Consider the following 83,624-nt stretch of genomic DNA (forward strand, 5'->3'; position numbering starts at 1 on the left):
ATCGGCACCGAAATCGCCACTGCCACGCAGCCACGGATCATGCCGGTCAGGCCCAGACGATTGAATGCCGGGGTAATAATCACCACACCCATCGCCCGCGAAGCTGCCAGCGATGCGGAACTGATCACCGGATAAGCGATTTCGATGAACGCATTGGTCAGATCAGCGCCCATGACGACTCATCGGGTCCACAAGGGAAAGTTGTCCAGCACCTGATTGCCCAGCTCTGCCACCTGCCCGGCCAGCAACGGTCCGACAAACACGATCACCAGCAATACCGCTACCAGCTTGACCACTTGCGGCAGTGTCTGGTCCTGGATCTGGGTCAGCGCCTGTAACAGCCCCACACTAAGGCCGACGACAATGGCCACGACCAACGCCGGAGCTGAGAGCAGCAAGACAGTCATCAGCGCCTTGTTCATCAGCGAGAGAAAAACATCCTGGCCCACAGCGTCAGCCTCCGTAGCTCAGGATCAGACCGTGCATGAGTCGTGACCAGCCACTGAGCGCCACAAACAGAAAAATCTTCAACGGAATTGAAATCAAGGTGGGCGAGACCATCGACATGCCCATCGCCATGAGCACATTGGAGACCAACAGATCGACGACCAGAAACGGGATATAGAGCAGAAAGCCGATCTCGAAGGCACGGGTCAGTTCAGAGCTGACGAACGCCGGAATCAGCACGACAAGATCGTCATCGCGCAGATCGGCTCGCGCCTCGGGCGACCATATGGTTTCAGTGGCCTGGACGAAAAAACCGCGTTCGCTTTCATTGGCGAACTTCGAAAGGTGCGCCTGTAATGGTGGGCGCAAGGCGCTGCCGAGTTCCTCCAGTTGCTGGACATTCTGCAGGCTCAGATCGCGGCCTTGCACCTCCCGGTACATGTCACCGATCAGCGGCGTGGTCACGTATACCGACAGAATCAGCGCAATGCCGTAAAGCACCAGATTGGGCGGCGTCTGCTGCACGCCCAGCGCATTGCGGATCAGAAAAAGCACCACGGATATCTTCATGAATCCCGTCAGCGTCACGACGGCCAGTGGAATCAAGCCGATAGTAGCGACGACCAGAATGATTTCGATCAGGTTCGGCTGGTAACCGTTCATAAGGCAGTGAAACCCAGCAGCCGCACGCCCAGACCGTCGCCGATACTCACCAACTCGCCACGGCCTATACGGCGGCCATTGACCATCAGGTCCACCTCATCGTGCCTCGAACCGGCCAGCGGCAACAGGCTACCCGGCGCCATCTCGCGCAGTTGCGCCAGTGTCAGTTCAACGCTGCCCAGTTGGCAGACCAGCGTAAGCGGCAGTTCATCCAGCGAAGTATCCAGATCGGAACCGTCGTTCATTTCACTCATCGAATCGTTCCTGTTGAAAGTGTGGGAGACGTAATGGGCACTGACGGTGCGCAGAGGCCCCAGCCATTCGAGGGTTTCACCCTGGTGCCTGGCAACCGTCTGGTAGCGCTTGCCCAGCCGCAGCAGCACCTGCGTGTCGGCCAGGGTGTCGAGCATGACCACATCGCCCGGCACCAGACTGTGCAGCTCTGTGGTGGTTAATGGTGCCTGCCCGGCCTCGACACTCAGCGTGAGCACCAATGCATCAAGCGGCTGCGATCTTGTAACGGCGTTACGGTCGAGCAACGCGATGACGTGCCGGGCGCTGTCAGCATTCAAATGTATTTCCAGCGTCTGTGCCTGCCCTTCATCAGGCCGCACTTCCAACGCGAGCCTGAGGGGATTTTCGAGCGGATGTGCAGGCCACGGGAGCACCTGAACAGGCTCGCCCGATAATGCTTCGAGAGGCTCGATCCAGCTCAGCCAGGCCTGCTCCAGTAACAAGGTGTCGGTCTGGGTATCGACTGATGCACCTGGCAGCCAGCCCAGCCCCGACAGCTCGAAAAGACGCGACGGAACGACAAGTTCGAAGTAGGCCTGCCCGAACCTGATTGCCACCCTCACCGGCCGGCGACACTCGCCCCCCTCGCTGGCCAGGCTCACATGCATGGGGCGCTGCCCAAGAACGATCCGCCACGGTGCTGTCTGGCGATGCAACAGGTTATGCAAACTCAGCAGATCAGCATCGAACCGGGCAAGTCGGCTTCGGACTGAACCAATGCCTGGAGGCGAAGGCATTGGCTGTACGCACACCGTCATCGCTCGTCTCCAGGTGGGGATCCTTTGACGGGCAGGTCTGCCTGATCGGCCTCATCGCGCTGCTCACTGGCCCGCGCATCGTTGCGCAGGCGCTGTTCGACGAGGTTCTGCCAGGCTCGGGCCTTTTTCAGCTGTTCAAGGTGCGCCTGCCTGAGCCGCTTGCGTGCCTGCTCCTCAGTCTCAAGGTTCAACACCGCATTATCGGCATCGGCCTGCAATGCCTTGCGTTCGTCATGCAGTTGCTTCAAGCGCTCCTGAACGACCTTCCACTCGCTGACCGACAGGCCCTCGCTGAGCTGGTTGACCGCCTGCTCGGCCTCCTGAACCAGTTGTTCCCGGTGCAGGCGTAACTTTTCCCGTGCCTGATCCAGCTCGGAGTGGCTATCACGGCAGCGCTCCCGTTGAGCGCCAAGATGAGCGGCAGCGCGCTGCTCACGCAACAGACGCAAGGCTTGCAGGCTGTACAGGTCGGCCTTCTTCATCGTTTTTTTCCATAGCAAAGACCAATCGGCGTCGAGTCGTAGAGTGAATCAGGAGCCGAATCGAAAAACGGGCTCATGCCAGCACCTTGCGCAGGCGAGCCAGAGTTTGCGCAAGGCTGTCATGTTCGGAGGGCGGCTGACGCAGAAATGCCTCAATCGGCGAATGGCGGGCAATTGCCTCGTCGGCTATCGGGTCACTGCCAGCCGCGTACTCTCCCACCTGAATCAACAGTTCGATTTCCTGACGGCGGGCAATCAACTCACGCAGCCGTGATGCCAGTTGCCTGTGTTCGGCAGTCGCAATGTGGTCCATCAAGCGGCTGCGACTGCGTAAAACATCGATTGCCGGAAAGTGATCGCGCTGCGCCAGTTCGGCGCTCAGCACAATATGGCCATCAAGGATTGAGCGAGTCTCCTCGGCCACCGGGTCCATGGCCGCATCACCTTCGGTCAACACGGTGTAAAGCGCCGTGATGCTGCCCTGCGGGCCAGGGCCGGCGCGCTCCAGCAGGCGCGGCAATGCCGAGAAAAAAGAAGGCGGATAACCGCGCCGGGTCGGCGGCTCCCCCACTGCCAGACCAATTTCGCGCTGGGCACGGGCAAAGCGGGTCAGGCTGTCCATCAACAAGAGCACATTGCGCCCCTGATCACGGTGATACTCAGCCAGAGTAGTCGCTACGTAAGCCGCTCTGACCCGCTCGGCGGCGGGCCGGTCAGAGGTGGCAACCACCGCCACGGTACGTGCCCGGGCCGTGGCGTCGAGTTGCCCTTCAAGCAGTTCGCGTACTTCACGGCCACGCTCGCCGATCAGCCCGATGACGATCACGTCGGCATCGCTATTGCGAACGATACTCGCCAACAAGGAAGACTTGCCCACCCCCGGCTCGCCAAAAATACCCATGCGTTGCCCCTGGCCAAGGGTCAACAGGCTGTCGATAGCTCGTATGCCCAATGACAGTGGCTTGACGATTCGCTGGCGGCTGAAGGGCGCCGGAGGTTCTGCATGCAACGGATAATGCTGCATCCCGAGCGTGGCAGTCGGCGCAGGCCCGTCGAGAAACTCGCCCATAGGGCTGATCACACGCCCCAGCAAGGCATCGCCAACCTGAACGCCGAGCGCCTGGCCTGTGGCGATGATCTGAGTACGCGTCGAAAGGCCCTCCATCGAGCCGATAGGCGACAGGATCGCGTCATCTTCATCGAAGCCGATAACTTCCGCCGACAGCTCTCGGCCGTTACCCGGATCGCGCAACACACATAACTCTCCGATGCCTACGCCGGCGACGCTGGCGCGCAGCAACACGCCACGAATACTGCGCAGCGTCCCACGCATTGGCCTGGGCTGGGCGAATTGCAAGCGCAAACCGAGGTTGGGCAGCAGCGTCGTCAGGGCCTCAGTCATCGCGAATCACCTTCTGCCAGCGGCAACAGCGCACGGCGCAGATTATCCAGCTGGGCCTCAAGCCCGAGTTCCACGGACCCCGCCGGGCCACCCAACCGCGCCTGCCCTGCTTCAAGCTGATCATCGCCTTCGATACTCAGCGAATGCAGGGGCAGCGGCGCGTGGGCCAGTCGCTGGCGCAGACCTTCGACTTCAGCGCCGGGGACATGCAGAGTCAACGCCTGATCCTGACGAAATGCTGCCAACGCCTGCGCAGTACAACGCAACAGCCGCTCGCGCTCGTCAATCTCTCCCAGTACCTGTCGGGCGATACCCAGTGCCAGTTCAGCCAGCGAAGTTTCCAGCCCGGCAAGGTAGCGGTCGACCTCGGCGCTGGTCTGTGCCAGCAATGCAGCGGCCCGTTCGGCGCCCTCCTGTCTGGCATGCTCAAAGCCTTCGGCACGAGCCTGTTCGAGCCATTGCGCGCTGTTTTCCCGCACGCAACGTGCCTCTTCATGCGCGGCTTCGATGAAGGCAAATCCGTCGATCCATCGAGCGGCGTCGGCAGCACGCAACACCCGGGAGCCTGGTCGTGTTGGCAGATCACTCATGGCTACTGATCTCCGTCAGGTGCTGAGCAACGGTTTGCACCACCGTCACCTGTTTCGCATCATCCGGTGCAGCGTGCACAGGTTCAGTCAGACGCAGCCGCAGCCATGCCTGCAGCTGTGCAGGACAGGACTGTAGCCAGGCGGCCACACAGGCAGCACCATCGCGATCGATGGCCTGGAGCAACTCGGCAGGTGTGCGCAACAGATTGGCCGCACCGGCCAGATGCCGATGAGTGAGGGCTAGCGAGAATGTGTCGTTACCCAGCAGACGACGGTACTCGCTGACCACTTCGCCACGAATTTCCCGACTCAGCGTTGCCGCGTGCCAGACCGCACCGCACAGGCGTGTCAAGCGCGAAAAATCGCTTTCGCTCAGCAGCAGTACAGCCAGATCCTGTTCCGCAGGCAGGTCCAGCTGCGCCAACGGCTGTAGCTTGAAATGTCCGGTCAGCAATTGTTCAAGGCGTGCGGTAAAGCGCGGTGATTCGCGTAACGCTGCAAGTCGGGCCGCATCAACGTCACGTTCAAGGCATTCGGCCAGACAGTGCTCGCGGACAAAGGCCAAGGGACGTTCGGTCAGTGCGTGCCACTGGCCGGTCAGCGCCGTGTTCATGACGCTTCACTCAACACGTATGAGCCCTCGCCCTGGCGTCGCTGCCAGAACTGTCGGCCCAGCAATCCGGCAAGCACCAGCGCAACCAGCAGCAGGGTGCCAAACAGCCAGCGTGCCGCTGGCAGGTCATCTTCAAGCATCCAAAGACCCAGGAAACTGCCCAACTGAGGCTGGGCACTGGCCCTGTCGGGGATGACCGCCTTGATCGCCGTGACTGAAACACCGTCGTAGCCCAGACCGGAGATACCGTTGGCAACCAGCGTCTTGATCTGCGGGATAAGTACATTGATGTCGGTTCGCGGGTCAAAACGGACCAGCACCGATGCCGAGGACGGCGAAATCACCCGTTTGAGTAAATCATTGTCAGGCAGCACCACATGCACCCGCGCGGACAGAATGCCATCGATCTGCGAAACGGTATGGGACAGCTCCTCACTCAACGCATACACCATCTGCGCGCGCTCCTGCACCGGCGAGGACACCAGGCCATTGCCTTTGAAGATCTCTCCCATATTGGAAAAGCTCTGCCCCGGCAGGCCTGCGTCGTCCAACGCCGCCATCGCTTGGGCAAAGCGCTTTTCGTCAACCATCACCTTGAGCTGACCGTTGTCCTGAACCTTGCGTGACGCCGGGATGCCATCACGCAACAGCACCGCCAGCATGGCGTTGGCCTCACGCTCGCCGAGGTTGGTGTAAAGATCGATATCGCAGGCCTGCAACAGGCTGGCAAGCGTCGCCACTATCAACAGGCGCAAGACACGGCGGCGTTTGGACATGGTTCATTGACCTTTTAAAAGGGTGTTGGCAGAGCCGGATATCTGGGTTGCCCCGCGTACCACCATCTGGGTTTCGATGGAGTAATCGAACATCCGTCCAAGCGACTGGACGATGCGATCGACCTGCGGCTCACCTACCTTGCCCGGCGCCTGAGCAGCGCTGGTGGCTGGGCTCTGAGCGTGATTGGCGGACTGCAGCGCGTTACCCTGGGTCAGCGCGTCGGCCCGCTCTGAGAACTGCCGCGAGCGGTCAATAAAACCATCCAGTCGCTCCATCAGGTTGCTACCGATCTGATGCGGGCTGGCACCCTGCGGCATGCCTTTGGAAGTCTCGGCCATGTGTTCGAAGAGGTTCTGGGAAGCCTGCGGAACCCCGCCTCCTCCCGGCGAAGGCAAGGCAGCCGCCGCCGGTGATGCAGCTGGATTGACGGTCATGGTCGGAACCTATTCAGAGTCGTCGTCAGACTGGGCTTCGTTGAGCATTTCCTGAGCGCGCGGCATGATAATGAACTGCCCGCCAATGGTGACCGCCTGGGTAATCAGGGCATCGTTGAACTCGCTGTCGCTGGCAGCCTGCTCGGCGTTTTCGACGGCTGCGTTGAAGCGCGATTCCTGACTGGAAACATTGATGTCTACATTGCTGTCTACGGCGTTGATGGACATGGGTAGTGCTCCTTCTTCGGTTTACTGACGGTCGGTAGCGACTTGAGTGACGACACCGCCACGAAACACCCGCACGCCGCGTTCACGCACTACAGGCGCGACCTCGGCGGCAGGTTGACGATCCACATGGTGCTGAATCTGCGCCAGCCAGGCTGGCGGCCCTGAAACAAAAAGGCTGTCGCTGTCGGGGCTGACGCGGCTGGACATCGGCTGGCCGGACACTTCCAGCCGCGCCATATAACGCTGCAACTCTTCAAGCCGCGGCCCTTGCAGGTCGAACACACGGGTGGCGACCTCATCGGCACCGGCGATGTGCAGTACGTTGCCGTCGAAGTACCAGCTCAGTTGATTTGCATCGCACAAGCGGGTGAGAAACTCACCGGCATTCTCGCCACGTACCGTGCCTCGTGCGTTGCCCCGGACCTTCTCGGAAAACACCACGATCAGGCCGAGGTGCTGGCCGAACTCAGTCAGCGCACCGCGAATATCCTGGTCGACCAGCACGTAGGCGTAAGGCTCTGAGAACCAGTCGGGCTGACGCTCCGAGGCGGCCTTAAGCACGCCGGATAACAGGCACAGCAGGATCAGCATCAGCAATTTTGAAACTGGCGGGTCAGCCCTGAAGTGCTTCATGGCGCCCTCCGTGACAATGCGACGGCCGCTGGCAGACAGGCTTCAGAAAACGGTCGCTATTCAGCGCAGGGGCTATAAAATGGCGCTCGCCCTCAAAAGCTGTCGATGGCTGATACGCCTCGCCCCGCCCCCTTTCACAAGAGCCCTGTCCATGCCACCTCGTTCCATCCCCACGTTGTTGTTGCTCGGCTGCCTGAGTCTGGCGGCGTGTTCGACTCAGCCCAAAACCGACGCCAGCTACGAGCGCTTCATGCAACTGGCCGCCGACCTGGAGAAACGCGGCGACTCGACGACGGCAGCGTCGTTCTACCAGCGCGCCACGCAGCAGCCCGAAGCGGGTGTCGAGACGTGGCGCAAACTCGGTGCAGCCCTGCTCGTCAGCAACGACACGCGTGGCGCAGAGCGTGCTTATCAGCAGGCGCTTGAGCTGAAAGCCGACGACCCGGATGCGCTGCTGGGCCTGGGCACTGCGCAGTTGCGTCAGGGCAAGCTGGAACGCGCAATCGCTGCGCTGACCCAGGCCGCCAATGCGTTGCAGCAGCCACAGGCCTGGAACCGTCTTGGCATCGCGCACATTCTGAGTGGTCAGGCCGACGCCGCTCAAAGCGCCTTCGGCACCAGCCTGCGCCTGGCCCCGAACGACCTCGACACCCGATGCAATCTGGCCCTGGCATACGCCCTGGGCGATGACGACCAGAAAGCCCTGGAGACCATCCGCAGCGTCAGCCAGTCGCCCCTTGCGCAACCCCGGCATCAACGCAACCAGCTGCTGGTCATGGTCCTGGCCGGAAAAGAGAAAGATCTCAAAAACATGACCTTCGACGACATCCCCAAGGGCGAACGCGGCAAGCTGATCGCCGAAGCCCGGCGTGTCAAGGCCATACCGGACCGCGCCGAGCAGGCTCGTGAACTGGGGCTGATTGACGCTAACTGAGGTCATCGGGCCTCCTGTGTGTCAGTGCTGGCCTGTTGCTCTGCCTGACGCCGACGCAGCTCTTCGCGGTCATACCCGTCGATGTAAACCTGCGCGGCGCGCCCGACCGGTGCAGCCATGACAGGCCCGGTGTTACGGCCGTGCATGACATCTGCGCGCTGCTCGACCATTTGCAGCAGAATCAGGTTGCTGGCACAGCCCGGCGGCAACAATGGCTGAAAATCCTCACCTACACCGATCTCGTCCTGTGCAGCTGGTTGCACACAGGCCTGGGGCACCAGTTCCACACGGCCATCGGCACGAGTGATCGACGCATAATCGGGTGAATAGCTCACTGGGTCGAGGTGGGTCTTGCAGCCTGCCAGCAGACATAAAAGCATCAGAACCGGCGGGCGTGACATAGCGCAGATAAGATTCATGGCCATTCCCTTTCAGTTCATGTAAAAGCCGAATGCGCCGCCACTGCGCGGACCTGCCGAAGCGGTGCTGGCGGCGCGCTGTTTGTCCAGCGGCGTCGCCACCACGCGATCCTTGACCGGCTCGACCAGATACGGAGTGATCAGAATCACCAGTTCGGTTTCGTTGCGCTGAAAGCGCTTGGAGCGGAAAAGATTGCCCAGAATCGGCATGTCGCCCAGCATCGGCACCTTGTCCATGTCCTGGCTGCTTTCACGCTGGAACAGCCCGGCAATGGCAAACGTCTGGCCACTGCCGACTTCCACACGAGTGTCGGCACGTCGCACCCTGAACGACGGCACCTGATAGCCGTTAACGTCCAGTGTCGTGGTACTCATCAGGCTGCTGACCTCGGGACGCACCTGCAACGCAATGCGCCCGTTGGGCAGCAGCGTCGGGCTGAACAGCAACGACACGCCGTAAGGCTTGTATTCGATACCGACCACTTCGCGGTTGACCGGCACCGGCACCGCCACTTCACCGCCAGCCAGAAAGCTCGCAGTCTGCCCGGTCATGGCGGTAATGTTCGGCTCGGCCAGAACTTCGAGCACACCGTTGCTTTGCAGCGCCTCCAGCATCGCGTCGATGTTGACATTGCCCGACGCAAGCCCGGCGCTGATCACGTTCGACGCACCGCCCGCTGCATCGGCGGCCAAAGCGCCCCCCGTCAGCAGACCGAATGAAAAAGTGCCGTTATTGAACAAAGCATTCCAGTTCACGCCATAGCGCAACAGCTCGGAGCGCGAGACTTCGGCGAAACGCACGCGGATATTCACCTGGGCCGCCCCTGCGTAAGTGGCACTGTTTACCGTCGACTGAAAGTTCTGCCCCTCGGTGCTCAGCAAGGCATTAAGATCGGTTGCTTCACCGACATCCTGCACGGAGCCACTGGCGATCACCCGGCTGCCGGAGGCATTGATCCGCGCCTGACTCTGCGGGTGCAACGCCTTGAGCGGGCGTGTCACAGCAGCAGTGCCGCTGCTTACCGCCAGACTCAACGCAGCGGTCTCCCGGCCCTCGCTGTCCAGGGCAATCAGGCTGGTCTGCCCTGCGGCCTTGCCGAACACGTAGATTACGCCGGGTGACACAACCTGCAAGTCGGCAATACCCGGCTCGGCCACCATCACCGAGTCCACGGGGGCTGAAAAATGCAAAACGCGGCCTTCACCGATGGCCAGATCGACTGTGCCTTTGGCTCCTTTGGCAATGTTTTCGGCAAACGAACCTGTGCCCATGAGCATCGCGCCTACACCTACGAGAAACATCCGGATTACGCTTACTGAGGTCATGAGGCAGTCGCCAGAGGAGTGACAGCACCGGCCCTGGATGCCGGGCGTGCAAGGACATCGGTCAGGCTGACAGTGCCGACCGCTTGAAGGTTGTATTCACTGGCCAGCTCGCGAAAAGACAGAACCGCCAGTTGCAGCTCGCCGCGCACGATGAGACGGCGCATGCACCGACGCAGCTCCGAATGCACAAGCAACACCGTCGAATCATGTTCCGGCAGCATGTCGCACAGGCGACGCAGCTGTACCAGTAAGGTCCGGCCGATGTCATCGGGCAGCGAATCACGACTCTTTTCCTGGCGAGCCAGCGTGGCGCGCAGTTGTTCTTCGAGCGCAGGTGCCAGCACAAAGGCGCTGATCACCCGGTTGCGATCGGCATACTGATGACTGATCTGCCGCGCAAGTCCTGCGCGCAGATGCTCGGTCAGTCTGCCCGCGTCAGATTCAATACTGCCCCACTCCACCATCGACTCCAGCAGGCCGCGACGATTGCGTATCGATACCCCTTCAGAGACCAGCAAACGCAAGGCCTCTGCGATACGCTGCAGCGGTAGAATGCGCAGCACTTCTTTGATCAGCTCACCGTACTTACCCTCAAGCTGTTCCAGCATCAGGCGGGTTTCCTGAATACCCAGAAAGTCGGCGGCATAACGGCGCAACGTACGGTCCAGTACTTCGCGCAACACTTCATCGGCGAACAGAAAACCAATACCGGCATCCTGCAAACGTTCCGCATACTCACGCCCTGCCCAGCGGCCGGGACGGGAACCGATCGGCGAAGGCGCTTCAAAGGTTTCGACAGAAACCAGTTGTGCATGCACTGGATCGTCCTGCAGCAAAAGCGCCTTGCCGCTGAATTCGCCCTCGCTGACGGGTACACCTTCAAGCTCGACCTGGAAACGATCGGCTGGCAGGCCGCGGTCCAGATAAACCTCGGGCAGCGGCACCTCCACACCCAGATCGATGCGAATGTCGTGACACAACGCTTCGATACGCTGACGCAGGGGCTGCAACGGAGCGGCCTCGGCCAGTCCGGTTCCGATACTCAACAGCACCTCGCTATCGCGTGGCCGCTCGGCGCTTTCCAGGGCATCTTCCGCAGCATCGTTCGAAGCCCCGGAAGCGCCAGAGGAAGCCCCGGGCTCGGCCATCGTTTCATGCTCTGGCAGCTCGTCCTTGACCAGTGACCGGGCGGCACGACGATCCCGGCGCCAGAGCACAAACGCACTGCCGCCCAGCACGGCGGCCAGACCGACAAACACCAGCAACGGAAACCCCGGCAGCATGCCTACGCCCAGCAGGATCAGCGCAGTCAGACCCAGCGCACGATGGCTGGCGCTCAGTTGCCTGACAATCTCGGTGCCCAGGTCACGCTCTTCGCCGTCGCTGTTGACGCGGGTCACCACGGTTCCTGCGGCTACAGAAATCAACAGTGCCGGGATCTGCGCAATGAGGCCGTCACCGACGGTCAGTAACGAATAGACATGCGCGGCTTCGGCGAACGGCATACCGCGCTGGACCATACCGATCATCATGCCGCCCAGCAGATTGACGAACAGAATCACCAACCCGGCAATGGCATCACCCTTGACGAACTTCATGGCGCCGTCCATGGCTCCGAACATCTGGCTTTCACGCTCCAGGCGTGAACGACGACGTCTGGCCTCAAACTGGTCGATGTCACCGTTGCGCAAGTCGTTATCAATGCTCATCTGCTTGCCGGGCATCGCATCCAGAGTGAAACGCGCAGCGACTTCGGCGACCCGCTCAGCGCCCTTGGTAATGACCACGAACTGGGCAACCGTAATGATCAGAAATACGACCAGCCCCACAACGACCTGACCGGCAATCACGAAATCACCGAACGCCTTGACGATATGACCGGCATTGCCGTCCAGCAGAATCAGGCGAGTGGTGGTGATCGAGAGCGACAAACGAAACAGCGTGCTGAGCAGGATCAGCGGCGGCAGCGCGGAAAACTCCACCGAGTGGTTGATGTAGAACGCGACGATGAGAATCAGCAGGCTCAGGGCGATGTTGACTCCGATCAGCGCGTCCACCAGATAGGTCGGCATGGGAATGATCATCATCGCGATGGCCATCAGCATGAACGCAACGATGATCACATCTGTGCGTTTAGACGCAGTTACCGCCAGGCGATTCAGGGCATTCATGAGGGTCATTGCGCAGCCCTCCGGGCTTCCAGGTAGCGTCTGAAGCATTGCCGCGCGTCGTCCTTGCGGCCGGCCTTCCACAACGCGCGGCTACGCAACAAAAGCAGCGCGGCGCTCTCGCCTTGCTGCTCGACCAGCCTGTCCAGTGCCGCAATGGCCCGGTCGGTGTCTCCGCTGTCGGTGAACGCCAGCACCAGGCTGTGCAGCAGCGCGCTGTTCGTCGGTGCCAGCTGTATCGCAATCAGCAGCATCACCAGTGCACGTTGTGGCTGGCCACTGCGCCGGTACAGATCACCCATTCCGTGGAGCAACTCTATGCATTCGCGATCCTGGCTGGTGCTCATGACTGCACCTCGGCGCGTTGCTGTTCCAATAGCAGCCGCATGTCGATCTCTTCACGAATCACGTCTTCGGCGAGCTCGCGGATCTCCGGTTCGGCGTCCAGTGCCGGTAACACTTCGTCCAGCACATAGCGCAGTACTTGTAGCGAACGCGCCGTACCAAAAAGCTGCGCATTGACACCAGAAGCCTGCCCGGTCTGCTCCAGCTCGCCACGCAACGAACGACGAACCTTGCGCTCGCGCTGATCAAGCAGCGCTTCGAAACGGGTTCCCTGACGCGGCTGCGCCGGAGCAACACGCTCGACTGCGGGCAAAGAATCGGCGGAAGGCGGCGCTACGGACCGCAGATCGATTTTCATAAGGTGAAGGCAAACCGTTCATCACCGCGCACGAGACGGACCTGATTGCCCTCGATGCTCTCCAGCCTCCAGTTGTCCGGTAACAGTGCGCCGGGATAAACACGCTTGCCATGCTCATCGATCACGTAGGGATTGCGACCAAACCACACCGCCTGAAAACGCACGCGTGGTGCCGCAAGCGCCGTGCTTGCCTGTACGTTGGGCGTCAAGACAATATGCTGGCCAAACCGAGTGTCGAAGGCCTGTTGAATCTGTAGCCAGCTGCTTTTTTGGGCAGCGGGAAAAGCGCCCTCAACACTGAGCTGCCCACCCTGTTCCTCTACTCGCAATTGCGTAAGCCTGGCGTCCTGCAACGCGCCCTCGAGCCAGCTTCTAGCCTGGCTAAGTGTAGGGACGTTCTTGCCGGGCACTGACTTGCCGGGCACTGACGAACCAGGGACGGAATCTGCAATGGAGTGCCGGGCCGACTCGGCAGGTGCACGAAAGGCAAATGCAGTGGCACATGTCACCAGCAACAAAAGTGCAGCCAGTGCTGACCATTTAAGCAGCGCCAGGCGGCGGGACACAGCGGGAATGGGTCGGGCGCTTCGTGTGCTGCGCAAGCACAGCCTGCTCTGTCCGACTAGCAACTCGACAGGCAAGGAGATTCGTTGACCGTGGCCGACGTTGACAACCCGACGTTGGCCAAGGCTATCAAAAACCGTCACATCGCCGCCCAAGGCTTCTATTGCGACGTGCTCGACGGAGAATCGCAGACGAACATGTTGCTCGGCCACATCAGCATCGCCCAGCACAAGGTCGGCCGGAGCAGCACTGCCAATCACATAGACAGGATTGTCCAGGAGCAGCGAAACGCCCTGATGCAAACCATGAAGAATTTCGAGCCGGGCTACACCGCTTTCTTGCACAGAAGCGTCGGGCGTTCCGCTCAATGAGATCAAGGCTGTCATGATCGAGTCACCACCGTGTGATCTACCGGAAACGGCATGTCAAAGCCGGGCAAAACTGTCGATCGGAAGAATTTCGATGCGCAGTGAATGCAGGCAGCTGTAGCGCTGCCTGCATGACAACGTCAGTTCTGTGGACGTTGCTTGGTAGCATCCAGCTCTGCTTTCTTGGCAGTGGAGATTTCAGTGATCTTGGCCGATTTCTCGATAGCCATATCAAAGGTGGCCGACATTTTTTCGATTGCTGCGTCTGAATTGCCGGAGCTTACGGGTGGAGTCGAACTCATGTTGTTTCTCCTTGCTTCGAGTAGGGATCTATCTGCTGATTAACAACCGGCTCAAGAACAGGTCAATGTGCCATTACACAACAGCGGTGCAGAGACACTAAGCTATTTGCCGCGTTGCCAATTAATAGTAATCAGCGAAACTTGTTCAATGCTGTGAAACGTTGTGAAATCAGATTTCACAACAAATTAATACCGCAAACCAACAGTGATATCAAAATGATATTTGTTTCTGGTTTATTTCTGGTGATATTAATTTTTTATGTACCACGAGACGGGGCTCCAACGTTTACGGGGTGTTTGCCAGAGCCTTTATTATTTATCGACGCGTGTGAATTGTTGTGAAAAGAGATTACCGATCCGCCACTTCACTTGTCGGAATGATAGTGTCGGCCCATAGGCCCTGTTCTTTTGATTTGAAAACGAGACGCCGTTCAAACTATTCACGCGAATAAAGAGTTCGTCATTGAACACAGGGTTTCGTTTGCCTCGCGGCACTCAATTATTGAGTCGCCTGCTCCACGTCCAGCGGTTAACAACAGGAGTTATATGCTATGTCGACGTCCACGATCAGCCCGGCGCCTGGCCCTCTTCCGCCCCCCGCACCGGGCGCGAATGCCCGAACGCGATTCAACCAGGTGCTGCAGACCAGCAACCGCAATGGCGGCCAATACCGGCCAGCGGGCGCAGACGAAAAGGCACCTGCGCTGGGCAGTTACGCATCGATAGAAAAGCCAGGCACTGTGGCGGCTGACACCGTGCGCTACGTCACCCAGGAAGGCGATCAGGTACTGGTAAGCAAATCCACCAGCCCGGAGCTCTATCGTCAGGTCGTCGAAGACCAACCCCGAGTGGCAGGCTTCAGGGCCAGTGTGGCTGCTGGCTACTCCCCAGCCAAGGCTGATGCTGCCGCGCCAGCGACTCTGAGCGGCTATGCCCGTATCGGAGCACCGGACGAAATGGGGCCGGGGCTGATTCGCTATGAAGCCGCCGATGGCAGCAAGGTCATCGTTTCGCAGCAACAGAACCCGGAACTCTTCAAACAGGTGGCATCGGATTTCAAATCGCTATCCGGCGTAGGCAGCAGTCAGCGGGAAGGCTACAGAGTCGCAGGCGCGGACGAAAAGCCGCCGGAAAACATTGCAGGCTTTGCAGTGGTCGGCCCGGTGGATGAAGTCGGGCCGGGCGTGATGCGTTATGTCGACCGTGAAGGCAATAAAATCGTCGTGGCCAAGAGCGACAATCCCGAGCTGTACAGCGCGGCCAAAGACGCCTTCAATACTCTGACCGGGCTGAACACGAGCGAAGCGCAAGGTTATCGCAGGGCGGGTGACAACGAAGTATGGCCACCCGTGTTCGGCACCACCGTCGGCCCGTTGAATGAGGTCGGCCCGGACACTATCCGTTACGAGCACAACGGAGAGAAGGTCGTGGTCACCCGTGACGACAATCCGAAGTTGTTCGATTATCTGGCAGCGCTGCAAACCATAGTGTCGGACCCGCAAAAAAGAACTGCGATGGAAACAGCAGTCAACGAAGGGCAGATTCTTGCTGACCGCAACACCCCCATTCCCAGCTTGAACGACATTACACAGTTCACTTGGGTGTCTGGCCAGGAAGGAAGCCAGATCAGCTATCAGAATCAGAGCGGTGAGCGGATTGTCGTCACTGAAGCATTGACTCCTGAACTATTCGACAAAGTAACCACCCTCCATGACGCCTGGAACAAGATCAACAGCAGCCGGGAAGAAGGTTACACGTTGGCAGAGCCTCATGACTTTTTGAAGAATCAGGACATAACCATCGGTTCGCCGGACGAATTGGGCGCGGGTCTGATTCGTTTCGAGAACGGCGATGGCAAGTTCATCGTCTCCAGGGATGCCAGCCCGCAGTTGTACGATGATGTGGTGGAAAAATGGAATGAGCTGGGCACCGGCAATATCGGTGAAACCCGCAGTCGGCATAACCTGCCGCCCGTGGCCGAGCTGGATCTGATGGGGCAGAAAACCGGCGTGAAAGCCGACAAGGATGACGAGAATTCCGAAGAGCTCAATGTCGGCGAACTGGCGACCAAGGAACTGCTCGACCAATACCGCGACGGCGTGAACAAAGGGGATATTGCCAAGGATGACCCTCGCGCAAAACTGGTCAGGGCGATCGAGGCGCAGGCTGCTTATGACAACGGTCGCGGCCTGACCGGTTATGAGGAGGCCAAGGGTGCCTTCGGCGGCACCTGGCGCGAATTCGACAGTAAACAGACCCAACTCAGTTCGGCCGACATGCACGACATCATTGATGGCGGCAAGCTGCAAGAACAACTGACCACACTGTTCTCTGATCCGACCGTGCAGCAGGACTACCAGAGCAAGATGACCGATGCGCTGGGCAAAGTGCCCAACAAAGACGAAATCAAGCAGAAGCTGCTCGACCTCACCGCCAATCCCGATTACGTACTTTACCTCAAGGACCTGAAAAAGCAGGGCCTTGGCCAAGAGGCGCAGAAAGACCTGAGCAACACCTTGTCCTCACTTGCGCTGGTCGATCCAGAAGGCGCCAGCAAGGCGGCACAGTCTATTCAGGCCGACGGTTTGACCAGCGACCTCAACGATCTGGTCGCAGACCCGTCGAAAATCAGCGACGAGAATAACGCCCTCGCCACCAAGGACCTGTTCGGCCTGCTCAAGGCAGAGCTCAAGGGCTTTCTGGTCGATATGCCGCGCTTCCTGCAGCCCACCTTCGAGAAATTCCTTCAGGAAGGTGTTGTGGGCAACGCCAAGCCCGCAGACATCGCCAAAGCGCTCAAGGAGGTCGGTGATGCCTATCAGAAAAACGGCAAGGTCAGCGAAGCAGACATCAAGACAGCCCTTTCCAAACCCTACATACCGGTCGCTGATCGCGGCAAACTGGGCGAAATCTTCAATACGCTCAATAGCAAAGGCGTCATGGGCTCCGTTGCAGCAGGCGTGTCGCTGTTCTCGGCGATTTATCAACTGGTCGGCAACGGCGGCAAACTGGGCGAGACACCGATTCAGCGCCTGGGCATTGCCAAGGACTTCCTGAGCTTTGCCGGCGGTGCCAGCCATTTCGTACGCCTGGCTGATCAGGTTGGCGACCTGATGGGCAAAGGCGGCCTGGTGGACATGCTGGGGCTGGACAAGACCTTACCGGAGATCTGGGGCAAGGAAAGCTTTGGCAAGGCCAAGGAAGTCAGGGTCAGCGGCATTTCCGCAAGCAACCTGAGTGAGATCCGCAGCGCACTGGATGCGACTGATGAATATCGGCTCAATTCGACGCTGGGCGACATGGCTGGCGGTGCAGAAGCGGAACGCCAGGCCATGGGCGGCATCACCCAGCGGCTGGATGACGCCGTGCAGGCTTCAGGGGCCAAACTGCCCTCTGGAACTGCCAATAAAATCGCAGGCTCGGTCGTCAAAGTGCTGGGGCCTGCAACGGATCTGGCTGGTGGTTTTGCCGATATCGTACTGGGTGCATTCACCATCAAGGACGGCGTGAAGTCAGGTGACAAGCTCGCTCAGGCCGCAGGCGGCCTACAAATTGCCGGCGGTGCCTTCGGCGCGTCAGCCGGCGTACTGGGAACCGCGGCGCTGGTGGGTGCAGGCGGCGCGGCGGCCACTGCGCTGGCCGGGCCATTCTTCCTCGTCGGCGTTGTGATTGCTGTCGTCGGCGGGATCATTGGCTATTTCGTCGACCATAACAAAAAGCAGAAAGCATCCGAAAAGGAAAACGACTGGTATCGCGATCTGGCGGCAGACGGTTTGCTGCAGTCCGACTGGGGCGACAAGGTCGAATATGCACACTACTCCATCCACCACTATCGCGAACGCGAAGCGCCTGAAGACGACAGCCTGTTCCGCTTCCAGAGTGCCGAGTGGAAGCATTTCGACGAAACGCCGCAGGAAGGCGGCTCTTCCACCAACCGCCTTGATGACACGTTACACGTGGAATACGGCGAGCCACACAAATCGCCGGATCAACAGAAGCGTGACGAATTGAGAGAAGCACCGCGCTGGAGCGGCTCGAAGGTCTGAGCCATTCATCCATGTTCGACAAGCCGCCGTTGAGGCGGCTTTTCGGCTGATCAGGGAGCGCCGAACAGCATGGTCCAGTACACACCGTAATCCGCGTTGGTAGCCGTCGCATAGGCCGCGCCGACCTCGGTAAACATCGGGTTCATAAGGTTGGCGCAATGTCCCGGGCTGGCCAGCCAGCTGGCCATTGCCTTGCTGACGGTGCTCTGCCCTGCTGCGATGTTTTCACCGATCTGCCGTCCGCCGTAACCTGCCGCACGGGCGCGATCTGCTGGTGAGTCGTTATCAAAGCCGCGATGCGTGAAGTAATTCTCGCTGGCCATCGACTGGCTGTGCCCCTGTGCAGCCATTTCCAGGGTCGTGTTCCAGCTCAGCGGTCTGGCCGAAGGAAACGGCTGCTTGCCACACATGCGCGGCTTGGCACGCGCGGCATTGACCTGCGCCAGAAGTATGCGGCCAGCCGAGCGTGCATCTTCCAGGCTTTCGTCGATCAACGGTTTTGCCAATACCACACGCCAGTCGCCACGCTCGCGAGTGATACCGATGTCGGCGTATTGTGGGTCAAGCAAAGCGCTGCAATAGCGTTTTTCGAGCATGCCGAACGCTTCACCGGCGCTCTGTGCGCCAGCAAGTCGTATGGTCCGGACGGTGACCGCCTGATAACCGGATGCCTTGAGCGCATCACGTGAACTGCCAGCGAAATTGATCGGCAACGCTACGCTGGCGTTGAGCGTCAGCGCTCTGGAGATTTTTGTCATCCGTGCTTCGCAGCGCTGAGGTTGACCACGAAAATCGTTGATGGCCTGGACCAGCTGTCGCTCGTCATTGGCAATGGCATGACTAGCGTACATGGGCAGCAGAGGCACGAAGTACAGGCACATGCGCCAGAAATAACGGTGCGATTCAGGCATGAAGACAGACTCGAAAAGTAAAAGGCATGCCATGAATTTCAAGGCCCGAATAAGACCCTGAAAAAACCTCTTGGTTCATGCTGCATTTTCAAATGCAGGGGCTATTCAAATACCTGTTACGGCAAAAAACACCGCTGATCCGGGCCTCTCGCGATCACGTTGAATTTACCCGAGCCATGGCGATCTTCCCTTACACACCTCCTGTACCTGCCGAGAAAGGATTCTTTCACCATGGCCACTCCTCCCGAAACTCCATCGCTGCGTCGGGCAATCACGGCACCGATGCTGACACTGTTCATCCTCGGTGACGTGCTGGGGGCTGGCGTCTATGCATTGGCAGGCACCATCGCCGGACGTGTCGGCGGAGCCATCTGGGCTCCCCTGCTGATTGCCCTGTGCTTCGCCTTGCTGACCGCTGCGTCCTATGCGGAACTGGTGACCAAATACCCTCGTGCGGGCGGTGCAACGGTGTATGCCGAAAAAGCCTTCGGCAAACCGCTGCTGTCGTTTCTGGTCGGCTTTTCCATGGTGGCTGCAGGCGTCACCAGTGCGGCCGGGCTGGCAGTCGCGTTTGCCGGCGACTATTTCCAGGCATTGGTGAGCTGGCCGGCGCAGTGGGTATGTGTGGGCTTTCTGGTGATTGTCGCGCTGTTGAATGCGCGTGGTATCAAGGAGTCGTTGTCGGCCAATCTGGTAATGACCCTGATTGAGCTGAGCGGCCTGGCGATGGTGATTGCGGCCGCAGTCTGGTTCGTCAGTCAGGGCAATGGTGTGCCACAGCGTGTATTCGAACTGGACACGAACTCACCGGCCACAGCGATTCTTGCCGCATCGTTGCTGGCATTTTATTCATTTGTGGGCTTTGAGACGTCTGCCAACCTGGCCGAAGAGATCAAGGATGTGCGCAGGGTTTATCCACGGGCGCTGTTCGGTGCATTGCTGATTGCAGGCGTGGTTTACATGCTGGTCGGCGTGGGCGCGGCCATGGTGCTGCCCGTCGAACAGTTGAAAGCTTCTCAGGCCCCGTTGATGGACGTGGTCAGTGCGTCGGGGCTGGGGATACCTGCCCCATGGTTCGCGGTGATCGCACTGATTGCGGTTGCCAATGGCGCACTGCTGACCATGATCATGGCCAGCAGACTGACCTTCGGGATGGCTCGTGAAGGGCTGTTGCCCGCTATGATTGGTTCGGTTCTGCCTCAACGGCGCACACCCGGCGTGGCCATTTTCGCAACCACAGTGGTTGCCATCGCACTGTCCTTTACCAGCACCCTGACCACACTCGCTGAAACCGTGGTGTTGTTGCTGCTGTTCGTGTTTCTCAGCGTCAATATTGCGGTTCTGGTGCTCAAGCGCGACAAGGTCGACGCCGGCCATTTTCAGGTTCACTGGGTGATTCCGGTATTGGCGATCCTTTCCTGCCTGCTTTTGCTGACCCAACAAGGCCCTGAAACCTGGCTGCGTGCCGGCATGATGCTCGCTGTCGGAGCCGCGCTTTATGGGCTCACCCGGCTAGGCAGCTCAGTGCTGGTTTCACACCCGCGCTGAACGGCATTTGTGATGCATGCCACGCGCGTGATTCAGGCTTCACTTCAGTGTGTAACGACGATGTCTGAAATCGGATTGCGCCACCGCTCTTCGATTCTCGCATCGTCTGCTCGATAGCCAAGAGCGATAACCAGCGGTATGACGGCACCACGTGGCAGCTGGAGAAGTTTGGCAACTTTTGCGCCTGAAAATCCTTCCATCGGGCACGTATCGATGCCCTTCGCGGCTGCGCCAAGCATGATGGTTTGAGCTGCAAAGACGGCATTGCGTGCCGCCCATTGCCGACCGCCGATATGACCGATGGGGAGTAGCGAGAGAGTCGGTCGGATCAGCGCTGCAAGCGCAACGATCGGCGACCATAAAACAGAAGATCCCATTCCGAGAATCGTCTTGAACATACCTATCTGCTTGCGGTAATAGGCTTTTGAATCTGCTCCCATCGCAGACGAACCTTCAACGTGGGCGTCCTCTGCGAACTGAGCTGCGCAATCCGGTGCCAGTGATGTTGCTGACCGCCAAGGATCAACTGGACGACAAGCTGCAAGGCTTTGAATCCGGCGCGGACGATTACATCGTCAAACCACTGGCCCTGCCTGAACTGGAAATTCGTCTGCGGGTGCTGGCCGCACGCAGCCATAAGCGCTCGGATGTACGACAGGTGCTGGAAGTCGCCGATCTGTACTTCGACCTGAGCACACAAACCATCATGCGTGGCGGCGTGCAGTTACCCTTCTCGCCGATAAGACGAACCCTGCTGGAAGTGCTGATGCGCAATTCTCCAAACGTCGTGACGCGCGCGCAGTTGGAGTCGCTCATCTGGGGTGACAGCGTGCCCGACGGCGACCTGCTGCGCTCGCACATGTATTTGCTCAGAAGGACCATCGATGGCGACCGAGTCAACGAACAAAAGCTACTCCACACGGTTCAGGGCGTCGGTTTTCGCCTGGGCGTGTGCCCATGATCAATCTTCCCGGCCGTCGGGGCCGTCTGCATCGCCTGATCAGTGCAATTCTGCTCGGCTTCGGGCTGTTGATGACCATCGGCCTGACCACTCAGGCATTCATGAGCCAGGAACTCGTCGATCACCCGATCTGGAAAGAGCTGCTTGAAACCGCGACAAACAATGCTCTGGAAAACACGCTACAGCCAGTGCCACAGAAAGCCGGAAGGATTCAGGTCTGGAGACTGTCGGGCGACACGCCCGCGCCCGGCATGCCGCCCTTACTGGCTTCACTCGCCCCAGGTTTCTACAACGAGGGCGATATGGATCGAAGAGCTTCGAGTTTCACCGATCCCGACTATGCCGTGCTGGTGACGTCGCTGGGCAATGAACGTTTGGTAGCAGCAATCGACATCAGCGATCTGGAGCAGGAGCAGAACCTCATCGCGCTGATCGGTGGCATTTTTCTGATCATGAACCTGATACTGATCATTGCCGTAATCGCCTGGCTATACGTGCGCCTGCACCGCCCGGTTCAGGCGCTTGCGCTAGGCATGAAGCAACTCGATCCGGAAAGCCTTTCGCAACGCCTGCCAGTGCAATACGACCAGGAAGAACTCAAAGACATCGCCTGCGGTATCAACGCACGTCTGGAACGGGTCGAACAATTCATGGCCCGGGAACGTGCCCTTCTGGATCAGGCCAGCCACGAGTTTCGCACACCTATCGCAGTGATCAGCGGTGCGCTGGATGTGTTGGCCAGGCAATCGCTACCCGCGTGTGCAGCGCCACCGATTCAACGCATGCGGGCAACCGTGGACAACCTGACCGAGATCATGGTCGCGCTACTGTATTTGTCACGCGAGCCCATGTCCTCAACGCCGGAAGACCCCGTAGAACTGGACCGCCTGTTGCCCGGCCTGATCAAGGATCACCAACACCTTCTGGACGGCAAACCTGTGCAGTTATCGGTGCACATCCACCAGACGCTTTGCCTGCGGGTGCCCGAGGCGATGTTACGTATTGCCATCGGCAATCTGTTGCGTAACGCTGCCGAAAATACCTATGACGGAACAATCACCGTGCGCCTCAAGGACGGTGTATTGAGCGTGACCGACTCGGGCGAAGGCTTCGACACTGCGCAGGCGTCCCTCAACTACCTGTCACTGCTGAGAAACTCGACCAGAGCGGGCACCGGGAAAGGCCTGGGGCTTTTCCTGGTGCGGCGCATCTGCGAACGCTTTCAGTGGACGCTGACCCTGGAGTCGATGCCGACGCTAGGCACCAGAGCGGAGCTGGATTTCCGGACGCAGACAGCGCAACAAGCGTGAGTCCTCGACGTCCAGGCCACCGCGCGGTTATCCAGTGCACGCTTGTTCAGTGAATTCCGCGGCAGGCATCATCAAAGCGCAGCCTCCAGTTTACGCCCCAGCACCCGGTGATATTCACTACGAGCAGTCTGCTCGGCAAACTCGCCGGACCATTTGGACACCACCACCGTCGCCACACTGTTACCAATGGTGTTGCAGGTCGCGATGGCCATGGACATGAACCGGTAGACGCCGAACAGCAACGCCAGGCCCTCGACGGGCAGCACGCCAATGGCTGTCACGGTGGCGGCAAACACCACGAAACTGCCACCCGATACCGCCGCCGCGCCCTTGGAAGTCACCAACATGATCGCGATGATGCCCAGCTGCTGCTGCCAGCTCAGCGGTACGCCATAGGCGTTGGCGATAAACAGCACGCACAACGACATGTAGATCGACGTACCGTCCAGGTTGAATGCATAACCGGTAGGCAACACCAGGCCGACGCTCTGTTTTGAGCAGCCGAATTTCTCCAGCTTCTGCAACAGGCGCGGCAAGGCGCTTTCCGAGGAAGCAGTGCCCAGCACAATGAAGACTTCGTCCTTGATGTACGTGAGGAATCGCCACAGGCTGAAACCGGAAATACGGCAGACGATACCCAGCACGACAAAGATGAAAAACGCGATGCACAGGTAAAACATCAACACCAGATTGGCCAGCGACATGAGCACTGCGGTGCCGTTGCTGCCCACTGCATAGGCCACCGAACCGAACGCGCCCAGCGGCGCGAACTTCATGATCAAGTTGATGAACTCGAAGAAACATTCGGAAATCCGGCTCAGACCTTCTTCGATCACGGCCCGACGCTCTTCCTTGAGTGCCAGCAGGGCAAAGCCGAAGAGTACGGAAATCACCAGTACTTGTAACAGTTGACCACCGGCAAACGCGCCGACGAAATTGTCGGGAAAGATGCCGTAGATGAAGTCCATAGTCGACGCCGGTGCATGCCCCTTGGCAACCGCCGCGGCCGATGCGGCAGCTGTTGCGCTGCTCGGATGGGCGTCATGCATGCCCGAGCCGATCTGCAGCAAGTTGCCCCACAACAGGCCGATGGCAAGAGCAATGGTCGACACCACTTCAAAGTAAATCAATGCGCGCAGCCCGACCTTGCCGACACGCTTGATATCGCCCGCCGAGGCAATGCCGTGCACAACGGTGAAAAACACCAGCGGCGCAACGGCGGTTTTGATCAGTTTGAGAAAGATGTCGCCAAGGATCTTGAACTTGGCGGCCAGCTCGGGGGCGATAAAGCCAAAGGCGATGCCCAACAGCATGGCGGCGACGACCTGAAACGTCAGGTCCCTGTAGAACGGTTTTTTGCTGGATGAAGACATGTCTGCGATCTCGTTGTTGTTATTAAGAGCGGCTGCAGGACTGATCGCCCCGGGCTGTGCCCGGAGCGAGATAACTCAACGCTTCACGGACCCCGGACGAGCCAGGGCGATGTCCACCATTTGCGGCGCAAGGCCCAGGTAGTTGGCCGGGTCGGTCAGACGCTTGAGTTCTTCGATATCCAGTTGCGCCGTGGCCTCGCCTTGCGCCAACAGTGCATCGAGCAGACTGATGCGCTGGTCGTTGGCCATGCGGCAGGCGGAATACACAACGTCGTGGGCGATCTGACGGCCGAGCGCTGGCGCGAGGCCCATCATCACGGCTTCGGCAACGATCAGCCCCTGAGTCATGTCCAGGTTCTGACGCATCCGTTCGGTGCGCACCTCAAGCCCGGCCAGCATGAATTTCGCCTGACCCAGAGACGCTGCGCTTAGGGCGAAGGCTTCTGGAATGGCGATCCACTCGGCTTGCCACGGGCCTGTGGAGCGTTCGAAATCCTGAATCATGGCATCGAGCATCAGCCCGGCGTGCTGGCGTACGCCCTTGGCGGCGGCGTACATCAGTTCACAGGAAATGGGGTTGCGTTTCTGCGGCATGGTGCTGCTGGCGCCCCGTCCCTTGACGAAGGGTTCGTACACCTCACCCAGCTCGCTGGTCATCATCATCATGACGTCCAGTGCAATCTTGCCGAGCGAGCTGGTGACCAGGCCCAGGAAGTTGAGTGTTTCCGCAAGGCCGTCACGCGCGACATGCCAGGTGGCCTGCGGCACGCCCAGTTGCAGCTCGTCCATCAGCGCTTGCTGCACGTCCAGCCCCTTGTCGCCCAATGACGCCAGCGTACCGGCCGCTCCGGCAAACTGGCCGATTTCAACACGCGGGCGCAATTCCACCAGACGCTCTGCGTGGCGGTCGAACATGCTCAGCCACACCGCACATTTGTACCCGAAGGTGATCGGCAGTGCATGTTGCAGGTGGGTACGCCCCGCCATCGGCGTAGTGCGATAACGCAATGCCAGATCAGCAAGCAGGCCACGCACCGCCTGAATATCACGCTCGACGATGGCTAGCGCAGCACGCACCTGCAACACCACGGCGGTGTCCATGATGTCCTGGGTGGTCGCGCCCCAATGCACGTAACGGCCAGCGTCACCGCAGGTTTTGGACAGCTGCTCTACGAGCGGCAGGATGGGGTAACCGACAATCTCGGTTTCATGCTGCATCAGTGCCAGATCAAGTGACTCGTAAGTGGCCAGCGCAGCGATCTGTTCGGCGGCAGCGGCAGGAATCACTCCGCAACGGGCTTCGGCGCGGGCCAGTGCCACTTCTACTTCGATGTAACGTTCGATGAGCGATTTGTCGGAGAACACGGCACGCATTTCGGCGGTGCCGAACATGTCGCGAAACAGGGCGGAGTCAAAAACGGTGCTGGACATGAGCGAGGTCCTGATTATGTTGTTATTGATCGTACATATTTAATATGTCCGTACATAATTGTTGCGCTCGCACTGATACACTGTCAACTTGCTAAGGCCACAGAGCTGACAGAAGGCATGAACGAAACACGTTACGCAGTGGTTGCCAGAGACCTGATAGAGGCGATTGCCAGTGGCCGCTACCCGGTCGGCTCACTGCTGCCGACCGAGTTCGAGCTGTGCGAGCTTTACGCAGTCAGCCGCCATACCGTGCGCGCGGCAATCACACAACTGCAGACACAGGGCCTGGTGTCACGGCGCAAGCGGGTCGGTACGCGGGTCGAATCGGCATCGCCCAGGGGCGGCTATTCACAGTCACTGGCGACCGTTGCAGACCTGGCGCATCTGGCGGAAACCCAGGTGCGCAGCATCCAGAACGTCCGCCATTTCGTCGCGGACATTGCCCAAGCGCGTCGGCTGGGGCTGACGCCGGGGGAGCATTACTTTTGCGTGTCGAGCATCAGGGTCGACTGCGAGAACGTGCTCGCGCCGCTGTGCTGGACCGACGTGTACGCTCAGGATATCTACAGCGAAGTCATCGAACTGGCGCGCGAGCAACCCGGCGAACTGATCGCCGCGCTGATCGAGCAGCATTTTGGCCGCCATATCGAAGTGATCGACCAGCAAGTGCGTGCCGTGCTGTTGACGGCTGAAATCGCTAGAAGCCTGAATGCGGAGGCAGGTTCGCCGGGGCTGAAAATTCTGCGTCAGTACCGTGATGACGCAGGCGTCGTGATGGTCGTGTCAGAGACAGTCCACCCCGAAGACCGCTTTACATTGGTCACGCAGATGAAGCGCGAGAAGGGATTGAATCCGGTGTGAAGTGACGGCGCTGGTTCATGCAAGCCAGCGCCGCGCCGGTCAGCGACGTTTCAGTCGGTCGATGATCACCGCCAGCAACAGAATCGTGCCGCGAATCACGTATTGGTAGAACGTATCGATATTCTTCAGGTTCATCGCATTCTCGATGATCGCCAGAATCAACACACCAGCGATTACATGGCGGATCATGCCGATGCCGCCGCTCAGCGAAACACCGCCCAGTACGCAAGCCGAGATGATGGTCAGCTCGAAGCCCTGACCGATCATTGGCTGCCCCGAGGTCATACGCGAAGCCAGAACCACGCCAGCCAGTGCGCCGACAAGCCCGTGAACCGCGAAGATGATGATCTTGGTGCGATCGACATGCACACCCGCCAGCAGTGCAGCTTCCTGGTTGCCACCGATAGCCATGGTGTTGCGCCCGTAGGTGGTGTAGTTGAGCAACCAGCCGAAGAATATAAAGCAGGCGATGGTGATCAGGATCGGCACTGGCACGCCATATATCTGGCCGTTGCCGAAGATGAAGAAATCCTCGTTGGAGACGCCGACGGCCTTGCCATTGGAGAAGATATACGCAAGGCCGCGCACGATCTGCATGGTCGCCAGAGTCGTGATCAAGGCGTTGATGCGCAGTTTGGCAATCACGATGCCATTGATCAGGCCAACCACCAGCCCCAGCGCCAGGGCGGCAGAAACACCGAGAAACACGCTGTTGGTGTCGCGGATAACAATCCCGGCGATGACCCCGGAACAGGCCAGCACCGAACCGACCGACAGATCGAAGTGCCCGGACGCCAGGCAAAAGAGCATGGTGCAGGCAGCAATGCCCACGGTGGAAATCGCAAGGCCTAGCCCCCGCATGTTCAGCGGTGACATGAAGTTGTCGATGAACACGGCGCACAGCAGGAAGATTCCCACGGCAGCCAGGAGCATCACCCAGTCATCGGCAAAACGACGCAGGTTCATGCCCTGACGGGGAGCCTGCAGGCTGGATTCGGTAGACATACGCACCTCTTTCTTATTGTTCATGGTCAGGGGACCGGTTATCAGCTGCGCGTGCGAGGCAGAGCCAATTGCAGGAGTCGCGATTCATCAGCCTCATCGCGGTTGAGTTCACCAGTGATCGCGCCTTCGCTCATCACCAGAATGCGGTCGGAAATACCCATGACCTCCATCAGGTCACTGGACACCACAATGACCGCAATCCCGTCGGCGGCCAGGTTGTGAATGATCTCGTAGATCTCGGACTTGGCACCGACGTCAATCCCGCGGGTGGGCTCGTCCAGCAACAGGACCTTCATCGGCATCGATAGCCAGCGACCAAGAATCGCCTTCTGCTGATTGCCGCCGGAGAGGAACATGATCTGTTGCTCCGGTGATGGTGTCTTGACGTTCATCGACTTGATCTGGCTGCGCGCGTTGTCGCGCTCCCAGCGGCCCTGAATCAGGCAGCCAAGATTCACATGCCGGGGCCGTGCACCGATGTTGATGTTCTCCGCGACGCTGGACAGCGGCACGATACCTTCCTTCTTGCGGTCCTCCGGGCAGAGCAGAATGCCCGCTTCGATCGAGTCGCGCGGTGACTTGAGCGTCAATGGCTTGCCGTCCAGCTGCAACGTGCCTGCCGTGCTGCGTGTCAGACCCGACAGCAGACGGAACAGCTCGGTACGTCCGGCGCCCACCAGCCCGAAGAAACCCAGCACTTCACCCTTCTCTACGGCAAAACTCACGGGTTCGTGCAACCCCGGCCCCAGTAACCCGGTCACTCGCAGGCTCGGCCCTTGATGCTGACGCGGACGGTAGTTGTAGATGTCCTGAATATCCCGGCCGACCATGCAGGTCACCAGCCGGTCATGATCCAGATCGGCCATCTGCTCGAAGGTTTTTACAAACCGACCGTCCTTGAATACCGTTACGGCATCACAGACACGGAAGATTTCTTCCATGCGATGAGACACGTAAAGAATCACCCGCCCCTCGTCGCGCAGCCGCACGATGATCGCCATCAACCGGTCAATTTCACGTGCCGACAGGCTGCTGGTAGGTTCGTCAAAAGCGATGACGTGCGCATTGCGTGACATGGCCTTGGCGATTTCCACCAATTGCCGCTGGCCCAGTGAAAGATCACCCAGGCGAGTGCGCGGGTCGATTTCGTCAGCCAGACCTTTGAGCAGCTCGCCTGCCCGACGGTACATCGCGCCACGATTGATCAAACCGAAACGATTGGGCATGTGCCCAAGCAGCAGGTTCTCGGCGACAGTCATTTCCGGTACCAGATGCAGTTCCTGGTGAATCACCGCCACACCCGCCGCAATGCTCTCGGCGGTGGATTTGAACTGGTAGCTCTGTTCCCCGATCTGCAAGGTGCCGCTATTGGGCTGATAAGAGCCGCCGAGGATTTTCAGCAGCGTGGATTTACCGGCACCGTTCTCTCCCATCAAGGCGTGAACACTGCCGGGGCGCGCTTCGAAACTGATGTCCGAAAGCGCCTTTACGCCGGGGAAAACCTTGCCGATGCCGTTGAAGCGCAAGGCACCATTTATGGATGTTTGCTCGATAGCCTGTTGCATGGAACCAACCTCCTCGCACGTGTGAGGGGCCTGAAAACCAGGCCCCTCAGTCAACTCACTTCCACAGACCGATCTTGGTCAATACTTCCTGGAAGTTGGCGCGGGTGATCAGTGTCACATCGTCCATAGCGGTATATTTAGGCGGTTCAACGCCCTCGGTGACCCACTTATACATATACAGCGCGGTGTTGTAGCCTTCCTTGTCCGGGCTTGGCAGCATGGAGCCAAAGAAGCCACTCTCTTTTTTCTTAAGTTCATCAATGGCATCGGTGCCGTTGATGCCGATCCCGATAACGTTTTTCGCGCTGAAACCATTGCTCGCAGTCGCTCGTACGCCACCCAGAACAGTGTTGTCGTTCATGCCGCCGATGATCAGGTTTTTCGCATCGCCCGGCAGTTTTGGCAGCGCCGAGTTGGTGGCGTCCATGCTGCCCGGTACATCAAGGGTTTTCTGCGCGGTGAACAGGATGTGATCTTTCGGTAAACCGGCCTCTTCAAGCGCTTTCACCGAACCGTCAGTGCGTTTCTTGCCGGTGTCCAGCTCGTTGTAGGTGTTGATGATCGCGTAGGTGCCTTTCCACTCGCCCTCATCCCACTTGCGGTTCTTCGCTTCGGTGGCCATGGCGGCACCTTGCTTCTGGCCCACCTCAAAGGCTGCCATGCCCAGATATGGCACGTCCTCCATGAAGTTGCCTTTGGCGTCGACAAAACGATCGTCCACGGCCATGACTTTCAGGCCGAGCGCCTTGGCCTTGGCCACGATTGCAGGGCCAAGGGAAACGTCAGGCGGGCAGATCACAAAGCCCTTGGCACCGTTGGCGGCCAGGCTGTCGATAGCGGAAAGAGTCTTTTCACCGTCTGGCACGGCAATCTTGAGCACGGTAAAACCATGCTCCTTGCCTGCCTTTTCAGCAAACGCCCATTCGGTCTGGAACCAAGGCTCTTCAGCCTGTTTGACCAGGAAGCCGATTTTGACTTCATCAGCAGCGGAGGTGAAGCCACTCATGCCCAGAATGGCGGTGGTGACGGCGGCACAGCACAGGGAACGAATCCCGTGACGACTCAACATAGCTAACTCCTTATTTTTATTGAATAGCTACAGCGTTCAGCGAGGTGGCGGTTGCAAACGCGTAAGCGTCCGAAAACCGATTAAATAGTCATACCATATAATGAATGACCGCTATGTAACCGAATGTCACTCCTGCATTTCACATCGCGACGCCGACGCAGAAAAGGCGACGGCGCGGCACTTTTTTCAGCCGGCGAAGCGCTGACACGGCGCTCCTTTGACGCCGACCTGCGCCATCAGCACCGCGCCATCGAACCGCCCATGAGCGTCGGCAGGCGCTGCACTGGTGACATACAGGGTCTCCAGGTCAGGACCACCGAACACACAACTGGTGGGATGGCTGATGGGCAGCTCGATGACCCGGTCGACACTGCCGTCGGGGGCAAAGCGGATCAGGCAACTGCCTCCCCAGCGCGCGTTCCAGACAAAACCTTCGGCATCCATTGCCGAGCCGTCGGGCGAACCCTGGCTCTGCTCGGCCGCCCATACCTCACGTGGTCCCAGCGAGCCATCTTCCAGCACAGGGTATTGGTAGATCACTTCGTCGAGGGTATCGGCGCTGTACAGCACGCTGCCGTCGGTATTCCACAGCAGGGTATTGACGATGCCCTGCCCGTCCAGCAAACGCGTCACGCGGGCGTCGGGTTCAACCCGGAACAACCCGCCTGAACGACGGACCAAAGGTACGTCTTCGCCTTCGGCATCGATATTGTTTTGCATGCTGCCCAGCCACAGGCGGCCGCGCGCGTCGCAACGAGCCTCGTTGGCGCGATTGCCAAGGGTCGGGTCTGCCACGCAGAACAACGCCAGTGAGGTTTTTTCGGATTTAAGGTCCAGGCGATACACGCCGCTGGCCAGAGTCACCAGTGCGTCGCCCTGCTCGGTCGGTATAAACGCAGAGACCGGCTCGGGCATGCGCCATTGGCGATGCTCCCCGGCAACCAGCCGACAAGCCAGAAAACCGGCAATGTCGACCCAGTACAAGGCCTGCTCTGCGGCATCCCAGAAGCAGCCCTCGGCCAGCTTGAAACGGTGCTCGGAAACGGGCAGCCAGTTCATGAAAAATGTCCTTTGTTATTGTTGTAAAGGCACTTTTTGGATGTTTATGTCGCAGTCTTGTCCAACCTGCATGCCCAGTCGACCGGTTTCGCAGGCATCCAGCGGATCGACCGCCACAGGCACCGCGGCTGAGTGAAGCTGGCACTACTAAATAGTATTACAATTTATTTTTCAAGTGGCATTTTATAGGCTATAAATCCATGCATCGGCTTTAATCCGATCGAATAGTCTTACCAATAACAATAAAAGCAGGCAGATCAGATGAAAACACATGCTCTCCTCAGCACCCTTGGACTGTCCTTGATGATCAGCACCTTGACTGCACAGGCCGCGGCACTCTCCAGCGAGCACAGCACTTTCGGCCAACTGCCCGACGGCACTGCCGTCGAGAAATTCACCCTGCGCAACAGTCACGGCGTGCAGGCCAGCATCATCACCTACGGCGCGACGCTGCAGTCGCTACTGGTGCCTGACAAGGCCGGAAAGGTCGAAGACATCGTCCTGGGCTTCGACGATGTTCAGGGCTACCAGAACAACGGCACGGTTTATTTCGGCGCGACCATTGGCCGATTCGGCAACCGCCTGGCAGGCGGCAAGTTCAGCCTGGATGGCAAGACCTACCAGGTCCCGCTCAACGACAAGACCAATGCCCTGCACGGCGGCACTCAGGGTTTTGACAAACGACTCTGGAAGGCAGAGGAAACCAAGACCGGTGATTCGGTCGGCGTGAAGCTGACCTACGTGTCGCCGGATGGCGAAATGGGTTTTCCGGGCACATTGAAAACCGAAGTCACTTACAGCCTGAATGAGCAAAACGAGCTGAAGATTGACTACCGCGCCACCACTGACAAGCCGACTGTGCTGAACCTGACCAACCACAGCTATTTCAACCTGGCGGGTGCAGGCAGTGGTGATGTTCTCAAACAGGTTGCCACCCTGCACGCTTCGCACTACACACCGGTCAACGATAAGCTGATCCCGACCGGCGAACTGCCTGCCGTCGCGGGCACGCCGATGGACTTCCTCAAGCCCACCGCGTTCGGCAAGCACATCAAGGACGATCACCAGCAGTTGAAATATGCCGAACCCAAACAAGGCGGCTTTGATTTCAACTGGGTACTCGACACTAAAGGTGATGTGAAGAAACTGGCCGCCGAGGTCAGCGACCCGCAATCAGGCCGCAGGTTGCAGCTGTTCACCACAGAGCCTGGCGTACAACTGTATACCGGCAACTTCCTGGACGGCAGCATTCACGGCAAGGCAGGCAAGGTCTACCCGCACTGGGGTGCCTTTACCCTGGAGACCCAGCACTATCCAGATGCGCCCAATCAGCCGAAATTCCCCAGCACACGACTGGACCCAGGCAAAGCCTACACCCAGACCACCGTGTTCAAGTTTCTTGATAACCAGGGGACGTTGAAGTCGCCCAGCCCCTGAAACCCAAGGGCTGGCGACTCCCGAGGTCACTGATTACGCTTCATTGCCGCAGTCAGGGTATCGACGTTGTAACGGAACATCTTGGCGTAGGTCGACGCAGGGCCATCGACTGGCGACAAGGCTTCGACGTACAGCTCGCCGCCTGGCTGGGCACCACTGGCTTCGGCAATCTGCTTTACCAGACGCGGGTCGCTGGAGTTTTCGAAGAAGTAGGCACTGACATGCTCGGCCTTGATCTGACGAATCAGTTTCGAGACATCGGCTGCCGACGCTTCCGATTCGGTAGACAAACCCAACGGTGACAGGAAGGTCACGCCATAGGCATCGCCAAAGTAGCCGAACGCATCATGAGAGGTGAGGATCTTGCGCTTGGCGGCCGGAATCGAATGAATCTGATCGCGGGCGTAAATGTCCAGTTGCTGCAGCTCGACGATGTAGCGATCGCCATTGGCCTGATACTCGCTTGCCCCGTCCGGGTCGGCTTTCTTCAGCGCGGCGATAATGTTACGCACATAAATCACCCCGTTGGCGGCGCTGTTCCAGGCGTGCGGGTCGACAATGCGCTTGCCGTCTTCGTCCATGCTGCGGGTCTTGATCCCTTCAGAGAGCACTACCGGCTTGCCCTTGTAGCCCGACGCTTTGATGAGACGATCCATCCAGCCTTCCAGATGCAGGCCACTGACAAACGCCAGGTCGGCATTTTTCAACGCCTGAGCATCACTTGGCGTTGGCTCGTAGACATGCGGATCGCCGTTCGGGCCGATCAGGGACTTTACGTGAACACGGTCGCCGCCGACCGTACTGACCATGTCCGCGATGACCGTGAACGACGCGACGGCTTCCAGCGGTTTGGCCTGGGCCAGGCTGGCGAATGCAGACAGCGCCAGTGCAGCGATGGAACTCAACACCATCAATCGTTTCATGACGTACCTTTTCAGTTAGCCAGGTGAGGTTTGGGAAACAGTCGGCGCACGATGCCCGTGCGCCCGAACAACAGGGAAAGGCCGTAGAACGCACTGGCGGTAAGCACGATGGCCGGGCCCGAGGCGACGCCAAGGTGGTAGGAAACGATCAGGCCGATCAGGCCTGACAAGGTCGCCAGGAGTGTCGAAATCACCATCAGGCCACTCAGCGAGTTGGTCCAGAAACGTGCCGCGGTTGCCGGCAGCATCATCATGCCCACGGCCATCAAGGTGCCGAGCGCCTGAAAACCTGCGACCAGGTTCAGCACCACCAGCAGCAGGAACAACACGTGGTACAGCGAGCCGCGCCCGCCGACCGCACGCAGGAAGCCCGGATCGAAGCATTCAAGCACCAATGGGCGATAGATCACTGCCAACAGAATCAGCGTAAAGGAAGCAATGCTGCCGACCATGTAGATAGCCGTGTCATCGATGGCCAGAATGGTGCCGAACAGCACATGCAGCAGGTCGACACTGGAGCCATGCAGCGAAACGATCAGCACTCCGGCCGCCAGAGAGGTCAGGTAAAAGCTTGCAAAGCTGGCGTCTTCACGCAGAGAGGTCAACCGGCTCACCAGCCCTGACAGCAGAGCCACTGCCAGCCCGGCGATCAGCCCACCGAAGCCCATCGCGGGCAACGACAGACCGGCGACCATGAAGCCCACCGCCGCGCCGGGAAGCACCGCATGGCTCATGGCATCGCCCACCAGACTCATACGGCGCAGCATCAACAGCACGCCCACCGGCCCGGAACCAATCCCCAGCGCCAGACACGCCACCAGCGCGCGGCGCATGAAACCGAATTCGATAAAAGGCTCGACGACCAGGCTATAGAGCATCATGAGCGCTCGTCCTCGCTCTCACACAGCAAGGCATCCGGGCTCCAGTACTCGGCCATGTTGCGCGCCTTGCGCAGGTTGGCGGCACTGAGCACTTGCGAGGTTTCACCCCAGGCGATGGCTTCACGGGCCATCAGCAGGGTTTGCGGAAAGTGCTGACGAACCTGTTCGATATCGTGCAGGACCGCGATCACTGTGCGCCCCTGCCCGTGCCAGGCGCGCACCAGTTCCAGAAGATCACGAGTGGTGCGTGCGTCGATGGCGGTGAATGGCTCGTCCAGCAGAATCACCGAGGCGTCCTGTAGCAACAATCGGGCAAACAGCACCCGCTGAAACTGGCCGGACGACAACGAACCGACGCTGCGCCCTTCAAAACCCTCCAGGCCGACCGTACTCAGCGCTTCCCCGGTCAGTCGCGCATGATTGCGTGTCAGGCTGCGAAACGGCCCGATGCTGTGCCAGGCCCCCATCGAAACGGTATCGGCGACGCTCAGAGGAAAACTGCGATCGATTTCTGCGGCCTGAGGCAAATAGCCTATCGTGCGGGTCGCCAGGCGGCCACGGTCGACGCGCCCCTGAGCAGGCTTCATGGTGCCGGCGATGGCCTTGATCAAGGTCGATTTACCCGCCCCGTTCGGGCCGACGATGGCCGTCAGGCTGCCCGCCTCGAACCGCCCGCTGATGTGGTGCACCGCCGGGCGGCGGTCATAGGCCACAGTAAGGTTTTCCAGAGCAATGGCTGCACTCATGGAATAGCCACCGACCAGCCGATGGCCAGCCAGAGCAATATCAGCACCGCAAGAGAAAACAGGACCCGCTTCCAGGCCGATTGGGCCAGCACGGAGCCTGCTATCGAGGCAAAAGGAGTTTTCACGCGAAAGTAACCTGCAACTATTTGTTACAGTATTACATATCGATCGCGCAAATGTTATTAAATAACATTCATCTTTACGCGCGCCCGTCCGGACAAGCCTTCACTCTCGCTGAAAATCGTTAACCAATAGCGATACGTGCAGGCCCGCTGTACGGTACTTGTCGAGCTGCACCCGACCCTATACTGTACATGCAAACAGTAAAGAGGCACTTCATGCAGCTTATCGACAAGCTCAGCATTCTGGCGGACGCCGCCAAGTACGATGCGTCGTGCGCCAGCAGTGGAGCACCCAAGCGCAGCTCGCAGGACAAATCCGGGTTGGGTTCTACCAACGGCATGGGCATCTGCCATAGCTATACGCCGGATGGGCGTTGCGTGTCGCTGCTGAAAATCCTGTTGACCAATTTCTGCTTTTACGACTGCCAATATTGCGTCAACCGCCGCTCCAGCGACGTGCCCCGTGCGCGCTTCACACCCGAAGAAGTGGTCACCCTGACGCTGGACTTTTACCGTCGCAACTGTGTCAGCGGGCTGTTTTTGAGTTCCGGGATCATCCGCTCTGCGGATTACACCATGGAGCAATTGGTCGAGGTCGCCCGGTTGTTGCGCGAAGTGCACGAGTTTCGCGGTTATATCCACCTCAAGACCATCCCCGATGCCGATCCGGCGCTGATCGAAAAGGCTGGTCGCTATGCCGACCGCCTCAGCGTCAATATCGAGCTGCCGACCGACCTGAGCCTGCAGACCCTCGCACCGGAAAAAGACGTCGCGTCGATCAAGCAGGCCATGCAGACCATTTACACCGGCGAACAGACCGTGCGCAACGAGCCCCGGTCGCCACGCTTTGCCCCGGCCGGGCAAAGTACCCAAATGATCGTCGGTGCCGACGCTACCGACGACAGCACCATCCTGCACAGCGCGCAGTCGCTGTACGGCAACTTCAAACTGCGCCGGGTCTACTACTCAGCGTTCAGCCCGATCCCCAACAGCCCCAACAGTGTGCCACTGGCTGCACCGCCGCTGATGCGCGAACACCGGCTGTATCAGGCTGACTTCCTTTTGCGTGGCTACGGTTTTACTGCGGGCGAGTTGCTCAACGGCCCCGGCGACCTGGCACTGGACATCGACCCCAAGCTGGCCTGGGCGCTGGGCAACCGGCAGGTGTTTCCGCTGGACCTGAACAAGGCCGACGCGGCGCTGATTGCCAGGGTGCCAGGCATCGGCATTCGTACCACACAGCGGCTGGTCGAGCTGCGCAGGCAACGGCGTATCCGCTATGAAGACCTCACCCGCATGCGCTGCATACTGGCCAAGGCCAAGCCGTTTATTATTACCAGCGATTACCACCCGCCGCATGCAGAAACCACCAGCGAATTTCTGCATCACCAGTTGCGTGACAGGCCGCAGCCTCAGCAAATGGGGTTGTGGGGATGATCTGCCTGGACTGCGACGACCTGTTCGGCACCTGGCGGCAACAAGCACGCTGGCTGCTGAGCCATGAAATCGACCCCAGCCAGGTCAGCTGGAAGTCACCGGACGCCACCGACCTGTTTGGCAGCGAAGAAGAATACCCGCAGGAACCTGGCCCCTTTCAGGCGAGGGTTCCGCTGGAATTGGTGCAACTGCTGGAAAGCGCCTCGCGCTACCGGGGCGATCAGCGCTGGAGCCTGTTGTACGAAGTGCTGTGGCGTGTCACCCACGGTGATCGCACGGCCATGATGGCTGGCGACAGACTCGGTAGCGAACTGCACCGTCGTCTCAAGTCGGTCAGACGTGAGGCGCATCATCTGCACGCGTTTCTACGCTTTGTCGCCTTGTCGCCTATCGCTGATGACGCGGCCATCATGCGCCCGCAGTACGTGGCCTGGCATGAGCCAGCGCACGACATTCTGCTCAGTGCCAGTGAGCATTTCATCGGCCGCATGGGCCAGCACCGCTGGATGATCGCGACTCCCCAGGACGGCGTGTATTACGACGGCAAACAGCTGATCCACGAGCGCCGCTGCCCTGAAGCGTGGCAGACCATGGCCCGGCAGGTCGAAGACCCGCATGGCGAGTTGTGGCTCACCTATTACAGCCACATCTTCAACCCTGCACGTCTGAACCCCAAAGTCATGGAAGGCCACTTCCCTTCGCGCTTCTGGAAGAACCTGCCCGAAGGCCCTTTGATTCCAGCGCTCATCACCCAGGCCCGGACTGGCAAACAACGCGACGGCCAGGCCAGCGATATCGCCGCCCGACGTGGCAAAAAGATTGCGCACAGGGATTGAGTCTTTCGCTCTCGGGCTCTTGTTACCCGGTATTCCGTGCTCTTCAAGTGTTGTTTATGACGATGAGCTCCTAAAGCGAAACCCGCCCTTCAATACAGGTAACAGTCGAGCCGCCCACCCAGATATCTTCACCTACACGCTGAATGGAGACTCGTCCCTTGCGGCCGAGCGCGGCACCCTGGCTGACGATGTAATGGTCCGGCGCCAGCCCCTCGTCCAGAAACCAGCGAGCGATTCCGGCATTGAGGCTGCCGGTCACCGGGTCTTCCACCATGCCGTCGCCCGGTACAAAAGCGCGCACTTCAAACTGCGCCTCATCACCATCGACTGCCGGGTCCCATGGCGCAACGACGCCGAGTTTCAGGCCGCTCAATAGTGTGTAATCCGGCTGCAACCTCAGAACACTGGCGCGATCTGCCAGCCTGAAGGCGACCCAACCCGGGCCGTTATCTACCCAGCGCGCATCCAGAATCTCGCCCGCACTCAGCTTCATACCGAGGCGGACCTGCTCGAACAATTCAGGGTCTACGGTGCCCGAACGCAACAAAGGCGGCGCAATGAATGCCAGCCCGCTGCCCTCGCGACGAATGCGCACCAGACCGATCCCGCACTCCTGAATGATTTCCTCACCCTGCGCTGCACCACCGCTTTCGAGCCAGGCGTGACAACTGCCCAGAGTGGGGTGACCTGCAAACGAAAGCTCTCTAAAGGTCGTGAAAATACGTACACGATAGTCGGCGCGCGGGTCTGTCGGTTTGAGCAGAAACGTGGTTTCACTCAGGTTAGTCCAGCGTGCAAAGGCGGCCATCTGTTCATCACTCAGCCCGTCCGCGCCCAGCACCACCGCCAGCGGATTACCGAGCAAAGGCTGATCGCTGAACACATCCAGTTGTTTGAAATGAAACGAGCGCATCTGAGCTTCCTTGGCAAGGTGTTAAAGAACCAAGGTTGCCACGTGTGCCGCCGGGTGGACAACGGTCTATTGAACCAACGTTCGCGTTGGCCGCTCACAGCTCGCACCTGCCTGCTAATCTCGCAGACACAGGTCCGGACAACATGGGTCATTCGAAGTTTGAAGATGCTGGACACTACAACCCATAGTCAGCTCGAAACGCTTTGCGAGACAATGACCGACAAGTCCTTTCTGGTCGTCACCGGCGCAGGCATCAGCACTGCGTCCGGCATTCCGGACTACCGCGACAAGGACGGCGTGCGGCGTGGCAAACAGCCGATGATGTATCAGGAGTTTGTCGGCAACCCCGCTGCGCGCCAACGTTACTGGGCGCGGGCGATGCTGGGCTGGCCGCGTATCCGCGCAGCGCAGGCCAATGCCGCGCATCGGGCACTGGCTGCATTGCAGGTTGAAAATGCCATCAGCGGACTGATCACCCAGAACGTCGATGCACTGCACAGTCAGGCCGGAAGCCAGGACGTCATCGAGCTGCACGGCAGCCTGCACCGTGTACTGTGCCTGGATTGTCAGCAACGCAGCGAGCGGGCGGATATTCAAGAGCAAATGCTGGAGCAAAACCCCTATCTGCTAGGCGTTGATGCCGCACAGGCACCCGATGGCGACACCCTGCTGGACCCGGCTTTCGAGGCCGCTTTCAGTGTGCCCCGCTGCCTGCACTGCGAAGGCGACAAACTCAAGCCGGACGTTGTGTTCTTTGGTGAGAACGTCGCGCCGCAGACCGCTGCCAAGGCAACGTTGAGTGTAGAACAGGCGGAAGGCTTGCTGGTGGTCGGCACGTCATTGATGGCCTGGTCGGCGTTCCGTCTGTGCAAGGCAATGGTCGAACAGGGCAAACCGGTCATCGCCATCAACCACGGCAAGACCCGCGCGGACGAATTGCTTGAAATGAAGATCGAAGCATCATGCGAGCAGGTACTGCCATGGGTCGCCGAGCAGCTCGGTGCGCGTTAGAACAAGCCTAATTGCCCACCGATCAGCGTGCTGAAATCATCGTCGACAAACGGCAGGATCGCATCCGCCAGTGGTTGTAACTGGCGAGTCACATAATGGTCGTAGTCAATCGGCGCGTGACGAATCTCCAGAGGTTCCGGTCCGGCAGTGGTCATCACGTAGCTGATCCAGCCGCCGCTCTGGTATTGACGTGGACGCCCCTGCTGATCGTTGTATTCATCGGCGAGCCGCGCGGCGCGCACGTGGGGCGGCACGTTGCGTTGATAATCATCGAGCTTGCGACGCAGGCGCTTGCGGTAGATCAACAGGTCATCCAGTTCGCCTGACAGGGTGCGCTGTACGTAGTCACGAACATAATCCTGATACGGCTGGCGCTTGAAGATGCGCAGGTACAGCTCCTGTTGAAACTGCTGAGCCAGCGGCGACCAGTCGGTGCGCACGGTTTCCAGGCCCTTGTAGACCATCTCCTCGGAACCGTCAGCGCGAGTGACCAGCCCGGCGTAGCGTTTCTTGCTGCCCTCCTCCGCGCCGCGCACGGTCGGCATCAGGAAGCGGCGGAAATGTGTTTCGTATTGCAGCTCCAGCGCACTGTGCAAGCCATATTCATTGTGCAGGTGCTCACGCCACCACTGGTTGACCCGTTGCACCAGCGTCTTGCCGATGCTTGCCGCCTCTTCCTGCCCATGAGGACGGCCCAGCCAGACAAACGTCGAGTCGGTGTCGCCATAAATCACGGTATAGCCCTGTGCCTGGATCAGGTCGCGGGTCTTGAGCATGATTTCATGCCCGCGCAAGGTGATCGATGAGGCCAGCCGCGGATCGAAAAACCGGCAGCCGCTTGACCCCAGCACGCCGTAGAAGGCATTCATGATGATTTTCAGGGCCTGGGACAACGGCGCATTCTGCTCGCGCTTGGCGGCCTCCCGACCTTGCCAAACACGCTCCACTATCGCTGGCAGGCTATGGCGGGTGCGGGAAAAGCGCGCGCCGCGAAAACCTGGCACCGACGCGCTGTCCTCGGGATGACGCATGCCTTCGATCAACCCCACAGGATCGATGAGAAAGGTGCGAATGATCGACGGATAAAGGCTCTTGTAGTCCAGCACCAGCACCGATTCATAAAGCCCCGGCTGGGAATCCATCACAAAACCGCCAGGACTGGCCTCCGGCATGCGTTCGCCCAGATTGGGCGCGACGAAGCCCTGTCGGTGCATCAGCGGAATGTACAGATGGCAGAACGCGGCCACCGAACCGCCGCTGCGGTCAGCGGGCAGGCCCGTTACGGTGGCGCGTTCGAGCAAAAAGGTCAGCAACTGGGTCTTGGCAAAGATGCGCGTCACCAGCTCGCAATCCTTGATGTTGTAACGCGCCAGCGCAGGCTTGTCCTCGGCGAACATGCGGTTGATTTCGTCCATGCGCTGGTAAGGCGTATCAATGGCCTTGCCCTCGCCCAGCAGGGTCTGCGCAACATTCTCCAGGCTGAACGACGGAAAGCTCCAGGTCGCGGAACGCAAGGCCTCGATCCCGTCGATGATCAGCCGCCCGCTGATTTCGGCAAAAAAATGATTGTTATGACTGCCATGCTCGCGCCAGCCCATTGCTTCACCGCCACGCCCGAGCCGCAATGGCACTTGCAGGCGCTGGGCATGTTCATGCAGAACCCGCAGGTCGAACTGCACAACGTTCCAGCCGATGATTGCGTCAGGGTCGTGCAACGCCAGCCAGCCATTCAGGCACTCCAGCAACTGCGTGCGGGTATCGCAATAATCGAGCTGAAAATCCAGCACCTCATCGCCACCATTGGGTGGCCCCAACATGTATACCTGGCGCTGGCCACAGCCCTCCAGCGCGATCGAATACAGCTCGCCACGCGCCGTGGTTTCGATATCGAGCGACGCCAGCTTCAGGTTGGGACGGTAATCGGGTGCCGGCTTGATTTGCGCGTCACAAAGCACGCCCTCAGCATTCGGCGTACCGCTGAATTGCACCGGCGCAGTGATGAAACGCTCCATCAGGTAGCGCTCGGGCGGGCGAATGTCCGCCTCGTAAACGTCGACATTGCCTCTGCGCAGCAGTTTTTCGATGTTCATCAACTGGCGGTGCTGCTGGCAATACACACCAAGCACAGCTCGATGGCGAAAATCGCAAAGCTCCAGCGGACGCAATTGCACCCCTCGCTCGGTACGCAACAGCGACCGCGCACGCTCGCCCTGCTCGGCAGGAATAAAGGCGACAGAGGGCTGGCAAGGCAGACGAATATGGCGAGGCCCCTGATCGGTGGCCAACCAGAAGTCGACCTCGGTCCCGGCGGGCGTATCTTGCCAGTGCCGACTCAGGATGAAGCCCTGCTGTAAATCCAACGCTGCTACCTCGACCGCATGGCGAAACCGTTGATTCTACTTGGCTGTGAGATCATGCGCGCGCTCGGCAGTCGAATTCAGATCATTTTCAGGTGCCGTCAATTAATTGCGTCTATGCCCCTTATCCCTATTTATTTGTTGATCGATTCTGCGCGCTGCACGATTCTGTAGTGCGCCTGAAAATGCACTACAGTCTTCCAGGTCCCGATCACGGAGAGCACCATGAAAACCGTCGCCCAGCTACTGAAATTGAAAGACCTGCAAAACCAGCAAGTGCATACCATCGGCCCGGACCAAATGGTGCTCGATGCGCTCAAGCTAATGGCGGAAAAGAATATCGGTGCGCTGCCGGTGGTCGAGGGCAACGTGGTGGTCGGCGTCGTCAGTGAGCGCGACTATGCACGCAAGGTAATTCTCAAGGGACGCTCCTCGGTGGGCACGCCGGTCAGAGAAATCATGAGCAGCAAAGTCATTACCGTCGACTCGCAACAAAGCGTAGACGCGTGCATGGGGATCATGACCGACAGCCATCTGCGCCATCTGCCGGTCGTGGAAGACGGCCAGTTGCTGGGCCTGCTGTCGATCGGCGACCTGGTCAAGGAAGCCATTGCCGAACAGGCCAGTCTCATTCAGCAGCTTGAGCAGTACATTCGCGGCGAGTGAGCTGAACGGCACACCAGGCGCAGCGCGCGATCACCGCACGCTGCGCCGGTCAATCAGTCATCCAGCGTCTTGCCAGGTGCCCCGCCCTTGACTGGCTTGGCCGGTTTTTCCGCCGGTGCAGGCTTGGCTTCCGGTTCTGGTGGCGGCGCAGATGCCTCTTTCTCGCGCATTGGCATCTGGTCAACGGTGGCGAAAATCTCTTTCAGGTCTATCGACTCTGACTTTCCGATAGTCTTATCGATCTTTTTCTCGCCGTCCTTGCCCACCAGAATGACCTTGGTGCCGACACCCGCGCCCAGCTTCAATTCACGAATCAAGGCCATGGTCGACTGGGGGTCCATGCTCTTGCCGTCACGCTCGCCGATAGTATTCACCACCGTGAACAGCACCATATTGCGCTCTGTGAAGTCTTTATGATTGGCAGACTCCTTCAGCGCGTCCTTGAGGTGGCTCAGTGCCGGATCAGCCGGGCTCGGTGCGATGATGATCAGCGGGCGCGACTTGCCGCGCTCCTGGGCCAAAGGGCCATCGCTGTCAGCGGCAAGCGCTGTACCGGCAGCGACAAGCAGGGTGGCGAGGGTCAGGGACCGGATTAACATGGTGGGCTCCTTTCAAATCCATTGGGTAGCCATCGCGTGCAGACATACGCGATGCTGGACTGTTCTACCGCAAATGGGTCATCCCGGTACAGCCCGATGTAGTCCTTTTCCTTAATCCCTTGCTTCAGGCAGAGCGCTCAAGCGATTTGAAAAGGGCGCTGTCGAGGCTCGCCAGCAAGCCTTGAACGATCTGTTCCACCTCGGCAGCGTTCAGCACCAATGGCGGCAGAAGACGGATGACCTTACCGCGCGTGACGTTGATCAACAGGCCGTATTCCTCAGCCGCGATCCGGGTCAACTCGGGTATGGCCTGCCGCAATTCGATACCGATCATCAGCCCCAGCCCACGAATCTCCAGCACCTGCGGGTGAGCGCCAAGCATGTTGCGCAGCCGCTCAAGCAAGTGGCTGCCTTGCAGCGCAGCGTTTTCCACCAAGGCCTGCTGTTCGATGATGTCGATCACCGTGCAGCCGACCCGACAGGCCAGCGGGTTACCGCCGAAGGTGCTGCCGTGGCTGCCGGGGGTGAACAATTGCGCCGCCCTGCCCCTTGCCAGACAGGCACCTATCGGCACACCGTTGCCCATCCCCTTGGCCAGGGTCATGACGTCCGGCACTATGCCTTCGTGCTGAAAGGCAAACCACTTGCCGGTCCGCCCCATGCCGGTCTGGATTTCGTCGAGCATCAACAGCCAGTCACGCCGCGTGCAGCGCTCCCTCAGCGCATTGAGATACCCGGCTGGCGCGACCTGTGCGCCGCCTTCGCCTTGAATCGGCTCCACCAGTACGGCGGCGATGCGGTGCCCGTGAGTCACGCAGACCTTGTCAAACGCCGCCAGATCGCCAAAGGGTACTTTGACGTAATCCCCCGGCAAGGTGCTGAAGCCCAGGCGTACAGCCGGTCCGTCACTGGCCGACAGGGTGCCCAGCGTGCGGCCGTGAAAGGCGTTTTCCATGACCACCACCAAAGGCCGTTCGATGTACTTGTGCCAGCCGTGCAGGCGCGCCAGCTTCAGCGCAGTCTCGTTGGCCTCGGCACCGGAGTTGTTGAAAAACACCCGGTCCAGCCCCGACAAACCGGTCAGTTTCTGCGCCAGACGCTGCTGCCAGTCAATGTGGTAAAGATTGGAAGTGTGCAACAGCAAGCCCGCCTGATCCCGAATGGCCTCAACCAGCAGCGGATGCGAGTGGCCGACATTGGTCACTGCCACGCCCGCCACAGCATCCAGGTATTGGCGCCCGCTCTGGTCCCACAGACGCGTACCCAGGCCACGGGTGAAACTCAGGGCCAGAGGTTGGTAAGTGCTCATCAGGCAGGCAGTGGTCATGACGTGAGGCTCCTTGGGTATGTTTCGGTTTTTGCAGTATCGTTAACCACCCTTTATGGATAAACAGCGAAATACTTCAATAATTTTAAAGCAGGGCTTGATAATGGATTTGTTTCAGGCGATGCGTGTGTACGTAAAGGTGGTCGAGGAAGGCAGCCTGACGGCGGCGGCGCAGGCGTGTTCGATTTCTACCACGATGGTTGGCAACCACCTGCGCGCACTGGAACAGCGACTGGGCGTCAGCCTGTTGCAGCGCACCACGCGCCGCCAGCGCTTGACGGAATTCGGCACCGCGTATTACGAGCGTTGCCTGGAAGTACTGGGGCTGGTGGCCGAGTCCGAACAACTGGCCGAGCAGGCCCAGGGCGATCCCAGCGGTACGCTGCGCATCACTGCACCGCCGACGTTCGGCTCGGAAGTGCTGGCCCCGGCCCTTGCCGGGTTCTCGCTGCGCTGTCCCGAGGTCAAACTTGATCTGGTACTGACCAACCAGCGTCTGGACATGATCGACCATGGTTTCGATATCGCCATACGGTTGGGAAACATCCCGGAATCCTTGCCACTGATTGCGCGCCCCATGCAGGACTACACCCTGACCATATGCGCTGCGCCGAATTATCTGGCCCGTCATGGAACACCTGTGCATCCCGAGGATCTTGGTGCGCACAATTGTTTAGCGTTCTCCTACCCGGCAGGAGACGAATGGCGTACGGCTGGCACCCAATGGCGCATGACCGGCCCTGAAGGCGAAGTGCTGGTGGATGTGGGCGGCTCGCTGGTTGCCAACACCTCTCCCGCTATTTATCAGGCGGCGTGCGCTGGAATGGGCATAGTGATGCTGCCGGATGCGCTGGTTCAGCGAGACTTGCAGGAGGGCCGGCTGGTTGCGCTGCTGCCGGGCTATCACTTGCCCAGACGACCGATGAAACTGCTGTATGTGCAGGATCGTTATCGGCTGCCTAAATTGAGAAGTTTTGTGGAGTACGCGATGGAGCTCTGGGGGCGGTAAGCACTTACCGCCCAACTATCATCGAACCGACTCCGGTGCGTGGCATTGCTGACCGCACCGGAGTTTGTCGGGGCTGACAGTCAGACCTTGAAGCGGCTGACCATGCTCTGCAGATACACACCCAGGCGCGCCAGCTCGACGCTGGATGCCGCGGTCTCCTCACTGGCGGACGCCGTTTGCTCGGAAATGTCGCGAACGTTCAGAACGCTGCGGTTGATCTCTTCGGCAACCGCACTCTGCTCTTCGGCGGCAGCGGCAATCTGGTGATTCATCGTCTCGATGGTCGAGATCGCCTGAGTCATGTTATTGATGGAAACGCCAGCATTGCGTGTCAGCTCGACACTGTTTTCAGTCAGGGCCTGGCTGTTGTCGAGGATCGTAGCCACCTGTGATGTACGGCTGTGCAGGCCGCTGATCAACGCGGCGATTTCTTCCGTCGATGTCTGCGTGCGCTGGGCCAGGCTTCTTACTTCGTCAGCCACCACCGCGAAGCCTCGTCCGGCTTCACCTGCACGCGCCGCTTCAATGGCCGCATTGAGCGCCAACAGATTGGTCTGCTCGGCAACCGCCTTGATCACGTCCAGCACGCCGCCAATCTTGTTGCTTTCGCTCTTGAGCTCGTCCATTGCAGATTTGGAGTGTTTGACTTCAGTCGAGAGCTTCTCGATCTGGGCAACCGCCTTGGAAACCACACCTTCGCCATCGCGGGCTTCCTTCGAAGCATTAACCGCCGCATAGGAAGCCTGCTCTGCGTTGCGCGCGACCTCCTGAACAGTCGCAGACATTTCGTGCATTGCAGTGGCAACCTGATCCGTTTCGCTCTTCTGGCTGTTCACCCCGGCACTGGTCTGCTCTGTGACGGCCGAAAGCTGTTCGGCAGCGCTGGCGATTTGTGTCACGCCATCGCGCAGGCCGCCAATCAGCTCGCGCAGGTTGCTGGTCATGCGCAGCATGCTGCCTTGCAACAAGCCCAGTTCATCCTTGCGCGTGACCGGCTGGTTGTACGTCAAATCGCCATCCGCCACACGCTCCGCCAGCTTCAGTGTATCCAGCAACGGGCCGACGATCAGACGAGTGATCACCCAGGCCGCCAAGGCGCTCATGATCAAGGCCGCAATCAGCCAGACAGACAGAAGAGTCTTGGCCTCGCCCACGTCTTCTATTCTCAGGTTGACCTGATTCGCCGACAGCTTGTCGGCGGAATCAAACAGAATGGCGATAGTTTTAGTGATACCTGCCTGTGCCTGATCGATCTTTTCCTGCGCCGCTGTGAACTGATTCAACGTGTTCTGATAGCCGAGCAGAGCGTCCACAAGGTGTTTGATCGTAGCTGCCTGGCCGTCGAAGCCTTTCAGATTTTTAACAAAATTAATAACCGTGTTCATCGACGCTTCCGCTGGTGCCCGATTCTCGGTTTTCAGGGAATAGGTGTAACCACGCAAGTCGAAGCGCATTTTCTGAAACAGCGTCATCGCCTGAATAATGTCGTCGCGCTGCGAGGCGCTGCCGTCATCGGATCGGGCAATGGTGTTCAGCTTTTGCAAATCGTCGGCGGCTGCATCAGCGTACTGGCCAAACACTGAACGGGTCGCCTCGCGGGCGGCAGTGGCCTGCATCAGATTGTCGTAGTGGACACGATAATCCTTCATCCCTTCAGCAGAAGCATTTACCAGAGGGGTGTTGAGCGGAGAGTCGAAAACCTTCTGCGCATACTTCACATGATTTTCAAGACTATCGATAGCTTTCAGCCAGTTGCTGGTGCGCTCGGCATCGTAGTTGAGCGTATAAGCCAGGCGGGCTATACGGACATCACGGGTCAGCGTGCTCAGCTTGCCAATATCGGCAATCCTCTCGCTTCGTTCGCTCAACGAACTGATCCCCGACCAGCCTGTGAGTGCAATCAGCACGGTCAGCACAATGACCAAAGCAAACCCGAGCACAAGCTTGGACCTGACAGAAATATTGCTCAACATAGTGTTCACCGTAAATTGCTCTTATCTGGTCATCGTGGGGTTATAAGAGGCTCGTCCTTGCCATTGATACAAGCCATGGTTGTCGGCAGGGCAGCCTCAAACTTTAAAAGTTGACGTCAATATTCATGCTCAAAAATAAACCGCGACGCTTCTAATAACTTTTGTGGCCTTTCATGCGAGTCGGTTAGCATGGGCTGCTTTACCTACACATCGCGCATTTCGGAGAATTGCATGAGTCTGGAGCTGACAGCTTCTAAAGGCGGCTTGACCACAGAGGAACGCTCTGCAATTGCCGAAATCGAGGCAACAACCAACGTTTTAAGGCTGGTCACCCGACTGACAGGCATGCGCTTTGCCGGTATCGCGAAGTTCACCGACGCGCACTGGATCGCCTGTTCTGTATACGACCCGACTGACCTGGGTATTGACGATGGGGACGTGTTCGACCTGGAGACAACGCTCTGCAGTGAATTTTGCGTCAACCCCGAAGCGTTGTTCGTACCGCAGGTCAGCAAAAACGGTCGGTACGCGAACCTGCCGGTGGTAAAGCGCTACGCCATCGAGAGTTATGCAGGCGTGCCGATCTACCTTCCGGACGGTCAGTTGTACGGCGCGCTATGCGCGCTGGACTCAAACGTGACGTTGTTTGACGACCCCGATCTGGCAGAAACACTGATCCTGTTTGCCAGGTTGATCGGCTGTATTTTCTTCGCCAACATCAGCGAAACAGAATGATCGTGGCTGCCGCTTGGTGCGGGTGAAAACACGTTTCATGCGGACAAGGCGTTGATTTTGCAGGAATTGATGAAGCCGCTCGACTGAAAATTCTCTTCACTTTGTGTGAAGTTTCCGAGAAGACTTCAGTCGCTTGCGCGGGCTGTATCGAGGATTTAAGGTGCGCCGTCGCTGCAAAATCAGCGGCCGGATTTAGCGATCCGAATCTCTATTCTCGACATCGCGTTTCATGCTCAACATGAACAGCGCGTTATGGCGGCTGTGCGTCGGAGACCTTCGGGTCTGCCGGTGTGCGAAAGATTAGAGACCGGTTCGCTAACCTTCGCACAGCTGCCACCTTCTCGTTTAGCGACGTGATTGGGGCTCTATGTTCGCTATGGAGCGTTTAATCAATGGATCTCCCATTCCCCCTTCTTCCCTGCACCGAAAACCACGAACCCACCCTCTTCCTACGCCACCGTCGCATGTTGCGCGCCGTCGTCATGCACGCAGAAGCCTGGTTCCCGCTGGAAGATATCGCCCGCCTGATGGGCAAGCGTCTGGACGAGCGCAACACCCGCAAGCTCGACGCCGATCAACGTCGCACCGCATGGTTGCTGACCCACGGCGAATGGCAAAAATGCCTGCTGATCAGCGAGTCTGCGGTATTCGCCCTGTTGATTCACCATTACATCCCGGAAAACCGCGCCCTGCGACGCTGGCTGACACAAGACGTGCTGCCCGCACTGAGCGCCCGCGCCTTTGATATCAATAACGACGGCCCCACTCACTGCCAAATGCAGTGGCAGGGCACGACCCTGAGTACGCTGCAATGGCGCGGGGATATCTGGGTGAAGTTGCGCGACATGCCGGAAATCGTTCAGGTCCGGAAGACCGGCAAGAAAGATGGCTGGCTGAAACGCCTGAAGTTGCTGGGCAAACGGGCTACCTGAGCGCTTCAAGCAGGCTCTGTACAAAAAGTGGCCGCGCTGGCCGACTTTTCGTACACAGCCTTAGGTTTTGTACGAAAAGTCGGCGAGCGAAGGTCAGGCAAGGCAAAAACAGGCGAGGAAGCGGAGTCTACGTGTTGTAAATGAGCATTCCGAGCCTGTTTTTAACGCAGCATCACCGAGCGCAGCCACTTTACGTACAGAGCCTAGGTTTACTCTACGGTCGCATACATGGGCACTAGCTCAAGCATGGCGCTGCTGAACTGGCTTTCATCAAATTGCGTTCGGTGTCGGGGCGACACAGGTTTGACCGGGCGCTCGCCGTCCAACAACGCCTCGGCAGGCAGATCAATCCCGAAATGAGGAAATGGCTCCTGAGCCACCCAGCCTCCGGCAGCCAGGACCAACAGTAGAAATACGCCCGCAATGGGCTCTTTAGGTCTGCACATTCTCGTTTCTCCAATCCGGCAAAACGATTCAGCTCACAATGAGCAACTCGATATAACAGCCACGGCGTCACCCGTTTGTCGCGCCCGGCAGATCACTCGAAAGGCTCTTCGCCCTGCAACTTGGTGCGGTGCATCATTCGCCCGCAAGCGGGGTCGTAAGCTTCCGCACGGTGCATGGTGCCGGTGTTGTCCCATATCACCAGATCACCTGCCTGCCACGCATGGCTATAACTGAACGCCTCGGCTGTGGCCCACTCGCGAAGGCCGACCAGAATCTGCGCGCTTTGCGCCAGGCTGACGCCAACGACCTGCTGCGCAGTGCATCCCAGAATCAGCGACTTGCGACCGGACCGGTGCCTCCAGACCAGCGGCAACTCCTTCTCGCCGATAGCCTGCATGGCCTTGAGCATCGCAAGGCCAGGCTCGGGATTGTAATAGAGTAACGATGCCCATGGTGCGTGAATTACTCGTAAGCTTTCGTAACGTTGTTTATCAGCGCTCGATAACGCTTCGTAAGCCGCATAGGTATTACAGAAACCGGTGTTGCCTCCCCAACTGGCAGGCACCTTGCAAGACAGCAACGACGCCAGAATGGGCGAATCGCTGCTCGTACCGTCGATATGCCAGTAGAGCGAGCCCTTGAGAAACTCAGCACCTGCCGGGTTCTCTTTGACATCAAGGCTGATCTTGGTGATGTTCTGGCCATCACTGGCTTCCGGACAGAAAGTGCCCAGCGTGCGGGTGAAAGCGATCTGCTCTGCATCGGAAAAATCAATCTGCGGAAACACCAGCACACCTCGCTGCTCCAGCAGTTCCCGGATTTCCCCGGCGAATTGACCCGACAGCAGCTCCTGCTTGCTGTTGAAAATACGCGTGCCAATACCTGGCTTGATGGGCTCCTGGGACAGCTGAACGACCGAAGTGGTTAACATGATGCGACCCTCTTCATAAGTGAACACAACGGTACACTTATGGAAAAATCTGCGCAACACCTTATTGAGCAGACTGGCCCCATACCCTGCCTGCGCCTTACACTGGCCAGCCACTGACCGTTCAAGGAATGAATCAACGTGCACGCCCCTGCCCCGCAAATCTTCATTCAGCGCATGGCCGAAACCCACCTTGAAGGCGTCACTGCGCTCTACAGCGAGCCTGCAGTCTGTCGTCAGGTGCTGCAAATGCCTTATCAATCCATCGAAGTGTGGCGCAAACGCCTGGCAGCCAGCACAGAGCGACATGTGAAGCTGGTCGCGCTCAGTGGCGGCGAAGTGATCGGCAGCCTTGGCCTGGAACAATACTCGCGCAGCCGACAAAGCCATGTCGGCGCTATAGGCATGGGCGTAGCGTCTGCCTGGCAGGGCAAGGGCATCGGCTCGAAACTGCTGGCGGCGGCGCTGGACATCGCAGACAACTGGATGAACCTGCACCGGGTAGAACTAACCGTGTTTGCCGACAATGAGGCAGCACAAGGCCTTTATCGCAAGTACGGTTTTGAACAGGAAGGACGCCTGCGCAACTACGCCGTGCGCGATGGCGTATTCGTCGATGCATTGAGCATGGCGCGGCTGAGGTGAGCCGTGCCCCCGAAGCTACTGCTTGAGCGATAGCTGAAAGCATGCAAGGATCAGCCATGAATCCATTTCCTGACAGTAACCGACATCACCCTCACGGCCCCACCTCAGGTGCCGCGGTTGCTTTTGTTCATCGATTGGCCAGACATAGACCCACGTTCTGACCCATCAGTGAAACAGACCAAGGCGCCCACGGCGCCTTTTTTGTTGCCTGTCTATTACCTGCCTGCAAACCAAATACCTGGAAAACAACGGAGATCACCACCATGACCATGCTACGCGGAACCCGCATCGTGACCGGAACAGAAGCCGCAACCCTGCGTGAAACAGAAAGCCGCTTCCGGAGCTATCTTCATCGAAGCGGGCGCTGAGGAAGCGATAGTCCCCGCGTTATGGGGTCAGGACACTTTTATCGAAAAAGCCGGCGGCAGCGAGATCATCAACCAGATGTGGGCGTTCAACGACAAGGCCGGACGCGCCTGTTGCCTGATCCCGGAAGCAACGGCCCTGTTTCAGGAGCGCAGTGAAGCCCTACTCAACGGGCGACGCGAAGTACTGTTTTTCTACGTCGCGCGTTGTTATCGCTACGAGCGACCGCAAGCCGGACGCTACCGCGAGTTCACCCAGTTGGGGCTGGAAATTCTCGGTCCTTCACCGCAGCAAGCCTTGCAACGCAGTCAGGCCATCTGCACAGGCTTTCTGGACTCGCTGGGTCTGGACTATGAACTCAATACCGCTGTCAAACGCGGCCTGAGTTACTACCTGAACGGCAACGGCTTTGAGGTACGCTGCTCACGCTTGGGCGCACAGCAACAGGTGGGAGGCGGCGGAGCCTATAGAGAAGGTGCCGGATTTGGCATCGGGCTGGAGCGGCTGGTTTTGGCGCTTGAGCGTAATTAATCCCGCTTGGCCAAGAGCGCCTTTGCAAGGAGGCGCTTCTCTACTCTGCTACACGTATTTAGCGCACTTCAAACCAACGAGGATGAAGTTTCGGAAAATGCTCTTTCAGCCAGGCGACGAATGCCTGCACCTGAGGCGCAAGGTGTGTACGGCTCGGGTACAGCACAGAAACCGGACGCGGCAACGGGCGAAACGCTTCAAGCACTTCGACCAGCTCCCCGCTGGCCAGATACGACTCAACGGTAATGCCCGGAGCCTGAAGAATACCGAACCCTGCAAGGCCGCACTGCACATAGGCGTTGGACTCGTTGACAGTAATGCCGCCACACGGCGGAACAGGAAAGTCGTCGCCATTCAACGAGAAATGCCAGGGTAACGGCCGGTTGCTCTGACCAGACAGAAAGCTGACCCCACAATGACCTGCCAGCTCGTCCAGCGTTTCCGGCGTGCCGAAGACTTGCAGATAGGACGGCGCGGCGCAGGTGACCATCGTGGCCTTGCCAATTTCCCGTACCACCAGACTTGAATCGGGCAGCTTGCCGATGCGCAGTGCGCAGTCGATGCCCTCTGCGACCAGGTCCACCGTGCGGTCCGTTACTCCCAGTGCCAGCTCGATGTCGGGGAATGCCTGGGTAAAGCCTTTCAGGCTCTCCATGAAACTACGCTGGCTGAACGCTGCCGGGATATCAATCCGAAGCCGCCCCCTCAGGGTCGAGCCGTTTCGGTCGAACATGGAAGTAGTTTCGGCAATATCAGCCAGATTGTTCTTCACGCGCTCGTAAAAACGCTGACCTTCCGCAGTGAGTTTTACGCTGCGGGTGGTACGTTGGAACAGCCGGACATCCAGCGACGCTTCAAGATCCTGAATGATCCGGGTCACATGGGGACGCCCTATCTGCGTGGCCTCCGCCACTTTGGTAAAACTGCCCAGCTCGGCAAGTTTCGCGAACACCTGCATTGACTGTAAAAGGTCCACCGACGAATCCCCCAGAACATATACCGAGCCATTGTTGCCTGACAGGATAACAATCCTGTCGATTTGCGCTCATTTATCTGCACCAGCGTTTTACCAACAATGACTCCAGCGCCCACAAGGCATACGCCCCTGTGAGCCCACACATGATTGCTGGAGACATTGAATGAAAGCGTGGCTGTTAAAAGACTTAGGGCTCGACAATCTGGTGCTCGGAGAAGCTGAAACGCCGGTTCCCAAAGCAGGTGAACTGCTGGTGAAAGTCGGTGCGGTATCCCTCAACTTTCGCGACAAGGCCATCGTCGACGGCATCTACGAGCCGCATCGCGTACCCAAACCATTGATTCCGGTCAGCGATGCAGCCGGTACTGTCGTGGCGGTAGGCGAAGGCGTCAGTCGCTTTGCAGTAGGCGAGCGCGTGAACTCGCACCTCTACTCGCGCTGGATCGACGGCCCGCCAGGCCCGGACGAGCCGGATTACTGCTTCGGCTCACCTTTGCCGGGCGGCCTGGCTGAATACATGATCATCCATGAAGACAGTGCCGTACGTGCACCGGATGCCATGTCGGATGAAGAAGCCGCCACATTGCCGATTGCCGCACTGACGGCCTGGTACGCACTGGTCGACTTCGGTCAGATAGAAGCCGGGCAAACTGTCCTTGTACAAGGCTCAGGCGGCGTATCGATCTTCGCTGTGCAGATCGCGACAGCCTTGGGTGCCAAGGTCATCGCGACTTCCAGTAAGGACGAAAATCTGCAAGCGGTGAAGAAGCTGGGCGCTGTCGCTGGAGTGAACTATCGAACCCACCCCGAATGGGCAGACGAAGTAGTGAAACTCACCGGCGGCAAGGGTGTGGACCTGTTGCTGGACGTAGCCGGTGGCGACGGCATCAATCAGTCGGTTGCGGCCACCAAAGCGGGCGGGCGCATCGCGCAGATCGGTTTTCTGACCGGCCAGACTTCGGCTCTGAATCTGATGCCGATGATCTTCCGCCAGACCACCTTTCGCGGTATCGCCGTAGCACCTCGCTCGTCGTTTGACCGGATGAACGCCTTTCTCAACGAGCACAAGATTCGTCCGGTAATCGATCACGTCTACCCGTTCGAGCACGCTCGCGAGGCATACGAGCACTTGGCCAGAGGCGCGTTTGGCAAGGTGGTGATCAAGGTTGATCAGGCCTGACACGTTCTTGAGGATGCGACGCGCAGATACTTCCTGAGCGTCGCACGCCACGGTCCCTCATCAACCATTCGAACTCAAAGGGTTACACTGCCTCCCTACCCTGCCCCTGACCCGAGGCCCCTGATGAAAGTTGGCGTGATTTCCGATACCCATGGACTGCTTCGTCCTGAAGCCGTTGCGGCGCTTGAGGGCTGCGAAGCCATCATCCATGCCGGTGACATCGGCAGCCAGGACATCGTCGAGCAACTCAGCGCCATCGCCCCGCTGCATATCGTGCGCGGCAACAACGATGTGGACGCCGAGTGGGCAAAAAACATAGCCGACCACCTGCGCGTCGACATCGAAGGCTGGCAAACCCTGCTGGTCCACGACATCGCTGACGTTCCGGCGCTGCTGGATGACAGCGTGAAACTGGTCGTCACCGGCCATTCACATAAACCCCTTATCGATTGGCGCGGCGACACGCTGTACCTGAACCCGGGCAGCGCCGGGCGGCGGCGTTTCAAGTTGCCGGTGACGCTGGCGTTGCTTGAGATGGGCGCGGATTCGATGGAGCCGAGGCTGGTGCAGTTGGTTGACTGACAGGTCAAGTTCCCGTTCGGATGTCATCAAAGCTGAGCAGGCATACGAAAATCACGTAATACACTCATATCGAACGGATTTGGCGCACGCTGGCTCGACAACAGATAGTTCGCACGCATGCCACCGACATCGGCCTTGAGCACAAGAACATCACGGCCCTTCAGGGGCTCGGTCTGCATCAGGTCAAAGAGGCGGAACAACGACCATGGACCGCTATTCTTTTCGATGCCCAGCGGCCGGCCGACCATGCCTTCCATCACCAGACTTGTACGTCCATCCTCAGTATCAGCGGGCCACCTGAATAGCATCGGTACGATGGGGCCGTGACGATACTCAAGTGACTGATCACCCAAGCGGAACTCGGCGCGGCGTACAGCAGGGTCGAGGGTGTGAGGTTCAAGAGTGAATTGCACTTGCGGTTCCTGCGTTCGGTGAGCAAAGAAGCTACTGCGGATTTTATAAACACCCGCCATCTGATCCAGATAGGCACGACTCATCGGCAGACTGTAGCCGTCAATCGTGCGCAGTCGATAACGGCCAGGATCGCCACTGACGAAGGGCTTCAGGTAGCTATCGAAGAAGCGCTCGGCTATGCCCTGCGCGCCGAAGAACTCGCGAAAATCATTAAGCGCCACATCACTGCTGCTGTGCGCATGGAACGGATAGCGTTTGGCGAGAGACTGTTCATAGAAACTGTAAAGCTCTGCCTTGTAGCGTTGGTTGAGGTAATGGTGGGACTGATACAGCACAAAGCTCCAGGTATCCTCAGCCAACGCGTTCAACCAGCCGCCCAGAGGCTGGGGTAACACAGTCGCGGCATTGCGCAGATTGCTCAAGGCGTCTCGCTGCCCGGACATTCGTCCCTTTGCCATCTCGTAGGCCGCCAGTTCAGGCTGACCAGAACGGCCCAATGCGGCCATTTGCATCTGCAATTCATTGATGGCGTTCAATGCTGTAATCAGATCGGCGGCAGGACCATTTTCTTCATCCAGCAAGCGGTGCAAAGGATCGAAGCGACGCTGCAATGATTGCTTCGCCGTTGTGGGCAGGCTATCGGTCACCGTCTGCTGCAACGTCTCACCAATCGCAGCAACCTGGGTGAGCGCCACAGGGCCCGGTGCAATCTTTTCAGCCTCGGCTTTCATAGCACCGAGACTGTCTGCAAGGACCGGGAAAAGTGTGTTGTCACGCACCTCGACGAGCAACTGCAGCAAAGGCGAATGCGCTGCCGTCAGCCCGGCCAGTTGCACGGCAGCCTGGCTGGCTCCTTCAAAGGGCTGCAGTGAAACCCGACCGATCGCTTCGGCCCAATGATCGGCGTAATCACGAAAGTACAATTTTTCCAGTTCGACCATCAATGCTCGCAGCTGATGTGCGTTGTACTGTCCACTTTCACCCAGGACCCAGTTGTCACGCATTATTTCAGTCACCACGGCTGTACCACGGGTAACGAAATACTGCTCGTAGCCCTGGCGGGTATAGAGTCCGGGAATCCGATAGTCAGTACCGGCCAATTGCTTTGCCTGAGGACCGGTGTGGTGGCCAAGGCTGTAGTACGGAAGTACACGCGCTTTTTCACGCAATACCCGATAAACCACGTTGGCGAAGGATTCGTTACGCAGCACCTGCCGAGCCTGCGCCACTAACTCCTCGTTTGGCGGATAGGCAAAAGGCTGTTCGAGCAAACGCTCAAAATGCTGATTCAGTTCGTGCTGAGCCTGTGCATGCCCGACAAAACGAATTGACCAGTCGGTCGCCACCCGCTCCTTCAGCGCAGAAGGTATCCGGTGTTCACGCTGAACCAGCATCAGATAAGCGCGCAAGTTATCCAGTAACTGCTCGCGATCCTGCAGGCTGGCCATTATGCGGGCTTCAAACATCCGCGCCACTCGTGGCAGCAACTGGCCCTGCAACTGGGCATGATAGGCGCGCAAAAGCACATCATTTGCAGGCTCGCCCTGATAAAGACCGTTGCGCTCATACAGAGTGACATCACTGCGGTCCGGGAAGACTTGAGCGGCCTGATAAAGGGTGTTCAGGCTATCAAGGACTGTCAGTAGATCATCCTCGGCGGTGAGCGATGAACGTTGTTGCGCCCACTGCTCACCCAGAATACGAAGCCGTTCCAGCCGGTCGTGGTTAGCACTGAAACCGGTCGCCCATAGCACACCAAACCCAGACAAAAACAATAGCGCAGCGCAATACACCGCCCTCTGACGCCAAAGAATCTTTCCGCGTGCTTCCTTGTTGAGCACAGCGAGATCGGACTCAGGGAAAATCACATGTCGCAACAGATCGTGAATGAACCGTGCTTTTCCAGGTTGTGTAACCTGTAATCCGCTACCACCCTCCCCGTCAGCTGTTTGCGAGCTCTGAGCAAGTTGCGGCGCACGGGTCAGGTAGAACCCACGAAGTTGGCTGGCGCGCTGATAGCGATTTCCGGAGAACGCGAGTTCGACAAAAACACCCAGTCTGTGTGCGATACCTCCAAGCAAGTTGGGGAATTCAAGCATTTTGCCGCGGCGCTGGCTGTCTCGTTCCTGATGAATGCGGGTGATGACCTGGCTGCCAAGCCGTTGCAGCAACGTTTCAAACTCCTGAACGAGAACACCGCTATCAGTGCCACTCTGACCGTTTTGAAACGTGCCCCCAAGAACCTGCTCACTTTCCTCGCGGGACAGTTGATCAAAAAAATCATCAAAACCTGCTATCGAATCGGCCTTGGTCAGTACCAGATAAACCGGTACATCAACGTGCAGCTGCTGAAAAACTTCGTCCAGGCGCGCGCGCACATCTTCAGCCGTTTTCTCCAGACGCTTGTCACGCTCGTCAAACAAAATGTCCACTGGCAATGTCACCAGTACACCGCTGAGCGGCTGTACGCGGTGGCGGCCCCGTAACAACCCCAGAAGGGTCATCCAGGCGCTGCCGTCGACCTCGGGCACAGGCTGGTCAAGATAGCGGCCCGATGTATCCAGCAAAATAGCCTGCTCGGTAAAATACCAGCCACAACTGCTGGTGCTGCTCGTGTCGTGCGTCAGTTTGCGCCCGACCCTGTCGAGGGGAAAGTCGAGTCCGGAAAAATCCAGCAGGCTGGTCTTGCCGCTGCCCTGCGGGCCGATCAGTGCATACCAGGGCAGCTCGACTCGACCCCGGGCACCCAATTTGCCATACAGGGCAGAATCCTTGAGCACGCGCAGGGCATCCTTGAAACGACTGACAAGCTCAACGTGCTCTTTTTCCACGGCGACAGACTTACGCAAAAGTTCTTGACCCGCATGGCTGTCTTGCGCCTGCTTTTTCTGCAAGCCAATGCGCCAGTTGTTGAAGACAATCCCGAGCCCCCAGACCAGAAACAACACGCTGATCGATACGAGGCGCGCAATGGGGCTCTCCCAAAACCTGTTATCCGCCACCGCCAGCAGTGGCCCGAATATCCAGATACAGGCAGCCAGCACAAGCACCAACAGCAGCGACCAGGCCCAGGTACTGCAGAGCAGCGCGATGAATTTTTTGAACACGGTTTTCATTGCATTTCTCATTTCAAGATCGGAGCTCAAGCGCTGTCAGATACGCTGGCTGATAGGATTTGAGTACGACCTCACGCTGCTCGCCTAGTACCCAGGTAAATCCGCAATACAGCACAGCCAGGCTGATAACGGTGAACAGCACGACCAGCCATACCGGTACGACACGCAGCCGTTCAGAAGCCCTGGATTGTGCGCCCTGCCAGCGAGGTGAAAGAGTTCGGGACACGTCGCCTCTCACATGCCTTATCTGCCGATAAAGGCTATCGCGGATGTCCTCCAGTTCGTGGCCATTAAGGCGGTGCGAGCGGTATTTCCCCTCGAACCCGAGCGCCAGACACAGGTACATCAGCTCGAGCATGGGCAGATGCTTGAAAGGATTGGCAGAAAGCTTTTCGAGGAGTTGAAAGAATTTTTCGCCGCCAAATGTCTCCTTGTGAAAACGGCTCAGCAGACTGATCTTCGACCAGTCACTCTTGCTGCCCCAGGGCGTGTTCAACACAGCTTCATCCACGACCGTACACAGCACGTAGCGCGCAGCCAACAGTTGATCATTTTCTATAGCGTTTCGCCGGCCCTCGGCCTCGAACAGCTTGATCTGGTCCGACAGCTGTACGTTCAGCAGCGCAATATCGCCAAAGTCTTCGGCTGCAGACAGCCTGGACACATGAGCCAGCAATTCGCTCGCAGCAGCAACCAGCGGATTGACATGGATACTGACCCGCTTTTCGGATACCTGCCGGGTGTTGTTGATCAACCGTTCCTGCAGACCTTCGAAAAGATTCGCATCGTGGGGACTCGTGAACATGCCATCACCCGGCCAGACATTGTCTCGGCCATAGGTAACGGCATGGTCTTCGCGACTGCTTTGCATATCCATCACTCTGCTCAATTTCTGATCGCCCAGAACTGCAACTCAAGCCCCGGGAATTCACCTGATACATGGAAAGCAAATCCCCCTGACTTATCGATTCCGCTTTGGTCCCGGTCATCGATATCGAGAATGAAATAGGCTTTTGCAGCGTGAAACGGTATTTGCCGCGGAGCCACAGGCAGCGGCCTGAGCCGTATACCCGGCAGGTGCAGACTCACCAGTTCGCGAATACTTTCCACAGAGCCCACTTTGAGGTGCGAAGGCAGTCGCCCACGCAGCTCTTCGGTATCGCAATCAGCACGAGCGGCAATGACAAATGAGGCATCCCCCAGCAACTCACGATCCACCCGAGGCGACACCAGAACGCCGTACTGTCTGGGCTGCAACTCAAGCTCCTGCGCGTGCTGCTCAAGAACCATCGACAGCATTTGTCGAATGGCAAACATTAAACGTTTGAACGTTGCGCCCTGATCACTGTGCTGATAGCTGCCCCCCAGTCGAGGACGTCTGCTTTCATCGCCGAACGTCGACAACTCGCCAAAAAGAGACAACAGCGCCCGATACAGTTCTTCGGGGTGCACCTGCCGGGTATCGAGATAGTGTTGAAGTACCAACGCATTGCGGTTGATCAGTTGCAACATCATGAAATCGCCCGTCTCTGCACCACGCGCGTGGCCGTATGTACCGATGCGCTCGGCGATGATGTCGCCTCGATGCTGCAGCAGACCTACAACTTCCTGGAGGCACGACATCAAATAGCGTGAACCACTGGCGCTGATGAAGGCAGGTGAAAAACCGGTGTCCAGCGTTATCGCCTTGTCAGGGCTGCAGATAAGAATATGACCCAACTTGAGCAGGGTGTAGGCGTGCTCTCCCCGAGGCTCTCCCACTAACAGACGAAATTCCGGGCGCGCGCAAAACACCGAAGTGGAACAGTCTGCTCCGGCGTTCGAATCCAGGACATCCGTTGCGTAGGCTGTAAAGCGTGCGATCACCTCCGCCTGTTCATGGCTGCGTGCCTCAATGCAATTGCCCGCCACTGTCGGCAGCGCTATGTACACCGGCATGTTTGAAGTGTTTGCAGGAATATCCAGCGCCAATGGGCTGTTACGGTCGCGTATGTCGAACACGCTACCGTCCGGCAGGATGCCCGAGGCCTGAGCAAGTACGATCTGCCCCGAGCCCAAAAAATGCGGATCAATTTCCAGGGCTGTGAACCCCCAGTTGTAGGCGCCCGCCAACTGAGTGCGAACCCGCAATTGATGGTCGTAGTAACGATCATTATGTTGAAAGTGCTGCGGCCGCAGCAACATGCCTTCCTGCCAGATAACCTTGTGCGCGTTCATGTCGGATTTCCTGTGCCTGTCTGGCTATCTGCCCGGTGAAGGCCGGATTCACCCAGTACGAAAACGGCTCGGTTCTGCTGTTTGGGGTGAACCTTGATCACGTGACGCCATTGGGTTTCCGGCAAATTTCGATAGGCAGCCAGTACACCGATGTAACGACTGCCGTGATCCAGTTGCAGCTTCAGTTCAATACGCTCGCCTGGACGAAGTTCAAACTCTTCACTTGCAATCAGGTCTTGCCCGAGTGCCTGAGCAGTCCGTTGGTAAAGCGAAAAGAAATCCATATTCTCGAAGGTCACCGGACGCCTGAGTTCCAGGACCTTGAGAACAATCGGCGAGGGCCTGCCATTGACATCAGGGTTAAGCTGATTGTCTGCATTCAGTCGAATATCCATACGGGTTTGCGTTGAATACGGTGAGAGTGCTGAACAACCGTTGAGCATGAGTAACAGCAGTAACAACAGTGACCGTTTGACTCGGCTAACGTGAAGACTCATTGAATTCAGCCCTGTAAATCCTGATGGAGGCAGCGATACAACCGAACGGCGGCTCATAACAGCTCACGCCCATAGAGTGCGCTGACACGGGGGCGGGCAATGTCCGAGAGCCCCACGCTCGATTCGTCTACTACTTCGTTTCGGCTGGTGGGTTCCGGGCTGCCCAAAGCCCGGTATTGATCATCGCTGAACTTGAAATGGCCAGTGCACCCTCCGAGGCAAATCACCGCAGCAAGCATAAAAGGCGCAGAGCGCCGACAATGAACGTTCATTGGAAAAAGGTCCCAGATAATGAGTTAGGCAATCGTGGTGATTCAGCAGTTAATCAGGCCGTCCGTGAGCAGCACCGATCTTCAAATGCGCCAGGCGATAAAGCAGCGTGCGTCGTGACACCCCGAGAGTGCGTGCAGCACGACTCCGGTTACCGTTACAATCGCGCAAACACTCAAGCAGTACGTCGCGTTCGAACTGTTCGATGCGCTCACGTAGCGAAAGGCAAGTCGGATTGCTTATTGGGTTTGCGGGGATGGGAAAGTGTTCCGGTTTCAACTCACCGTCGTCGCATAACAACACTGCCCGCTCGACGAACCCCTTCAACTGTCGAACGTTGCCCGGAAAGGCGTATCCCGATAAAGCAGTCACGGCAGCCCGCGACCATTGCACCGGATCTCGTTGTGAGTGCTGGCATGCCTTGTCGGAAAAATGCCGGGCCAATATTTCTATATCCCCCCCGCGTTGACGTAGCGGAGGAAGCTCAATGGGAAACTGTGCCAGACGGTAGTAAAGGTCTTCACGAAAACGCCCTTCTGCAATGAGCGTTGGCAAATCGCGATGAGTAGCGGCAATGATTCGCACATCGACCTTGCGAACCTTGTTGGCGCCCAGCGGCCGAATCTCGCCCTCCTGTAACACTCGCAGTAGCTTTGCTTGCAGCAGCATCGGCATATCGCCAATTTCATCGAGTAAAAGCGTGCCGCCATGAGCAACATCGAACAGGCCAGGTCGATCACGATCAGCGCCGGTAAACGCCCCCTTGCAATAGCCAAACAGCTCGCTTTCCAGAAGAGCTTCGGGAAACGCAGCGCAATTCTGTACAACAAATGCGTTGGAACGGCGAGGTCCGTACTCGTGGATAGCACGAGACACGACCTCCTTGCCCGTTCCGGTCTCGCCAGTAAGCAATACAGTGCAGGTGCTGTCGAGAATCTTGCCCAGAAGATGAGTTGTTCGGCCCAGGGCAGCGCTACGTCCTGTAAGTCCATAGTTATTCGAATTCACAGACAATTCCGCCTGAGCTGTCCAGCGTCGCATGAACCCTGCATAAGGCTTTACCGCTGCTCATGGCGCTGAGCAAACGGTCCGCTATCAACGGGGTCAGGGAGGACTCGAGTAACTGATCGATCAGTCGGGCGCCGCTGTGGCTTTGTGTGCAATGCTCCAGTAGATGACAAACCATACTCTGCGAGTAGCTGAAGGTGAGGCCACGGGATTCAAGTGTATCTCCAAGGCGACTCAGCTTTAGTTCGACCAGTTCACGAAGCGCTACACCCGTGATGGGGTAGTAAGGCACAACGCGCATTCTGGCCAGTAATGCCGGTTTGAAATGTGCGCTGAGTACTGGCTCTAGCCGCATCGCCAGCTGTTTGGCATCCGGGAGCGTGCTCTCGTGGCAGTTGGCATGGATCACCTCGGCGCCGAGGTTGGAGGTCATCAGAATGAGTGTGTTGCGAAAATTGATTTCCCGGCCCTCTCCGTCGTTGGCTACGCCTTTATCGAAGATCTGATAGAACAGATTCAGCACATCCGGGTCCGCCTTCTCCACCTCATCAAGCAGAATCACCGAGTAAGGCTTCTGTCGAACAGCGTCAGTCAACATGCCTCCCTCGCCATAACCGACGTAGCCCGGCGGTGCGCCGATCAAACGGGAAACGGTGTGTTTCTCCTGAAATTCGGACATGTTGATCGTCGTGAGAAAACGCTCGCCGCCATACAGCAGGTCAGCCAGAACAATAGCTGTTTCGGTCTTGCCGACCCCGCTGGGCCCTACCAGAAGAAATACTCCGGTTGGGGCACCGGGTTTATTCAAACCGGCAGCCGATGCCCTCACCGATTTCTCAATGGTCTGCATCGCCTGCTCCTGGCCCCTGATGCGCAAACGTAGTTCTGAAGAGAAACGGTCAATCCGTTCACTGTGTTCCTGAGCCAATCGCGACACCGGAATTCCAGTCCAGGCACTCACCACTTCTGCGATCAGTCTGGGGCACACTTCAAAGCTCACCAGACGCTCATTCACTTGCGTATCGATCAGGGCCTGTCGGACCTCAGTCAGCTCGGACTCCAGCGCGTGCGTGTATTGAGAGTCGCTACCCTCGCCTGCCTGCTGTACTTTTCGGTCGGCCAGTTGACTGCGTAGATCAATGAGCCGCTTGACGGCTGCGAGTTGATCAGCCCACCTGCACTCAAGCGCATCTGCGTCGCTCTGCATTAGTGACAGGTCAGAAACCAGCGTATCCAGCAAGCTTTCATCAACCGACAACCCGGCATTGGCATCACGCTGTATTGCCTCGAAATGCCTTCGTTGCCGAGCAAGTTCACCTCGCAGATGCTCAAGACGTTCAGGCACGGCAACCAGACCGATTCGCACACGAGCACACGCTGTATCGAGCAGGTCAACTGCCTTATCCGGCAACTGACGCCCGGAAAGGTAGCGGGCCGAAAGCCGGGCAGCGGCAACCACAGCGTCATCGCGCAGATAGACGCCATGACTGCGTTCATATAACGACGCGAGCCCACGCAGAATGGTGATGGCCTGCTCCACCGTGGGTTCCATTACGCGGACCGGTTGGAAACGACGTGCAAGCGCCGGATCCTTTTCGAAATATTGTCTGTATTCGGCCCACGTTGTCGCTGCAATGGTCCGCAGCTCCCCGCGTGCCAGCGCAGGCTTCAACAGGTTGGCCGCATCCGACCCTCCGGCCTGAACACCGGCCCCGATGAGTGTGTGGGCTTCGTCAATGAACAGAATGACAGGCCTGGGTGAAGACTGGACTTCCTCAATGACCCCCTTCAAACGACGCTCGAACTCACCCTTGATACTGGCGCCCGCCTGGAGCAACCCCATATCCAGCGAAAGTAGCTCGACATTCTTCAACAGATCAGGCACTTCACCATGAACGATCCGTAGCGCCAATCCCTCGACAACTGCGGTTTTGCCGACACCCGCCTCGCCCACCACAATCGGATTGTTCTTGCGTCGACGAGCCAGTATGTCGACCATCTGGCGCAAGCAGTCATCACGACATAGTACGGGATCCAGCAAACCCTCTCGGGCCTGCTGCGTCAGGTTATGAGTGAAACGTGCAAGCAGCGATTCACGTTGACTCAGGGCTGGCTTTGCTACGTCCGGTGATTGCTGGGCAAGGGCGTAATCGCGAAAGCGTTCAATGTTGATCCTGCCCAATAATGGCTGGTATGGACGGTCCGCATAGCGCAAAGGATTGCGCAGCAAGGCAAGAATCAACGCAGCCTGGTCAATGAGGCTTTCGCCCAAATCCAGATTGGAAATCAACAGCGCGTCCTGAAGCCACTGAACAAGCTCGGCAGAAAATACCGGGTTACGGATTGCACTTTGCTCGATCGGCTGGCGAAGGAAGCCTGCAAATTCGTCAGCTGCAACATCGGCCTCCAGCAGCGCACGCGCAAGCATTCCATCAGGCCGTTCCAGTAGGGCAACCAGCAGATCCTCAACCGAAATTTTACTACTGCCTCTGGAAACACAACGTTCGGCGGCCCCCTCAAGCTCGCTGAGTGTAGGGGCATCAAGGGCTCTGACGAGCTGCTGCAGGTCTACATCGATCATGAATAGTCCTTATTAGTCGGTCTGTTGAACGTCACAAGCCCTTGGGCATGCTCGCGCCCGAGCCAACTGGTCCAACCCAGGTGGCAGGTGTTCGATTGGCCAATGCGCAAATCCCTGATATCCGAATTAAGAAGCTCGAGACAAACGTCGTAATCCAGTGGATCGCGCAACGTGAACCGCACAAGTGCGCCCAACGGTTAGTAGCTCCGGCCGGTGGGTAGAAATTCGTGGAAGCGCTCCCAATCAAGCTGTTTTATATGAATGCGAAACTTGCCACTCCGATCTGGAACACGAACACCAAGCACCATATTCCGCCCTGGCTGGTTGTTGGCTTTGCCGAGGCAATTGAGCTGAGCACGACTGATCTCAACCGTTCGCTCGACACATTGTTCGATGAACATCCGGGCATGCTTGAAGTAGTAACGAAGCACCGACTCGATCAACGCGGCAGAATGAGCACGCAGGCTCAAGAGCCCCAGATAGGGCAAAAGCCGCTTCCAGTTCAACTCGGTCGTTTCGCGAATACGCGCTCCATGTAAACCGATCAATGCAAAGAGATGTTCGGAAAAAGGATCGGTTGCGCCACTGGCGAACACTGCGTGATAGCGGTACTTGCGCCAGACAGGCAACATCAGTTTTTGCAGGCGATGATTAAAAATATCCAGGAAATCCCGAGTGGCATTAGGCTTGTCCCGTTCCCCCAACGCCTGCTCGGCATAGAAAGCCGGAAGCGGTGAACCCGACCCGACCAGGCTCATCACGTTGAGATACAACCGAACATACAGGTCAGTGTGCTCATGGAAAAAATCCAGACTTTCTATGTCGCTACATGGAAATCCAAGACTGGGATTTGCCCTTAATTCAAGAAAAGCATGCAGTTGCTCATCATCGGCATCCGGGTGAACTTCACGTAAAAACCCGAGGATCAGAGGTATCGCCTGATACACGGAATATTCCCGTATATGCTGGCTGAGCGTAGTCAGAGCAGCGGCTGCTGCCCCATGCGTGGCGTCCATTCGTAACCACCTCCCTGAGCGGTTTTTACATGCAGTTCATGGAAAGAATTCAAACTGGCATAAAGCGCAAAGAATTCGTTTAGGACTGACGCAAACAGAAACAGACTGGCTTCGTCTGCAAGCGCGCCTGGGTCAATGAGCAGCTCGGTTTTAATGCCTCGCACCGGCCGGCCATCATGCAAGCGATCAACGTTCTGGTGACGTATCGATTTCAGCCCACTTAACAAATGCTGACTGACCTTCTCCGCTTGCTTGTCGTAATAGCGCGGCAAGTCATAGGTCTCGATAATGACCTTTAACGCTTCGATACTTGCCAGAGACAGATAATTCAGCGACATGTTACTAATGACGCGCCATAGAAAGTCACGCCCAATCGGCGGCGCATAGCTTTTAGTTGCTGGTGTAATATTTCTGAACCGCAGGAAGTCTGGAGTGCCTTCGCACGACTTGCATATTCCGCCGGCCCTGATCTGCTGTGGAAGATTATGGTTGGTGCAGGTCAATCCAATCGAGATCGTTTCGTTGTCTCGATCGCCACGCGTATCGAAACTCAGGTAAGTATCCAGCCCTCCATGCGCTACGGAGTCACGATGACGCACGCTGTAATAAGGGGCGTTGCTCTGCACATCGACGGCCGGATCATGTTCGAACGACTCAAAGGGTACATAGTTCTGATAGCCCCTGCCTCCTGGCTGCCATCCGGTGACGGTATCAACCGAGTAAACCCCGCAGTTGTCATGACCGTAGTGCGCAGGAATCAGCAGATACTCATCCTGCCGTGCGTCGGCCAAAATGGGGAGTGCATCCTGTTTGAACAAGTTGACCACGGGTGTGCAATATAATTTTATATGTTCAACCTTTGGCCGAAGGTGCAGCATATCCTCGCCATGCATCTCAAAGACCAGCTGAAAGCCACGAGCAACTTTCAATAGATCTTCGCTCACTGATGTGATGATCTGAAGACCGCCAATATCAGAAAAAAGGAATTTTTCCGGAAAACAAAAGTACTCTTGCAGGTAGCGATAACCGCGAAAAGTGTTCAGCGGATAAGGGATCAATGACTCATCTTCCGCAAAACCCACTGGCTGTACTTGATCTGCAGAAATGCTCAGCTCATGTGATTTGCCATCCCCATTCGGAAGCGGCTTGCGTTGTTCATCCAACAGTAATAACTTAATGCTTTTCAGTTTGCGCATGAGGCCAAGATACAGCGCTTGGCTAATAGCGCGATCGCCTGAAAAGTGCAGGCGTAGCTTATTCAGTTCCAGCGCCCCCAGGTGCCCGTCACCTGTCATCTCCAGAGACAACGTCAATGTCGCCGCCTCCGCGCTGGCCGAGTAGGAAACATGCGCCAACTTCAGTGGAAGAATGTCGGTTGGAAAACAGGTACGAAATTGACAGACCTGCCCCTTCACGGGCTCACTTTCTACCGGGGTATCGCGCTCGACCCTTATACCAGGCCCTACAGCCATCAACGGATCGAATTGCAACATGCTCACTGCCGGCATCGGTCGCATATAATTAGGCCATAACAACTGCATAAGCGAATGAGTCAACTCAGGCAGATCATCATCGAGCTTTTGACGCAAACGACCCGTCAGGAAAGCAAACCCTTCAAGCAACCGTTCAACGTCGGGATCCTGACCTGCCTGCCCCAAAAAAGAAGTCAATGCCGGATTGCGATCAGAAAACTGCCGGCCCGACTGACGCAGGGCCATCAGTTCCTCTTGATAGTAATGGTTAAATGACAATGCTCACCTGCCGGATCTTGTTTTGTGAATGATTAACGGGGTTTATGTAGAGAAACAGGAAACAACTGATTCGTGAGAACCACTTGACATACTCAACTCACCCTCACCTTCCCGGATTCGCTGACCGTGGCGGAAAACCGAACAGCCTTCTTAATGCCGTCAGCTTTTAAAGTTGCATCAATAACAAATTGCAGTGTCAGCCTATTTTCCGAGTATTCTTCAGACATAACGTAGACCTCTGACAGGCGTGGCTCATAGAGCCTGACAGCTTTCTCGATTGCCACTCGAGACTGCCTCAATATATCGTGAGGGCTCATGCTCATATTATTCAAGTCAGGCAAGCCATAATCAGGTAGCATTTTCACGCTTCCTGCACGAGCGCCAAGCATGTTCGACAAATGTGTCGCGATCGATGCCGTTAACTGTTCTTCCTCAGAAAAGCCTGGCGGCTCTAACCTCGCTCCGGCAAGGCGTTCAAAAAGACTACCGAGGCCTCTCATGGTATTACCTATTCCTTTTCCATTTTCCCGACCAGCGACAGAGTAAAATCAGCCCCCATATATTTGAAATGAGGACGGATATTCAAACTGACGCGGTACCAGCCAGGATCACCTTCAACGTCGCTAACAATAATTTGCGCTGAGCGTAACGGGCGTCTTCCTCGCACTTCCGCGCTCGGGTTTTCCTGGTCTGCAATGTACTGGCGAATCCATTTATTAAGTTGACTCTCCAGATCCGCTCGCTCTTTCCAGGATCCGATCTGCTCTCGCTGCAACACCTTGAGGTAGTGCGCGAGGCGGTTGACAATCATCATGTAGGGCAGTTGGGTCCCCAGCCTGTAATTAAGCTCGGCTATTTTGCCTTCCGAATTATTGCCAAAGAACTTGGGCTTTTGCACCGAACTGGCGGAAAAGAACGCGGCGTTATCGCTTCCTTTACGCATGGTCAGCGCGATAAACCCCTCTTCTGCGAGTTCATACTCACGGCGATCAGAGACCAGGACCTCCGTCGGAATCTTTGTCTCGATTTCACCCATGCTGTGGAATCGGTGCAAGGGAAGGTCTTCCACCGCACCACCACTCAGTGGCCCGATGATATTGGGACACCAACGAAATTTGGCAAAACTGTCTGTCAGCTTCGTCGCAAATGCGTAGGCCGTATTTCCCCATAGATAGTGCTCGTGGCTATTCGCAACGTTTTCCTTGTAGGCAAACGTTTTCACCGGGTTTTCCTCTGGCTCGTAAGGACTGCGCAGCAGGAAACGCGGCACCGTCAAGGCAAGATACCGAGCGTCCTCTTGCTGCCGGAAGCTCTGCCATTTGGCGAACTGCGGCCCTTCGAAATGATCGCTCAGATCCTTGAGATCAGGCAGACCGGTGAACTGCTCAAGCCCGAAAAAATTGGCACCCGCAGCAGCGATGAAAGGTGCATGCGCCATACAGGCAACGCTTGAAACGTATTGCATGGTTTTGACATCAGGGGCGCTTGGCGAGAAGAAATAATTGGCGATGATTGCGCCAACGGGATTACCGCCAAACTGGCCGTACTCAGCGGTGTAGACGTGTTTATAGAGGCCCGACTGAACCACTTCAGGTGAATCTTCGAAATCCTCTAGAAGATCCTGTTTGGAAACGCTTAATAACTCGATTTTTATGTTTTCACGAAAATTGGTTCGATCAATCAGTAATTGCAACCCACGCCATGAAGCTTCCAACGCCTGAAATTCTACATGATGGATGATCTCGTCCATCTGGCGACTCAGCTTGACGTCAATCTCAGTAATCATCCGGTCAACCAGCGCCTTTTTGACCGGCTCGTCATTATTACGCGGCTTCAGCAACTCTTCAATAAATGCAGCCACACCTCGTTTGGCAATGCCATAGGCGTCGTCACAAGGCTCTAATCGGGTATGCGCAATAATCTGATCGAGAATTCCATGGTGAAGCTCATTTGCGTCGCGCTGCGGTATGGCTTTTGTGTTCATATATTAATTCCTGACAATAAATCCGATATTACCGTTGCGACGCGACATCCAGGCCAAGCTCATCCAGCACGTTCTTACGCGATGTTTCATCCGTAATGACATGCTCGATGGCCTTGCGAAAAGAAGGCATGTTCCCCAACGGCCCCTTGAGCGCCATTAGGGCGTTGCGTAGCTCCATCAGCTTTTTAAGCTCAGGAATCTGTTCGACGAGACTGGCAGGGTTGAAGTCTTTCATCGAAGAGACCTTGATGCTGACAGTCAGCTCGTCAGCCCCGCTATCAGCCTGCAAGCGGTCAGGTATATTCAGTACCAGTTCAAGCTCCTGTTTCGCCAATACATCATCGAAATTGTTCTTGTCGATGCTGATTGATTTACGATCCTCAAGCTTTCGCTCGTCCGCGCGTTGTGTGAAATCGCCAAGAACCAGCAACTTCAGCGGCAGCTCTATTTCTTCCTGCGCGCCACCAACAGCAGGCTTGAACGTCACGTTAATCCGTTCTTTGGGCGCTACAGAGCCTTCTCTGGCCATTTCATTTCCCCTCAACTTATTCAACTGTGCATTAACTATCAATAAATCGCTCAAGGTCGTGATGACACAACCTCTGGTAAATTACTTCTTTGCGCGCTACTGCCTTATCGTTCAGAGCAATGCGCTCGTAACAGCTATATAACAAGCTCGATACATCCAGGAAGACCGTGGGTTCCCATACCGGCAAGCTTGCTGTTTGAAGTTCTTGATCAAGGTGCTCAAGTTGAACCTTCGCCAACTCGTACTTTTTCGCATCTATACAGAGACGTGCGATGCATAGCTTGTAAAAAAATCGCTCTCGCCCGCCCTCTATGCCGTTCAAATGATCATTCACCAGTCGCACAGCGGCCTTCAGTCCTTTTTTCTGCAAAACCGGCAGTGCATCGTGATACAACGAGCTTTGTTCTAAAGCGTCATGCTGACTTTCGCTGCCACGCGCATTACTGACATGAACTTCAGGAACCAGGATATGAGCGGCGATCCACTGTAATGTCTCCACGTCTGCGAACGGCACACCATCATGAAAGCGAAGTTCAACTAGGTCTGGAATGCGCTTTAAAAGCAAAGCAAATTGAACCTCCACCTCGCGCATTGCCGCTTCGCCACCCAAGGCTTTCAGACAGTTCCAGACCATTCGCTGGCCATCAAACCAAAAAGGCGAGCCTGCAAGACTTGCTTCAAGATCTACAATGAGGTCTGCGTAAAGACCCTGTTCGAATCGCTCTTGGTAATTACTCAGTTTGTCAGCGGGCAATCTCCTTAACTGCGTTATTTTCTCACTATTTCTTTCAGGAAGACTGTCCACCGCATACCAGACCTGCGAGCGCCCAAGGCGAAAAGCCCGCAGATCTGTAGTTTTTTGCTTGAGCCACCATCTGCAAAGGCTGCGTACGGAGTTCTCTTGCATACTTAAAGTCCGCTGGGCATCTCTCTCGTTGTCAATGTCGGAGTCACTTGAAAATAAATGAACCGCAGCCTGCTTGACGCGCTCTACCACCTTGACAGGCTCTATCTCAACCTGCTCAGCGCGCTGAATCATACGGGCGAGCCGTCTTCGCAACGGAAGCAGCAACGGGGCATCACTTCCCAGATATAGATTAAATATTTCATCCAGGCCATCAAGCTGCCTGAGCAGTTGCTGAAATTCAGTGAGCTGGTGAGTAATGGAAACATCTTCTCCCAGTGCCTTTTCGAGTTTTAGCAAGAGCCATTGCATGCTCGCCGAACGTGTTCGTAACTTTCTGGGATGAAGAAGCAGCCAATGCTCTTTACACAAATAATGAATCAATCCCAAGCCCGCAGCCAATCCGCTGACAGACTCGCATTCATATAGAGCCCAGGCCAGCCAGCTGGCGACGCGCAAGTCTTTGGACTGGTTTGAAAGAATATGTTCACAGCCCTCTTTGATCCGCAGCCAGTCTACATTCACTTCCCCGAATACGGCCTGCGCACAGCCCAACTCACGCTCCAAGACTTCAAACACCGTAGAAAAACGAATGTCTTCGCCTGCATAATCGCCTGTCGCGACAGGGTGCCGAGCCAGATCAAGATATAGAATGGAGAGCTTGTCTTTACCTGCCACTGCTCATACACCCCACATAGCGTACATTTCATTGTGAAAAGCTTTTCCAGCCACTCATAAAACCAGGCAAACCTTATCGCCATAAAAACCAGCAAGCAAGATGACACCTGAAAGATATTAAACTTTCGGAAAATTCTTACACCCAAGCAGAGCCAATATGTAGGAAGCAATTAATTTATGTACCAAAATATTTATAGCTTTAACTATCCATTGACAGGACACGCTGCTACATGCCTATCAGAACTCACAGATGTATTCGGTCTAAAATTCACCGAAAGCGGCTACTGAACGGCAAACAATCTTGTCAGGAGAACGTGCAAAAAATGTGACCTTCCACGCAGAAAGACCAGGCATGAAAATATTAATATTTTTAGATAGCAGCTTGGAAAGCTGCGCAAAAAAAAGATAACAGTGCGCAAAAGCTTGCACAACTTACTAGAAGAAAACTCAGCACAAGCGTCTTCTGCATATCCTGTAAATGGCCAAACCAGCTGACATTACTGGCTTAAGAGATACCTGGCACGTAACTTGTTATAGCAATGCTTCGATCTCCAAGCCGATTCGCTTGTGAGGCACCATCGACTGTAAGGAAGAACGTTAATGCCTACACCCGCCTATATGACTGTTATAGACGCCAATCAAAAAACGCTGACAGCAGGAGCGTTCACAGCAGACTCTGTTGGCAACGTCTATCAGGAAGGCCATGAAGATCAAGCAATAATCCAGGCATTCAGCCATAACATTATTACACCCTGTGATCCACAGTCAGGTCAGCCTACTGGCCAACGCATTCATGGTGCTGCCTGTGTGACAAAAATTTTCGACAAAACCTCGCCATTGCTTCTGGAGGCTCTTTGCTCCGGCTCAACGCTCAGCGAAGTCGAAATCAAGTGGTACCGGACGTCTATCGATGGCAAGCAGGAACACTATTACACCACCACCCTGGAGGATGCGGTCATCGTCAACATCAAATCCTACATGCACAACTGCCAGGATCCGAAGAACTCGCACTTTGGACACCTGGAGGACGTTCAATTCAGCTATCGCAAAATAACCTGGGATCACGTAAAGGCCACTACTACCGGATCTGATGACTGGAGAAGTCCAAAGTCGGCATAACTCCACTGCCCCGTCGGTCCGACAGGATCGGCGGGTTTTCATAAACCGGCTAGACACGGTGTGTCCATATGACGCTGAACCCCGCTGACCGACCTTACTTCAGCCTGAGCGTCGACGGCCTTGAGCATGACTTTCAAATCATTTCATTTACCGGTCATGAAGCCATCAACAAGCCCTTCTGCTTTACGCTTGAGCTGGTCAGCGAGCGCACGGCGCTGGACCTTGAAGACCTGCTGAATCGTCCTGCATTTCTGCAGTTCGCACCTGACGATGGGGGCATTCACGGTTTGATCGATCAGGTGTCTCAAGGCGACTCCGGCAGACGTCTCACGCATTATTCGATCACCCTGCGCCCGCATCTGGCCCGGCTCGGGCATCGCACCAATCAGCGTATTTTCCAGAATCGCACAGTGCCGCAGATCATTACGCAGGTACTGGAAGAACATCACTTGCTGGCCAATGCCTACCGCTTCGAACTCGGCACCACATACGCGGGACGGGAATACTGCGTGCAGTACAACGAGTCGGATCTACATTTCGTCCAGAGACTGTGCGAAGAGGAAGGTCTGCACTATCACTTTGAACACAGCCCCGCAACGCATCAGCTGGTGTTTGGCGATGACCAGACGGTGTTTGCGAAACTCGGTTCGGTGATTTATCGCCGGGACAATGGTCTGGTGGCCGATGAGCCGGTCATCAAGCGTTTCAAGCTGCGCCTGGAAACCCGCGCCAACCGCACTACTCGCCGCGATTATCACTTTGAAAAACCCCTTCTGAAAATGGAAGGGTCGGCGCATGCCGAGACGCAGCCTGACCTTGAGGACTATGACTACCCTGGCGGTTTCACCCACCGGGATCGGGGTGCGCAACTGGCGAATCGAGCCCTTGAACGCCACCGCCACGATTACCGGCTGGGCGAAGGTCAAAGCGATCAGCCTCGCTTGGTCAGCGGTCATTTTCTGCCATTGGATGGACACCCCAACGAGGACTGGAATGATCTGTGGTTGCTCACTGAGGTGCGTCACGAAGGCCACCAGCCTCAGGTTTTTGAAGAGTCCGCACATGAAATCCAGAGCCCTGACAACTTTCAACAGGGCTATCGCAATACCTTTTTTGTTACCCCCTGGCAGGCCTCGTATCGCCCGCCTCTGCATCATCCCAAACCGAGAATATTCGGCAGTCAGACTGCGGTGGTGACTGGCCCGAAAGATCAGGAAATCCACTGCGACCGGCATGGCCGGGTCAAGGTGCAGTTTCATTGGGATCGTGAAAGCGACGGCGATGACAAGAGCAGTTGCTGGCTGCGAGTGTCGTCCAGCTGGGCTGGTAATCGCTACGGTGGCATGACCATCCCGCGAGTCGGCATGGAAGTGCTGGTGACGTTTCTGGAGGGCGACCCCGACCGGCCATTGATCAGCGGCTGCCTGTACCACGCCGAACATATCCCGCCCTACGACTTGCCTGCGCATCAAACGCGCAGCGTGTTCAGAACCCTGAGCAGCCCCGGCGGCAATGGCTCCAACGAGCTACGCATCGAAGACCGGGCCGGTCAGGAGCATATCTACATCCATGCACAGCGCGACTGGGACCAGAACATCGAGCACGAGCAGAAAATAAGAGTCGGTCATGAGCGACATGACCGGGTCGAGGGCAACAGCTACAGCGAGTTCAAAGCTGAAGAGCATTGCACTGTCGATGGCAACCGGCTGACCGAAGTCAAAGCGGACGATCACCTGACGGTGGGTGGAACACAGCACATCAGGGTAAGTGATGGATTACTGACACACGCCGGGCAGGAAATTCATTTCAAGGCCGGTAACAAGCTGATCATCGAAGCAGGGCTGGAGATCACCTTCAAAGCCGGTGGCTCCTTTATCAAAATCGACGCCGGCGGCGTGACGGTCAGCGGATCGCAGGTGAAGCTCAACTCAGGAGGCAGTCCTGGGAAAGGCTCGGAGGCGGCCCCGCTCTTGCCAGATTTGGCAGTACAGCCAGATGGGGGCGATTCAGGTGAAATGCTGGTTCCCGCACAGACACAGGCGATAAAACGCACGCCATTTTGTGAGGAATGCGCACAAGCAGCCGAGAAGGCAAACAAATGAATCAGGCCAATTATCTGCTGGTTGATGGCATGTTGCGGTCTGAGGCCGTAAAGCAGCTTTATCAGCGTGACGAGCATCTTGAGATCGTTCCGCTGTATCTGGGCACACGTTGGGCAGGCGTCACGGATCTAGGTCCGATACTTGTGCACGCACCTTATCCATCCAGACTGATAGAAGAGTGGCACCAACATCCTGAACAGCGGGCCGACGGCTGCATTTTTTTAAGCGATGCGCCTTTGAAAACCGTCTCGGCACATTTGCAGCAGTTTCTGAACCCGGTCGATTACCTGGGCAACTCAAGTCTGCTGCGCTTTGCAGATCCGCTGGTGATGCATTACTGGCTATCCAGCTACGGAGCTGAACAGTTGAGCTCGACGCTAGGGCCTATAGATCAACTGTGGGTCCAATCCCCTTTACGCAACTGGCAGCATAGTCTCGGCTCAATCATCACCACATTTGTTAATCAACGTCCGCAACTAACCTCTCGGCAGGGCTTAACTCTGCTGGGCGATCCCCAGTTGAAAGCCTTTGAAAGCTGTTATCGATGGCTGTTCGAAGAACGCATCCATGACTGGGTCAAGGGTCACGATCCGCAAGCCTTCGTGAAGCAAAGTGATGATCAGATCGAAAGCTGGCTGAATCAAGCTTTGGACAGCGGGCTCGCGTGGGGACTTATCAGTGAATACGCATTAGCGACATGGGCCGACATCTGCCACGACTGGGGTCTGGATTTCATCAACTCGCCACAAGGTCACTACCCATCCTGGCAGACGCTGTACCCCAGGCATCAGCGCTTGGCCCCGGAACTGCGCATAGCCGCGCTTGATGAATACCGTCAAAAAGTCCGTAACGACAGGGATGCCCTGCATGACCGATAAACACGGCACACACCAGCAACGACGCGCCGCACTGTTCCCCAAGACTCCGGCGACAGCGTATCCGCGCCACAAACCCCACTTGGCAAAAAATGAGGATTGGCTTTAGCGAGGCATCTCTGGCGAGCAGTTCCACGGCAGCAAGGCTTCGTAATCCTCTACCGATGCAGCATGCGGCAACCGCTCAAGTACGTGGCGCAGCCACGTATAAGGCTCTTGGCCGTTGAGTTTGGCGGTCTCGACCAAGCTGTAGATCTGGGCGCTGGCCGTGGCGCCTTTGGGCGTGTCGCTGAACAGCCAGGCTTTTCGTCCAATGGCGAACGGCCTGATTGCTCTTTCGGCAGCGTTGTTGTCGATGGGTAGAAAACCAGCTTCGATATAACGCTCTATCCGGCTCCAGTTGTGGGCCAGGTAGTTCACCGCTTTACCCAAGGCACTTTGTGACGTGACCTGCGGCTGCGTTGTTTCCATCCATGCTTTGAGCTTCGTCAGCTCAGGCAGGCTTTTTTCCTGACGACCGATATAACGTTGCTCATCGCTGACATCCTTGAGTTCACGCTCGATGCCATACAGTTTGTTAATGCATGCCAGTGCAACATCAGCGCGGCCCGTTTTGCCTTGAGGCTGCACTTTCTTTGCCTCCACGAACTTGCGTCGTACATGGGCCATGCACGCCAGACGTTCCACACCCGGTTGCAACGCCAAAGCGTTATAGCCCGCGTAATCGTCGGTCATCACGTAGCCCCGATAACTCTCCAGCAGGCACAGCGGCACCTCCTGCGCACGGCTGATGGTGTAGTCGAACAGGACGATTTTTCGGTCTGGTGGGCCGCTGGCCTGTACCCACATCCAGGATTGGCTGGTCGGGTCACGATCCGGCTCTTTTAGTACCTGGACTCGGGTTTCATCGCAGTGGATAAACGGGCTTTCGAATAATCGATCACGCATCAAATTCAACAGCGGCTGCAAGTGCTCACTGCACTGGATCACCCAGCGCGCCAGCGTCTGGCGCGGTATCTCGATGCCATGTCGACTCAGCACCGTTTCGAAACGATGCAGAGGCAAACCGTCGACATATTTGGTGGTCAGCAGCATGGCCAGTACGCTCGGACTGGCCATGCTCTTTTCGATCAACTGAGCCGGTTTGTCAGCCGTGACCGGTGCCGTTTCGCAACCGCGGCAACCGTAGACTTTGCGGATGTGTTTAATTACACGGATCTGCATCGGCACGATATCCAGCTGCTCGCTGGTTTCTTCGCTGATGACATGCTTGCGGCAACCGCAGGCACAGGTCAGTTCGCGCTCGGGCAGTTCGTGGATGATTTCGATGCGAGGAAGATCAGCCGACAATGGCTTGCGTTTACCACGGCCTTTGACCGGTGCAACGACCTCTTCGTCAGCGTCGCCGACGGGTAGCATCGGATCGCTTTCGGGTTCGTTGAACAAGGCGAGCTGTGGCGTGTTCAGTTCGACCGTCTGTTCGGACTTGCGTCCGAACAGACGGTCGCGCAGTAACTTGATCTGTTCTTTGAGATCGACGATATGACCCTTGTCAGCCGTGCGCTCAATCAATAACTGCGCGAGCAGTTGCTTGAGCAATACAGGGTCATCTGGAAGATCTTCGGGCATGGAAATCATGCCCTGATTATACCTGTCAGGCGACGAATCCTGGAGTTAAAACCTGATGAGGGCGGTTGCGCCAGAGATCAAATCCATCCAGCAACCAGTTCAGTTCCTGAACCGTCAGCACGATGGCTTCGTCTGTCTCATCGGGAGATGTTTTGAAACGCTCGGACTCCAGGCGCTTGAGCCAAAGGCAGAAGCCGTTGCGCTCCCAATAAAGGATTTTCACTCGGTTACGAGGGCGATTCAGAAAAACAAAAAGCACGGGGTCGAACACGGCAACTTTGATGTCCAGCTCGACCAGTGCAGCCAGGCCGTCAATAGATTTTCGAAAGTCCACCGGTTTGGTAGTGGTTTCATCGGGAGTCCGATCCAGACTCAATCCCGCGAACTGGCACAGGATCGTTGTTTCGTAGAGCGCTTCCTCCATCGCCGGATCGCTGTAGCCGAACCAGTTTTGCATCAGATGTATGCGCAGCACCGCCATTAACGGATAGGCCGGACGGCCACCGTCGCCATTGGAATAATAAGGCTCGATCAGATTGATCAATCTTTTCCAGGGCAGGACCTGATACATCTCGATCAGAAAACGCTCTTTACAAGTTTGCTTGCGTTTGCCAGCGTACTCAGCGTCGGCGAAGGTCATCTGCTTCATCAGGCGTCTCGGCGGTCAATATCAGGCACTCTGCCAAATTTGGAGATCTTCTTCAGAGTTTCCTTAGTGACCACCGAACGTCGCAGACAACTTCATTACGCCAATGCATTACTTATTCCGAGACCACAAATTAAATCCTCAATACTTTTATATAAAAATCATCCCTACCCGGAAAAGCAATGACCCCCTGTCGTTCAAGATCAATCAACCGCAATAAAAAATAATCATTATTTTCAGCCTCTTCATTCGGAAACAAAGAAAAAAACTTACTTTTCGACCACACAGTCATACCCTCATCGAAAAATCTTTGCAAACCTCTCAAGGCGACTTCCCAATCATGTTCATTTCCCACGGTCATAAAGTACCTCCCCAGTATTTACATTAATCACCTTACTCACAAGAATTTCCTTATTGGTAATGGCTTGAGTCGCCCCACCAGATCCGAACTGTGGAAAATCTACGGTGATCGGTTCAAGATAATCAGCCTTACCCCACTGACCTTGAGGTATTCTAACGTCATCAAGTATTTGCTCAGTATTAAATATAACTTTTATAGCAGCATCATGTGGAACTTGCAACGTTTCTGCAGCCCCCGCACCAAGATTATCGAAAGAAATATAGGTGCCACGGTCATTCGCTGGAATTTTACCAGAGGCAATCAAGTCCTGAAGATATGGGGCATCTGACGAAACATATCTATATCCTGTGGATGGTATGGCCTCTCCAGAAGCTCTGGTATAAAAATCTGGAATTTTCTGATCATTTTTTCCAAGATCATCTCCAAGCTTTTTCTGGTCAAGTACCTCATCAAGCTTTTTACCAATGGCCTTTTCAGCCAACACATCCCCTGCACTTGCCACACCCTTGGCGCCGGTAACGGCTGCAAATATCCGGATGGCCAGCAAAGTCTTCTGGGCAGTGCCAACATCTTGACCGTAGATAGCATTCAACTTCCCGGAAAGCTCTGAATTCAGCGCTACAGCAGTGCCTTCACCTATTGCCTGACCACTTTCCTTGAAGCTATCAACAACCCCTTTAGGCAGCCCGGTTATACCTTCAAAAATACCGTTAAAAATGGCTGAAGGGTTTTCTTTCGCTGCCTTGGCGAGATCGACGACACCGTCCTTGAGCGCAACTCCTGAATCTTTCAGCTCCTTGACCAGCCCCGCACTCAGGTCACGACTGATACCGCTCTGGACGAACTGTTTATAAAAAGCTGGATCGGCGGAATCAGCAAACATTTCAGGCCTGAACAGCTGATTATTTTCCGCGGTAAACAGTTTCTGATCGGTACCCAGATTATTTACAAAGGTCTGTCCTGCTTTCGCGAGAAATCCTTGAGCAGCAGGGTCGTCGCCATCACTCAACACTGAGCGCCACAACATATCCGTGTTTTTCAGCGCTTGCTGGCTAAGGCGCTCCATGGCTGCCTGCTCTGTTATGTCCAGATCCTGAGCAAATTTTTTCGCGTTTTCATTCAGCCATTTCTGTTCTTCATAGTGCAGCTGCCGATTGTATGTTGTCGCGTATTTGGCTACCTCGGCCCCTTTGGCTACGTCTCCATTCACCGCAGCAGCGGCTACGATACCTGTGAGCTGAGACGCCATTACCTCCAGGTTCTTGTCACCGCCTACCATGTTGCTGATCACGTTGATCAACGCTTCGTTAGCGCCTGCGGCCAGCGCGCCGGTTTTAAAATCGCTACCGGTGGCCGCAGCCACAAGGCCACCCATCAAGGCGTGCGCAAGTACTTTCTGAATACTGCCGTCGTCGTATTCTCCGAGAGCCCAACCCCCAACGGACTTAAATCCAACGGCCATACCAATGTTGCTGGCTTGGCCAGCTAACGCATTACCAAGATTGTCTGAGTAACTGCCGCCATTGATAACTGTGTTTAAGAACGCGTCGGATGCGGACTTCATCAACACTACTTGCGCACTTTGCAGGTTGAAGCCGAGCGAAGTGGGATCGTAGCCAGGCATCATGCCAGCCATCGCGGCTGATGTTAGATATCCCTTCAGCGAACTGGACGAGGTGACATCCTTGAATGTAGCTCCAATATTGCCTTTGTTATTAATTGTGCTTATCACTGCCTGAGAAGTAGCGGAAGTCAGACCTGCAACAACTGCTGCATTTGCAGCAGTACCAATTGCCGCAGCCGTTGTGGTGGAAATACCGGCAGCCGTCGCCGCTCCGCTGGCAGCAGAGCCTGCTGTCGCACCCGCTGTAGCGAATGTGCCAGCCCCAGCCGTTAACGCCGTAACGATGATAATGATCGCCAGCATTGCCCCTTGGCCGAGGCTTGAATTGTTGTACTTGAACGAATCATGTACCTCTTTGATCTGACGCCAATCCACATCACCGCGCTGCTCAGCATCCTTAAGCCACGCCAGTTGCGGGTCGGCCTTGACCATTGCATCAATCGTCTGGCTAACGCTTTGCTGGTCGACTTGTTTGATGTCGATTTTCAAGCCTTCAACAGCGCGGATCGCTACTTCGCCTTTGGCCACCAGCTCACTCTGGCGCAGCGTCTCATCGGTATTGCCCTTGCCTTTGCTCGAATTCCAGGCAAGGTCACTTTTGCTCTTTTCATGACTTTCCTGATGCGAGTCCTTAACGCCCTCAAACGTAACTGCACCGCCACTTTCAATCGTCAGATCCTCGCCACTCTCCAGCTTCGCGGCCTGAAACTTCTGATCGCCCCCACTCGCCAGCAACAAATCACCACCGGTGGTGATTTCACTGCCGATGTTTTTCACATCAGTAATTTCGTCTCGCTTGGTTTTCTTCGCCCCAAAACTCCCCTTCTTCTTTTTGTCATACAGCGAATAATCACTGTCCTGCGCAGCGAGAATGTCCAAGTTCTCACCCGCAACCAGATACGCTTCTTTCCCGGCCGTAATACGGCTGGAGATCACGGAGAGGTTCTGTCCGGCCTGCAAGGCAACGCTGCCCCCGGCATCAAGATCGGAGGAAACCTGGCTGACGTGGTCTTCCTGACGGGTCAGTTTCTTGCTTTTCGACAGGGAGTGTTCTTCGTCTGCCGCAGGGCTGATGGTGAGGTTTTCGGTCGCGGCCATGGCGATGTCGCGTTTGGCGTCGATCTGGCTGGCGATGACGGAGATGTCGCGTCCGGCCTGAACGGTCAGGTCGCGTCCGGAACTGGCGGTGGAACCCAGTTGGGTGATGTCGCTGCTGTTGTGTTTGCTGTCACTGAACAGACTGTTGGTGACTTCGGTCGGGGCGATGGTGACGTCGCGTCCGGCCTGGATGGTCATGTCACGACCGCTTTCCAGCACGCTGCCTTTGTTGATGACGTCGCGGCCTGCCGAAATGCTCATGTCGTTGGCGGCTTCGATGCGCGCGGCACTGTCGGCGAACTCGTTGTGGCGCTGACCGCGCGCGCTGTTGTCCATCGAGGTGATGCTGCGTTCGTTGATCACGTCGCCGTTGATCGCGGTCAGTGAGACATCGCGACCTTTGATGATGCCGCCAGCAGTGTTGATCAGATCGTTGCCCGCGAGCAGATCGAGCCGGTTGCCAGCTTCTATCAGGCCGGCGTTGACCAGATTGTTACCGGCAACCGCTGACAGGTTATTGGCCGCACGCAAGGTGCCAACGTTGTCGAGGTTTTGCCCAGCGATCAGTGAGACGTCGTTACCGGCAATCAATGCCCCGGTCGGACCAAGGCGACCGTCGGCCTGGGCCAGATAAAGCACCGGCACCAGCACTGTCTCGCCGTTCACTTCGTGCTCTTCGAGCCAGACGATGTCGTGGGTCAGCGCTGCGACTTGTTGTGAACTTAGCGATACGCCGACAGCCAGGTTCAGTTTCTCTTTGCTGGCGATGGCGTTGTTCATCAGGTACTTGAACTGCGCCTCGTTGGAGGTCTGCCCGTCGATGAACGCCTGACCGGTTCTGGCCACTACTGCCTGCTGAACGAGGCGTTGTTCGTACAAGCCGTCACCCAGACGCTTAGCGCTGACTTCGGGGTCGTAGCCCAGACCTGCAAGCAGGTAATCCGAACTCATGAACTGCTTAAGCTCGGTGAGGACCGGGTTGGTTTCGATCAGGTATTTTTGCGGTTTGGAAACGAAGTTGCTGCTGGGCAGGCCGTCCACTCGGGTAACGGTTTGTGCTGCTGCGGCAGCGACCGGCGTGATTGCAATGACTTGATCCACTGAGTGCTGGAGCCGATAACAGGGCTATTCTGCGTAACCATCGAGTTGCAGTTACAGAAATAGGATTACAAACAGCTGGCGTTACCGAGGCACTCTGAGTAACCACAGAATTGCTGACTGAAGAAATGACTAGCCCGCCCTGAGTAGCGACAGGATCGCGAACAGCGGCAATGACCGGAACGTCTTGAGCATTTACGACGGCTTGGGTAACGGCGGCAGTCACGCCTTACTGGGTAACTATTGGAGCCTGATTGACTGCACTGAGCAGGTTACCCTAAGTCCCATTTACCACCTGACCGATCTTGTTGACCTGAGGGCCCGTACCACTCGGGCGTTCTGGGCGGCTGAGCTACCTGAAGTCGAAGAACCAGCAGTGATATTAGGAATACCCTATGCCGGGACTGCATTCTAGACGGGTAGCAGAGCACCGCCGATAAGGAGGCTCATAGCAGAGGTGCAATCAGGTCGAAAAGTCCGCTCTGATCAGCGGGCAGTTTTAAAAATTCTGAACAAGGCTCTTTCATACACGCATTAGCCTCTGCCACTAGCTATAAGCCCCAGAAAAAACTTTCAAAAAGTTTCGACTGAGATCAGCCATAAATCATTTAGCCTCATCATCCATGAGTGACTTATACTTTTTAAAAACTCCAACCTCTATTTCTCCACCATCAATTAACCGCTCATAGAAACGGCGATCCACCGCCCATTCCTCAAACACTAGGGACGCCACCTGCGAACCATTATAGTTAGTACAGAAGCCAAGTTGCCAGTGAGTAGACAGCTTATTATTGCTTACAAAAAACAAGTCAGCCGCGTACGGCTTTGGATACTCATCATCAACGTCAACACACAAATAGTACCAAGGGCTATTCTCCCAAAACTCAATACCATAAACAACATACTCACTACCTAAGCTAATATCGATCTTACCATCTGGTCTGAATATTTTATCTTTCAAAACGCCCAAAACAACTTCATCAGATATATCTTTCAAATCATTTATCTTACATATCACTTTCAAACCATTCACCTTCAGTCAATGCTATGCTTTTTAAATTTAAAATCCATCAAAGTCCCAGTTTTTGGATCTCTAACATAATGAACAACTGAGTCCTTACCATCGACAGACTTAACTTTGTATTCAATTTTGTCCATACCCTTGAACGCTTCGTCGCCTAAGGAAGGTCTGAAATAGGCATCGATTTTTGACGCCCTCGTGGCCTCAGGTTCAAAAAAGCTCGCCTGGTCAGATAATCAGACTTTTCCCGCTTTTAACTCATCGATTTCCCTTAAAACAGCGC

At 56.9% G+C, this 83,624-nt stretch carries 73 protein-coding genes and 5 pseudogenes (1 of these 78 cut by a window edge); 21 read left to right on the plus strand and 57 right to left on the minus strand.

The window, feature by feature from the left end; all coding sequences use genetic code 11:
- The 12 genes from sctT to RGM3321_RS11750 form a co-directional block, all read right to left on the minus strand.
- Positions 1-173 carry the start of a type III secretion system export apparatus subunit SctT gene (sctT, locus tag RGM3321_RS11695; RefSeq protein WP_244393176.1) on the minus strand. 646 nt of this gene lie to the left of the window's left edge, so only the first 173 of its 819 coding nucleotides appear in the window; the start codon lies at positions 171-173; its stop codon lies off the left edge, out of view.
- Between the two features lie 6 nt (positions 174-179).
- Entirely contained in the window at positions 180-449 is a 270-nt protein-coding gene (locus tag RGM3321_RS11700) for a flagellar biosynthetic protein FliQ (protein WP_004665006.1), read from the minus strand.
- 4 nt (positions 450-453) lie between these two features.
- Positions 454-1,110 (minus strand): type III secretion system export apparatus subunit SctR, encoded by a 657-nt coding sequence (gene sctR / locus RGM3321_RS11705; RefSeq protein ID WP_004658168.1) that lies wholly within the window; start codon positions 1,108-1,110, stop codon positions 454-456.
- Entirely contained in the window at positions 1,107-2,162 is a 1,056-nt protein-coding gene (sctQ, locus tag RGM3321_RS11710) for a type III secretion system cytoplasmic ring protein SctQ (RefSeq protein WP_244393177.1), read from the minus strand. The genes sctR and sctQ overlap by 4 nt, the downstream gene beginning before the upstream one ends.
- Complete coding sequence (locus RGM3321_RS11715; protein ID WP_244393178.1) at positions 2,159-2,644, minus strand: hypothetical protein; 486 nt, start codon at positions 2,642-2,644, stop codon at positions 2,159-2,161. Before RGM3321_RS11715 ends, sctQ begins: the two co-directional genes overlap by 4 nt.
- A 73-nt stretch (positions 2,645-2,717) precedes the next feature.
- On the minus strand, positions 2,718-4,046 hold the full coding sequence (locus tag RGM3321_RS11720; protein WP_005743516.1) for a FliI/YscN family ATPase: 1,329 nt from the start codon (positions 4,044-4,046) through the stop codon (positions 2,718-2,720).
- Positions 4,043-4,636, minus strand: a complete 594-nt coding sequence (locus RGM3321_RS11725; protein ID WP_244393179.1) for a FliH/SctL family protein — start codon at positions 4,634-4,636, stop codon at positions 4,043-4,045. Before RGM3321_RS11725 ends, RGM3321_RS11720 begins: the two co-directional genes overlap by 4 nt.
- On the minus strand, positions 4,629-5,249 hold the full coding sequence (locus tag RGM3321_RS11730) for a type III secretion protein (RefSeq protein WP_244393180.1): 621 nt from the start codon (positions 5,247-5,249) through the stop codon (positions 4,629-4,631). Before RGM3321_RS11730 ends, RGM3321_RS11725 begins: the two co-directional genes overlap by 8 nt.
- Positions 5,246-6,025, minus strand: coding sequence for a type III secretion inner membrane ring lipoprotein SctJ (gene sctJ, locus RGM3321_RS11735; RefSeq protein WP_244393181.1), 780 nt, complete (start codon positions 6,023-6,025; stop codon positions 5,246-5,248). The genes RGM3321_RS11730 and sctJ overlap by 4 nt, the downstream gene beginning before the upstream one ends.
- A gap of 3 nt (positions 6,026-6,028) precedes the next feature.
- A complete protein-coding gene (locus RGM3321_RS11740) occupies positions 6,029-6,460 on the minus strand; it encodes a hypothetical protein (protein WP_347880971.1) in 432 nt (143 codons plus the stop codon).
- A 9-nt stretch (positions 6,461-6,469) separates the two neighbouring features.
- Entirely contained in the window at positions 6,470-6,688 is a 219-nt protein-coding gene (locus RGM3321_RS11745) for a hypothetical protein (protein WP_002553572.1), read from the minus strand.
- Positions 6,689-6,709: 21 nt separating this feature from the next.
- Positions 6,710-7,321: a type III secretion protein gene (locus RGM3321_RS11750; RefSeq protein WP_244393182.1), complete on the minus strand. Its 612-nt coding sequence runs from the start codon at positions 7,319-7,321 to the stop codon at positions 6,710-6,712.
- 151 nt (positions 7,322-7,472) lie between these two features.
- Between RGM3321_RS11750 and RGM3321_RS11755 the strand changes: the two genes are divergently transcribed.
- Positions 7,473-8,255 (plus strand): tetratricopeptide repeat protein, encoded by a 783-nt coding sequence (locus tag RGM3321_RS11755; RefSeq protein ID WP_244393183.1) that lies wholly within the window; start codon positions 7,473-7,475, stop codon positions 8,253-8,255.
- 2 nt (positions 8,256-8,257) lie between these two features.
- On the opposite strand, the gene RGM3321_RS11760 is transcribed toward RGM3321_RS11755, so the two are convergent.
- From RGM3321_RS11760 to RGM3321_RS11790, 7 genes are all read right to left on the minus strand, one after another.
- Positions 8,258-8,674 (minus strand): hypothetical protein, encoded by a 417-nt coding sequence (locus RGM3321_RS11760; protein WP_244393184.1) that lies wholly within the window; start codon positions 8,672-8,674, stop codon positions 8,258-8,260.
- A gap of 12 nt (positions 8,675-8,686) precedes the next feature.
- Positions 8,687-10,000, minus strand: coding sequence for a type II and III secretion system protein family protein (locus RGM3321_RS11765; RefSeq protein WP_244393185.1), 1,314 nt, complete (start codon positions 9,998-10,000; stop codon positions 8,687-8,689).
- Positions 9,997-12,180 carry a type III secretion system export apparatus subunit SctV gene (gene sctV / locus RGM3321_RS11770; protein ID WP_244393186.1) on the minus strand — a complete coding sequence of 728 codons (2,184 nt, stop codon included), beginning with the start codon at positions 12,178-12,180 and terminating at the stop codon, positions 9,997-9,999. Before sctV ends, RGM3321_RS11765 begins: the two co-directional genes overlap by 4 nt.
- Positions 12,177-12,515 carry a tetratricopeptide repeat protein gene (locus RGM3321_RS11775; protein ID WP_244393187.1) on the minus strand — a complete coding sequence of 113 codons (339 nt, stop codon included), beginning with the start codon at positions 12,513-12,515 and terminating at the stop codon, positions 12,177-12,179. The genes sctV and RGM3321_RS11775 overlap by 4 nt, the downstream gene beginning before the upstream one ends.
- Positions 12,512-12,871, minus strand: a complete 360-nt coding sequence (locus RGM3321_RS11780; RefSeq protein WP_244393188.1) for a hypothetical protein — start codon at positions 12,869-12,871, stop codon at positions 12,512-12,514. The genes RGM3321_RS11775 and RGM3321_RS11780 overlap by 4 nt, the downstream gene beginning before the upstream one ends.
- The gene (locus tag RGM3321_RS11785; protein ID WP_244393189.1) at positions 12,868-13,821 is read right to left on the minus strand and encodes an FHA domain-containing protein; all 954 of its coding nucleotides are present in this window, start codon (positions 13,819-13,821) and stop codon (positions 12,868-12,870) included. Before RGM3321_RS11785 ends, RGM3321_RS11780 begins: the two co-directional genes overlap by 4 nt.
- Positions 13,822-13,943: 122 nt before the next feature.
- Positions 13,944-14,105 carry a hypothetical protein gene (locus tag RGM3321_RS11790; RefSeq protein ID WP_003377029.1) on the minus strand — a complete coding sequence of 54 codons (162 nt, stop codon included), beginning with the start codon at positions 14,103-14,105 and terminating at the stop codon, positions 13,944-13,946.
- A 551-nt stretch (positions 14,106-14,656) separates the two neighbouring features.
- Between RGM3321_RS11790 and RGM3321_RS11795 the strand changes: the two genes are divergently transcribed.
- Complete coding sequence (locus RGM3321_RS11795; RefSeq protein ID WP_244393190.1) at positions 14,657-18,151, plus strand: hypothetical protein; 3,495 nt, start codon at positions 14,657-14,659, stop codon at positions 18,149-18,151.
- A 50-nt stretch (positions 18,152-18,201) separates the two neighbouring features.
- On the opposite strand, the gene RGM3321_RS11800 is transcribed toward RGM3321_RS11795, so the two are convergent.
- Positions 18,202-19,095: a CAP domain-containing protein gene (locus tag RGM3321_RS11800; RefSeq protein WP_244393191.1), complete on the minus strand. Its 894-nt coding sequence runs from the start codon at positions 19,093-19,095 to the stop codon at positions 18,202-18,204.
- A gap of 198 nt (positions 19,096-19,293) precedes the next feature.
- Here RGM3321_RS11800 and RGM3321_RS11805 point away from each other — a divergent pair, with 198 nt between their 5' ends.
- Positions 19,294-20,610 (plus strand): APC family permease, encoded by a 1,317-nt coding sequence (locus RGM3321_RS11805; RefSeq protein ID WP_244393192.1) that lies wholly within the window; start codon positions 19,294-19,296, stop codon positions 20,608-20,610.
- A gap of 44 nt (positions 20,611-20,654) precedes the next feature.
- On the opposite strand, the pseudogene RGM3321_RS11810 reads toward RGM3321_RS11805, so the two are convergent.
- Positions 20,655-21,071, minus strand: a pseudogene (locus RGM3321_RS11810) (nitroreductase family protein); the annotation flags it as partial.
- A gap of 8 nt (positions 21,072-21,079) precedes the next feature.
- Here RGM3321_RS11810 and RGM3321_RS11815 point away from each other — a divergent pair.
- Together RGM3321_RS11815 and RGM3321_RS11820 are read left to right on the plus strand one after the other, a co-directional pair.
- Positions 21,080-21,571, plus strand: a pseudogene (locus RGM3321_RS11815) (response regulator transcription factor); the annotation flags it as partial.
- On the plus strand, positions 21,568-22,881 hold the full coding sequence (locus RGM3321_RS11820; protein WP_244393194.1) for a HAMP domain-containing sensor histidine kinase: 1,314 nt from the start codon (positions 21,568-21,570) through the stop codon (positions 22,879-22,881). The pseudogene RGM3321_RS11815 and the gene RGM3321_RS11820, both read left to right, overlap by 4 nt.
- Positions 22,882-22,952: 71 nt before the next feature.
- Here RGM3321_RS11820 and dctA read toward each other — a convergent pair whose 3' ends face one another.
- Together dctA and RGM3321_RS11830 are read right to left on the minus strand one after the other, a co-directional pair.
- A complete protein-coding gene (dctA, locus tag RGM3321_RS11825; protein ID WP_244393195.1) occupies positions 22,953-24,254 on the minus strand; it encodes a C4-dicarboxylate transporter DctA in 1,302 nt (433 codons plus the stop codon).
- Positions 24,255-24,329: 75 nt separating this feature from the next.
- Complete coding sequence (locus RGM3321_RS11830; RefSeq protein WP_244393196.1) at positions 24,330-25,685, minus strand: adenylosuccinate lyase family protein; 1,356 nt, start codon at positions 25,683-25,685, stop codon at positions 24,330-24,332.
- Between the two features lie 117 nt (positions 25,686-25,802).
- Here RGM3321_RS11830 and RGM3321_RS11835 point away from each other — a divergent pair, with 117 nt between their 5' ends.
- Entirely contained in the window at positions 25,803-26,546 is a 744-nt protein-coding gene (locus tag RGM3321_RS11835) for a GntR family transcriptional regulator (RefSeq protein ID WP_046237571.1), read from the plus strand.
- A 39-nt stretch (positions 26,547-26,585) separates the two neighbouring features.
- Here RGM3321_RS11835 and araH read toward each other — a convergent pair whose 3' ends face one another.
- The 4 genes from araH to RGM3321_RS11855 all read right to left on the minus strand — a co-directional run bounded on the left by araH (position 26,586) and on the right by RGM3321_RS11855 (position 31,244).
- Entirely contained in the window at positions 26,586-27,551 is a 966-nt protein-coding gene (gene araH / locus RGM3321_RS11840; RefSeq protein WP_244393197.1) for an L-arabinose ABC transporter permease AraH, read from the minus strand.
- A gap of 41 nt (positions 27,552-27,592) precedes the next feature.
- A complete protein-coding gene (araG, locus tag RGM3321_RS11845; RefSeq protein ID WP_002553558.1) occupies positions 27,593-29,116 on the minus strand; it encodes an L-arabinose ABC transporter ATP-binding protein AraG in 1,524 nt (507 codons plus the stop codon).
- A 55-nt stretch (positions 29,117-29,171) separates the two neighbouring features.
- Positions 29,172-30,185, minus strand: a complete 1,014-nt coding sequence (locus RGM3321_RS11850) for a substrate-binding domain-containing protein (RefSeq protein WP_244393198.1) — start codon at positions 30,183-30,185, stop codon at positions 29,172-29,174.
- A gap of 186 nt (positions 30,186-30,371) precedes the next feature.
- Entirely contained in the window at positions 30,372-31,244 is an 873-nt protein-coding gene (locus RGM3321_RS11855; protein ID WP_244393199.1) for an SMP-30/gluconolactonase/LRE family protein, read from the minus strand.
- Positions 31,245-31,505: 261 nt separating this feature from the next.
- Between RGM3321_RS11855 and RGM3321_RS11860 the strand changes: the two genes are divergently transcribed.
- Entirely contained in the window at positions 31,506-32,681 is a 1,176-nt protein-coding gene (locus tag RGM3321_RS11860) for an aldose epimerase family protein (RefSeq protein WP_244393200.1), read from the plus strand.
- A 26-nt stretch (positions 32,682-32,707) separates the two neighbouring features.
- Here RGM3321_RS11860 and RGM3321_RS11865 read toward each other — a convergent pair whose 3' ends face one another.
- Genes RGM3321_RS11865 through RGM3321_RS28395 form a run of 4 tightly spaced genes read right to left on the minus strand, consistent with a single transcriptional unit; the run spans position 32,708 to position 35,356 of the window.
- Entirely contained in the window at positions 32,708-33,604 is an 897-nt protein-coding gene (locus tag RGM3321_RS11865) for a metal ABC transporter substrate-binding protein (protein ID WP_244393201.1), read from the minus strand.
- A gap of 11 nt (positions 33,605-33,615) precedes the next feature.
- On the minus strand, positions 33,616-34,485 hold the full coding sequence (locus RGM3321_RS11870) for a metal ABC transporter permease (protein ID WP_002553554.1): 870 nt from the start codon (positions 34,483-34,485) through the stop codon (positions 33,616-33,618).
- A complete protein-coding gene (gene aztA / locus RGM3321_RS11875) occupies positions 34,482-35,231 on the minus strand; it encodes a zinc ABC transporter ATP-binding protein AztA (protein WP_244393202.1) in 750 nt (249 codons plus the stop codon). The genes RGM3321_RS11870 and aztA overlap by 4 nt, the downstream gene beginning before the upstream one ends.
- On the minus strand, positions 35,228-35,356 hold the full coding sequence (locus tag RGM3321_RS28395) for a hypothetical protein (protein WP_002553552.1): 129 nt from the start codon (positions 35,354-35,356) through the stop codon (positions 35,228-35,230). Before RGM3321_RS28395 ends, aztA begins: the two co-directional genes overlap by 4 nt.
- A gap of 213 nt (positions 35,357-35,569) precedes the next feature.
- On the opposite strand from RGM3321_RS28395, the gene RGM3321_RS11880 reads away from it, so the two are divergent.
- Both RGM3321_RS11880 and RGM3321_RS11885 read left to right on the plus strand, forming a co-directional pair.
- Positions 35,570-36,790: a putative DNA modification/repair radical SAM protein gene (locus tag RGM3321_RS11880; protein ID WP_244393203.1), complete on the plus strand. Its 1,221-nt coding sequence runs from the start codon at positions 35,570-35,572 to the stop codon at positions 36,788-36,790.
- Entirely contained in the window at positions 36,787-37,626 is an 840-nt protein-coding gene (locus RGM3321_RS11885; protein ID WP_244393204.1) for a TIGR03915 family putative DNA repair protein, read from the plus strand. Before RGM3321_RS11880 ends, RGM3321_RS11885 begins: the two co-directional genes overlap by 4 nt.
- Positions 37,627-37,696: 70 nt before the next feature.
- Here the strand turns inward: RGM3321_RS11885 and RGM3321_RS11890 are convergent, their stop codons facing one another.
- Positions 37,697-38,539, minus strand: coding sequence for a PhzF family phenazine biosynthesis protein (locus RGM3321_RS11890; RefSeq protein WP_244393205.1), 843 nt, complete (start codon positions 38,537-38,539; stop codon positions 37,697-37,699).
- A gap of 165 nt (positions 38,540-38,704) precedes the next feature.
- On the opposite strand from RGM3321_RS11890, the gene RGM3321_RS11895 reads away from it, so the two are divergent.
- Entirely contained in the window at positions 38,705-39,550 is an 846-nt protein-coding gene (locus RGM3321_RS11895; RefSeq protein WP_244393206.1) for an NAD-dependent protein deacetylase, read from the plus strand.
- Here RGM3321_RS11895 and RGM3321_RS11900 read toward each other — a convergent pair.
- Positions 39,547-41,910 (minus strand): DNA polymerase II, encoded by a 2,364-nt coding sequence (locus RGM3321_RS11900; protein WP_244393207.1) that lies wholly within the window; start codon positions 41,908-41,910, stop codon positions 39,547-39,549. The genes RGM3321_RS11895 and RGM3321_RS11900 overlap by 4 nt on opposite strands.
- A 222-nt stretch (positions 41,911-42,132) precedes the next feature.
- On the opposite strand from RGM3321_RS11900, the gene RGM3321_RS11905 reads away from it, so the two are divergent.
- Positions 42,133-42,573 carry a CBS domain-containing protein gene (locus RGM3321_RS11905; protein ID WP_244393208.1) on the plus strand — a complete coding sequence of 147 codons (441 nt, stop codon included), beginning with the start codon at positions 42,133-42,135 and terminating at the stop codon, positions 42,571-42,573.
- 53 nt (positions 42,574-42,626) lie between these two features.
- On the opposite strand, the gene RGM3321_RS11910 is transcribed toward RGM3321_RS11905, so the two are convergent.
- Together RGM3321_RS11910 and RGM3321_RS11915 are read right to left on the minus strand one after the other, a co-directional pair.
- The gene (locus tag RGM3321_RS11910; protein WP_057402320.1) at positions 42,627-43,172 is read right to left on the minus strand and encodes a DUF4174 domain-containing protein; all 546 of its coding nucleotides are present in this window, start codon (positions 43,170-43,172) and stop codon (positions 42,627-42,629) included.
- 124 nt (positions 43,173-43,296) lie between these two features.
- Positions 43,297-44,499 carry an aspartate aminotransferase family protein gene (locus RGM3321_RS11915; protein ID WP_244393209.1) on the minus strand — a complete coding sequence of 401 codons (1,203 nt, stop codon included), beginning with the start codon at positions 44,497-44,499 and terminating at the stop codon, positions 43,297-43,299.
- A gap of 103 nt (positions 44,500-44,602) precedes the next feature.
- Here RGM3321_RS11915 and RGM3321_RS11920 point away from each other — a divergent pair, with 103 nt between their 5' ends.
- Positions 44,603-45,508, plus strand: a complete 906-nt coding sequence (locus tag RGM3321_RS11920) for a LysR family transcriptional regulator (protein ID WP_244393210.1) — start codon at positions 44,603-44,605, stop codon at positions 45,506-45,508.
- 80 nt (positions 45,509-45,588) lie between these two features.
- Here the strand turns inward: RGM3321_RS11920 and RGM3321_RS11925 are convergent, their stop codons facing one another.
- Positions 45,589-47,481: a methyl-accepting chemotaxis protein gene (locus RGM3321_RS11925; RefSeq protein WP_244393211.1), complete on the minus strand. Its 1,893-nt coding sequence runs from the start codon at positions 47,479-47,481 to the stop codon at positions 45,589-45,591.
- 231 nt (positions 47,482-47,712) lie between these two features.
- Here RGM3321_RS11925 and RGM3321_RS11930 point away from each other — a divergent pair, with 231 nt between their 5' ends.
- Both RGM3321_RS11930 and RGM3321_RS11935 read left to right on the plus strand, forming a co-directional pair.
- Entirely contained in the window at positions 47,713-48,216 is a 504-nt protein-coding gene (locus tag RGM3321_RS11930; RefSeq protein ID WP_244393212.1) for a GAF domain-containing protein, read from the plus strand.
- 392 nt (positions 48,217-48,608) lie between these two features.
- Positions 48,609-49,148 (plus strand): Bro-N domain-containing protein, encoded by a 540-nt coding sequence (locus RGM3321_RS11935; RefSeq protein ID WP_244393213.1) that lies wholly within the window; start codon positions 48,609-48,611, stop codon positions 49,146-49,148.
- A 209-nt stretch (positions 49,149-49,357) separates the two neighbouring features.
- Here RGM3321_RS11935 and RGM3321_RS11940 read toward each other — a convergent pair whose 3' ends face one another.
- Both RGM3321_RS11940 and RGM3321_RS11945 read right to left on the minus strand, forming a co-directional pair.
- Entirely contained in the window at positions 49,358-49,594 is a 237-nt protein-coding gene (locus RGM3321_RS11940) for a hypothetical protein (RefSeq protein ID WP_004661480.1), read from the minus strand.
- Between the two features lie 92 nt (positions 49,595-49,686).
- Positions 49,687-50,526 (minus strand): TauD/TfdA family dioxygenase, encoded by an 840-nt coding sequence (locus tag RGM3321_RS11945; protein ID WP_244393214.1) that lies wholly within the window; start codon positions 50,524-50,526, stop codon positions 49,687-49,689.
- Positions 50,527-50,664: 138 nt separating this feature from the next.
- Between RGM3321_RS11945 and RGM3321_RS11950 the strand changes: the two genes are divergently transcribed.
- Positions 50,665-51,168 carry a GNAT family N-acetyltransferase gene (locus RGM3321_RS11950; protein ID WP_244393215.1) on the plus strand — a complete coding sequence of 168 codons (504 nt, stop codon included), beginning with the start codon at positions 50,665-50,667 and terminating at the stop codon, positions 51,166-51,168.
- Between the two features lie 318 nt (positions 51,169-51,486).
- Positions 51,487-52,065 carry an ATP phosphoribosyltransferase regulatory subunit gene (locus RGM3321_RS11955; RefSeq protein WP_244393216.1) on the plus strand — a complete coding sequence of 193 codons (579 nt, stop codon included), beginning with the start codon at positions 51,487-51,489 and terminating at the stop codon, positions 52,063-52,065.
- Positions 52,066-52,123: 58 nt separating this feature from the next.
- Here RGM3321_RS11955 and RGM3321_RS11960 read toward each other — a convergent pair whose 3' ends face one another.
- Complete coding sequence (locus tag RGM3321_RS11960; protein WP_244393235.1) at positions 52,124-53,023, minus strand: LysR family transcriptional regulator; 900 nt, start codon at positions 53,021-53,023, stop codon at positions 52,124-52,126.
- A 181-nt stretch (positions 53,024-53,204) separates the two neighbouring features.
- On the opposite strand from RGM3321_RS11960, the gene RGM3321_RS11965 reads away from it, so the two are divergent.
- Entirely contained in the window at positions 53,205-54,221 is a 1,017-nt protein-coding gene (locus RGM3321_RS11965; protein ID WP_244393217.1) for an NAD(P)-dependent alcohol dehydrogenase, read from the plus strand.
- Between the two features lie 123 nt (positions 54,222-54,344).
- Positions 54,345-54,803: a metallophosphoesterase family protein gene (locus tag RGM3321_RS11970; protein WP_244393218.1), complete on the plus strand. Its 459-nt coding sequence runs from the start codon at positions 54,345-54,347 to the stop codon at positions 54,801-54,803.
- A gap of 26 nt (positions 54,804-54,829) precedes the next feature.
- Here the strand turns inward: RGM3321_RS11970 and tssM are convergent, their stop codons facing one another.
- The 12 genes and pseudogenes from tssM to tssA form a co-directional block, all read right to left on the minus strand.
- The gene (tssM, locus tag RGM3321_RS11975; RefSeq protein WP_244393219.1) at positions 54,830-58,333 is read right to left on the minus strand and encodes a type VI secretion system membrane subunit TssM; all 3,504 of its coding nucleotides are present in this window, start codon (positions 58,331-58,333) and stop codon (positions 54,830-54,832) included.
- Positions 58,334-58,346: 13 nt separating this feature from the next.
- Positions 58,347-59,210 (minus strand): type IVB secretion system protein IcmH/DotU, encoded by an 864-nt coding sequence (icmH, locus tag RGM3321_RS11980; protein ID WP_244393220.1) that lies wholly within the window; start codon positions 59,208-59,210, stop codon positions 58,347-58,349.
- Positions 59,211-59,218: 8 nt separating this feature from the next.
- Positions 59,219-60,550 (minus strand): type VI secretion system baseplate subunit TssK, encoded by a 1,332-nt coding sequence (tssK, locus tag RGM3321_RS11985; RefSeq protein ID WP_244393221.1) that lies wholly within the window; start codon positions 60,548-60,550, stop codon positions 59,219-59,221.
- Positions 60,547-61,047: a type VI secretion system lipoprotein TssJ gene (tssJ, locus tag RGM3321_RS11990; RefSeq protein WP_244393236.1), complete on the minus strand. Its 501-nt coding sequence runs from the start codon at positions 61,045-61,047 to the stop codon at positions 60,547-60,549. The genes tssK and tssJ overlap by 4 nt, the downstream gene beginning before the upstream one ends.
- A gap of 321 nt (positions 61,048-61,368) precedes the next feature.
- Positions 61,369-62,310, minus strand: a pseudogene (locus RGM3321_RS11995) (sigma-54 dependent transcriptional regulator); the annotation flags it as partial.
- A gap of 1 nt (position 62,311) precedes the next feature.
- Complete coding sequence (tssH, locus tag RGM3321_RS12000; RefSeq protein ID WP_244393222.1) at positions 62,312-64,906, minus strand: type VI secretion system ATPase TssH; 2,595 nt, start codon at positions 64,904-64,906, stop codon at positions 62,312-62,314.
- Positions 64,903-65,922, minus strand: a pseudogene (gene tssG / locus RGM3321_RS12005) (type VI secretion system baseplate subunit TssG). The gene tssH and the pseudogene tssG overlap by 4 nt, the downstream one beginning before the upstream one ends.
- Positions 65,886-67,673 carry a type VI secretion system baseplate subunit TssF gene (gene tssF / locus RGM3321_RS12010; RefSeq protein ID WP_244393223.1) on the minus strand — a complete coding sequence of 596 codons (1,788 nt, stop codon included), beginning with the start codon at positions 67,671-67,673 and terminating at the stop codon, positions 65,886-65,888. Before tssF ends, tssG begins: the two are co-directional and overlap by 37 nt.
- 92 nt (positions 67,674-67,765) lie before the next feature.
- Entirely contained in the window at positions 67,766-68,173 is a 408-nt protein-coding gene (gene tssE / locus RGM3321_RS12015) for a type VI secretion system baseplate subunit TssE (protein WP_244393224.1), read from the minus strand.
- A gap of 8 nt (positions 68,174-68,181) precedes the next feature.
- Complete coding sequence (gene tssC / locus RGM3321_RS12020) at positions 68,182-69,657, minus strand: type VI secretion system contractile sheath large subunit (protein WP_244393225.1); 1,476 nt, start codon at positions 69,655-69,657, stop codon at positions 68,182-68,184.
- 28 nt (positions 69,658-69,685) lie between these two features.
- Complete coding sequence (gene tssB / locus RGM3321_RS12025) at positions 69,686-70,186, minus strand: type VI secretion system contractile sheath small subunit (protein ID WP_244393226.1); 501 nt, start codon at positions 70,184-70,186, stop codon at positions 69,686-69,688.
- 31 nt (positions 70,187-70,217) lie between these two features.
- Complete coding sequence (gene tssA / locus RGM3321_RS12030) at positions 70,218-71,768, minus strand: type VI secretion system protein TssA (RefSeq protein ID WP_244393227.1); 1,551 nt, start codon at positions 71,766-71,768, stop codon at positions 70,218-70,220.
- Positions 71,769-72,368: 600 nt separating this feature from the next.
- On the opposite strand from tssA, the gene RGM3321_RS12035 reads away from it, so the two are divergent.
- The 3 genes from RGM3321_RS12035 (at position 72,369) to RGM3321_RS12045 (ending at position 75,867) form a co-directional block, all read left to right on the plus strand.
- The gene (locus tag RGM3321_RS12035; RefSeq protein WP_244393228.1) at positions 72,369-72,887 is read left to right on the plus strand and encodes an Hcp family type VI secretion system effector; all 519 of its coding nucleotides are present in this window, start codon (positions 72,369-72,371) and stop codon (positions 72,885-72,887) included.
- Between the two features lie 68 nt (positions 72,888-72,955).
- The gene (tssI, locus tag RGM3321_RS12040; RefSeq protein ID WP_244393229.1) at positions 72,956-74,989 is read left to right on the plus strand and encodes a type VI secretion system tip protein TssI/VgrG; all 2,034 of its coding nucleotides are present in this window, start codon (positions 72,956-72,958) and stop codon (positions 74,987-74,989) included.
- Complete coding sequence (locus tag RGM3321_RS12045) at positions 74,986-75,867, plus strand: DUF4123 domain-containing protein (protein ID WP_244393230.1); 882 nt, start codon at positions 74,986-74,988, stop codon at positions 75,865-75,867. Before tssI ends, RGM3321_RS12045 begins: the two co-directional genes overlap by 4 nt.
- 102 nt (positions 75,868-75,969) lie before the next feature.
- Here RGM3321_RS12045 and RGM3321_RS12050 read toward each other — a convergent pair whose 3' ends face one another.
- The 6 genes and pseudogenes from RGM3321_RS12050 to RGM3321_RS12075 form a co-directional block, all read right to left on the minus strand.
- Complete coding sequence (locus tag RGM3321_RS12050) at positions 75,970-77,502, minus strand: IS66 family transposase (protein ID WP_244393231.1); 1,533 nt, start codon at positions 77,500-77,502, stop codon at positions 75,970-75,972.
- Positions 77,503-77,518: 16 nt separating this feature from the next.
- Positions 77,519-77,827, minus strand: a complete 309-nt coding sequence (tnpB, locus tag RGM3321_RS12055) for an IS66 family insertion sequence element accessory protein TnpB (protein ID WP_244393237.1) — start codon at positions 77,825-77,827, stop codon at positions 77,519-77,521.
- A pseudogene (locus RGM3321_RS12060) lies at positions 77,804-78,142 on the minus strand (transposase); the annotation flags it as partial. The pseudogene RGM3321_RS12060 and the gene tnpB, both read right to left, overlap by 24 nt.
- Positions 78,143-78,272: 130 nt before the next feature.
- On the minus strand, positions 78,273-78,500 hold the full coding sequence (locus RGM3321_RS12065) for a hypothetical protein (RefSeq protein WP_004413878.1): 228 nt from the start codon (positions 78,498-78,500) through the stop codon (positions 78,273-78,275).
- Positions 78,484-82,002 (minus strand): DUF637 domain-containing protein, encoded by a 3,519-nt coding sequence (locus tag RGM3321_RS12070; RefSeq protein ID WP_244393238.1) that lies wholly within the window; start codon positions 82,000-82,002, stop codon positions 78,484-78,486. The genes RGM3321_RS12065 and RGM3321_RS12070 overlap by 17 nt, the downstream gene beginning before the upstream one ends.
- A 922-nt stretch (positions 82,003-82,924) precedes the next feature.
- The gene (locus tag RGM3321_RS12075; protein ID WP_227443074.1) at positions 82,925-83,338 is read right to left on the minus strand and encodes a hypothetical protein; all 414 of its coding nucleotides are present in this window, start codon (positions 83,336-83,338) and stop codon (positions 82,925-82,927) included.
- Positions 83,339-83,624 lie beyond the last annotated feature (286 nt).

This window comes from Pseudomonas sp. RGM 3321, from assembly GCF_022836805.1.
In the GTDB taxonomy this organism is placed as follows: domain Bacteria; phylum Pseudomonadota; class Gammaproteobacteria; order Pseudomonadales; family Pseudomonadaceae; genus Aquipseudomonas.

Coding starts and splice junctions, on each gene's coding strand:
- RGM3321_RS11765 (WP_244393185.1), bottom strand. CDS start 10,000: ATGACCTCAGTAAGCGTAATCCGGATGTTTCTCGTAGGTGTAGGCGCG.
- sctJ (WP_244393181.1), bottom strand. CDS start 6,025: ATGTCCAAACGCCGCCGTGTCTTGCGCCTGTTGATAGTGGCGACGCTT.
- tssB (WP_244393226.1), bottom strand. CDS start 70,186: ATGGCCAGAGAAGGCTCTGTAGCGCCCAAAGAACGGATTAACGTGACG.
- RGM3321_RS11820 (WP_244393194.1), top strand. CDS start 21,568: ATGATCAATCTTCCCGGCCGTCGGGGCCGTCTGCATCGCCTGATCAGT.
- RGM3321_RS11760 (WP_244393184.1), bottom strand. CDS start 8,674: ATGAATCTTATCTGCGCTATGTCACGCCCGCCGGTTCTGATGCTTTTA.
- RGM3321_RS11785 (WP_244393189.1), bottom strand. CDS start 13,821: ATGACAGCCTTGATCTCATTGAGCGGAACGCCCGACGCTTCTGTGCAA.
- RGM3321_RS11945 (WP_244393214.1), bottom strand. CDS start 50,526: ATGTTAACCACTTCGGTCGTTCAGCTGTCCCAGGAGCCCATCAAGCCA.
- RGM3321_RS11730 (WP_244393180.1), bottom strand. CDS start 5,249: ATGAACACGGCGCTGACCGGCCAGTGGCACGCACTGACCGAACGTCCC.
- sctR (WP_004658168.1), bottom strand. CDS start 1,110: ATGAACGGTTACCAGCCGAACCTGATCGAAATCATTCTGGTCGTCGCT.
- RGM3321_RS12070 (WP_244393238.1), bottom strand. CDS start 82,002: ATGAACAACGCCATCGCCAGCAAAGAGAAACTGAACCTGGCTGTCGGC.
- tssI (WP_244393229.1), top strand. CDS start 72,956: ATGACGCTGAACCCCGCTGACCGACCTTACTTCAGCCTGAGCGTCGAC.
- RGM3321_RS11715 (WP_244393178.1), bottom strand. CDS start 2,644: ATGAAGAAGGCCGACCTGTACAGCCTGCAAGCCTTGCGTCTGTTGCGT.
- araH (WP_244393197.1), bottom strand. CDS start 27,551: ATGTCTACCGAATCCAGCCTGCAGGCTCCCCGTCAGGGCATGAACCTG.
- RGM3321_RS11905 (WP_244393208.1), top strand. CDS start 42,133: ATGAAAACCGTCGCCCAGCTACTGAAATTGAAAGACCTGCAAAACCAG.
- RGM3321_RS11830 (WP_244393196.1), bottom strand. CDS start 25,685: ATGTCCAGCACCGTTTTTGACTCCGCCCTGTTTCGCGACATGTTCGGC.
- RGM3321_RS11745 (WP_002553572.1), bottom strand. CDS start 6,688: ATGTCCATCAACGCCGTAGACAGCAATGTAGACATCAATGTTTCCAGT.
- sctQ (WP_244393177.1), bottom strand. CDS start 2,162: ATGACGGTGTGCGTACAGCCAATGCCTTCGCCTCCAGGCATTGGTTCA.
- tssH (WP_244393222.1), bottom strand. CDS start 64,906: ATGATCGATGTAGACCTGCAGCAGCTCGTCAGAGCCCTTGATGCCCCT.
- RGM3321_RS11860 (WP_244393200.1), top strand. CDS start 31,506: ATGAAAACACATGCTCTCCTCAGCACCCTTGGACTGTCCTTGATGATC.
- RGM3321_RS11805 (WP_244393192.1), top strand. CDS start 19,294: ATGGCCACTCCTCCCGAAACTCCATCGCTGCGTCGGGCAATCACGGCA.
- RGM3321_RS11870 (WP_002553554.1), bottom strand. CDS start 34,485: ATGATGCTCTATAGCCTGGTCGTCGAGCCTTTTATCGAATTCGGTTTC.
- RGM3321_RS11890 (WP_244393205.1), bottom strand. CDS start 38,539: ATGCGCTCGTTTCATTTCAAACAACTGGATGTGTTCAGCGATCAGCCT.
- RGM3321_RS12035 (WP_244393228.1), top strand. CDS start 72,369: ATGCCTACACCCGCCTATATGACTGTTATAGACGCCAATCAAAAAACG.
- RGM3321_RS12045 (WP_244393230.1), top strand. CDS start 74,986: ATGAATCAGGCCAATTATCTGCTGGTTGATGGCATGTTGCGGTCTGAG.
- RGM3321_RS11755 (WP_244393183.1), top strand. CDS start 7,473: ATGCCACCTCGTTCCATCCCCACGTTGTTGTTGCTCGGCTGCCTGAGT.
- sctV (WP_244393186.1), bottom strand. CDS start 12,180: ATGACCCTCATGAATGCCCTGAATCGCCTGGCGGTAACTGCGTCTAAA.
- dctA (WP_244393195.1), bottom strand. CDS start 24,254: ATGTCTTCATCCAGCAAAAAACCGTTCTACAGGGACCTGACGTTTCAG.
- aztA (WP_244393202.1), bottom strand. CDS start 35,231: ATGAGTGCAGCCATTGCTCTGGAAAACCTTACTGTGGCCTATGACCGC.
- RGM3321_RS11920 (WP_244393210.1), top strand. CDS start 44,603: ATGGATTTGTTTCAGGCGATGCGTGTGTACGTAAAGGTGGTCGAGGAA.
- RGM3321_RS11775 (WP_244393187.1), bottom strand. CDS start 12,515: ATGAGCACCAGCCAGGATCGCGAATGCATAGAGTTGCTCCACGGAATG.
- icmH (WP_244393220.1), bottom strand. CDS start 59,210: ATGGATATGCAAAGCAGTCGCGAAGACCATGCCGTTACCTATGGCCGA.
- RGM3321_RS11790 (WP_003377029.1), bottom strand. CDS start 14,105: ATGAGTTCGACTCCACCCGTAAGCTCCGGCAATTCAGACGCAGCAATC.
- tssJ (WP_244393236.1), bottom strand. CDS start 61,047: ATGAGTCTTCACGTTAGCCGAGTCAAACGGTCACTGTTGTTACTGCTG.
- RGM3321_RS11720 (WP_005743516.1), bottom strand. CDS start 4,046: ATGACTGAGGCCCTGACGACGCTGCTGCCCAACCTCGGTTTGCGCTTG.
- RGM3321_RS11960 (WP_244393235.1), bottom strand. CDS start 53,023: ATGCAGGTGTTCGCGAAACTTGCCGAGCTGGGCAGTTTTACCAAAGTG.
- araG (WP_002553558.1), bottom strand. CDS start 29,116: ATGCAACAGGCTATCGAGCAAACATCCATAAATGGTGCCTTGCGCTTC.
- RGM3321_RS11865 (WP_244393201.1), bottom strand. CDS start 33,604: ATGAAACGATTGATGGTGTTGAGTTCCATCGCTGCACTGGCGCTGTCT.
- RGM3321_RS11780 (WP_244393188.1), bottom strand. CDS start 12,871: ATGAAAATCGATCTGCGGTCCGTAGCGCCGCCTTCCGCCGATTCTTTG.
- RGM3321_RS11750 (WP_244393182.1), bottom strand. CDS start 7,321: ATGAAGCACTTCAGGGCTGACCCGCCAGTTTCAAAATTGCTGATGCTG.
- RGM3321_RS11915 (WP_244393209.1), bottom strand. CDS start 44,499: ATGACCACTGCCTGCCTGATGAGCACTTACCAACCTCTGGCCCTGAGT.
- RGM3321_RS11935 (WP_244393213.1), top strand. CDS start 48,609: ATGGATCTCCCATTCCCCCTTCTTCCCTGCACCGAAAACCACGAACCC.
- RGM3321_RS11850 (WP_244393198.1), bottom strand. CDS start 30,185: ATGTTGAGTCGTCACGGGATTCGTTCCCTGTGCTGTGCCGCCGTCACC.
- tssM (WP_244393219.1), bottom strand. CDS start 58,333: ATGAAAACCGTGTTCAAAAAATTCATCGCGCTGCTCTGCAGTACCTGG.
- RGM3321_RS11940 (WP_004661480.1), bottom strand. CDS start 49,594: ATGTGCAGACCTAAAGAGCCCATTGCGGGCGTATTTCTACTGTTGGTC.
- tssK (WP_244393221.1), bottom strand. CDS start 60,550: ATGAACGCGCACAAGGTTATCTGGCAGGAAGGCATGTTGCTGCGGCCG.
- RGM3321_RS11795 (WP_244393190.1), top strand. CDS start 14,657: ATGTCGACGTCCACGATCAGCCCGGCGCCTGGCCCTCTTCCGCCCCCC.
- RGM3321_RS11965 (WP_244393217.1), top strand. CDS start 53,205: ATGAAAGCGTGGCTGTTAAAAGACTTAGGGCTCGACAATCTGGTGCTC.
- RGM3321_RS12050 (WP_244393231.1), bottom strand. CDS start 77,502: ATGATTTCCATGCCCGAAGATCTTCCAGATGACCCTGTATTGCTCAAG.
- RGM3321_RS11835 (WP_046237571.1), top strand. CDS start 25,803: ATGAACGAAACACGTTACGCAGTGGTTGCCAGAGACCTGATAGAGGCG.
- RGM3321_RS11855 (WP_244393199.1), bottom strand. CDS start 31,244: ATGAACTGGCTGCCCGTTTCCGAGCACCGTTTCAAGCTGGCCGAGGGC.
- RGM3321_RS12065 (WP_004413878.1), bottom strand. CDS start 78,500: ATGACCGTGGGAAATGAACATGATTGGGAAGTCGCCTTGAGAGGTTTG.
- RGM3321_RS11885 (WP_244393204.1), top strand. CDS start 36,787: ATGATCTGCCTGGACTGCGACGACCTGTTCGGCACCTGGCGGCAACAA.
- RGM3321_RS11725 (WP_244393179.1), bottom strand. CDS start 4,636: ATGAGTGATCTGCCAACACGACCAGGCTCCCGGGTGTTGCGTGCTGCC.
- RGM3321_RS11800 (WP_244393191.1), bottom strand. CDS start 19,095: ATGGCATGCCTTTTACTTTTCGAGTCTGTCTTCATGCCTGAATCGCAC.
- RGM3321_RS11970 (WP_244393218.1), top strand. CDS start 54,345: ATGAAAGTTGGCGTGATTTCCGATACCCATGGACTGCTTCGTCCTGAA.
- tssC (WP_244393225.1), bottom strand. CDS start 69,657: ATGAACACAAAAGCCATACCGCAGCGCGACGCAAATGAGCTTCACCAT.
- RGM3321_RS11740 (WP_347880971.1), bottom strand. CDS start 6,460: ATGACCGTCAATCCAGCTGCATCACCGGCGGCGGCTGCCTTGCCTTCG.
- RGM3321_RS11925 (WP_244393211.1), bottom strand. CDS start 47,481: ATGTTGAGCAATATTTCTGTCAGGTCCAAGCTTGTGCTCGGGTTTGCT.
- RGM3321_RS11880 (WP_244393203.1), top strand. CDS start 35,570: ATGCAGCTTATCGACAAGCTCAGCATTCTGGCGGACGCCGCCAAGTAC.
- RGM3321_RS11895 (WP_244393206.1), top strand. CDS start 38,705: ATGCTGGACACTACAACCCATAGTCAGCTCGAAACGCTTTGCGAGACA.
- tssE (WP_244393224.1), bottom strand. CDS start 68,173: ATGAGAGGCCTCGGTAGTCTTTTTGAACGCCTTGCCGGAGCGAGGTTA.
- RGM3321_RS11930 (WP_244393212.1), top strand. CDS start 47,713: ATGAGTCTGGAGCTGACAGCTTCTAAAGGCGGCTTGACCACAGAGGAA.
- RGM3321_RS11910 (WP_057402320.1), bottom strand. CDS start 43,172: ATGTTAATCCGGTCCCTGACCCTCGCCACCCTGCTTGTCGCTGCCGGT.